Origin of the sequence: Serratia sp. CY84636, from assembly GCF_052166245.1 — a bacterium.
GTDB classification, from domain to species: Bacteria; Pseudomonadota; Gammaproteobacteria; order Enterobacterales; family Enterobacteriaceae; genus Serratia; species Serratia nevei.
Genome location: NZ_JBJNOX010000002.1, coordinates 225,649 through 335,326, shown reverse-complemented (window position 1 = coordinate 335,326; position 109,678 = coordinate 225,649). Strand labels below are relative to the sequence as shown.

General features: G+C 60.1%; 109 protein-coding genes, 2 tRNA genes, 1 other RNA gene and 2 pseudogenes (2 of these 114 running past the window's edge). 47 read left to right on the top strand and 67 right to left on the bottom strand.

Annotated features, from left to right (window positions below; translation table 11 throughout):
* Nucleotides 1–667, bottom strand: the 5' portion of a protein-coding gene (gene icd / locus ACJ8QI_RS06085; RefSeq protein WP_015377612.1) for an NADP-dependent isocitrate dehydrogenase. 587 nt of this gene lie to the left of the window's left edge; 667 of the gene's 1,254 nt are visible here — the first part of the coding sequence; its start codon is at nucleotides 665–667; its stop codon lies beyond the left edge, outside the window.
* A gap of 131 nt (nucleotides 668–798) precedes the next feature.
* Between icd and rluE the strand changes: the two genes are divergently transcribed.
* The 4 genes from rluE to mnmA all read left to right on the top strand — a co-directional run bounded on the left by rluE (nucleotide 799) and on the right by mnmA (nucleotide 3,449).
* On the top strand, nucleotides 799–1,425 hold the full coding sequence (gene rluE / locus ACJ8QI_RS06080; protein ID WP_336843366.1) for a 23S rRNA pseudouridine(2457) synthase RluE: 627 nt from the start codon (nucleotides 799–801) through the stop codon (nucleotides 1,423–1,425).
* A gap of 22 nt (nucleotides 1,426–1,447) precedes the next feature.
* The gene (locus ACJ8QI_RS06075) at nucleotides 1,448–1,786 is read left to right on the top strand and encodes a lysozyme inhibitor LprI family protein (RefSeq protein ID WP_336843365.1); all 339 of its coding nucleotides are present in this window, start codon (nucleotides 1,448–1,450) and stop codon (nucleotides 1,784–1,786) included.
* Nucleotides 1,787–1,795: 9 nt separating this feature from the next.
* A complete protein-coding gene (locus ACJ8QI_RS06070) occupies nucleotides 1,796–2,242 on the top strand; it encodes an NUDIX hydrolase (protein ID WP_025302526.1) in 447 nt (148 codons plus the stop codon).
* 106 nt (nucleotides 2,243–2,348) lie between these two features.
* Entirely contained in the window at nucleotides 2,349–3,449 is a 1,101-nt protein-coding gene (gene mnmA, locus ACJ8QI_RS06065) for a tRNA 2-thiouridine(34) synthase MnmA (RefSeq protein WP_060440158.1), read from the top strand.
* A gap of 48 nt (nucleotides 3,450–3,497) precedes the next feature.
* Here the strand turns inward: mnmA and kup are convergent, their stop codons facing one another.
* The gene (gene kup, locus ACJ8QI_RS06060) at nucleotides 3,498–5,366 is read right to left on the bottom strand and encodes a low affinity potassium transporter Kup (protein ID WP_049296670.1); all 1,869 of its coding nucleotides are present in this window, start codon (nucleotides 5,364–5,366) and stop codon (nucleotides 3,498–3,500) included.
* A 331-nt stretch (nucleotides 5,367–5,697) separates the two neighbouring features.
* Between kup and hflD the strand changes: the two genes are divergently transcribed.
* Complete coding sequence (gene hflD / locus ACJ8QI_RS06055) at nucleotides 5,698–6,324, top strand: high frequency lysogenization protein HflD (protein WP_060419339.1); 627 nt, start codon at nucleotides 5,698–5,700, stop codon at nucleotides 6,322–6,324.
* A 22-nt stretch (nucleotides 6,325–6,346) separates the two neighbouring features.
* Nucleotides 6,347–7,717: an adenylosuccinate lyase gene (gene purB / locus ACJ8QI_RS06050; RefSeq protein ID WP_033638215.1), complete on the top strand. Its 1,371-nt coding sequence runs from the start codon at nucleotides 6,347–6,349 to the stop codon at nucleotides 7,715–7,717.
* Between the two features lie 48 nt (nucleotides 7,718–7,765).
* Here the strand turns inward: purB and ACJ8QI_RS06045 are convergent, their stop codons facing one another.
* The 3 genes from ACJ8QI_RS06045 to pdxR all read right to left on the bottom strand — a co-directional run bounded on the left by ACJ8QI_RS06045 (nucleotide 7,766) and on the right by pdxR (nucleotide 10,569).
* Nucleotides 7,766–8,470: a GNAT family N-acetyltransferase gene (locus ACJ8QI_RS06045; protein WP_089185863.1), complete on the bottom strand. Its 705-nt coding sequence runs from the start codon at nucleotides 8,468–8,470 to the stop codon at nucleotides 7,766–7,768.
* 16 nt (nucleotides 8,471–8,486) lie between these two features.
* Complete coding sequence (locus ACJ8QI_RS06040; RefSeq protein ID WP_049202749.1) at nucleotides 8,487–8,939, bottom strand: GNAT family N-acetyltransferase; 453 nt, start codon at nucleotides 8,937–8,939, stop codon at nucleotides 8,487–8,489.
* A gap of 115 nt (nucleotides 8,940–9,054) precedes the next feature.
* On the bottom strand, nucleotides 9,055–10,569 hold the full coding sequence (gene pdxR, locus ACJ8QI_RS06035) for a MocR-like pyridoxine biosynthesis transcription factor PdxR (protein ID WP_193158993.1): 1,515 nt from the start codon (nucleotides 10,567–10,569) through the stop codon (nucleotides 9,055–9,057).
* A 134-nt stretch (nucleotides 10,570–10,703) separates the two neighbouring features.
* On the opposite strand from pdxR, the gene ACJ8QI_RS06030 reads away from it, so the two are divergent.
* Entirely contained in the window at nucleotides 10,704–11,468 is a 765-nt protein-coding gene (locus tag ACJ8QI_RS06030) for a GntR family transcriptional regulator (protein WP_038877791.1), read from the top strand.
* A gap of 21 nt (nucleotides 11,469–11,489) precedes the next feature.
* Here the strand turns inward: ACJ8QI_RS06030 and ACJ8QI_RS06025 are convergent, their stop codons facing one another.
* A complete protein-coding gene (locus tag ACJ8QI_RS06025) occupies nucleotides 11,490–12,509 on the bottom strand; it encodes an ADP-ribosylglycohydrolase family protein (protein WP_442532218.1) in 1,020 nt (339 codons plus the stop codon).
* 377 nt (nucleotides 12,510–12,886) lie between these two features.
* On the opposite strand from ACJ8QI_RS06025, the gene phoP reads away from it, so the two are divergent.
* The 3 genes from phoP to ACJ8QI_RS06010 all read left to right on the top strand — a co-directional run bounded on the left by phoP (nucleotide 12,887) and on the right by ACJ8QI_RS06010 (nucleotide 16,227).
* A complete protein-coding gene (phoP, locus tag ACJ8QI_RS06020; RefSeq protein WP_004941169.1) occupies nucleotides 12,887–13,558 on the top strand; it encodes a two-component system response regulator PhoP in 672 nt (223 codons plus the stop codon).
* Nucleotides 13,559–13,563: 5 nt separating this feature from the next.
* Nucleotides 13,564–15,021, top strand: coding sequence for a two-component system sensor histidine kinase PhoQ (gene phoQ, locus ACJ8QI_RS06015; protein WP_060419738.1), 1,458 nt, complete (start codon nucleotides 13,564–13,566; stop codon nucleotides 15,019–15,021).
* Between the two features lie 84 nt (nucleotides 15,022–15,105).
* Nucleotides 15,106–16,227 (top strand): ribosomal protein uL16 3-hydroxylase, encoded by a 1,122-nt coding sequence (locus tag ACJ8QI_RS06010; RefSeq protein WP_442532216.1) that lies wholly within the window; start codon nucleotides 15,106–15,108, stop codon nucleotides 16,225–16,227.
* A 41-nt stretch (nucleotides 16,228–16,268) separates the two neighbouring features.
* Here ACJ8QI_RS06010 and ACJ8QI_RS06005 read toward each other — a convergent pair whose 3' ends face one another.
* From ACJ8QI_RS06005 to pepT, 7 genes are all read right to left on the bottom strand, one after another.
* On the bottom strand, nucleotides 16,269–17,357 hold the full coding sequence (locus tag ACJ8QI_RS06005; RefSeq protein ID WP_442532682.1) for a malate/lactate/ureidoglycolate dehydrogenase: 1,089 nt from the start codon (nucleotides 17,355–17,357) through the stop codon (nucleotides 16,269–16,271).
* A 262-nt stretch (nucleotides 17,358–17,619) separates the two neighbouring features.
* Complete coding sequence (locus ACJ8QI_RS06000; protein WP_049300652.1) at nucleotides 17,620–17,877, bottom strand: hypothetical protein; 258 nt, start codon at nucleotides 17,875–17,877, stop codon at nucleotides 17,620–17,622.
* A complete protein-coding gene (locus ACJ8QI_RS05995; protein WP_442532215.1) occupies nucleotides 17,877–18,500 on the bottom strand; it encodes an S-type pyocin domain-containing protein in 624 nt (207 codons plus the stop codon). The genes ACJ8QI_RS06000 and ACJ8QI_RS05995 overlap by 1 nt, the downstream gene beginning before the upstream one ends.
* Nucleotides 18,501–18,686: 186 nt before the next feature.
* Complete coding sequence (locus ACJ8QI_RS05990) at nucleotides 18,687–18,944, bottom strand: colicin immunity domain-containing protein (protein WP_442532214.1); 258 nt, start codon at nucleotides 18,942–18,944, stop codon at nucleotides 18,687–18,689.
* 5 nt (nucleotides 18,945–18,949) lie between these two features.
* Nucleotides 18,950–20,926, bottom strand: coding sequence for an S-type pyocin domain-containing protein (locus ACJ8QI_RS05985; protein WP_442532212.1), 1,977 nt, complete (start codon nucleotides 20,924–20,926; stop codon nucleotides 18,950–18,952).
* A gap of 92 nt (nucleotides 20,927–21,018) precedes the next feature.
* The gene (locus ACJ8QI_RS05980) at nucleotides 21,019–22,158 is read right to left on the bottom strand and encodes a phage tail fiber protein (RefSeq protein ID WP_442532211.1); all 1,140 of its coding nucleotides are present in this window, start codon (nucleotides 22,156–22,158) and stop codon (nucleotides 21,019–21,021) included.
* Between the two features lie 313 nt (nucleotides 22,159–22,471).
* A complete protein-coding gene (gene pepT / locus ACJ8QI_RS05975) occupies nucleotides 22,472–23,701 on the bottom strand; it encodes a peptidase T (protein ID WP_004941154.1) in 1,230 nt (409 codons plus the stop codon).
* A 57-nt stretch (nucleotides 23,702–23,758) separates the two neighbouring features.
* On the opposite strand from pepT, the gene ACJ8QI_RS05970 reads away from it, so the two are divergent.
* The 5 genes from ACJ8QI_RS05970 (at nucleotide 23,759) to potD (ending at nucleotide 28,067) form a co-directional block, all read left to right on the top strand.
* Complete coding sequence (locus ACJ8QI_RS05970; RefSeq protein ID WP_442532210.1) at nucleotides 23,759–24,031, top strand: hypothetical protein; 273 nt, start codon at nucleotides 23,759–23,761, stop codon at nucleotides 24,029–24,031.
* A 25-nt stretch (nucleotides 24,032–24,056) separates the two neighbouring features.
* Complete coding sequence (potA, locus tag ACJ8QI_RS05965) at nucleotides 24,057–25,172, top strand: spermidine/putrescine ABC transporter ATP-binding protein PotA (RefSeq protein WP_060440168.1); 1,116 nt, start codon at nucleotides 24,057–24,059, stop codon at nucleotides 25,170–25,172.
* Entirely contained in the window at nucleotides 25,156–26,016 is an 861-nt protein-coding gene (gene potB, locus ACJ8QI_RS05960) for a spermidine/putrescine ABC transporter permease PotB (protein ID WP_060419356.1), read from the top strand. The genes potA and potB overlap by 17 nt, the downstream gene beginning before the upstream one ends.
* Nucleotides 26,013–26,795, top strand: coding sequence for a spermidine/putrescine ABC transporter permease PotC (gene potC / locus ACJ8QI_RS05955; protein ID WP_047727722.1), 783 nt, complete (start codon nucleotides 26,013–26,015; stop codon nucleotides 26,793–26,795). The genes potB and potC overlap by 4 nt, the downstream gene beginning before the upstream one ends.
* 228 nt (nucleotides 26,796–27,023) lie before the next feature.
* Nucleotides 27,024–28,067 carry a spermidine/putrescine ABC transporter substrate-binding protein PotD gene (gene potD / locus ACJ8QI_RS05950; RefSeq protein ID WP_060419358.1) on the top strand — a complete coding sequence of 348 codons (1,044 nt, stop codon included), beginning with the start codon at nucleotides 27,024–27,026 and terminating at the stop codon, nucleotides 28,065–28,067.
* A 48-nt stretch (nucleotides 28,068–28,115) separates the two neighbouring features.
* On the opposite strand, the gene cobB is transcribed toward potD, so the two are convergent.
* From cobB to ACJ8QI_RS05920, 6 genes are all read right to left on the bottom strand, one after another.
* On the bottom strand, nucleotides 28,116–28,952 hold the full coding sequence (gene cobB / locus ACJ8QI_RS05945) for a Sir2 family NAD+-dependent deacetylase (protein ID WP_015377583.1): 837 nt from the start codon (nucleotides 28,950–28,952) through the stop codon (nucleotides 28,116–28,118).
* 11 nt (nucleotides 28,953–28,963) lie between these two features.
* Complete coding sequence (gene nagK, locus ACJ8QI_RS05940; protein ID WP_060442606.1) at nucleotides 28,964–29,884, bottom strand: N-acetylglucosamine kinase; 921 nt, start codon at nucleotides 29,882–29,884, stop codon at nucleotides 28,964–28,966.
* Nucleotides 29,885–29,937: 53 nt separating this feature from the next.
* Entirely contained in the window at nucleotides 29,938–31,185 is a 1,248-nt protein-coding gene (lolE, locus tag ACJ8QI_RS05935) for a lipoprotein-releasing ABC transporter permease subunit LolE (protein ID WP_025302503.1), read from the bottom strand.
* Nucleotides 31,185–31,889, bottom strand: a complete 705-nt coding sequence (lolD, locus tag ACJ8QI_RS05930) for a lipoprotein-releasing ABC transporter ATP-binding protein LolD (RefSeq protein ID WP_004941120.1) — start codon at nucleotides 31,887–31,889, stop codon at nucleotides 31,185–31,187. The genes lolE and lolD overlap by 1 nt, the downstream gene beginning before the upstream one ends.
* Nucleotides 31,882–33,084, bottom strand: a complete 1,203-nt coding sequence (gene lolC, locus ACJ8QI_RS05925; protein ID WP_038877815.1) for a lipoprotein-releasing ABC transporter permease subunit LolC — start codon at nucleotides 33,082–33,084, stop codon at nucleotides 31,882–31,884. The genes lolD and lolC overlap by 8 nt, the downstream gene beginning before the upstream one ends.
* Before the next feature lie 105 nt (nucleotides 33,085–33,189).
* On the bottom strand, nucleotides 33,190–33,831 hold the full coding sequence (locus ACJ8QI_RS05920) for a helix-turn-helix transcriptional regulator (protein ID WP_038877816.1): 642 nt from the start codon (nucleotides 33,829–33,831) through the stop codon (nucleotides 33,190–33,192).
* 93 nt (nucleotides 33,832–33,924) lie between these two features.
* Between ACJ8QI_RS05920 and ACJ8QI_RS05915 the strand changes: the two genes are divergently transcribed.
* Complete coding sequence (locus ACJ8QI_RS05915; protein ID WP_308353428.1) at nucleotides 33,925–34,908, top strand: threo-3-hydroxy-L-aspartate ammonia-lyase; 984 nt, start codon at nucleotides 33,925–33,927, stop codon at nucleotides 34,906–34,908.
* A gap of 152 nt (nucleotides 34,909–35,060) precedes the next feature.
* Complete coding sequence (mfd, locus tag ACJ8QI_RS05910; protein ID WP_442532208.1) at nucleotides 35,061–38,534, top strand: transcription-repair coupling factor; 3,474 nt, start codon at nucleotides 35,061–35,063, stop codon at nucleotides 38,532–38,534.
* A 34-nt stretch (nucleotides 38,535–38,568) separates the two neighbouring features.
* On the opposite strand, the gene ACJ8QI_RS05905 is transcribed toward mfd, so the two are convergent.
* Nucleotides 38,569–39,669 (bottom strand): GGDEF domain-containing protein, encoded by a 1,101-nt coding sequence (locus ACJ8QI_RS05905; RefSeq protein WP_049202546.1) that lies wholly within the window; start codon nucleotides 39,667–39,669, stop codon nucleotides 38,569–38,571.
* A gap of 199 nt (nucleotides 39,670–39,868) precedes the next feature.
* Between ACJ8QI_RS05905 and ACJ8QI_RS05900 the strand changes: the two genes are divergently transcribed.
* Both ACJ8QI_RS05900 and dauA read left to right on the top strand, forming a co-directional pair.
* A complete protein-coding gene (locus ACJ8QI_RS05900) occupies nucleotides 39,869–40,354 on the top strand; it encodes a heme-degrading domain-containing protein (RefSeq protein WP_038877820.1) in 486 nt (161 codons plus the stop codon).
* Nucleotides 40,355–40,586: 232 nt separating this feature from the next.
* Nucleotides 40,587–42,275, top strand: a complete 1,689-nt coding sequence (dauA, locus tag ACJ8QI_RS05895; protein WP_442532206.1) for a C4-dicarboxylic acid transporter DauA — start codon at nucleotides 40,587–40,589, stop codon at nucleotides 42,273–42,275.
* A gap of 47 nt (nucleotides 42,276–42,322) precedes the next feature.
* Here the strand turns inward: dauA and kdsA are convergent, their stop codons facing one another.
* The 7 genes from kdsA to ACJ8QI_RS05860 all read right to left on the bottom strand — a co-directional run bounded on the left by kdsA (nucleotide 42,323) and on the right by ACJ8QI_RS05860 (nucleotide 49,196).
* Nucleotides 42,323–43,177 carry a 3-deoxy-8-phosphooctulonate synthase gene (gene kdsA, locus ACJ8QI_RS05890; protein WP_038872048.1) on the bottom strand — a complete coding sequence of 285 codons (855 nt, stop codon included), beginning with the start codon at nucleotides 43,175–43,177 and terminating at the stop codon, nucleotides 42,323–42,325.
* A 58-nt stretch (nucleotides 43,178–43,235) separates the two neighbouring features.
* Nucleotides 43,236–44,045 carry an invasion regulator SirB1 gene (gene sirB1, locus ACJ8QI_RS05885; protein ID WP_038872030.1) on the bottom strand — a complete coding sequence of 270 codons (810 nt, stop codon included), beginning with the start codon at nucleotides 44,043–44,045 and terminating at the stop codon, nucleotides 43,236–43,238.
* The gene (locus ACJ8QI_RS05880) at nucleotides 44,042–44,443 is read right to left on the bottom strand and encodes a SirB2 family protein (protein ID WP_170310367.1); all 402 of its coding nucleotides are present in this window, start codon (nucleotides 44,441–44,443) and stop codon (nucleotides 44,042–44,044) included. Before ACJ8QI_RS05880 ends, sirB1 begins: the two co-directional genes overlap by 4 nt.
* Nucleotides 44,444–44,484: 41 nt before the next feature.
* Nucleotides 44,485–45,318, bottom strand: a complete 834-nt coding sequence (gene prmC / locus ACJ8QI_RS05875) for a peptide chain release factor N(5)-glutamine methyltransferase (protein WP_336843352.1) — start codon at nucleotides 45,316–45,318, stop codon at nucleotides 44,485–44,487.
* Nucleotides 45,318–46,403 carry a peptide chain release factor 1 gene (gene prfA / locus ACJ8QI_RS05870; protein ID WP_019454779.1) on the bottom strand — a complete coding sequence of 362 codons (1,086 nt, stop codon included), beginning with the start codon at nucleotides 46,401–46,403 and terminating at the stop codon, nucleotides 45,318–45,320. Before prfA ends, prmC begins: the two co-directional genes overlap by 1 nt.
* A gap of 31 nt (nucleotides 46,404–46,434) precedes the next feature.
* A complete protein-coding gene (gene hemA / locus ACJ8QI_RS05865; RefSeq protein ID WP_033638164.1) occupies nucleotides 46,435–47,697 on the bottom strand; it encodes a glutamyl-tRNA reductase in 1,263 nt (420 codons plus the stop codon).
* A gap of 326 nt (nucleotides 47,698–48,023) precedes the next feature.
* Nucleotides 48,024–49,196, bottom strand: coding sequence for an acyltransferase family protein (locus tag ACJ8QI_RS05860; protein WP_193776813.1), 1,173 nt, complete (start codon nucleotides 49,194–49,196; stop codon nucleotides 48,024–48,026).
* 479 nt (nucleotides 49,197–49,675) lie between these two features.
* On the opposite strand from ACJ8QI_RS05860, the gene lolB reads away from it, so the two are divergent.
* The 3 genes from lolB (at nucleotide 49,676) to prs (ending at nucleotide 52,284) form a co-directional block, all read left to right on the top strand.
* Nucleotides 49,676–50,299: a lipoprotein insertase outer membrane protein LolB gene (gene lolB, locus ACJ8QI_RS05855; RefSeq protein WP_442532205.1), complete on the top strand. Its 624-nt coding sequence runs from the start codon at nucleotides 49,676–49,678 to the stop codon at nucleotides 50,297–50,299.
* The gene (gene ispE, locus ACJ8QI_RS05850) at nucleotides 50,296–51,162 is read left to right on the top strand and encodes a 4-(cytidine 5'-diphospho)-2-C-methyl-D-erythritol kinase (RefSeq protein ID WP_060452860.1); all 867 of its coding nucleotides are present in this window, start codon (nucleotides 50,296–50,298) and stop codon (nucleotides 51,160–51,162) included. Before lolB ends, ispE begins: the two co-directional genes overlap by 4 nt.
* 174 nt (nucleotides 51,163–51,336) lie before the next feature.
* Nucleotides 51,337–52,284: a ribose-phosphate diphosphokinase gene (gene prs, locus ACJ8QI_RS05845; protein ID WP_004941061.1), complete on the top strand. Its 948-nt coding sequence runs from the start codon at nucleotides 51,337–51,339 to the stop codon at nucleotides 52,282–52,284.
* A gap of 185 nt (nucleotides 52,285–52,469) precedes the next feature.
* Here prs and ychH read toward each other — a convergent pair whose 3' ends face one another.
* Nucleotides 52,470–52,748 (bottom strand): stress-induced protein YchH, encoded by a 279-nt coding sequence (ychH, locus tag ACJ8QI_RS05840; RefSeq protein WP_025160276.1) that lies wholly within the window; start codon nucleotides 52,746–52,748, stop codon nucleotides 52,470–52,472.
* A gap of 301 nt (nucleotides 52,749–53,049) precedes the next feature.
* Between ychH and pth the strand changes: the two genes are divergently transcribed.
* Nucleotides 53,050–53,640, top strand: coding sequence for an aminoacyl-tRNA hydrolase (pth, locus tag ACJ8QI_RS05835; protein ID WP_028128042.1), 591 nt, complete (start codon nucleotides 53,050–53,052; stop codon nucleotides 53,638–53,640).
* Nucleotides 53,641–53,677: 37 nt separating this feature from the next.
* Here the strand turns inward: pth and ACJ8QI_RS05830 are convergent, their stop codons facing one another.
* Nucleotides 53,678–55,207, bottom strand: coding sequence for a SulP family inorganic anion transporter (locus ACJ8QI_RS05830; protein WP_060419382.1), 1,530 nt, complete (start codon nucleotides 55,205–55,207; stop codon nucleotides 53,678–53,680).
* A gap of 334 nt (nucleotides 55,208–55,541) precedes the next feature.
* Between ACJ8QI_RS05830 and ychF the strand changes: the two genes are divergently transcribed.
* Nucleotides 55,542–56,633, top strand: coding sequence for a redox-regulated ATPase YchF (gene ychF, locus ACJ8QI_RS05825; RefSeq protein WP_004941048.1), 1,092 nt, complete (start codon nucleotides 55,542–55,544; stop codon nucleotides 56,631–56,633).
* 278 nt (nucleotides 56,634–56,911) lie between these two features.
* Nucleotides 56,912–57,442: a hypothetical protein gene (locus ACJ8QI_RS05820; protein WP_442532204.1), complete on the top strand. Its 531-nt coding sequence runs from the start codon at nucleotides 56,912–56,914 to the stop codon at nucleotides 57,440–57,442.
* A gap of 441 nt (nucleotides 57,443–57,883) precedes the next feature.
* On the opposite strand, the gene ACJ8QI_RS05815 is transcribed toward ACJ8QI_RS05820, so the two are convergent.
* A complete protein-coding gene (locus ACJ8QI_RS05815; RefSeq protein WP_193158982.1) occupies nucleotides 57,884–58,330 on the bottom strand; it encodes a tautomerase family protein in 447 nt (148 codons plus the stop codon).
* 165 nt (nucleotides 58,331–58,495) lie between these two features.
* Here ACJ8QI_RS05815 and ACJ8QI_RS05810 point away from each other — a divergent pair, with 165 nt between their 5' ends.
* The gene (locus tag ACJ8QI_RS05810; RefSeq protein ID WP_442532203.1) at nucleotides 58,496–58,990 is read left to right on the top strand and encodes a winged helix-turn-helix transcriptional regulator; all 495 of its coding nucleotides are present in this window, start codon (nucleotides 58,496–58,498) and stop codon (nucleotides 58,988–58,990) included.
* Between the two features lie 7 nt (nucleotides 58,991–58,997).
* On the opposite strand, the gene ACJ8QI_RS05805 is transcribed toward ACJ8QI_RS05810, so the two are convergent.
* Nucleotides 58,998–59,435, bottom strand: coding sequence for a helix-turn-helix transcriptional regulator (locus ACJ8QI_RS05805; protein WP_442532202.1), 438 nt, complete (start codon nucleotides 59,433–59,435; stop codon nucleotides 58,998–59,000).
* 618 nt (nucleotides 59,436–60,053) lie between these two features.
* On the opposite strand from ACJ8QI_RS05805, the gene ACJ8QI_RS05800 reads away from it, so the two are divergent.
* The 6 genes from ACJ8QI_RS05800 to ACJ8QI_RS05775 all read left to right on the top strand — a co-directional run bounded on the left by ACJ8QI_RS05800 (nucleotide 60,054) and on the right by ACJ8QI_RS05775 (nucleotide 66,986).
* Nucleotides 60,054–60,587, top strand: a complete 534-nt coding sequence (locus tag ACJ8QI_RS05800; protein ID WP_015377562.1) for a fimbrial protein — start codon at nucleotides 60,054–60,056, stop codon at nucleotides 60,585–60,587.
* A gap of 143 nt (nucleotides 60,588–60,730) precedes the next feature.
* Nucleotides 60,731–61,399 carry a fimbrial biogenesis chaperone gene (locus ACJ8QI_RS05795; protein WP_442532201.1) on the top strand — a complete coding sequence of 223 codons (669 nt, stop codon included), beginning with the start codon at nucleotides 60,731–60,733 and terminating at the stop codon, nucleotides 61,397–61,399.
* 20 nt (nucleotides 61,400–61,419) lie between these two features.
* Nucleotides 61,420–63,954, top strand: a complete 2,535-nt coding sequence (locus ACJ8QI_RS05790; protein ID WP_442532200.1) for a fimbria/pilus outer membrane usher protein — start codon at nucleotides 61,420–61,422, stop codon at nucleotides 63,952–63,954.
* Between the two features lie 28 nt (nucleotides 63,955–63,982).
* On the top strand, nucleotides 63,983–65,323 hold the full coding sequence (locus ACJ8QI_RS05785) for a fimbrial protein (protein WP_442532199.1): 1,341 nt from the start codon (nucleotides 63,983–63,985) through the stop codon (nucleotides 65,321–65,323).
* Complete coding sequence (locus ACJ8QI_RS05780; protein ID WP_442532198.1) at nucleotides 65,323–66,075, top strand: fimbrial biogenesis chaperone; 753 nt, start codon at nucleotides 65,323–65,325, stop codon at nucleotides 66,073–66,075. Before ACJ8QI_RS05785 ends, ACJ8QI_RS05780 begins: the two co-directional genes overlap by 1 nt.
* 44 nt (nucleotides 66,076–66,119) lie before the next feature.
* Complete coding sequence (locus tag ACJ8QI_RS05775) at nucleotides 66,120–66,986, top strand: hypothetical protein (RefSeq protein WP_060419394.1); 867 nt, start codon at nucleotides 66,120–66,122, stop codon at nucleotides 66,984–66,986.
* A 6-nt stretch (nucleotides 66,987–66,992) separates the two neighbouring features.
* Here the strand turns inward: ACJ8QI_RS05775 and ACJ8QI_RS05770 are convergent, their stop codons facing one another.
* The 3 genes from ACJ8QI_RS05770 to ACJ8QI_RS05760 are packed head-to-tail and all read right to left on the bottom strand — an operon-like array spanning nucleotide 66,993 to nucleotide 68,272.
* Nucleotides 66,993–67,586: an ATP-dependent Clp protease proteolytic subunit gene (locus ACJ8QI_RS05770; protein ID WP_197756447.1), complete on the bottom strand. Its 594-nt coding sequence runs from the start codon at nucleotides 67,584–67,586 to the stop codon at nucleotides 66,993–66,995.
* Between the two features lie 45 nt (nucleotides 67,587–67,631).
* Nucleotides 67,632–67,961: an SRPBCC family protein gene (locus ACJ8QI_RS05765; protein WP_442532197.1), complete on the bottom strand. Its 330-nt coding sequence runs from the start codon at nucleotides 67,959–67,961 to the stop codon at nucleotides 67,632–67,634.
* Nucleotides 67,958–68,272 (bottom strand): ArsR/SmtB family transcription factor, encoded by a 315-nt coding sequence (locus ACJ8QI_RS05760; RefSeq protein ID WP_047727753.1) that lies wholly within the window; start codon nucleotides 68,270–68,272, stop codon nucleotides 67,958–67,960. The genes ACJ8QI_RS05765 and ACJ8QI_RS05760 overlap by 4 nt, the downstream gene beginning before the upstream one ends.
* An 86-nt stretch (nucleotides 68,273–68,358) precedes the next feature.
* Between ACJ8QI_RS05760 and ACJ8QI_RS05755 the strand changes: the two are divergent.
* Nucleotides 68,359–68,517, top strand: a pseudogene (locus ACJ8QI_RS05755) (MGH1-like glycoside hydrolase domain-containing protein); the annotation flags it as partial.
* A gap of 43 nt (nucleotides 68,518–68,560) precedes the next feature.
* On the opposite strand, the gene ACJ8QI_RS05750 reads toward ACJ8QI_RS05755, so the two are convergent.
* Nucleotides 68,561–68,986, bottom strand: a complete 426-nt coding sequence (locus ACJ8QI_RS05750; protein WP_015377548.1) for a universal stress protein — start codon at nucleotides 68,984–68,986, stop codon at nucleotides 68,561–68,563.
* 147 nt (nucleotides 68,987–69,133) lie between these two features.
* Complete coding sequence (locus tag ACJ8QI_RS05745; RefSeq protein ID WP_049202527.1) at nucleotides 69,134–69,652, bottom strand: hypothetical protein; 519 nt, start codon at nucleotides 69,650–69,652, stop codon at nucleotides 69,134–69,136.
* Nucleotides 69,653–69,888: 236 nt separating this feature from the next.
* Here ACJ8QI_RS05745 and metQ point away from each other — a divergent pair, with 236 nt between their 5' ends.
* Nucleotides 69,889–70,704 (top strand): methionine ABC transporter substrate-binding lipoprotein MetQ, encoded by an 816-nt coding sequence (metQ, locus tag ACJ8QI_RS05740; RefSeq protein ID WP_442532196.1) that lies wholly within the window; start codon nucleotides 69,889–69,891, stop codon nucleotides 70,702–70,704.
* Between the two features lie 46 nt (nucleotides 70,705–70,750).
* Here metQ and ACJ8QI_RS05735 read toward each other — a convergent pair whose 3' ends face one another.
* The 5 genes from ACJ8QI_RS05735 to ACJ8QI_RS05715 form a co-directional block, all read right to left on the bottom strand.
* Complete coding sequence (locus tag ACJ8QI_RS05735) at nucleotides 70,751–71,515, bottom strand: SDR family oxidoreductase (protein ID WP_442532195.1); 765 nt, start codon at nucleotides 71,513–71,515, stop codon at nucleotides 70,751–70,753.
* Between the two features lie 139 nt (nucleotides 71,516–71,654).
* Nucleotides 71,655–72,575: a sugar ABC transporter substrate-binding protein gene (locus tag ACJ8QI_RS05730; protein WP_087762341.1), complete on the bottom strand. Its 921-nt coding sequence runs from the start codon at nucleotides 72,573–72,575 to the stop codon at nucleotides 71,655–71,657.
* 63 nt (nucleotides 72,576–72,638) lie between these two features.
* Nucleotides 72,639–73,679 (bottom strand): ABC transporter permease, encoded by a 1,041-nt coding sequence (locus ACJ8QI_RS05725; RefSeq protein ID WP_025160279.1) that lies wholly within the window; start codon nucleotides 73,677–73,679, stop codon nucleotides 72,639–72,641.
* 15 nt (nucleotides 73,680–73,694) lie between these two features.
* Nucleotides 73,695–75,179, bottom strand: coding sequence for a sugar ABC transporter ATP-binding protein (locus tag ACJ8QI_RS05720; RefSeq protein WP_442532194.1), 1,485 nt, complete (start codon nucleotides 75,177–75,179; stop codon nucleotides 73,695–73,697).
* Nucleotides 75,180–75,254: 75 nt separating this feature from the next.
* On the bottom strand, nucleotides 75,255–76,184 hold the full coding sequence (locus ACJ8QI_RS05715) for a sugar ABC transporter substrate-binding protein (protein WP_033642730.1): 930 nt from the start codon (nucleotides 76,182–76,184) through the stop codon (nucleotides 75,255–75,257).
* A gap of 484 nt (nucleotides 76,185–76,668) precedes the next feature.
* Here ACJ8QI_RS05715 and ACJ8QI_RS05710 point away from each other — a divergent pair, with 484 nt between their 5' ends.
* From ACJ8QI_RS05710 to dcuR, 3 genes are all read left to right on the top strand, one after another.
* Entirely contained in the window at nucleotides 76,669–77,511 is an 843-nt protein-coding gene (locus ACJ8QI_RS05710; RefSeq protein WP_047727766.1) for a class I fructose-bisphosphate aldolase, read from the top strand.
* A 125-nt stretch (nucleotides 77,512–77,636) separates the two neighbouring features.
* Nucleotides 77,637–79,250, top strand: a complete 1,614-nt coding sequence (locus ACJ8QI_RS05705; RefSeq protein WP_442532193.1) for a sensor histidine kinase — start codon at nucleotides 77,637–77,639, stop codon at nucleotides 79,248–79,250.
* Nucleotides 79,243–79,962, top strand: a complete 720-nt coding sequence (gene dcuR / locus ACJ8QI_RS05700; protein ID WP_442532192.1) for a two-component system response regulator DcuR — start codon at nucleotides 79,243–79,245, stop codon at nucleotides 79,960–79,962. Before ACJ8QI_RS05705 ends, dcuR begins: the two co-directional genes overlap by 8 nt.
* 112 nt (nucleotides 79,963–80,074) lie before the next feature.
* Here the strand turns inward: dcuR and ACJ8QI_RS05695 are convergent, their stop codons facing one another.
* From ACJ8QI_RS05695 to fabV, 7 genes are all read right to left on the bottom strand, one after another.
* Entirely contained in the window at nucleotides 80,075–80,335 is a 261-nt protein-coding gene (locus ACJ8QI_RS05695; protein ID WP_442532191.1) for a hypothetical protein, read from the bottom strand.
* Nucleotides 80,336–80,368: 33 nt separating this feature from the next.
* On the bottom strand, nucleotides 80,369–80,794 hold the full coding sequence (locus tag ACJ8QI_RS05690; protein WP_142590495.1) for a hypothetical protein: 426 nt from the start codon (nucleotides 80,792–80,794) through the stop codon (nucleotides 80,369–80,371).
* 61 nt (nucleotides 80,795–80,855) lie between these two features.
* Nucleotides 80,856–81,155, bottom strand: a complete 300-nt coding sequence (locus tag ACJ8QI_RS05685) for a hypothetical protein (RefSeq protein WP_442532190.1) — start codon at nucleotides 81,153–81,155, stop codon at nucleotides 80,856–80,858.
* 170 nt (nucleotides 81,156–81,325) lie between these two features.
* The gene (locus ACJ8QI_RS05680; RefSeq protein WP_261423608.1) at nucleotides 81,326–81,565 is read right to left on the bottom strand and encodes a hypothetical protein; all 240 of its coding nucleotides are present in this window, start codon (nucleotides 81,563–81,565) and stop codon (nucleotides 81,326–81,328) included.
* 227 nt (nucleotides 81,566–81,792) lie between these two features.
* Nucleotides 81,793–82,008 (bottom strand): helix-turn-helix domain-containing protein, encoded by a 216-nt coding sequence (locus ACJ8QI_RS05675; protein ID WP_025302459.1) that lies wholly within the window; start codon nucleotides 82,006–82,008, stop codon nucleotides 81,793–81,795.
* Between the two features lie 7 nt (nucleotides 82,009–82,015).
* The gene (locus ACJ8QI_RS05670; RefSeq protein ID WP_033642723.1) at nucleotides 82,016–82,579 is read right to left on the bottom strand and encodes a DUF2975 domain-containing protein; all 564 of its coding nucleotides are present in this window, start codon (nucleotides 82,577–82,579) and stop codon (nucleotides 82,016–82,018) included.
* A gap of 157 nt (nucleotides 82,580–82,736) precedes the next feature.
* Nucleotides 82,737–83,936: an enoyl-ACP reductase FabV gene (gene fabV / locus ACJ8QI_RS05665; RefSeq protein WP_230490440.1), complete on the bottom strand. Its 1,200-nt coding sequence runs from the start codon at nucleotides 83,934–83,936 to the stop codon at nucleotides 82,737–82,739.
* Nucleotides 83,937–84,222: 286 nt separating this feature from the next.
* On the opposite strand from fabV, the gene ACJ8QI_RS05660 reads away from it, so the two are divergent.
* Nucleotides 84,223–84,525 (top strand): hypothetical protein, encoded by a 303-nt coding sequence (locus ACJ8QI_RS05660; RefSeq protein ID WP_016928136.1) that lies wholly within the window; start codon nucleotides 84,223–84,225, stop codon nucleotides 84,523–84,525.
* Between the two features lie 50 nt (nucleotides 84,526–84,575).
* Here the strand turns inward: ACJ8QI_RS05660 and ACJ8QI_RS05655 are convergent, their stop codons facing one another.
* The 6 genes from ACJ8QI_RS05655 to ftnA form a co-directional block, all read right to left on the bottom strand.
* On the bottom strand, nucleotides 84,576–84,926 hold the full coding sequence (locus ACJ8QI_RS05655; RefSeq protein WP_164113194.1) for a DUF4377 domain-containing protein: 351 nt from the start codon (nucleotides 84,924–84,926) through the stop codon (nucleotides 84,576–84,578).
* A 135-nt stretch (nucleotides 84,927–85,061) separates the two neighbouring features.
* Nucleotides 85,062–85,469 (bottom strand): hypothetical protein, encoded by a 408-nt coding sequence (locus ACJ8QI_RS05650; RefSeq protein ID WP_102984833.1) that lies wholly within the window; start codon nucleotides 85,467–85,469, stop codon nucleotides 85,062–85,064.
* Between the two features lie 489 nt (nucleotides 85,470–85,958).
* Entirely contained in the window at nucleotides 85,959–86,300 is a 342-nt protein-coding gene (locus ACJ8QI_RS05645) for a YebY family protein (RefSeq protein ID WP_025302452.1), read from the bottom strand.
* A gap of 69 nt (nucleotides 86,301–86,369) precedes the next feature.
* The gene (gene copD / locus ACJ8QI_RS05640; RefSeq protein ID WP_442532189.1) at nucleotides 86,370–87,251 is read right to left on the bottom strand and encodes a copper homeostasis membrane protein CopD; all 882 of its coding nucleotides are present in this window, start codon (nucleotides 87,249–87,251) and stop codon (nucleotides 86,370–86,372) included.
* A gap of 2 nt (nucleotides 87,252–87,253) precedes the next feature.
* Nucleotides 87,254–87,670, bottom strand: a complete 417-nt coding sequence (gene yobA, locus ACJ8QI_RS05635; RefSeq protein WP_046686875.1) for a CopC domain-containing protein YobA — start codon at nucleotides 87,668–87,670, stop codon at nucleotides 87,254–87,256.
* Between the two features lie 292 nt (nucleotides 87,671–87,962).
* Nucleotides 87,963–88,481 (bottom strand): non-heme ferritin, encoded by a 519-nt coding sequence (gene ftnA, locus ACJ8QI_RS05630; RefSeq protein WP_102984835.1) that lies wholly within the window; start codon nucleotides 88,479–88,481, stop codon nucleotides 87,963–87,965.
* A 344-nt stretch (nucleotides 88,482–88,825) separates the two neighbouring features.
* Between ftnA and ACJ8QI_RS05625 the strand changes: the two genes are divergently transcribed.
* On the top strand, nucleotides 88,826–89,056 hold the full coding sequence (locus ACJ8QI_RS05625) for a DNA polymerase III subunit theta (RefSeq protein WP_033638067.1): 231 nt from the start codon (nucleotides 88,826–88,828) through the stop codon (nucleotides 89,054–89,056).
* A 33-nt stretch (nucleotides 89,057–89,089) separates the two neighbouring features.
* On the opposite strand, the gene pip is transcribed toward ACJ8QI_RS05625, so the two are convergent.
* Both pip and ACJ8QI_RS05615 read right to left on the bottom strand, forming a co-directional pair.
* Nucleotides 89,090–90,043: a prolyl aminopeptidase gene (gene pip, locus ACJ8QI_RS05620; protein WP_038875880.1), complete on the bottom strand. Its 954-nt coding sequence runs from the start codon at nucleotides 90,041–90,043 to the stop codon at nucleotides 89,090–89,092.
* A gap of 156 nt (nucleotides 90,044–90,199) precedes the next feature.
* Entirely contained in the window at nucleotides 90,200–90,595 is a 396-nt protein-coding gene (locus ACJ8QI_RS05615) for a RidA family protein (protein WP_336842904.1), read from the bottom strand.
* A gap of 148 nt (nucleotides 90,596–90,743) precedes the next feature.
* Here ACJ8QI_RS05615 and ACJ8QI_RS05610 point away from each other — a divergent pair, with 148 nt between their 5' ends.
* Nucleotides 90,744–91,640, top strand: a complete 897-nt coding sequence (locus tag ACJ8QI_RS05610; protein WP_442532188.1) for a LysR family transcriptional regulator — start codon at nucleotides 90,744–90,746, stop codon at nucleotides 91,638–91,640.
* A gap of 4 nt (nucleotides 91,641–91,644) precedes the next feature.
* Here the strand turns inward: ACJ8QI_RS05610 and dksA are convergent, their stop codons facing one another.
* Nucleotides 91,645–92,070: an RNA polymerase-binding protein DksA gene (gene dksA, locus ACJ8QI_RS05605; RefSeq protein ID WP_049270193.1), complete on the bottom strand. Its 426-nt coding sequence runs from the start codon at nucleotides 92,068–92,070 to the stop codon at nucleotides 91,645–91,647.
* Between the two features lie 424 nt (nucleotides 92,071–92,494).
* On the opposite strand from dksA, the gene exoX reads away from it, so the two are divergent.
* Nucleotides 92,495–93,163, top strand: a complete 669-nt coding sequence (gene exoX, locus ACJ8QI_RS05600) for an exodeoxyribonuclease X (protein ID WP_004928833.1) — start codon at nucleotides 92,495–92,497, stop codon at nucleotides 93,161–93,163.
* A 37-nt stretch (nucleotides 93,164–93,200) separates the two neighbouring features.
* Here the strand turns inward: exoX and ACJ8QI_RS05595 are convergent, their stop codons facing one another.
* From ACJ8QI_RS05595 to ACJ8QI_RS05570, 6 genes and pseudogenes are all read right to left on the bottom strand, one after another.
* The gene (locus ACJ8QI_RS05595) at nucleotides 93,201–95,234 is read right to left on the bottom strand and encodes a S9 family peptidase (protein WP_442532187.1); all 2,034 of its coding nucleotides are present in this window, start codon (nucleotides 95,232–95,234) and stop codon (nucleotides 93,201–93,203) included.
* Between the two features lie 68 nt (nucleotides 95,235–95,302).
* Nucleotides 95,303–95,956: a tellurite resistance TerB family protein gene (locus ACJ8QI_RS05590; protein WP_060440713.1), complete on the bottom strand. Its 654-nt coding sequence runs from the start codon at nucleotides 95,954–95,956 to the stop codon at nucleotides 95,303–95,305.
* A gap of 158 nt (nucleotides 95,957–96,114) precedes the next feature.
* On the bottom strand, nucleotides 96,115–96,693 hold the full coding sequence (locus ACJ8QI_RS05585) for a TorD/DmsD family molecular chaperone (protein ID WP_038875853.1): 579 nt from the start codon (nucleotides 96,691–96,693) through the stop codon (nucleotides 96,115–96,117).
* Between the two features lie 42 nt (nucleotides 96,694–96,735).
* Complete coding sequence (locus ACJ8QI_RS05580; RefSeq protein WP_004928821.1) at nucleotides 96,736–97,473, bottom strand: phosphatase; 738 nt, start codon at nucleotides 97,471–97,473, stop codon at nucleotides 96,736–96,738.
* Between the two features lie 90 nt (nucleotides 97,474–97,563).
* A complete protein-coding gene (ghrA, locus tag ACJ8QI_RS05575; protein ID WP_060419491.1) occupies nucleotides 97,564–98,505 on the bottom strand; it encodes a glyoxylate/hydroxypyruvate reductase GhrA in 942 nt (313 codons plus the stop codon).
* A 126-nt stretch (nucleotides 98,506–98,631) separates the two neighbouring features.
* Nucleotides 98,632–100,097 (bottom strand): annotated as a pseudogene (locus ACJ8QI_RS05570) (peptide MFS transporter).
* 447 nt (nucleotides 100,098–100,544) lie between these two features.
* Between ACJ8QI_RS05570 and ACJ8QI_RS05565 the strand changes: the two are divergent.
* From ACJ8QI_RS05565 to ACJ8QI_RS05550, 4 genes are all read left to right on the top strand, one after another.
* A tRNA-Ser gene (locus ACJ8QI_RS05565) sits at nucleotides 100,545–100,634 on the top strand.
* A gap of 465 nt (nucleotides 100,635–101,099) precedes the next feature.
* Nucleotides 101,100–101,189: transfer RNA gene (locus tag ACJ8QI_RS05560), tRNA-Ser, on the top strand.
* A 47-nt stretch (nucleotides 101,190–101,236) separates the two neighbouring features.
* Nucleotides 101,237–101,356: non-coding RNA, RtT sRNA (locus ACJ8QI_RS05555), on the top strand.
* A 145-nt stretch (nucleotides 101,357–101,501) separates the two neighbouring features.
* A complete protein-coding gene (locus ACJ8QI_RS05550; protein ID WP_127554731.1) occupies nucleotides 101,502–102,197 on the top strand; it encodes a hypothetical protein in 696 nt (231 codons plus the stop codon).
* Nucleotides 102,198–102,266: 69 nt separating this feature from the next.
* On the opposite strand, the gene ACJ8QI_RS05545 is transcribed toward ACJ8QI_RS05550, so the two are convergent.
* Nucleotides 102,267–102,623, bottom strand: coding sequence for a helix-turn-helix domain-containing protein (locus ACJ8QI_RS05545; protein WP_004928813.1), 357 nt, complete (start codon nucleotides 102,621–102,623; stop codon nucleotides 102,267–102,269).
* 295 nt (nucleotides 102,624–102,918) lie between these two features.
* On the opposite strand from ACJ8QI_RS05545, the gene sdeA reads away from it, so the two are divergent.
* The gene (gene sdeA / locus ACJ8QI_RS05540; protein WP_442532186.1) at nucleotides 102,919–104,106 is read left to right on the top strand and encodes a multidrug efflux RND transporter periplasmic adaptor subunit SdeA; all 1,188 of its coding nucleotides are present in this window, start codon (nucleotides 102,919–102,921) and stop codon (nucleotides 104,104–104,106) included.
* 24 nt (nucleotides 104,107–104,130) lie between these two features.
* A complete protein-coding gene (gene sdeB, locus ACJ8QI_RS05535) occupies nucleotides 104,131–107,274 on the top strand; it encodes a multidrug efflux RND transporter permease subunit SdeB (RefSeq protein ID WP_442532185.1) in 3,144 nt (1,047 codons plus the stop codon).
* A gap of 64 nt (nucleotides 107,275–107,338) precedes the next feature.
* On the opposite strand, the gene ACJ8QI_RS05530 is transcribed toward sdeB, so the two are convergent.
* The 3 genes from ACJ8QI_RS05530 to ACJ8QI_RS05520 all read right to left on the bottom strand — a co-directional run.
* On the bottom strand, nucleotides 107,339–107,818 hold the full coding sequence (locus ACJ8QI_RS05530) for an RrF2 family transcriptional regulator (RefSeq protein ID WP_015377469.1): 480 nt from the start codon (nucleotides 107,816–107,818) through the stop codon (nucleotides 107,339–107,341).
* A 264-nt stretch (nucleotides 107,819–108,082) separates the two neighbouring features.
* Nucleotides 108,083–108,619, bottom strand: coding sequence for a glycine zipper 2TM domain-containing protein (locus ACJ8QI_RS05525; protein ID WP_168166356.1), 537 nt, complete (start codon nucleotides 108,617–108,619; stop codon nucleotides 108,083–108,085).
* Between the two features lie 355 nt (nucleotides 108,620–108,974).
* Nucleotides 108,975–109,678, bottom strand: the 3' portion of a protein-coding gene (locus ACJ8QI_RS05520; RefSeq protein ID WP_004928794.1) for an NAD(P)/FAD-dependent oxidoreductase. Its footprint extends 601 nt past the window's final position; only the last 704 of its 1,305 coding nucleotides appear in the window; the start codon falls outside the window, past its right edge — the gene reads right to left on this strand; it ends in the stop codon at nucleotides 108,975–108,977.

Below are 109,678 nucleotides of genomic sequence, written 5' to 3'. Positions count from 1 at the left end.
GGTCGTTGGTGATGGCGTATTCGATCGCCGCACGCACCAGACGCTTGGTCCCTTCTTCGGAGCATGGCTTCACGCCGATACCGCACTGCTCTGGGAAGCGGATTTTCTTCACGCCCATTTCGTCGCGCAGGAATTTGATCACTTTGTCCGCTTCGGCGGAGCCGGCTTTCCACTCGATGCCGGCGTAGATGTCTTCGGCGTTTTCGCGGAAGATCACCATGTCGGTCAGCTCAGGCTGTTTCACCGGGCTTGGGGTGCCCTGGTAGTAACGCACCGGGCGCAGGCACACGTACAGGTCCAGCTGCTGGCGCAGGGCCACGTTCAGAGAACGAATGCCGCCGCCGACCGGGGTGGTCAGGGGGCCTTTGATGGCGACGCGGTAGTCGCGGATCAGGTCCAGAGTTTCGTCCGGCAGCCACACGTCTTTACCGTAGACGTGGGTAGATTTTTCGCCGGTGTAGATTTCCATCCAGGAGATTTTACGTTCGCCGTGGTAAGCCTTTTTAACGGCCGCATCAACCACGTGGATCATGGCAGGAGTCACGTCAACGCCGATGCCGTCGCCTTCGATGAACGGGATGATCGGGTTATGAGGAACAACCAGTTTACCCTGGGCGTCAACCGTGATTTTTTTACCTTCTGCCGGAACAACTACTTTGCTTTCCATCAACCTCTCCTTCAAGCGCAATTTTGTTAATGCTTTGTAAGATGCGTGTAGATACTACTTGAATATTCGGTCCGCGCCAATCCGAAACGGATTCGGTTATAATGCGCTTATCATCCGTAATCTCAACTGTTATGAAAAAATTCTCTGTTAGAAATCACAACGTTAAACGATTCAGCAAGCCGAATGCCGCCAAACCCGCCGCGCCGAAAGGGCCGCGCCGAATTGTGTTATTCAACAAGCCCTTCGACGTGTTGCCGCAGTTCACCGACGAAGCCGGCCGCGCCACGCTGAAAGCGTACATCCCCTTCCCCGACGTTTACGCCGCCGGGCGCCTGGATCGCGACAGCGAAGGGCTGCTGGTGCTGACCAACGACGGCCAGCTGCAGGCGCAGCTCACCCAGCCGGGGAAGCGCACCGGCAAAATCTATTATGTGCAGGTCGAGGGCGCGCCGCAGGAGAGCGATCTGGCGCCATTGCGCAGCGGCGTTACGCTGAAAGACGGCCCCACGCTGCCCGCCGGGGTGGAGTTGGTGACCGAGCCGCAGTGGCTGTGGCCGCGCAACCCGCCGATCCGCGAACGTAAATCCATCCCCACCAGCTGGCTGAAAATCACCCTGTATGAAGGGCGAAACCGCCAGGTGCGTCGCATGACGGCGCATATCGGGTTCCCTACCCTGCGCCTGATTCGCTACAGTATGGGTAATCTTTCGCTGGGTTCACTGCAGCCTGGTGAATGGAAAAGCATCGATTCCCTGTAGACCGATAACTGATGGAGGCGCCATGAAATACACGCCGATCGCGCTGCTGCTCGCCGCTCTGGCGGCCCCGTTCGCCACCCAGGCCGCCAGCTTCGAGTGCGCCAAGGCGGCAAACCGCGATGAGCAAGCCATCTGCGCCAACCGCACGCTGAACGATCTGGACGTGCAAATGGCTACCAAGTACCAATTCCTGCGCGGCCTGTTCGCCATGGGCGCGCGCGGCGCGATGCAGGACAGCCAACAGGCCTGGCTGGCAAAACGCCAGCGGTGCGGCGGCGATACCGCCTGCCTGCTGCAAAGCTACCGCACCCGCATCGCCGAGCTGGACGACATCTACCGGCGTATCGACAAACCGCTGTAAGGAGAGCGCATGTTCAAACCGCATGTCACCGTGGCCTGCGTAGTGCACGCCGCCGGCAAATTTTTGGTGGTCGAAGAGACCATCAACGGCAAAGCGCTGTGGAACCAGCCGGCCGGCCACCTCGAGGCCGACGAGACGCTGGTGCAGGCCGCCGAACGCGAGCTGTGGGAAGAGACCGGCATCCGCGCCACGCCGCAGGCGTTCCTGCGCCTGCACCAGTGGATCGCACCGGATCGCACACCGTTCCTGCGTTTTTGCTTCGTTATCGAGCTGGAACAGCCGCTGCCGACCGAGCCGCACGACAGCGACATCGATCGCTGCCTGTGGCTGAGCGCCGACGAGATTCTGCAGGCGCCCAACCTGCGTTCCGCGCTGGTGGCGGAGAGCATTCGCAGCTACCAGCAGCCGGAGCGCTACCCGCTGTCGCTGGTCGGCAGCTTCGCCTGGCCGTTTTAACGGCGCCGGGCAGCACAAGATGAACAGTGCGCCGGCGCGGCCAACGTGGTAAAATCCTGCGCTTGTTTTTATCAGCACGGTTCGTGTTCAAGTTCGTGAGATCCCCATGTCAGACAACAGCCAGAAAAAAGTAATCGTCGGTATGTCCGGCGGCGTCGACTCTTCCGTTACCGCCTATCTGTTACAGCAACAGGGCTATCAGGTCGCTGGGCTGTTCATGAAGAACTGGGAAGAAGACGACGACGAAGAGTACTGCTCCGCCGCGACCGATCTGGCCGACGCGCAAGCGGTCTGCGACAAGCTGGGCATCGAACTGCACACGGTGAACTTTGCGGCGGAATACTGGGACAACGTGTTTGAGCTGTTCCTGGAAGAGTACAAGGCCGGCCGCACGCCGAACCCGGACATCCTGTGCAATAAAGAGATCAAATTCAAAGCCTTCCTGGAGTTCGCCGCCGAAGATCTGGGGGCCGATTTTATCGCCACCGGCCACTACGTGCGCCGCCAGGATGTGGACGGCAAGAGCCGCCTGCTGCGCGGCGTCGACGGCAACAAAGATCAGAGCTACTTCCTCTACACCCTGAGCCACGAGCAGGTGGCGCAAAGCCTGTTCCCGGTCGGGGAGCTGGAGAAGCCGGAGGTGCGCCGCATCGCCGAGCAGCTGGAGCTGGTCACCGCCAAGAAGAAAGATTCTACCGGCATCTGCTTTATCGGCGAGCGCAAGTTCCGCGACTTCCTCGGCCGCTACCTGCCGGCCCAGCCGGGCCCGATCGTCAGCGTTGACGGCCAGACCGTCGGCGAACACCAGGGCCTGATGTATCACACCCTGGGCCAGCGCAAAGGGCTGGGCATCGGCGGCATGAAAGACAGCAGCGAAGATCCGTGGTACGTGGTGGATAAAGACGTGGCCAACAACGTACTGGTGGTCGCACAGGGGCACGATCATCCGCGCCTGATGTCCGTCGGCCTTATCGCGCAGCAGCTGCACTGGGTGGATCGCCTGCCGCTGAGCGGCCCGTTCCGCTGCACGGTGAAGACCCGCTATCGCCAGCAGGATATCCCTTGCACCGTGACCCCGCTCGACGATGAACGCATCGAAGTGCGTTTCGACGAACCGGTCTCCGCCGTCACCCCCGGCCAGTCGGCGGTGTTCTACCAGGGCGAAATCTGCCTCGGCGGCGGCATCATCGAACAGCGCCTGGCGTAACTGCCCGGCAAAAGAAAAACGCTGCGTTTACCGCAGCGTTTTTTTTATTCAGAACTCCACCTGCGCCCCCAGCTCGATCACCCGGTTCGGCGGGATTTCGAACAGGTCCGGCGCCCGCAGCGCGTTGCGCTGCAACAGCTGGAACACCTTGCCGCGAATGCGCAAATACCAGGGCCGCTTGCCCAGCACCAGCGTATCGCGCGACATGAAGAACGAGGTCTCGTTCATGGTGAAGCTCATCCCTTCCAGCCCACAGCGGTACAGAATGTCCGTCACGTTGGGCGTTTCGCGCCAGCCGTAGCTCGCCACCACCCGCCAAAAGCTCGCCGACAGCTGTTCGATCGCCACCCGCTGCACGTTGTGCACGTAAGGCATGTCGGTGGTGACGATGGTCAGCAGCACCACGCGCTCATGCAGCACCTTGTTGTGCTTCAGGTTGTGCAACAGCACCAGCGGCACCGCGTGCGGCGTGCGCTCCATAAACACGGCGGTGCCCGGCACCCGCTTCGGCGGCGCCTTCTCCAGCGACTCGATCAGCGCGGTCAGCCCCTCCTGATTGTCGCGCAGCCGGCGGATCAGGCGCGAACGTTCGGTCTTCCAGGTCAGCATGATCAGCAGAATGGTCAGCCCGAGCGCCACCGGCAGCCAGCCGCCGGTCGCCAGTTTGATCAGGTTGGCGCCGAACAGCGGCACGTCGATGCACAGCATGATAACCAGCATCAGCCCGCCCAGATAGCGCGGCCAGCCCCAGTTTTTCACCGCCACGATGCTCAGCAAAATCGACGACAGCAGCATGGTGCCGGTCACCACGATGCCGTAAGCCGAGGCCAGGTTGCTGGAGTGTTTGAAGCTAATGATCACGATCAGCACCGCCGCGAACAGCAGCCAATTCACCACCGGAATGTAAATCTGCCCGGACTCCTGATCGGAGGTATAAATGATGCGCATCGGCGGCAGGTAGCCCAGCCGCACCGCCTGGCGCGTCAGCGAGAACACGCCGGAGATCACCGCCTGCGAGGCGATGACCGTCGCCAGCGTGGCGATCACCAGCAGCGGGATCAGCGCCCAGGTCGGCGCCAGCAGGAAGAACGGGTTGTTGATCGCCGCCGGATTGGCCAGCAGCAGCGCCCCCTGGCCGAAGTAGTTCAGCACCAGCGACGGCGCCACCAGGGTAAACCACGCCAGGCGGATCGGTTTTTTACCGAAGTGGCCCATATCGGCGTACAGCGCTTCAGCGCCGGTCACCGACAGCACCACCATGCCCAGCGCAAAGAACGATACTGCCTTGTACTCGAGGAAAAAATTCACCGCCCAGTAAGGGTTCAACGCCCGCAACACGCCGGGGTGATGCAAAATGCCGCCGATGCCCAGCAGCGCCAGCGTCAGGAACCAGATCACCATCGCCGGCGCGAACAGCTTGCCGACGCTGCCGGTGCCGTGTTTTTGGATCGCAAACAGCGCGGTCAGCACCAGCAGCGAGAGCGGCACGATAAAACGGTCCAGCTCGGGGGCGATAATCTGCAGCCCCTCGATGGCCGAGAGCACCGAAATGGCCGGGGTGATCACCCCGTCGCCATAAAAGAAGCTGCCGCCCACCAGCCCGATCAGCACTGCCGCTGGCACCCAGCGCGCATCGAGGTTGCGGATCGCCAGCGACATCAGCGTCAGGATCCCCCCCTCGCCGTCGTTGTCGGCGCGCATCACGAAACAAATGTATTTAATTGACACCACCAGCGTCAGCAGCCAGAAGATCAGCGACAGAAAGCCGTAGATCGAGGCCGGCGTCATGGTGATGCCCTCCTCTGCCGTCAGGCATTCGCGCAGGGTGTACAGCGGGCTGGTGCCGATATCGCCGTACACCACGCCGATGGCCGCCAGCGTCACCGCCGGCAGCGGCTGCTTGTTTTTTACGTGCATATAAAGGTCTTTATTTGAGGGCTCACGTTGGCAGTATAGATGCAGCCGCCGCACTTTATTTGCCGCCGCAACAATATGTTCGCGTCGCCACGCCGGCGATTTTCGCCGCCTATTTGCACAGTTCTGCGCCGCACGGCGCCTCCGCCTCGTTATGGGCGTATTAGACGCTGGGTTTACCCTCGATTTTGTGGCATGATCCGCGGCATTCGTTGTCATCGTTGTTACAGCCACGCCCGATCGTTCTCGTTCGCGGCCGCCGCCGTTACCCTGGCGATACACACAACCTTATGCAGTAAGCCATGTACCGTTCACCGCGTTTACAGGAGTCATCGTGGCGAAGAATTATTATGACATCACGCTGGCCATGGCAGGTATCAGCCAGGCGGCGCGTTTGGTTCAGCAGTTGGCCCATGAAGGGCAATGTAATCGCGAAGCCTTTCAAACCTCGCTGAAAAGCCTGCTGCAGATGGACCCGCCCTCCACGCTGGCGGTGTTCGGCGGTGAAGAACGCAATTTGCTGGTCGGCCTCGAAACCCTGATGGGCGTGCTTAACGCCAACAACAAAGGGCCAGGTGCGGAACTGACCCGCTACACCATCAGCCTGATGGTGCTGGAGCGCAAGCTCAACGCCAACAAACAGGCGATGAACACGCTCGGCGAACGCCTCGGCCAGCTCGAGCGCCAGCTGGCGCACTTCGATCTTGAGTCGGACACCATCATCAGCGCGCTGGCCGGCATTTACGTCGACGTGGTCAGCCCGCTCGGGCCGCGCATCCAGGTGACCGGCTCGCCGGCAATCTTGCAGAACCCGCAGGTGCAGGCCAAGGTTCGCGCCACGCTGCTGGCCGGCATTCGCGCCGCCGTGCTGTGGCAACAGGTCGGCGGCAGCCGCCTGCAGTTAATGTTTTCCCGTAATCGTCTGTTCAAGCAGGCGCAAAATATCGTTGCTCATTGTTAATCGATCCCAGGAGTTGCTACCGATGGAATTATCCTCACTGACCGCCGTTTCCCCCGTTGATGGACGCTACGGTGATAAAGTCAGCGCACTGCGCCCCATTTTCAGCGAATACGGTCTGCTGAAATTCCGCGTACAGGTTGAAGTACGTTGGCTGCAAAAACTGGCGGCCTGCGCAGAAATCAAGGAAGTTCCCGCTTTTGACGCCGACGCAAACGCTTTCCTCGACAAAATCGTCGCGGAATTCAATGAAGAAGACGCTCAGCGCATCAAAACCATCGAGCGCACCACCAACCACGACGTGAAAGCGGTCGAGTATTTCCTGAAGGAAAAAGTGGCGGCGGTGCCTGCGCTGCACGCGGTGTCCGAGTTCATCCACTTCGCCTGCACCTCCGAAGACATCAACAACCTGTCGCACGCGCTGATGCTGCAAAGCGCCCGTCAGGACGTGGTGCTGCCTTACTGGCGCAAGATCATCGACGCGCTGAAAGGGTTGGCGCTGGAATACCGCGATATCCCGCTGCTGTCGCGCACCCACGGCCAGCCGGCGACCCCGTCGACCGTCGGTAAAGAGTTCGCCAACGTGGCTTACCGCATGGAGCGCCAGTACCGCCAGCTGGAGCGCGTGGAGATCATGGGTAAAATCAACGGCGCGGTCGGCAACTATAACGCCCACATCGTCGCTTACCCGGAAGTGGACTGGCACCAGTTCAGCGAGGCGTTCGTGACCTCACTCGGCATCACCTGGAACCCGTACACCACCCAGATCGAGCCGCATGACTACATCGCCGAGCTGTTCGACTGCGTAGCGCGTTTCAACACCATCCTGATCGACTTCGACCGCGACATCTGGGGCTACATCGCCCTGAACCACTTCAAGCAGAAGACCATCGCCGGCGAAATCGGCTCTTCCACCATGCCGCACAAGGTCAACCCGATCGACTTCGAAAACTCCGAAGGCAACCTGGGCCTGGCCAACGCCGTGCTGGGCCACCTGGCGGGCAAACTGCCGGTGTCCCGCTGGCAGCGCGACCTGACCGACTCCACCGTGCTGCGTAACCTGGGCGTGGGCCTGGGCTACGCGCTGATCGCCTATCAGGCCACCCTGAAAGGCATCAGCAAGCTGGAAGTGAATCAGGCGCACCTGCTGGACGAATTGGATCACAACTGGGAAGTGCTGGCCGAGCCGATCCAGACCGTGATGCGCCGCTACGGTATCGAGAAGCCATACGAGAAGCTGAAAGAGCTGACCCGCGGCAAACGCGTGGACGCCGCCGGCATGCAGGCGTTCATCGATGGCCTGGCGCTGCCGGAAGAAGAGAAAACCCGCCTGAAGGCGATGACCCCGGCCAACTACATCGGCCGCGCCACCACCATGGTCGACGAGCTGAAGTAAGCGCTTTAGCCCGATAAAAAGGCGGCCCCTGGGCCGCCTTTTTGCTTATCATTCGCCGCGCAACACCTGCAGCCTGGTTATCTGCCGCCCCTGTGCATCGAAGTTGTCCGCGCTCAGCCAGCGCGCCAGCGCCTGCCGCACCGCCGGCCAACGGTCGGCGGTGATGGCGAACCAGTCGGTATCCCGGCTGCGCCCCTTGACGATCACCGCGAAGCGGAAATTACCCTCGTAGCGAAAACCGAAGCGCAGCGCGGCCTGGCGCGACGGCGCGTTATGGCTGTCGCACTTCCACTCGCAGCGGCGGTAGCCCAGCGTGTCGAAGGCGTAGCGCAGCAGCAGCGCGATGGCTTCGGTGGCGCTGGAGCGCTGTTTCATCAACGGCGACCAGCTGACGTGGCCGATCTCCAGCACGCCGTTGGCCTCGTCGATGCGCATCAGCGCCACCGTGCCCACCGGCGCGTCGCTGGCGGCGTCGAACACCGTCAGATTGACCAGCGCCGGGTTGGCCTGCAGCGTCTCCAGATGTTGCAGCATCGCCGCCGGCGTATCGGGCCGTTCGATAGACAGATAGGTCCAGTCGCGGCCGTCCGGCGCCAGTTGAAACGCCTCGAACAGCGCGGCGTAATCCCGCTGCGGCTCGAGCGGTGCCAGCGAGCAGAAACGCCCGCCGAGCGTCGCGCCCCCCGGGCGGCGAGCCGGCTGCCAATCCGGCATCGGTTCCCCGACCGGCTGACCATAACGATTCATTGCCATAAACGCCCTCCTGCGATTAACGGGAATAAACGATAAACGAGCTTCTTCTGCCGATTTTGTCGTACAGCGAGCGCGCCGGCGCGTTGTACTCCTGGGTCATCCAGTAGACCCGATCGCTGCCGCGCGTCTCTGCCAATCGGTATGCCTGTTCGAACAGCTTTTCCGACACCTTGTGGCCGCGCGCCTGCGGCGACACATAGAGATCTTCGATATAACAATAGCCGACCGCGCTCCAGGTGGACGGGTGGAACACCAGGTTCATCAGCCCCAGCAGCCGGCCCTCGGCATCCTCTGCCACCAGCCCGTACACCTGTTCATCCTGCCCCAGGCGTTCGAAGGTGCGATCGGTCACCTGCGGCGCCACGTCGGCGCGGTAAAAATCGAGATAGCCCTGCCACAGCGCCAGCCATTGCGCTTTGTCGTCGCCATTGATTCTGCGGATAGTCACTTCAGGGTTGGATAGGTTCATAGCGCCTCACGGAGTAAGATATTATTTCCATTAGGGAAATAATCGGATAGCGGCAGAATACACCGCACGGCGGCGGTGCAATACGGACCAATTCAAAACGCAGAGCAGACCAATTTTAGCCGTCGCTTGCCACCGACAGCGCGTTGAACACCTGCGCCAGCGTCGCGATAAAGCGCACGATCTCATCCGGCGTATAGGCCGAGAAGCCGAGCACCAACGCCCCGCGCTGCGGCGTGCCGGTGTAGAAGTCCGCCAGGCCGTACAGCCGAATCCCTCGCTCGGCGGCCGCCGCCACCAGCCGCCGCTCCGTCGCCGCATCCGCCAACGGGCAAACCAGCTGCAGCCCGCCCTGCGGCAGCGCCGGACGCGTCCAGGCCGCCAGGTGACGATGCACCGCGTCGTACAGCGCGTCCAGCCGCGCCTTGTACAGCGTGCGCATATTACGCAGATGCTCGGCGTAGCCGCCCTCGTGCAGGAAGTGGAACAGCGTCATCTGCGCCAGCGCCGACGTGTAGCCGTCCTGAAACTGCCTGGCGGCGACCAATGGCCGCACCAGCTGCGGCGGCGCGATCATGAAACCGATGCGCAGCCCCGGAAACAGCGTCTTGCTGAAGGTGCCGAGGTACAGCGTGCGCCCACCGCCGTCCAACCCCTGCAGCGCCGCCTTGGTTTGCCGGTCGTAGTTGAACTCGGCGTCGTAATCGTCTTCGATGATCCAGGCTCGCTGCCGCTGCGCCCACTGCAACAGCGCCAGCCGCCGATCGAGGCTCAGCGAATACCCCAGCGGATAGTGATGGGACGGCGTGATGTAAACGCCCCGTCCGCCGCCCGAGGCCTGCATCAGCTGCCCGACATCCAGCCCCTGCTCGTCGATGCCGATCGGCCGCGCCTGCAGCCCCGCCGACTGCACCAGCTTTTTCGCCCCCTGGTAACCCGGCTCTTCGACGAACACCGCATCGCCAGGATCGAACAGCACCTGGGTACACAGCGCCAGCGCCTGCTGAGAGCTGGTCACTACGATCACCTGCTCCGCCGTCGCCTTGACGCCCCGCTCCCGCTGCAAGTAGTGCGCGATCTCCGCGCGCAGCTCCGGCAGCCCTTGCGGATCGGCATACCCCAACAACCGCTCGCCGTGCTGCCGCAGCGCCTGTTTCTCCCGCTGCAGCCACTGGTCAATGGGAAACGCCCGCAGATCCGCCAGCGAAGGCGTCAGCGAAGCCTGGCGGCTGGTGTGCGGCGTATGGCTGACCGCCAGCAGCGCCCGGCCGCGGTCGCTCAGCTCGCGCTCCGCCAGCCGCGCCTCTTGCCCCGTTGCCGTCGCCAGCAGTTCGCGGCCGAGCAGCGTGTCGCAGCGATAGCGCACAAAGCTGCCGCGCCCCACCGTTCGGCTGATGAACCCTTCCGCCTCCAGCCGAGCGTAGGTCTGTTCCACCGTGTCGCGCGCCACCGCCAGCCGGGCCGCCAACGCACGGCTTGGCGGCAGCTTCGTCCGCCAGGGCAGTTCTCCGGCGGCAATCAGCTGCAACAGGGCCTGATGCAGCGCCGAACGCCGGGTCAGGCCTTGCCGGCGCTGCTGCGCGAAGGCGGACAGGATCGCCGCGTCGTCCGCGTGTCGTGGGGTGTCGCTCATGGGGGATATTTCTCCTGGCTCTGGGGGCCGACGCACTACTCTACCTCATTTCGCTCCGGCGGCGGCAGTTGCGCTGCCCGGCGAAATCCCCTTAAATAAGCCATCGCATTGCGGCTACAGGACTTCCGTCGGCTATGAGCAAGGAGACCAACCAGCGTCTGCTGGACAAACTGCAGCAGGATCTGGCCAGCGCGGGCGCGATGCCGCTGTATTTGCGCTTCAACGCCTCGGTACGCCAGGCCATCGAGCAAGGGTTGCTGAATTCGGGGGATTTTCTGCCCAGCGAACGCCTGTTCACCGAACGGCTCGGCATCTCGCGCATCACGGTGCGCAAAGCGCTGGCCTGCCTCGAGCAGGACGGCATCATCGGCCGCTCGCGCGGTTACGGCACCTTTATTCAACCGCAACGGCCCGAGCCGAAGCTGTTCTATTCATTGGCGGACGTCAAAGGATTCTCGCGCGAGGTGATACAGCAAGGGCGCCGGCCGGACACGCAATGGATCAGCCGCGAACGGATGCCCGCCGGCGCTGAACTGGCTGAAAAGCTCCAGCTGGCGGCCGGTACGCCGATCTACAAACTCAAACGCATTCACTTGATCGATCGGCGGCCAATGTCAGTGGCGGTGTCCTACGTGGTGGTGACGGCAATTGCCAACGTCGACGAGATCGGCATTTCGCTGTACGACTACTTCCGGCGCAATAAGGTTGAGATGGGATCGCTGCGCAGCCAGGTCAGCGCGGCGATGGCCGACGACGATATCCGTCAGGCGCTGCGGCTCTCGGAGCCGATGCCGCTGTTGATCGTGCGCCAGACGCTGTTCGACCACCATAAAAAGCCGATCGAATACAGCGAAAGCTTCTGCCGCAGCGACATGTATGAATTTACCAGCGAAAGCTGATCCGTTGCGTCACGCGGTCGCTTACGCCTCGCCCTGTCGGCGGCGGCGAAAACGCGCGAACGCCTGAACGTAAACCTCGATATCCAGCGGATTCACCCGTTTTAACTCCGCCAGCAATCCAGGTTCGATCGCTTCTGCGCCGTGCAGCGCGCCGCAAATCGCGGTGGCCATCGCGCCGATGGTGTCGGTGTCGCCACCCAGGTTGGCGCACAGCACGGCGCACCGGGTAGGATCGGTTTGCGCCAGCTGCACCATCGCCAGCGCCGCAGGCACCGACTCGATGGTGCTCACCCCGGCGCCGATCAGCTGATACACCCGTTCGGAGGCCTGCTCGGTGTCAGCGGCTTCATCCACCACCTGAAACGCCAGTTCGATGCGCGCCGCCAACGAAGGGCTGAACGTCGTCTCCTGCCGGCGCTGGGCATACTCCGCCACCCCCGGCAACGCCAAGCGAATCGAGGCCCAGTCCGCCCCCTCCACCGCTCGCGCGACGGCCCAGGCGATCGCCACGGCACCGGCGACGGCGATGTCGGATTTGTGCGTCGGGCTGGAAGCCAGCCACACCTGCTGGCAGAAATCCTCCAGCGGCGCGGAAGGCAGCACGCAGCCCAAAGGCGAAATGCGCATCGCCGCACCGTTGGTGATGCCGTTGTTTTCCAACTCGGCGATCGGCGTGCCCGCTTTCTGCTCGCTCAGCGCCAGTTTGGAACTGGGGCCGAGAATGTTCTTGTTGAAGGCGTCAAAACCGTCCACCCATCGGATCACGTTGCGGGCAATCAGTTCCGGCACCACCTCGCCTTCCGCTTCCAACAGCGCATCGGCCAACGCCAATGCCATCGCGGTATCGTCGGTATATTGCCCGGCCTTGAAGTAGCAGGCGGCGGTGTTCTCCTTCGGCCCATCGAGAAAGCCGTCGATCCAGCCGAAGTGGCGCTTAACCCGCTCGCGCGGCCACAGCTCGGAAGGCATGCCGAGCGCGTCGCCCAGCATCTGTCCGTAAAGTGCGCCCGCTATGCGTTCTGCCTGGGTTAACTGCTTCATCCGTCGCTCCTGAAAAGTGTGCCGATACATCCATAATACCTTATTAGTACCTTTAAAGCTTTTCAAGCGGTCCGGTTCACCCTTCCGCCTGCCGGCAATGCCCACCGCGTTTAAGGTGCGTTTAACGTTGCCCCGCCGCTGTTTATCCGACGTTTATCAGAGCTTGCCGATAATGTCGGCGAACAAATTGATAACGCTTATTTTAATACATTGCTTCGGCTCTCTTGCGGGCCGAGCGGGTTATACCTACCATAACCTCAGCATTTTTTGCCAAAATGGTTCAGGTGGCCGCGTTATCCCCTGACACGCCGCAGAGCGTGTTCCCTTTTATCGCGTGGGTGACAGGACGTTCACCCGCACAGTCACAGGAGTTCGCCATGCGAGTACTGGTTGTTGAAGATAATGGTTTGCTGCGCCACCACCTTTCCGTTCAGATGCGCGAGATGGGCCATCAGGTCGACGCGGCCGAAGACGCCAAGGAAGCCGATTACTTCCTGCAGGAACACGCGCCGGATATCGCCATCGTCGATCTCGGCCTGCCGGGCGAAGACGGCCTGAGCCTGATCCGCCGCTGGCGCGCACACCAGACCAAGCTGCCGATCCTGGTGCTGACCGCCCGTGAAAGCTGGCAGGACAAAGTGGCGGTGCTGGAAGCCGGCGCCGACGACTATGTCACCAAGCCGTTCCACCTGGAAGAAGTGATCGCCCGCATGCAGGCGCTGATGCGCCGCAACAGCGGCCTGGCTTCGCAGGTGATCGTGCTGCCGCCGTTCCAGATCGATCTGTCGCGCCGCGAACTGAGCGTTAACGATCAGCAAATCAAGCTGACCGCTTTTGAATACACCATCATCGAGACCCTGATCCGCAACGCCGGCAAGGTGGTGAGCAAGGATTCGTTGATGCTGCAACTCTACCCGGACGCCGAACTGCGCGAAAGCCACACCATCGACGTGCTGATGGGCCGCTTGCGTAAAAAGGTGCAGGCGGAATACCCGCATGAAGTGATCACCACGGTACGTGGCCAGGGCTATCGTTTTGACGCGAAGTGAACATGATGTTCAACAAGAATAAAAAACCGTTTTCGCTGCGCGCCCGCTTCCTGATGGCGACCGCCGGGGTGATCCTGGCGCTGTCGCTCTCTTACGGTTTGGTGGCGGTCGTCGGCTACATCGTCAGCTTCGACAAGACCGCCTTCCGCCTGCTGCGCGGCGAGAGCAACCTGTTCTTCAGCCTGGCGCAGTGGAAAGACAACAAGCTCACCATCGCCATTCCCCCCGATATCGATCTCAACTTCCCGACGCTGGTGTTTATCTACGACGATAAAGGCAACCTGCTGTGGAGCCAGCGCAAAGTGCCGGAGCTGGAGAAACTGATCAACAAGGAGTGGCTGGAGGAGTCCGGCTTCTACGAAATCGACACCGACACCCGCATCAGTAGCGAAGTGCTGGGGGACAACCCCAAAGCGCAAAACCAGCTGAAAGATTACGACGATACCGATCAGAACGCGCTGACCCACTCGGTGGCGGTTAACACCTATGCCGCCACGCCTCGGTTGCCGGCGCTGACCATCGTGGTGGTCGACAGCATTCCGCAGGAGCTGCAGCGATCCGACGTGGTGTGGGAGTGGTTCAGCTACGTGCTGTTGGCCAACCTGCTGCTGGTGGTGCCGCTGCTGTGGCTGGCGGCCTACTGGAGCCTGCGGCCGATCAAGGCACTGGTCACTCAGGTGGGCGAGCTGGAGAACGGCGAGCGCGATCAGCTCGACGAAAATCCGCCCAGCGAGCTGCGCGGGCTGGTGCGCAATCTGAACATTCTGGTGCGCAACGAGCGCCAGCGTTACACCAAGTATCGCACCACCCTGTCGGATCTGACCCACAGCCTGAAAACGCCGCTGGCGGTGCTGCAAAGTACCCTGCGTTCGCTGCGCAGCGGCAAACAGACCACCATCGAAGAAGCCGAGCCGATCATGCTGGATCAGATCGGCCGCATCTCGCAGCAGATCGGTTACTACCTGCACCGGGCCAGCATCAACTCCGGCCAGACGGTGCTGACGCGCGAGATCCACTCGGTGCCGGCGCTGCTCGACAGCCTGGTGGTGGCGCTGAACAAGGTTTATCAGCGCAAAGGGGTAGTGATCACGCTGGACATCTCGCCGGAGGTGACCTTTATGGGCGAGAAGAACGACTTTATGGAAGTGATGGGCAACGTGTTGGAAAACGCCTGCAAATACTGCCTGGAGTTCGTTGAGATCACCTCGCTGCACTCCGAGAAAAACCTCACCATCGTCATCGACGACGACGGCCCGGGGATCCCGGAAAGCAAGCGCCAGCTGATCTTCCAGCGCGGCCAGCGGGTGGATACCCTGCGCCCCGGCCAGGGCCTGGGCCTGTCGGTGGCGGCGGAGATCATCGAGCAGTACGACGGCGAAATCGTCATCAGCGACAGCCCGCTCGGCGGCGCGCGCATGCAGGTCACCTTCGCCCGCCAGCACGACACCCACCACAACGAGTAAATTATGCCTCTGCGGCCCCGATCCACGGGGCCAAACTTCCGTTATAATCGCACTCAGGCTCACTCCTCTCTCCTGGAATAGAACATGGATTATCAATTAGACCTGGACTGGAACGATTTTTTGCAACGTTATTGGCAAAAGCGTCCGGTGATTCTGAAGCGCGGCTTCAAAAACTTTATCGATCCGATCTCCCCGGATGAGCTGGCCGGGCTGGCGATGGAAAACGAAGTGGACAGCCGCCTGGTCAGCCACCAGGACGGCCGTTGGCAGGTTGCGCACGGCCCCTTCGAGAGCTTCGACCACCTGAGCGAAAACAACTGGTCGCTGCTGGTGCAGGCGGTGGACCACTGGCATGAGCCTTCCGCAGCGCTGATGCGCCCGTTCCGCCAGCTGCCGGACTGGCGGATGGATGACCTGATGATCTCCTTCTCGGTACCGGGCGGCGGCGTCGGCCCGCACCTCGATCAGTACGACGTGTTCATCATTCAGGGCACCGGCCGCCGCCGCTGGTGCGTCGGGGAAAAAACGCCGCTGAAACAGCACTGCCCGCATCCGGATCTGCTGCAGGTGGAACCGTTCGACGCCATCATCGACGAAGAGATGGAGCCGGGCGACATTCTCTATATTCCGCCGGGCTTCCCGCACGAAGGCTACGCGCTGGAAAACGCGCTCAACTACTCGGTGGGCTTCCGCGCACCGAACGGCCGCGAGCTGGTGAGCGGCTTCGCCGACTACGTGCTGGCGCGCGAACTGGGCAGCAAGCGCTACGGCGATCCGGACGTTAAACTGCGCGAACACCCGGCGGAGATCCTGCCGCAGGAAGTGGACGCCTTACGGCAGATGATGCTGGATCTGGTGCAACAGCCGGAACACTTCCAGCACTGGTTCGGCGAGTTCATCTCCCAGTCGCGCCACGAGCTGGATCTGGCGCCGCCGGAGCCACCGTATCAAGCCGGGGAAATCTACGAGCTGCTGCAACAGGGTGAAGCGCTGCAGCGCCTGGGTGGGTTGCGCGTGCTGCGCGTCGGCGATCGCTGCTTCGTCAACGGCGAGCTGATCGACACCGACCAGCTGCAGGCCGCAGACGCCCTGTGCCAAAACTTCAGCGTCGATGCCGCCCTGCTCGGCGACGCGGTGGACGACCCGTCGTTCCTGGCGCTGCTGACCGCGCTGGTCAACAGCGGGTATTGGTACTTTAACGACTGATTGCGGTCACGCGAACAAGCCACCCTGCCGGGTGGCTTTTTTTATGCCTGCCGCGCCTGCGCGCGATAATCCGCCAGTTCCCCCGCCGCCATGCCCGCCTGCTCCGCCGCCGCGCCAATCTGCCGCCAGGTATTGGCATCGATCGGGATGCCCTGCTCCAGCCGCGCAGCGCGGTTGGCCTCTTCCCACTCTCCCGGGACGGCGATCGGCTGTTCGCCGCTCGGAGGCGAAGCTTTCACCCAGCCGATAAAGGCTTCGGCTTCGGCCTGCATTTGCGGGGCGTCGAAGGCCTGCGGATCGAGGATCAGGGTCGTCATGCAGTTGAAGATGGCGTCGCTGCCGGCTTTCAGCGTGGCGTCGTGGGTGGTGCGGCCGCCGGAGAGCGCGCCGCCGAGGATTTCGCACATCGCCGCCAACGCATAGCCTTTGTGCAAGCCGAACGGCAGCAGCGAACCGAACGGCGCTTCGTGCATCACTTTCGGTTCGGTGGTCGGCTGCCCGTGTTCGTCGATCAGATAGCCCGGCGCCACCGACAGCCCTTTGTTATAGGCCACCCGGGTCTTGCCGAAGGCGATACCGCTGGTGGCAAAATCCAACAGCAGCGGCGTGCGGCCCGGCCGCGGGAAAATGGCGCAGAATGGGTTGGTGCCGAAGCGACGATCGCTGCCGCCGAACGGCGCCACCATCGGATCGCCCACCACGTTGACGAAGTGAATCGAAATGAAACCGGCGCGAGCGCACTGCTCCGCCCAATGACCGATACGGCCGATATGGTGCGCGTTGTGCAGCGCCACCGCCGCCAGGCCCAGCTTGCCGGCGCGTTCAATGCCCAGCGCCATCGCTTCGCTGGCCACCACCTGACCGAAACCGCGCGCACCGTCGAGCGTCAGCACCGCGCCGGCGTCGCGCACCACCTCGGCATGCTGATTGAGCTGCAATTGCCCCTGCGCCAACGACGCCATGTAGCTGGGGATCATGCCGACGCCGTGCGAGTCGTGCCCGGCCAGATTGGCCTGCACCAGATGATCGGCCACCAGCTCGGCTTCACGCGCCGTGCTGCCGGCCTGGCGCCAAATCGCCTGAACGAACTGCGCCAAATGCGGGCTGGCGATACGGTATTCGGTGCTCATCATGCGGTCCTTATGCGTGGGGAATAGGCTTCCACACTATGAGCAACGCCTTGTTACGGCAAGCGATTATGCCGATCGCAAGCGTCCCGTTTTAACTATGGTATCCGCACGTTAGCCCAGGCGACGAAAAGAGCGGGCGCCGCTACTTTAGCCACCCGGCACAAGGCTCAGGTTATGGCGCCCCACCAGCCAAAAAAGAAAACCCCCAACAAAATTTCGTTTGCTGGGGGTTAAAGATGCACTAATCAGACCATAACTATGGCTATTCGATACCGTATTTTTTCTCGGCTACGAACTTCGGCTCTTTCCAATTGGGGCCTTTAACTACTTTTCCATTTTGATCTTGAAGCACCCCTTTTTGGAATAATGCATCGTAAGTAGAAGAGAGTTCCCCGCTGGAAATTGCATCAAAGCGATTATAGGTATATAGACGATCCAATTTACGGTAATCAGAGGTCGGCCCCAAAAAAGTTAGCACATCTTCTACACTTTCATTTTTAACGATATCTTTTAAAGGCATTATTTCTTCCCTCCCATAGCATCTTTCAGCTCCTGTTCATATGCGGCTTGTAGGGCCCCATCTGTATAAAGTGCCTGTTCTTTTTCATTTATTCTATAGTCTTCAAGCGTAGCAGTATGTGTATTATTCCATACGGCCTTCTGTTCTTGAACACTGTGCGGAATCTCACCATCTTTTATGCCAAGATTCCTGTACCTTTCCAACTCTCTGATTTCATGAGTATAAAATCGCCTATCAGTGTCAGTTGGTTGTAGCTCCCCTTTCAAGATTTTATCCAAACGGTCAATCATCACTTGGTTTTCCGGAGTCTGTTCAAAACGCCCAGTATGCAGCTTCACCTTATCCACGCCGGCACGGTCGATGCTGGCCCCTTTCCAATCCAGATTCTGAATGGGGCCTCCAGCTTTATTGGTGTTGTATTCACGACCGCTGTATTTGCCCCTGGCGTTGGTTTCACCATAGGGCTTGCTCACCATCACATAGATGGCCTCTACACCAATCTCCGTCGCATCCGGCTGCCACAGGATAAAGTCTTGCAGATCCTGCACCACACCCGCCGGGAAGGTGGTGACCACGATGCTGTCCGCCTGCCTGATGCTGGACCTTGCAGGGCAACCGAGCAACCGGCATTGAATTAACTCTTCACTTCCTTATCACCGTGAAAAAAAGAAAATGCCCAATAGACTCTCGTCTATTGGGCGTAAGGGTCACTTTTGTTAACTATTCTGTCACTATGTAGACGGTTCTTTCTACCGTCCCTAATACTCAGATAAGTTCAAATCTACGAGAGCACCCATTCTAATAATTGTTCAGATAAAATTGAATTTTTCCAGTGCCGTTATAACTGCGGCACGCAATCCGGCATCATCAAGTTCATAGTCAGCACGTTCTGAATCAGGATTGTAAACTTCAGCTATCATAAACAGCTCTTCCCCACAATTCATAACGTCTCTATCCTGATCCTTAACCCCATAGAGCATACGTCTTTCTACACATATTTTTTCGGAGAACTCCAATGCCCCGATCTCTTTACTTAGAAAACTCTTAGCCAGATCAATAATTGCCATCCGATTCATAAATCCCCCGTATCTAAATATATCCTACCGTTATCTGCGTCTGGATTTATCTTCCACCCTGATAAGAAATCGCCGTTTTCTTTTAAAACAACAACGTTCATTGTGTTAGGATTGAAAAACACCTTAGATCCTTTTTCTCGTCTATAAGTCCCTTTCTCTACCGTATCCTTATCATTCAAATGGGCCTCGAGCGCATCGCGATATTGAGTCAGAGTCTCTCTGTTTTTTCTGGTGTCCGCAATACCAAAATCACTCGCGTGCTTGTACTTTTTATCCAGTTGCTGACGCGTAAAACGCCCCGAGTCCAACGGATCACTGACCATCACATAGACAGCTTCAACCCCGGTTTCCAGCGCATCCGGCTGCCACAGGATAAAATCTTGCAGATCCTGCACCACATCCGCCGGGAAGGTGGTGACCACGATGCTGTCCGCCTGCCTGATGCCGGTGCCGGTATGCACTGGTGATTTGGGCCCCGGTGAGCCGTTGCCGGTATGCGCCGGCGCTGCCGGCCCGGTCGGTACCGGGTTGATCAGTATCGTTCTGGCCGGTGCGCCTGCCACCGCCGGCAGCGTGATTTTGTCCAGCCCCGTCAGCTCATCGCGAACGGGACTGAATACCGGAACGCTCGGTGATACACCGCCGACGCCCGTTCTGACGAAGTTGACGCTCTGTCTCCCGTCATCGTCGGTGGTGATAAATCCGCGCACCGGCAAATCGACCGAGGTCATGCCGGGCTGGATGGTCGCCCTGCCCGCCGCCGCCAGGCTCGCCTGGAGGGCAAACAGATTGACATCCCGCCCGGGCACCTGGGCACTCCCGGCTCCGGCCTCTGTCGGGTAGAAGCCGAGGGCAAAAGCCCCCAGCACCGAGCCGGCGGCGACTGCGGTGCCGGCGCGTATACTGCCAACTTCATAAGCCGCCCGCCACGACGCGCTCGCTGCCCAGCCGGCCAGTTCGCTCGTGGTCGTCATCACTCCTTGCCCAACCATCGACGCCTGCAGCATCGCGGGCGCGCGGTTAAGCACCATGGCGCCTGCGGCAGCCAGCGCCGCATTGGCCGCTTTTAGCTTTTCCGGGGAGTAGGCCGGTGCATCCAGAATCCCCGCTTTGGCGAACAACGCTTTTCTTGCGGCTTCCACCTTGCGGGCCTCTTCAGCCTTACGAGCTTCTTCGGCTTTGCGGGCCTCTTCAGCCTTACGAGCTTCTTCTGCCTTGCGGGCTTCTTCTGCTTTCCGCTGTTCCTCAGCGATATCCTTAAGCATCTGTTGCCACTGTTGGTAAGCACGGGTAAGCGAAGGAACTTCTACTGTGGTTTTTCGGTACCCCGTCCGACTGTCCCCTTTCCCCCCACCGTTAATCTCATACTCAATCACAACCTCGGTCATGACTTTATTGTTATCCAACCAATAGCCCGGTGGTATCTTCCCTTGCAGAACCGATGAATAAGCACTAAACGTGATGTTGTTTTCAGCCACCGTATTGGCATCACCATTGTTACCGCTGGACCCACGCTCGTAATCACCGAGTCGGTATCCGGTTTCAACCGTTCCTGAGTAAACCGTCTTTTCATTTACTGTGCCCACGCCGGCAGTAAATGAAAATATTGAATCTCTTTCTATTTGCGGTCGCACTGACTGAAAAGCCATCTCTACGGCGAGAGACTGCTCACGACGCATACCCGAAAGGCTTATACTCAACAGACCGCGCGCATCTACACTGACTAACTCGACTTTCGCCGATGGACTAATGCGCAGAGCCCGCTTTTGCAAATCCGCCAGCATGTTTTTAATCGCCGGATCATTCAACACTGCGGTCATCTGGCGTTGGAAAGCACCCGCCTGAGAGTTGTCGTTGCCACTGTCTCGACCGCCATTGCCATTGGAGCCACCACCGGGTTCGGGAGTATCTCCTTTTTCAGAACTCCAGCCAGTCCCATCCCCTTTTCCGCCGCCATAGTTAAATCCGCCCATATCTTTCTCCTTGTTCGAGGCAGGCGGAGCAAATATTGCATTATTCAGCCGCAATAATTACTCCGTTGAAAATCCCGTCAGTTGGCCGTGACTCAAGCATTTTGAGACGTTGAAATCATGTCTTCCAACGCCGCCACCCGCGATTCCAACCCTTCTCGGGCCGCTCGCTCTTCCTTCAGCGCCTCGACCAACAGCGCCACCACGCCGTTGATATTGATGCCCCGGGCATCCTTCAGTACGCTGCCGTCGTTGAGCTTCAATTCGGTTTGGGTGACCGACTGCGGCAATACGCTCTCCACTTCCTGAGCGATCACCCCGGCCTCCGGCACGCCCTGTTTGAGGTAGGTATAGCCGCCAATATTGGCCAGCTTGTCCAATGCACCGGCAATTTGGGTGATGTCCGTTTTCATGCGAGCATCGGAGCTGCTGTGCCAGGAACCATTGGTGTACGCGTGGCCGTCGTTGCGGAATTCATACCAACCATCAGCACCACCGTTGGCCACGTGAAGCGACAAGATGTGATGCTTGCCAACACGTTCATAATGATAAAGATCGGCAAACAAATCGCCGTTCCCTTGTATATGCAGCCCGCGAGTGATCCGTTCAGTCTTATTGTTGACATCTTGATTTCCAGCAGCCCAAATCCAGCCATTCGCATTGCGCTTAACCAGCTGCCCAACGGAAAGCTCAGCGTTAGACCTGACCTGAAGTTCATTCCACTGCCCTTGCCAATCGCGATAAGAGAGCAAACCGTAATCTTCTTTACCGGCGACAACTCGCGATGCCATCATCATGGTGCTGGTTGTGCTGCCACTGGTAAGATCGGTGTATACCGGTGGCGCAACATAGGTTTGCCCATTAATGAGAGGAACTGGGGCGGTGTTGACAGCCCGAATTCCCGCGTTATGCGATACCGTTGCGCCACCAGAGATATCCACACCGTTTTGCATCGCAACCCGGCCAGACGCCAAATTGAATGAGAACGGGCGCAGGGTGTTCCACTGCCCGTTTTGCGCCTGGCCGCCCGGCGTCGTCAGCGCATAAAAATCGCGTCCATCATTACGCAGCATCACGCCGGTATTGCCATTTGCCAGCCGAAAACCGTTGGCCGATTTGGAGACGATTTCACCGTCGCTGACCACGCGCTGGCGCAGCGTAGACAGCGATTTCAGTTCCGCGATATCGTCGTTAACGCCGTTAATCACCTGAGCATTTTTCTTTTCTTCTGCCATGATTGTTACCCTCTTACGTCCTGTTTGATGGCGGTTAACAGCGCTCATTCCCCCAGCATTCCCTGGCCACTGGGCTCACCGCACCGAAGCTGTAAAACCGGTTAAGCACACAGCAATGCTGTATACATAACCAGCACCTTATCTCGAAGGATAATGGGATTCCCTCACTGCGGATTGTGTGGTGAACGAAACAACCATGAGACTGGGAGCCATAAAGAGAGCAGAAGAAGAGAACGGCGGGCACGCTGAGCCCGCCGGGCGTATCAGAAAAGGGAATGCGGGCCGGCGCAAGCCGGCCGGGGAACGAAGGTGTTTACCGAGCCCGCTCGGCGGCCAGCGCCGCGATGCGCATGATCACCGCCACCGCTTGCTCCATGCCTTCCAGGGTCACGAATTCGTGCTTGCCGTGGTAGTTGTAGCCGCCGGTGAACAGGTTCGGGCACGGCAGGCCGCGGAACGACAGCTGCGCGCCGTCGGTGCCGCCGCGGATCGGCTTCATCACCGGTTCGATGTCGCAGTCGCGCATCGCCTGCTGCGCCAGCGCGATCACATGCGGGTGCTCCGCCACCTGTTCGCGCATGTTGTAATAGCTGTCTTCGATGCTCACTTCGATATAGCAATCGCGCGGCAAGCCTTTGCCGACCTCGCGGGCGATGTCCACCATCTTGCGCTTGCGCGCTTCAAACCCCTCGCGCTCGAAGTCACGCAGGATATAGTGCATTTCGGCGCGCTCTACGCTGCCCTTGATGCTGCTGAGGTGATAAAAGCCCTGGTAGCCTTCGGTGGTCTCCGGCGCTTCGTCCGCCGGCAGCGCCTGATGAATGCGGGTGGCCAGCGACAGCGCGTTGACCATCACGCCCTTGGCGCTGCCGGGGTGCACGCTGTTGCCGAGGATTTTGATCGTCACCGAGGCGGCGTTGAAGTTCTCGCACTCGAGCTCGCCGACGCCGCCGCCGTCCACGGTGTAAGCCCATTCGGCATTGAAGGCCGCCACGTCGAACAGCTGAGCCCCCTTGCCCACCTCCTCGTCCGGGGTGAAGGCCACGCGGATATCGCCGTGCGGGATTTTGCGCGCGCGCAGGCGCACCATGGCGGTGAGGATCTCGGCGATGCCGGCCTTGTCGTCGGCGCCCAGCAGCGTTTTGCCGTCGGTAGTGATCAGGGTCTGTCCCAGCATCTGGTGCAGGATCGGGAACATCACCGGCGACAGCACTTCATCGCCGATGCCGAGCGCGATGTCGCCGCCGCGATAGTTCTCGACGATCTGCGGATTGACGTGTTTGCCGCTGAAATCCGGCGAGGTATCCAGATGGGCGATAAAACCGACCGCCGGCACCGGCCAGGCGACGTTGCCCGGCCAGGTGCCCATCACGCAGCCGTGTTCGCTGAGCGACACCCGCTCGAAGCCGAGCGCGATCATTTCCTGCTGCAACGCACGCGCCAGCTTCAACTGCCCGTCAGTGCTCGGCACATGCTTTACGTTCGCTTTGGACTGGGTGTCGAAAGAGACGTAGTTGAAAAAGCGGTCAAGTAATTTGTCCATGGTAGCGGCCCCTCAGAATATCGCGTTTCATTATGCGGAACCGATCAGGATCAAATATTGCGTCAGGTCATTTTTAACCAGAATTCGCCAATATCATTAATCTTTGTGATGATTTCTGAGGGAAATAACACTGTCATCACAGGGTCATTTGTCGCTATCATGATGAAAAACGTGGCATCTGGGCCGGATCGGCTTTCAATTCCGGCATTCAGCGTCTATCATGCGCGCTCGAAAAATTTCCATTGGCGCAACTGGTTTGAGCTTCATTTGATCAGCGGGCATTCCGCAAGCTCCGGCAGTCTTTTCCAGTTGCGGTTCTATCTGCATTAGCCCACGGGATAGAGTAATACGATAAATGACTGAGACATCCTCTCTGACCCCCCTTGTTGAACTGCATGCCCTGAGCAAAGCGTTCGATGGCAAAACCATCATTGCCGATCTTGAACTGGCGATTAACCACGGCGAATTCCTCACCATTCTCGGCCCCTCCGGCTGTGGCAAAACCACGGTGCTGCGCCTGATCGCCGGTCTGGAAGACGCCGATCGGGGCCGCATCGTGCTCGACGGCCAGGACATCACCGCCATTCCGGCCGAACACCGCCACGTCAACACCGTGTTTCAGAGCTATGCCCTGTTTCCGCACATGTCGGTGTTCGACAACGTCGCCTTTGGCCTGCGCATGCAAAAGGTGCCGGCGGCAGAACTGACGCCGCGCGTCGAAGAGGCGCTGCGCATGGTGCAGCTGGATGCGTTCGCCCAGCGGCGCCCGGGCCAGCTCTCCGGCGGCCAACAGCAGCGCGTGGCCATCGCCCGCGCAGTGGTCAACAAGCCGAAGGTGCTGCTGCTGGACGAATCGCTGTCGGCGCTGGACTACAAGCTGCGCAAACAGATGCAGAACGAGCTGAAGGCGCTGCAGCGCAAGCTGGGCATCACCTTCGTGTTCGTCACCCACGATCAGGAAGAAGCGCTGACCATGTCGGATCGCATCGTGGTGATGCGTGAAGGCCGCATCGAGCAAGACGGCACGCCGCGTGAGATCTACGAAGAGCCGAAGAACCTGTTCGTCGCCAGCTTTATCGGCGAGATCAACATCTTCGACGCGGTGGTCTTGCAGCGCCTCGATGCGCAGCGGGTGCGCGCCAACGTCGAAGGCCGCGAGTGCGACATCTATGCCGATCTGCCGGTAGAGCCGGGCCAAAAGCTGAAGGTGCTGCTGCGCCCGGAGGATCTGCGGGTAGAAGAAGTGAACGACAGCGCGCAGCACGACGGGCTGATCGGCTACGTGCGCGAACGCAACTACAAAGGCATGACGCTGGAGTCGGTGGTTGAGCTGGAGAGCGGTAAAACGGTGATGGTCAGCGAGTTCTTCAATGAAGACGATCCGGACGTCGACCACTCGCTCAACCAGAAGATGGCGGTGACCTGGGTTGAAAGCTGGGAGGTGGTGCTGGCCGATGAAGAAATCGCGTAAAGTCTTCCAGAATGTGGTGATCGTCGGCGTCGTCGCCTGGCTGCTGCTGTTCGTGTTCATGCCGAACCTGATGATCATCGCCACCAGCTTCCTGACCCGTGACGACGCCAACCTGGTGCAGATGGTGTTCACGCTGGATAACTATCGGCGCTTGTTCGATCCGTTGTACGCCCAGGTGCTGCTGCACTCGCTGAACATGGCGCTGATCGCCACCCTGTGCTGCCTGGTGATTGGCTATCCGTTCGCCTTTATTCTGGCGCGGTTGCCGCAGAAGGTGCGGCCGCTGCTGCTGTTTCTGCTGATCGTGCCCTTCTGGACCAACTCGCTGATCCGCATCTACGGCCTGAAGCTGTTTCTCAGCACCCGCGGCTATCTCAACGACGCGCTGCTGTGGATCGGCATCATCGACAAGCCGCTGCGCATCATGTACACCTCGGAAGCGGTGATCCTCGGCCTGGTGTATATTCTGCTGCCGTTTATGGTGATGCCGCTCTACTCCAGCATCGAAAAACTCGATAAGTCCTGCCTGGAGGCGGCGCGCGATCTCGGCGCCAGCAAGCTGCAGACCTTTATCCGCATCATCGTGCCGCTGACCATGCCGGGCATTATCGCCGGCTGCCTGCTGGTGGTGCTGCCGGCGATGGGGCTGTTCTTCGTCGCCGATCTGATGGGTGGCGCCAAGAATCTGCTGATCGGCAACGTGATTAAAAGCCAGTTCCTCAATATCCGCGACTGGCCGTTCGGCGCGGCTACCAGCATCTGCCTGACGCTGGTGATGGGGCTGTTGCTGCTGGTCTATTACCGGGCCGCCCGCCTGCTGAACAAGAAGGAGGATCTGGCATGATCGGACGTCTGCTGCGCGGCGGCTTTATGACGCTGGTGTACGCCTACCTGTATATCCCGATCGTCATCCTGATCGTCAACTCCTTCAACGCTTCGCGCTTCGGCATCAGTTGGCAAGGAGCCACCACCAAGTGGTACAGCACGCTGCTGAATAACGACAGCCTGCTGCAGGCCGCCGGCCACTCGCTGACCATGGCGGTGCTCTCCGCCACCTTCGCCACGCTGATCGGCTCGCTGACCGCGGTGGCGCTGTACCGTTACCGCTTCCGCGGCAAGCCGTTCGTTGGCGGCATGCTGTTCGTGGTGATGATGTCGCCGGACATCGTGATGGCCATCTCGTTGCTGGTGCTGTTCATGCTGCTCGGCATTTCGCTCGGCTTCTGGTCGCTGCTGTTCTCGCACATCACCTTTTGCCTGCCGTTCGTGGTGGTGACCGTCTACGCGCGCCTGAAAGGGTTCGACGTGAAGATGCTGGAGGCCGCGCGCGATCTCGGCGCAAGCGAGTTCACCATTCTGCGCAAGATCATCCTGCCGCTGGCGATGCCGGCGGTGGCGGCCGGCTGGCTGCTGAGCTTCACCCTGTCGATGGACGACGTGGTCGTCTCCTCCTTCGTCACCGGGCCGAGCTACGAAATCTTGCCGCTGAAGATCTATTCGATGGTGAAAGTCGGCGTCTCGCCGGAGGTCAACGCGCTGGCCACCATTTTGCTGCTGCTGTCGCTGGTGCTGGTGATCGCCAGCCAGTGGGTGATGCGCGATCGCTCGCCCAAGGCCGAGTAATCCTTACCGCCGGGCGCGGCAGCGCCCGCCTCTTTCATTCGCCGCAGTGATATGACTGCGGCCGTTTTTGATCGGCCAGGCTCGGTTAACCCGCTGATTTGCCGCTGGGATAACCGCCTTTACCCACCCCGCCCCGGCCCCTATAATGGCCCCTTTCTGGGGTATGGCGCGGCCGCCAAACGGTTTGCCCATACGGGTTCGGCTCATTACTGCTGAAGGATACGCTGCATGAAAAAGTGGTCACATCTGCTCGCAGCCGGGATGATGGCGCTGAGTTTCTGCTCTGCAAACGCCTCTGACGGCAAAACGCTGTATTTCTATAACTGGACTGAATACGTCCCGCCGGGGCTGCTGGAGCAGTTCACCAAGGAAACCGGCATCAAGGTGATCTATTCCACCTATGAATCCAACGAAAGCATGTACGCCAAGCTGAAGACCTATAAAGACGGCGCGTACGATCTGGTGGTGCCTTCCACCTACTTCATCGCCAAGATGAGCAAGGAAGGCATGCTGCAAAAAATCGACAAGAGCAAGCTCAGCCACTTCAAGGATCTCGATCCTGCCTTGCTGAACAAGCCGTTCGATCCTAACAACGACTATTCCATCCCCTATATCTGGGGCGCCACCGCCATCGGCGTTAACAGCGATGCGCAGGAGCCCTCTACCGTCACGTCCTGGGCCGATCTGTGGCAGCCGCAGTACAAAGGCCGCCTGCTGCTGACCGACGACGCGCGCGAAGTGTTCCAGATGGCGCTGCTCAAGCTGGGCTATTCCGGCAACACCACCGACCCGAAAGAGATCGAAGCCGCTTACCACGAACTGCAGAAATTGATGCCGAACGTGCTGGCCTTCAACTCCGACAACCCGGGCAACCCGTTTATGGAAGGGGAAGTCAACGTCGGGATGGTGTGGAACGGTTCGGCCTTCGTGGCGCGCCAGGCCGGCACGCCGCTGGAGATCGTCTGGCCGAAGGAAGGCGGTATCTTCTGGATGGACAGCCTGGCCATTCCGGCCAATGCGCGCAACGTCGAGGGGGCGCTGAAGCTGATCGACTTCCTGTTGCGGCCGGAAATCGCGGTGCAGGTGGCGGAAACCATCGGTTACCCGACGCCGAACCTGGCGGCGAAGAAGCTGCTGTCGCCGGAGATCGCCAACGACAAGTCACTCTACCCGGATAAGGCGGTGATTGAGCACGGCGAGTGGCAAAACGACGTCGGCGACGCCAGCACGCTGTACGAAAGCTACTTCCAAAAGCTGAAAGCCGGGCGCTAACACGCCCCGCCATCCCATCAGGGCGCGCAGTGCGCCCTGATGCCTTTCTCAGGGCCTGTCGGCCCGCGCCACCTTGCCCACCAGGAACTTGTGCACAAAACGCGGCACCACTTCGCTGGCCAGGCCGTAGTGTTTCTCGTCGAACTGGCTCTCCACCTGACTCGGCTCCAGATTCAGCTCCATGGCGTAGGCGCCGCCCAGCCGCGCCTCATGCACGAAGCCGGCCGCCGGATAGACGTGGCCGGAGGTGCCGATGGCGACGAAGAAATCGGCCTTGCTCAGCGCCTGATAAATATCGTCCATGCCCAGCGGCATCTCGCCGAACCACACTACGTGCGGCCGCAGCGGCGCCGGGAACTGGCAGCAGTGGCAACGATCGTCAACGCTGAGATCGCCAGGCCATTCGAACACCTGGCCCGACTGGGTGCAGCGCACCTTCAGCAATTCGCCGTGCATGTGCAGCACTCGCTTGCTGCCGGCGCGCTCATGCAGGTTATCGATGTTTTGCGTGACCAGCAGGAAGTTGTCCCCCAGCCACTCTTCCAGATCCGCCAGCGCGCGGTGTGCGGCGTTCGGGGCGATCTCTTCCGTCTGCAGCTGGCGGCGGCGTTCGTTGTAAAACGCCTGCACCAGCGCCGGATCGCGCTGAAAACCTTCCGGCGTGGCGACGTCCTCCACCCGGTGCTCTTCCCACAGCCCATCCGCGGCGCGGAAGGTGCGAATGCCCGACTCGGCCGAAATGCCGGCACCGGTCAACACCACCACAAACGGCTTTTTCAGCTCGGCCGCCGCCATGGTGTCACGGTGAAAAATGCGTGAACGAAAGCGCTGATGCAGCACATGCTTACTCTTGCGAAACTGACACAGCCGATGGCGAGTGTGCATTAACTCTCTCCTTACTTTTCCCTGTTTACCAAATTGAGGAACGCTGCGCCGCGCACGCCGCCGGCGTCGCCATAGCGCGCCTTCTCGATGCGCGGCAGCCGGGCCACCCGCAGCAGGTGCGCCGGCAGCCGCTGCGGCAACGCCTGGTAAATGGCGTCGAAGTTCGACAGCCCGCCGCCGATCACCACCAGGTGCGGATCCAGCACCGTCAGCAGGTTGCCCAGGCAGATCGCCAGCACGTCCATAAAGCGGTCGACGTGAGCCACCGCCTGCGGCTCACCCGCCTGATAATGCGCAATGATCTCGGTGGCAGGCAAGTGCCGGCCATAGAAATGGGCGTACATCCATTCGAAACCGCGGCCCGATATGTAATTTTCAATGCAACCCTGATGGCCGCACCCGCAGGCAACGCGAGGCACATCACGCCCCAAGACCTCGAGCGCGTCCACCGGCAGGCGCAAATGGCCGAACTCGCCGGCAATATAGTTACGCCCTGGCACCGTCTTGCCGTCGACGATCAGCCCACCGCCTACGCCGGTGCCGAGGATGATGCCCAGCACCGTCGGGTAGCGGCGAAACTCGTCGTCCCAGGCCTCCGACAGCGCAAAGCAGTTGGCGTCGTTATCGACCCGCACCTCGCGCCCGATCAGCGCCGCCAGATCGCGCGGCAGCGGCCGCCCCATCGCCGCCGGCACGTTGGCGGTAAACAGCGTGCCGTCATCGTCGTTGGGCAGGCCCGGGATGCCGATGCCGACGCTGCCGCGCCGGCCACAAAACGCATCCGCCTCAAGGGTCAGATCGCACAGCGTGGCCAGCAGCTGCCGGTAGTCTTCACGCGGCGTCGGCACCCGCTTTTGCCAAATGCGTTGCAGGTGGTCGTCGAACACCCCCAGCTCAATCTTGGTGCCGCCCATATCGAAACCGTAGTACATAACCCATCCCCAGGCTAAAAAAACGGGGCGGCATCGCTGCCTCCCCGTGGGTTTTATTGTCCGCTCAGCACCCGCGCCGGATCGATGCGGCTGGCGCGCCTGGCCGGATACCAACTGGCCAACAGGCTCAGCACGATAGCGGTCGCCAGCACGATCAGCACGTCCAGCCAGTGCAGCTCGGAAGGCAGGAAGTCGATGAAGTAGATATCGCCCGACAGGAAGGAGTGGCCGACCAGTTTCTCGATGCCCCGGATGATGTTGGTCAGCTGCAGCGAGGCGATCACCCCAATCACTACGCCGCTCAGGCTGCCCAGCAGCCCGGCCAGCAGCCCGTACCAGATGAAGATGGCGCGGATAAAGCCGTCTTTGGCGCCCAGGGTGCGGAGCACCGCGATGTCGGCGCTTTTGTCTTTCACCGCCATCACCAGCGTGGACACGATGTTGAAGCAGGCCACGCCGATCACCAGCACCATCGCCAGGTACATAATGGCGCGGATCATCTGGATATCGCGATACATGTAGCCGTACTTGCCGATCCAGCTTTTGATGTAGATATAAGAATTAGTCACTTCGCCGGCGTCGCGCACCAGTTTATTGGCGGCGAACACGTCGTTCATCTTGAGGGCGATGCCCGTGACGCTGTCACCCATATCGAGATACTGCTGCGCATCGGCCAGCGGCACCAGCGCCAGGCTGTGATCGAGCTGGCCGCTGAGCTGCAAAATGCCGGTCACGTGCAGACGGATGCGCTTCGGCTGCAGCAGCTTCATTTCCGGGTCGCTGTTGGGGATCATCACCGTCACATAGGCGCCCTGCTTGACGCCCAGCGCGTCGGCCACGCCCTTGCCGAGGATCACCTGCTGCTCGCCGGGCTTGAAGTTGGCCCAGGCGTCGCCCTGCACATACTGCGGCAGCGCGCTCAGTCGGCTCTCCTGCTGCGGATCAACGCCTTTGACTTCCACCGCGCGCAGCTGCGCGCCGTTCTCCATCAGGCCGGTAAAGTTGATGTACGGCGCGGCGGCCACAATGCCCGGCACCTTTTCCACCCGCTGCAGAATCGACGGCCAGCCGCTGAACGGCTGATTGACCGGCTCGAGTTCGCCGTGCGGCACCACCGCCAGAATGCGGTTCTTCAGCTCGCGCTCAAAACCGTTCATCGCGCTCAGGCCGACGATCAGCACCGCCACCCCTAGCGCAATGCCGATGGTGGAGATGACCGAGATCAGCGACACCATGCCGCCGCGTTTACGGCCGCGGCTGAAACGCAGGGCCGTCAGGAAGGACAGTGAGGCTCCCGCCATTACTCGGCCCCCATCAGGGTCAGCTGCGCCTGCAGGTGGCCGTCGGCCATTTCCAGCTGGCGGCTCAGGCGCTTGGCCAGCTGCAGATCGTGCGTCACCACCAGAAAAGCGGTGCCCTGACGCACGTTCAGCTCGCCCAGCAGATCGAAGATGCTGTCTGCGGTGCGTTTGTCCAGGTTACCGGTCGGTTCGTCCGCCAGCACCAGCGCCGGGTTGTTGACCAGCGCGCGCGCGATCGCCACGCGCTGACGCTCGCCGCCAGAGAGCTCGGACGGGCGGTGCTTGCTGCGTTTTTCCAGCCCGACCGCCGCCAGCATCTCCCGCGCCTTCTCCTGCGCCTGCGCCGGCTTGGCGCCGCCGATCAGCAGCGGCATGGCGGCGTTTTCCAGCGCGGTGAAGTCCGGCAGCAGATGGTGAAACTGATAGATGAAGCCCAGCTGGCGGTTGCGCAGCTCGGCCTTGGCCGCCGAAGACATGGCGTTCAGCGATTCGCCCTTGAAGATCACCTCGCCGGAGGTCGGTGAGTCCAACCCGCCCAGCAGGTGCAACAGGGTACTCTTGCCGGAACCCGAGCTGCCGACGATCGCCATCATCTCGCCCTGCTGCATGGCAAAGCTGACATTGCGCAGCACGTCGGTGTGCAGATTGCCTTCCTGATAGGTCTTGCACAGGTTGTCACACTGCAGCAAAAGATGGTTACTCATAACGTAAAGCCTCAGCGGGTTGTACGGCGGCAGCGCGCCATGAAGGATAAAGCGTGGACAACAAGGAAACCGCCATCGCCACCACGGCGATGATCGTCACCTGCAGCGGATCGACCGCCACCGGCAGCGAAGCGCCGTCGATCAAGGCGCCGAGGATCGGCATCAGGTTATTCAGGTTGGTGGCCAGCAGCACGCCGAGCAGCGTGCCGAGCAGCGAACCGATGATACCGGCGCTGGCGCCCTGCACCATAAACACCGACATGATCTGGCGGCGAGTCAACCCCTGGGTCTGCAGAATGGCGACCTCGCCCTGCTTTTCCATCACCAGCAGGCCGAGCGACGTAATGATGTTAAACGCCGCCACCGCCACGATCAGGCTGAGCAGCAGCCCCATCATGTTTTTCTCCATGCGCACCGCCTGGAACAGCTCGCCCTTGCGATCGCGCCAGTCTTTCCAGACCGTGCCCGCCGGCAGCGCCTGTTGGCTGAGGGTATCGACCGCCAGCGGCTGCTGCAGGAACAGGCGCCAGCCGGTGATGTTGCCCGCCGGGTAGCGCATCAGGCGCGAAGCGTCCTGTTGGTTGACCAGCAGCTGATAGCCGTCCACCTCGCTGTTGGCGTGGAAGGTGCCGATAAGGGTGAACAGGCGCTGGCTGGGTATGCGGCCCATCGGTGTGAACTGGCTGGCGCTCGGCACCATCACGCGCAGCGAATCGCCGCGCTTGACGCCGAGTTGCCCCGCCAGCTGTTCGCCGATGATGATGTTGTATTGACCCGGCTGCAGCTGTTGCTGCTTGACGTTGACCAGATACGGGGTCAGCGGATCGGCTTCGTCGGGATTGACGCCGAGCATCACCCCGACCGCCACGCTGCGGGCGCTTTGCAGCACCACGTCACCGGTGGTCAGCGGTGCGACGCGCGTGACGCCCTGCAGCTTCTGCACCTCGGAGGCCGGCAGCTGCTGCGGGTTGACCGATCCTTGCGGACTGGTAACCAACGCCTGCGGCATCAGGCCGAGGATGTTGTTCTCCAGATCCTTTTCGAAACCGTTCATCACCGACAGCACGGTGACCAACGCCATCACCCCCAGCGTAATGCCGATGGTGGAAAGCCAGGAAACAAACCGCCCGAAGCGGTCTGAGGCTCGCCCGCGCATGTAGCGCAGGCCAATGAATAACGCGACAGGTTGATACATGAAATCCGTTTGATAGCCGTGGCTTAAGCAAAGTGATCATGGATAATAAAGGCTCTCCCTCGTTTAGGGAACACCCGGCGGCCTTTTATTGCGCCGGGCGGCCCCTCATCCGGCGTCTCGCTTGAGCAGGTTATAGACCGACACCCGCGAGATGCCGAGCGCTTCGGCCACCATGGTGGCCGCGCCGCGCAGTTGCAAATACCCTTGCTGCTTCAGCTGTTGCACCACCTGAAACCGCTGTTCGGAAGACAAAGCGCGCGGCTGGGTGGCATGCGACGCGGCGAACGCGTTGATCGCCGCGGCGATGTCCGACAGCGAGCGTGCACTCTCCGCCGCCTGCGGCGCGGCGCTTTGCACCACCGCCGTCAGCTGCTGCAGGATAGCGGTGACGCTGTTGAAGATAGACACATCCAGATTGAGGCAAATCGCCGCCACAAAGCGGCCCTGGCTATTGCGCAGGCCGATCGAGGTGCTCTTGGCCGGGCGCCCGTCCGGAAACACGCTGGCGTAGTTCTGCACCACGTCTGGAAACTCCGGCGACGCGATGCGCTCCAGCCCCATTTCCGTCGCGGCGTCGCCGATGCGGCGGTTGGACAGATTGTTGGCGATGGCGACAATGGCGCGATCGGGCTGGGTCAGATCGTGCAGCACCACTTCGCAACCGGGCGCGAACATCACGCCCAACGCCTGAACAATTTTTTCCGCTTCGCGCAACAACAGCGCATTTTCCTGCCTGAGATCGCTCATTGAGTTAACCATTTGACAATAACTTTACAAAGAGTAAATTAAAAATCCACACCAAGCAATGCATCGTCCATCACTTACCTGTGCGAGGTCGCCATGAGTTCAGTCCCACGCTGCATCACCGCCGCCGATATTGCCACCGCCGCCGACGTTATCGCCGGGCATGCCCTGCGCACGCCGGTCATGACTTCGCGCCAGGCCGACCAGATCGCCGGCGCGCAGCTGTTCTTCAAGTGCGAGAATTTTCAGCGCATCGGCGCCTTCAAATTTCGCGGCGCCTATAACGCCATCGCGCAACTCAGCGCAGAGCAGCGTCGGGCCGGGGTAATCGCCTTTTCATCCGGCAACCACGCACAGGCGATGGCGCTGGCGGCGCGCGAATTGGGCGTTAGCGCCACCATCGTAATGCCCCATGACGCCCCTGCGGCCAAGCTGGCGGCGACGCGCGGCTACGGCGCCAACGTGGTCATCTATCAGCGCCACAGCGAAGATCGTGAAGAAATCACCCGACGCCTGGCCGCAGAGCGGGGCCTGACGCTGGTGCCACCGTACGATTATCCGCAGGTGATCGCCGGCCAGGGCACCGCCGCCAAGGAGCTGTTTGAAGAGACCGGGCCATTGGATCTGCTGTTGGTGTGCACCGGCGGCGGCGGCCTGCTGGCCGGCAGCGCGGTAGCGGCGCATCACTGGTCGCCGGGCTGCCGCGTGTTCGGCGTCGAGCCCGAAGCCGGCAACGACGTTCAGCAAGCCTTTCAGCGCGGTGAACCGGTGCACATCCCGGTGCCGAAAACCATTGCCGACGGCGCGCAGACCCAACAGGTCGGGCGGCTGACCTTCCCGATCATTCAAGAATATGTCGAAGGCATTCTGACGGTCAGCGACGCCCAGCTGTGTCGGCAAATGCGCTTCTTTATGGAGCGGATGAAAATGGTGGTTGAGCCGACCGGCTGCCTGGCGGCCGCGGCGGCGATGAACGGCCTGCTCGATCTGCACGGTAAAAAGGTCGGCGTTATCGTCAGCGGCGGCAACCTTGACGTCGACAAGATTGCGCACTATCTCGCCCTGGCCGGCGAAAATTAACGCGGCGCATCGGTTAAATAACAGGCGGAACATCAGGGTATAGCGCTTTTTGCTGTGTCAGTTTGGCGGCCGCTGGGCTACTATAAACAGCATAAAGGCGCTGGGTTATCCGTGCCGGAACGCCCTCTAACACATTGATTAAAGATACCTGAATGAGCACTTCCGATAGCCGTAACCGTTCCCCATCCCCCCGTTATTCTCTGCCCGATCGCGCGGGCGATCTGCGCCAGCTGGGGCAACTGACCGGCGCGGCCTGCGCCGTGGAATGCGCCGAGATCGTCGAACGCCACAATGGCCCGGTGATGCTGATCGCGCCGGACATGCAAAACGCCCTGCGGCTGCGCGACGAGATCCAGCAGTTCACCGACCAGATGGTGACCACGCTGTCCGACTGGGAAACCCTGCCGTACGACAGCTTCTCGCCGCATCAGGAAATCATCTCGGATCGTTTGTCGAGCCTGTATCACCTGCCGACCATGGCGCGCGGCGTGATTATTCTGCCGGTCAACACCCTGATGCAGCGCGTCTGCCCGCACGAGTTCCTGCACGGCCACGCGCTGGTGATGAAGAAAGGCCAGCGCCTGTCGCGCGACAAGCTGCGCGCGCAGCTGGAACAGGCCGGTTACCGCAGCGTCGATCAGGTGATGGAGCACGGCGAATTCGCCACCCGCGGCGCGTTGCTCGATCTTTACCCGATGGGCAGCGATGAGCCTTACCGCATCGACTTCTTCGATGACGAAATCGACAGCCTGCGCATCTTCGACGTCGATACCCAGCGCACGTTGAGCGAAGTCGAGGCCATCAATCTGTTGCCGGCCCACGAGTTCCCCACCGACAAAAACGCCATCGAGCTGTTTCGCAGCCAGTGGCGCGAGCAGTTTGAGGTGCGCCGCGACGCCGAGCACATCTATCAGCAGGTCAGCAAAAGCGCCTGGCCGGCCGGCATCGAATACTGGCAGCCGCTGTTCTTCAGCCAGCCGCTGCCGTCGCTGTTCAGCTACCTGCCGGCCAATACGCTGATCGTCAACACCGGCGATCTGGAGGGCGCCGCCGAGCGCTTCTGGCAGGACGTCAACCAGCGTTACGAAAGCCGCCGCGTCGATCCGATGCGCCCGCTGCTGGCGCCGGATACGCTGTGGCTGCGCGTCGATGCGCTGTTCGGCGAGCTGAAGGCCTGGCCGCGCATCGCGCTGAAAACCGATGAGCTGCCGGCCAAGGCCGGCAATACCAATCTGGACTACCATGCCCTGCCCGATCTGGCGGTGCAGGCGCAGCATAAATCCCCGCTGGATAACCTACGGCGCTTTATCGAAGGCTTCGACGGCAGCGTGATTTTCTCCGTCGAGAGCGAGGGGCGGCGTGAAACGCTGCAGGATCTGCTCGGCCGCATCAAGCTGGCGCCGGCGCTGATTCAGCGCCTCGATCAGGCGGAAACGGCGGGCCGTTACATGATGGTCGGCGCCGCCGAACACGGCTTCCTCGACGGCCTGCGTCAGCGGGCGCTGATCTGCGAAAGCGATCTGCTCGGCGAGCGCGTCAGCCGCCGCCGGCAGGACAACCGGCGCACCATCAATACCGATACCCTGATCCGCAACCTGGCGGAGCTGCATCCCGGCCAGCCGGTGGTGCATCTGGAGCACGGCGTCGGCCGCTACGTCGGCCTGACCACGCTGGAGGCCGGCGGCATCAAGGCCGAGTACCTGATCCTCTCCTACGCCGGTGAGGACAAGCTGTACGTGCCGGTTTCTTCGCTGCATCTGATCAGCCGCTACGCCGGCGGCGCGGACGAAAACGCCCCGCTGCACAAGCTGGGCGGCGACGCCTGGACGCGCGCGCGGCAGAAAGCGGCCGAGCGCGTGCGCGACGTGGCGGCGGAGCTGCTGGATATCTACGCCCAGCGCGCCGCCAAGGCCGGTTTCGCCTTTAAACACAATCGCGAACAGTACCAGCTGTTCTGCCAGAGCTTCCCGTTCGAAACCACGCCGGATCAGGAACAGGCGATCAACGCGGTGCTGAGCGACATGTGCCAGCCGCTGGCGATGGACCGCCTGGTGTGCGGCGACGTCGGCTTCGGCAAAACCGAAGTGGCGATGCGCGCCGCCTTCCTGGCGGTGGAAAACGGCAAGCAGGTGGCGGTGCTGGTGCCGACCACCCTGCTGGCGCAGCAGCACTTCGACAACTTCCGCGATCGCTTTGCCACCTGGCCGATCCGCATCGAAATGATGTCGCGCTTCCGCAGCGCCAAAGAGCAGCAGCAGGTGCTGGACGACGCGGCCGAAGGCAAAGTGGACATCATCATCGGCACCCACAAGCTGTTGCAGAGCGATCTACGCTGGAAAGACCTGGGGCTGCTGATCGTCGATGAAGAACACCGCTTCGGCGTGCGCCATAAAGAACGCATCAAGGCGATGCGCGCCGACGTCGATATCCTGACGCTGACCGCCACGCCGATCCCGCGTACCCTGAACATGGCGATGAGCGGCATGCGCGATCTGTCGATCATCGCCACCCCGCCCGCGCGCCGGCTGGCGGTGAAAACCTTCGTGCGCGAATACGACAGCCTGGTGGTGCGCGAGGCGATCCTGCGCGAAGTGCTGCGCGGCGGCCAGGTTTACTACCTCTACAACGATGTGGAAAACATCGAGAAAGCGGCGCAGCGCCTGGCGGAACTGGTGCCGGAAGCGCGCATCGCCATCGGCCACGGCCAGATGCGCGAACGCGATCTGGAACGGGTGATGAACGATTTCCACCACCAGCGCTTCAACGTGCTGGTGTGCACCACCATCATCGAGACCGGCATCGATATCCCCAGCGCCAACACCATCATCATCGAGCGGGCCGATCGCTTCGGCCTGGCGCAGCTGCACCAACTGCGCGGCCGCGTCGGGCGTTCGCACCACCAGGCTTACGCCTATCTGCTGACGCCGAACCCGAAAGCCATGGGCACCGACGCCCATAAACGGCTCGAAGCCATCGCATCGCTGGAAGATCTCGGCGCCGGTTTCGCGCTGGCAACCCACGATCTGGAGATCCGCGGCGCCGGCGAACTGCTGGGCGAAGACCAGAGCGGCCAGATGACCACCGTCGGTTTCTCGCTCTACATGGAGCTGTTGGAAAGCGCCGTCGATGCGTTGAAAAACGGCCGCGAACCGTCGCTGGAAGATCTCACCAGCAGCCAGACCGAGGTGGAACTGCGCATGCCGGCGCTGCTGCCGGAAGATTTCATTCCCGACGTCAATACCCGTCTGTCGCTGTACAAGCGTATCGCCAGCGCGAAGAGCGACGGCGAGCTGGATGAGCTGAAAGTCGAGCTGATCGACCGCTTCGGCCAGTTGCCAGACGCGGCGCGCAACCTGTTGCAGTGCGCGGCGCTGCGCCTGCATGCGCAAAAGCTGGGCATCAAACGCATCGAGAGCAACGAGCGCGGCGGCTTTATCGAATTCGGCGACAACAACCGCGTCGACCCGGGTTATCTGATCGGGCTGTTGCAAGGCAATCCGCAGGTTTACCGCCTGGACGGCCCGAGCAAGCTGAAGTTCACGCTCGATTTGGCCGACCGCCAGAAACGCCTGACGTTCACCGAAGATCTGCTGGACGCCTTCCGCGAACACACGCTGGCGGCCTGAGCCAACGCCTCCCGCCGGCGCGGCGGGAGGCGGCTTATTCGCGCGGGAAACCGGCGCCCAGCGGCGCCAGCTGCATCACGCGGCTGGTCACCACCCGATTTTTACCGCTGCGCTTCGCCTCATATAACGCTTCGTCGGTCATGGCGATCGCCTTGTCCAGCGTCATGCCGGGCAGATACAGCGACACGCCGATCGACAGCGTGATGTGCGCTTCATCGTGGGCATTCAGCAAGAACGTCGAGCTCTCCACCGCGCTGCGAATGCGCTCCGCTACCCCACCGATGACCAGCGGATCGTAGCTGGCGGTGATCACCATAAACTCCTCGCCGCCGTAACGCCCGACGAAGTCCTCGTTGCGCACGCTGTTTTGCAGCAGCCGGCCGACGCTGGCCAGCAGCACGTCGCCGGCCGGGTGGCCGTAGGTGTCATTGATCTTTTTGAAATCATCCAGATCGAGGATCATCAGCCCGCACGGGCGGCGTTCGGCGCGCTGCAGCATCAGGTGGTAATCGACGCTGGCGCGGTTGTTGATATGGGTCAGGCTGTCGGTCGTGGCGCGGGCGCGCATCGCGAAATAGGCGTAGATGTGGCGCTCTTTGAAATTCAGCGCATGGTAGCAAATCGCCAGGCAGAGCGCGGAAACCGCCTGGTACAGCAACACGTCCAGCCATAGCCCGCTCATGTCCACCAGCAGCCACACCACCGCGATGCGATACAGTGCGATGGCGCCGATCGTCAGGTAAAACACCCAGTGGGATTTCTTCAGCCACACGCGCGACAGCAGCAACGGCACCAGGATTGAGGCGATAAACAGGTTATCGACGGTGAAACCGCCGGTCAGCGCCATGGCGAACAAAAAGCTCACCAGCCCACTGATGCCGCCGCCGAAAAAAGTCACCAGGATCATCGGAATCATCGAAAAGCTGTAGTGCACCTTATCGGTCAGCTCCAGCCGGTCCTGGCTTAAATACAGCACCGCCACCCCGGCCAACAGGCCGAATACGACGCGCTTCCACAGCGCAGAGCGATAGGAGAAAGGCGCGTTTTTACTGAGAACGAAATAGCTTACCGACAGCGTGGCGTAGGTAATGCAGGCGTCGCTGTAAATGGCGGGAATGGACGCAATGTAGGTCATAAATAGTCAGCGGCTCCTCGGGATCGCCAGGGGTTGATATGCAGACGTTGAATAACGCATCCCTGTCGTCTCCGCTTCGGCGGCGGCTATTTTACACAGTCTATTAATAGAGTAGCAGTTCTATCTTATCGCCAAGCCGTCTATCTCACGATGCGCGCTTCAGGCTACTCTGTGCTTTGTGTTATCGGGGGAGAACCGCATGAATATCGACGATGAACTGCAGGCGCTCAGCGAACAGGAAGCGACGCTGGCCTTTACCCATTTTGACGCCGCCACCGCCTGGGAGCTGGGCGCGGCGCTGAAAACCGCCGCCGAGCGGCGCGGCCTGAGCATCGCTATCGAGATCCAACTGGCCGGGCAGACGCTGTTTTATTACGCCATGCCGGGCGCCACACCAGACATCGCCGACTGGGTGCGGCGCAAGCGCAATCTGGTGAATCATTTTCACAAAAGCTCTTACGCCATCGGCCTGCGCCTGCAGCAGCGGCAAACGTCGCTGGAAGAGCGCTACGGGCTGAGCGTGCGCGACTATTCGGTGCACGGCGGCGCCTTCCCGCTCACCCTGGCCGGCCTCGGCTGCGTCGGCAGCATCAGCATTTCCGGCGCGCCGCAGAAGGAAGATCACCAGCTGCTGGTAAGCACTTTAGCCCACTTTCTCGGCTTATCCCTACCCGCGCTCCACTAGCCGTTAAAACCTTGATTATTCATTTCCTTTTCAGCCGCAGAATCTGCGGCTGACTTATCTGTTATCCGCATTTAGCGCCAAACAAAAGGGCGACTCTCTGATTTCCTGCGCCAAATTGACACAGGTCTGGTAATCCGCTGAACAAAAGGCGTATGGTATCTGTCACGTGACAAGACGGACCTCATCGGGCCCGCCATTCCTTTCACTTTTGAAGATTTGGTACGCACCGTAGATGAAAACGCATAAAATAAACAAAATTCGCCCCTTCAGCGCGCTGATAGACGCCTGCTGGCGGGAACCTTATAGCCTGGCCCGGTTGCTGAAAGACGCTATCGCCGGGGTGACGGTCGGTATTATCGCCATCCCGCTGGCGATGGCGCTGGCGATCGCCAGCGGCGTGCCGCCGCAGTACGGCCTGTATACCGCCGCCATCGCCGGGATCGTCATCGCCGTCAGCGGCGGTTCGCGCTACAGCGTCTCCGGCCCCACCGCCGCCTTCGTGGTGATCCTGTATCCGGTTTCGCAGCAGTTCGGATTGGCCGGCCTGCTGGTCGCCACGCTGATCTCCGGGGTGTTTCTGCTGCTGATGGGGCTGGCGCGCTTTGGCCGGCTGATCGAGTACATTCCGCTGCCGGTGACGCTCGGCTTTACCTCCGGTATCGCCATCACCATCGCCACCATGCAGATCAAGGACTTCTTCGGCCTGCAGCTGGCGCACACGCCGGAAAATTACGTCGGCAAGCTGTACGCCCTACTGCAGGCGCTGCCAACGCTGGATTTCGGCGATACCCTGATCGGCTCGGTGACGCTCCTGATCCTGATCTTCTGGCCCAAGCTCGGCCTGCGGGTGCCTGGCCACCTGCCGGCGCTGCTGGCGGGCACCGCGCTGATGGGGCTGCTGGCGCTGTTTGACCACCCGGTGGCGACCATCGGCTCGCGCTTCAGCTACCTGCTGGCCGACGGCAGCAGCGGCCAGGGCATCCCGCCGATCCTGCCGCAGCTGCTGCTGCCCTGGGATCTGCCGGGCGGCGGCGGGCAGCCGTTCACCCTGAGCTGGCAAACCGTTTCCGCCCTGCTGCCGGCGGCGTTTTCGATGGCGATGCTCGGCGCGATCGAATCGCTGCTGTGCGCCGTGGTGCTCGACGGCATGACCGGCAAGAAGCACAACTCGAACAGCGAGCTGATCGGCCAGGGTGCGGGCAACATCATCGCGCCGTTCTTCGGCGGCATTACCGCCACCGCCGCGATTGCCCGTTCGGCGGCCAACGTGCGCGCCGGCGCCACCTCGCCGGTGTCCGCCATCATCCACGCGCTGCTGGTGCTGTTGGCGCTGCTGGTATTGGCACCGTGGCTCTCTTACCTGCCGCTGGCGGCGATGGCGGCACTGCTGCTGATGGTCGCCTGGAACATGAGCGAGGCGCACAAGGTGATTTACCTGCTACGCCGAGCGCCGAAGGACGACATTCTGGTGCTGCTGCTGTGCATGTCGCTGACGGTGCTGTTCGATATGGTGATCGCCATTACCGTGGGCATCGTGCTGGCGTCGCTGCTGTTTATGCGCCGCATCGCCCGCATGACGCGGCTGAGCGAGCTGAGCGCCGGCGACGGCCGCCTGGTGCTGCGGGTGAACGGCCCTCTGTTCTTCGCCGCCGCCGAGCGCATCTTTACCGAACTGCTGGCGCGCAGCGAAGGCTACCGCACGATCGTGCTGCAATGGGATGCGGTGCCGGTGCTCGATGCCGGCGGCCTGAGCGCCCTGCGGCGCTTTATCGACGTGCTGCCGGCGGACAAAAAGCTGGTGATCACCGACGTCCCGTTCCAGCCGCTGAAAACCCTGGCGCGTGCGCGGGTGCAGCCGATCGAGGGCCGCCTGCAGTTCTACCCGACGCTGCCGGAAGCGCTGGCGGCCACCGGCGCCTAAACGTAAAAAAGCCCGACGAGTCGGGCTTTTTTTATGGCGACGAACGCTTAGTTGCTGGTATCCAGCTCCGGGAAGCTCTTCACCAGGTCGTCGATGGCTTTCATCTGCGCCAGGAACGGCTCCAGCTTGTCCAACGGCAGCGCGGACGGGCCGTCGCACTTGGCGTTTTTCGGATCCGGGTGCGCTTCGAGGAACAGGCCGGCCAGGCCAACCGCCATACCGGCGCGCGCCAGCTCGGCCACCTGAGCGCGGCGGCCGCCGGACGCGGCGCCGAACGGATCGCGGGTCTGCAGCGCGTGGGTCACGTCGAAGATCACCGGATGGCCGCCGGTCACGTTCTTCATCACGTTGATGCCCAGCATGTCGACCACCAGGTTGTCATAGCCGAAGTTGCTGCCGCGATCGCACAGGATCACCTGATCGTTGCCGCCTTCTTTGAACTTGTCGACGATGTTGCCCATCTGCCCCGGGCTGACGAACTGCGGCTTCTTGACGTTGATCACCGCGCCGGTTTTCGCCATCGCTTCCACCAGATCGGTCTGACGCGCCAGGAAGGCCGGCAGCTGGATCACGTCAACCACTTCGGAAACCGGCTGCGCCTGCGCCGCTTCATGCACGTCGGTGATGATTTTCACGCCGAAGGTTTTTTTCAGCTCTTCGAAGATCTTCATCCCTTCTTCCAGGCCCGGACCGCGGTACGAGTGGATGGAAGAACGGTTGGCCTTGTCGAAAGAGGCTTTGAATACGTAAGGGATGCCCAGTTTTTGCGTCACGGTGACGTAGTGTTCGCAGATGCTCATCGCCAGATCGCGCGATTCCAGCACGTTCATACCGCCAAACAGCACAAACGGCAGATCGTTTGCTACGTCGATATCGCCAATGCTAACCACTTTCTGTTTCATGCTTTCGCCTTTGTTAAGGTTGTAACCGTCGCCTTGCAAACTGCACGGAGTCATTGAATTAATGCAGCGTCACCTGTTTCGGCTCAATCGAGTGGATCTGTACTTTGATCACTTCGCTGACCGGGTCTTCAGGACACTGCTCGACAAAATAGTTGAGGTCGGAAATCGCGATATGGTTGCACTCCAGCTGGGCGTAAATCAGCCCGCGGTCGCGGATCTCGTACGGGTCTTCCGGATCGAAGCACAGCACCGTTTCGCTGGTGCGCAGCGCCATTTCCAGCTGCTTTTCTTCCATCAGGGCGGCCTTCAGCGTATCGAGCATCTTGCGCACCACCATGATGTTCTCCGACTCGTCGAGATCGTCGTCTTCCAGCTCGGCGCCCAGCCCCAGGTTGCCCTTGATCCACACTTCCAGCTGGTGTTCGCTCAGGGTTTCGCCGTTCAGCGGGTTGATCAGCCACAGCTCTTCGTCCAGCCAGTCGGCGCGCAGGATCAGCTGAGTGGGGAAAATCACCGGCAGCAGCGGCAGGTCCAGCGCGTTGGCGATATGCAGGAAGATAGTGCCCAGCGAGACCGGCGTGCCCTGCCGCGCTTCCAGCACCTTGTCCAGCCAGATGGCGTCCGACAGGCGGTACACGCCGCTGGCGCCGCCGAATCCCCAGGTCTTGTAAAACAGTTCGATGAGCGCATCCAGTTGCTGCTCCTGAGTGATATCGACCGGCACCGCCGCGCGCGCTTCGTCCACCAGCTGTTGCAGCTTGCGCTCCACGTCGGCAACCGGGAAATCGCGCCGCACCGACTGCGACACCAGGATCACCCCTTCGCTCAGCGGCGAGGCGTTAAATTCAAAATCAGCAATGCTACTCATAGGTATCCCATCAGAAACGGTATTTTCGTCGTGGCAAGTTTAATTATCAGGTACAGGCAGCCCAACGCCAGCACGAACGCCACGGTTCGCAGCCGCTGACTTTTGGTCTTCTTGCCCAATGCGACGTAGCCAAGCAGGATATAGATAATAACGCCAAACAGCTTCTCGGTCAGCCATGAGTCCATACCCAGCAGCGGATAAAACCCGAACGTCACCACCAGCGCGATGCCGCTGACGAACAGCAGCGTGTCGTTCAGGTGCGGCGCTACCTTGACCCAGCGGCGGCCCATGATCGGCGAGCGGCGCCACTGCCAAAAGAAACGCAGCACAAACAAGGTAATACTGATGGCGACCGTCAGCAAATGGAAATGTTTCAACGCGGTGTATGCAGTCATGATGCTCCCTTAAATGGCTCGGGCGTCGTTATTATGAGAGGCGCTTATCCCGGCCATTGGCCGAGCGTCACGCGGTCGTTGTCGCCATAATCACGGTGGGTGGCGACAGCGGAAAATCCGGCGGCCTGCAGCAGCGCGCGCACGCTCTCGCCCTGCTGCCAGCCATGTTCCAACAGCAGCCAGCCCTGGGGCTGCAAATGGTGCGGCGCCTGGCGCACGATGGCGGCCAGATCCGCCAACCCACGATCGGCGGCGACCAGCGCGCTGCCGGGCTCGAAGCGCACGTCGCCCTGCGACAAATGCGGATCGGCGGCGTCGATATAGGGCGGATTGCTGGCGATCAGCGCGAAGCGTTGCCCCGCCACCGGCACAAACCAGCTGCCCTGTAGAAATCGGACGTTGTCGATCTTCAGCTTGTGCGCATTGTGCTGCGCCAGCGCGACCGCTTCCGGCTGCACATCGACGCCGATAGCCGAACAGTCCGGGCGCTCGCTGGCCAGCGCCAGCGCGATGGCGCCGGTGCCGGTGCCGAGATCGAGGAAGTGGCAGGGTTGCGGCGGCAGGCGCGCCAGCGCCAGCTCCACCAGGCATTCGGTATCCGGGCGTGGGATCAGCGTTGCGGGTGAAACCGACAGCGGCAGCGACCAAAATTCGCGCTCGCCCACCAGATAGGCCACCGGCTCACCGCGTTCGCGGCGCGCCAGCAGCGTCTCCAGCTGCTGTTGCTGCGGCGGCGTCAGCAGGGTTTCACCGAACGCCATCAGGAAGGTTCTGGCCTTGCCGGTCACGAAACCCAACAGGATTTCCGCGTCGCGCCGGGCGCTGTCGCTGTGGATCAAACGCGCGGCGGCGGCTTTCAGCCAGTGTTGATAGTCCATCACTCTTGCTCGGCGGACAGCGCAGCCAGCTGATCGGCCTGATACTCCTGCACGATCGGCTGGATCAGCATGTCCAGTTTGCCTTCCATCACTTCGTCCAGGCGGTAGAGCGTCAGGTTGATGCGGTGGTCGGTCACCCGCCCCTGCGGGAAGTTGTAGGTGCGGTTACGGTCGGAACGGTCGCCGCTGCCCAGCAGGTTGCGGCGAGTGGACGCCTCGGCCTGCTGGCGCTTGGCCATCTCGGCGGCGCGAATGCGCGCGCCCAGCACCGACATCGCCTTGGCTTTGTTTTTGTGCTGTGAACGCTCGTCCTGGCACTCCACCACAATGCCGGTCGGCAGGTGGGTGATGCGGATTGCCGAGTCGGTGGTGTTAACGTGCTGGCCACCGGCGCCGGAGGAGCGGAAGGTGTCGATTTTCAGATCGCCCGGGTTGATGTCCGGCAGCTCGGCTTCCGGCACTTCCGGCATCACCGCCACGGTGCAGGCGGAGGTGTGGATGCGCCCCTGGGATTCGGTTTCCGGCACGCGCTGCACGCGGTGGCCGCCGGATTCAAACTTCAGCTGACCGTACACGCCGTCGCCGGAGACTTTGGCGATCACTTCTTTGAAACCGCCGTGTTCGCCTTCGTTGGCGCTCATCACCTCGACGCGCCAGCGGCGGCTTTCCGCATAGCGGCTGTACATGCGGAACAGATCGCCGGCGAAGATCGCCGCCTCATCGCCGCCGGTGCCGGCGCGCACTTCGAGGAAGCAGCTGCGCTCATCGTCCGGATCTTTCGGCAGCAGCAACACCTGCAGCTGCTGTTCCAGCTCTTCGCTGGTCGCCCGCGCCTGTTTCAGCTCTTCCTGCGCCATCTCGCGCATTTCCGGATCGTCCAGCATCATTTCCGCCGTCTCCAGATCCTCCTGCACCTGACGCCATTCCAGGAAGCAGCGGCTGACGTCGGTCAGCTGCGCGTATTCTCGCGACAGCGCGCGGAACCGGTCTTGGTCGGCGATAACGCCGGCATCGCCGAGCAGCGCCTGCACTTCTTCATGGCGCTCTTGTAACGCTTCCAGTTTGGCAACAATAGAAGGCTTCATGCGTGGTAATAAACCCTGTTAATAGAGAAAACTAATGCTGATCCAGCCCGAGGCTGTCGCGTAATAACTGCAACCGCTCCACGTCGCCGTCGCCGGCGGCCTGCTGGAGGGATTTGGTAGGGGCATGAATAAGACGGTTGGTCAGTTTATGGGCCAGCTCGTGAATAACCTGCTCCACGTTGGCGCCCTGCGCGATGGCGGCCAGCGCTTTGGCCTCCATCTCTGCGCGAATTTGGTCGGCCTGCGAACGGTAGTCGCGGATGGTTTCCACCGCGCCCTGCGAGCGCAGCCAGGCCATGAAGTTGGTGCTTTCCTGCTGCACGATCGATTCCGCCTGCACCGCCGCCGCTTTGCGCTGCGCCAGGTTGCTTTGAATGATGGCGTGCAGATCGTCCACGCTGTACAGATAGGCGTTGGCCAGTTTGCCGACTTCCGGTTCGATGTCGCGCGGTACGGCGATATCCACCAGCAGCATCGGCTGGTTGCGGCGCGCCTTCAGCGCGCGCTCCACCATCCCCTTGCCGATGATCGGCAGCGGGCTGGCGGTAGAACTGATAATGATGTCGGCGTCCGCCAGGCGTTCGTCGATCTCCGGCAGGGTGATCACCTCCGCGCCGACTTCGTCCGCCAGCAGCTGGGCGCGTTCGCGGGTGCGGTTGGCGATGATCATGTGCCGCACTTTGTGTTCGCGCAGGTGGCGCGCCACCAGCTCGATGGTTTCACCGGCGCCCACCAGCAAGACGTTGAGATCGGCCAGCGATTCGAAGATCTGGCGCGCCAGTGTACAGGCGGCAAAAGCCACGGAGACCGCGCTGGCACCGATGTCGGTTTCGGTACGCACGCGCTTGGCGACGGAGAAGGATTTCTGGAACAGACGCTCCAGCTCGCCGGACAGCGACTGGCCGCGTTGCGACTCGGCGAAGGCCTTTTTGACCTGCCCGAGGATCTGCGGTTCGCCCAGCACCAATGAGTCCAACCCGCTGGCCACCCGCATCAAATGGCTGACCGCGTCGTTGCCCTGATGCCAGTACAGGCTTTTCTTCACCTCTTCCGGGCGCAGGTTGTGGTAGGCGCACAGCCAGGCGACCAGTTGCTCGTGCATGTGTTCCTGCTGCTCTACGCTGAGGTACAGCTCGGTGCGGTTGCAGGTGGACAACACGACGCCGCCCTGCACCAACGGTTGTTGGAGCAAGCTGGTCAGCGCCTCATCGATGGACTCTGGCGAGAAGGTCACCCTTTCACGCAGAGAAACCGGAGCGGTTTTGTGATTTATACCTAACGCCAGCAGGGTCATTGCTTCGAGTAATACTTCTGTTGGTACGGGTTCTCGTTGAACGGCATTCTACTTGATGCGCGGGATCAATAAAAGCAACAACCGCATCTTCCGTTCAATCGTTGTCATCAATGAAATCAATCAATGAAAATCAATAAATTCATAACGTTGTCAGAACAGCGAACGCTTTACGTTCGCTGATCGTCTGGGGACGCCGCGCGAATTGCAGGCAGAACGGCACGTCATAGCCAAATTATGAACTAAAAACTCCGCTGTGCGGGATTAAAAATACGTTCGACAAGGCGGCAGTCGAGCCCCCAGCACAGCGGCCCGACGCACGTCGTGGATTACTCAGTTCTCCTGACCATTCGCAACCCGATGATTTTGTTATACACGCGCTTCGAGAAGCTGATGGAAAAATCATCTACCGGCACCACAAACCGCGCGAGCAGCAAAGTGGCGGCGATCGCGATAGCCGAAACGCTCAGCATACTGGCGACGGTCGCCGTCGCAAAACCTTGGGTCAAATAGATCGTCAAAATGATCACGGGAATGTGGATGATATAAATGGGGAACGAGAGCTTACCCAAATAAACCAACCCCTTATTTTCCAACATCCGACTAAGAGAATGGCTGGTCAACACGCCGTAGACAATAAATATGCCTGAGAGAAAATTGAGGAACATATACGAACGATAGCCAAGGAATTTGGTTACCCAACTATAGCTTACGCTATCGTTGTGGACGCCGGCAAAATACAACCCAATGATAAGGAGCACAAGGCCAACGTAATTATTCTTATAGGTAATATTAAAGGCCGAGTAAACAAATCCAAAGAAGAAACATATCATCCCTAATGCAATGGGGATACTAAAAGGTACTATAGCCAATGATGCCAGCAGGAACAGAGACAATGATTGCCACTTGCTTCTTTTGTAAACGATGCAGGCCATATAGATGAATAATGAGCCAATTAACTCAATTTTCATCGTCCAAAGCACGGGGTTATATATATATCCATCCCAAACGGAACCACCGATGAAAGATCCCAGAGCGCCATAGGTAAATGCACCAATCAAAGAGGGGTCACTGATGAGGAAAGGATCGAGCCATGCCGACACACCGGGAAACTCTCGCGTCCCCTCAGAGATAAACAACAAAACCAGAAGCATCAATAAGCAAGAAAACGTAGCCGGAATGGCCAGCCTGAAATATCGCGTAAAGGAAGTTATCAAATAATATTCATCGCTTTTCTTTTCGATACCTCGCGACAGCACGATTCCGCTCATGACAAAGAAAACGAACACCGCCGAACTGCCAGAATAAAAGAAACCCAAAAAAGAATCATGCAAATATTTTTGAACAGGATAAGCGTCAGGAATCGCCCCACCAGAAAAATTATGCAGATATATAAAATAAATCAATGATAAATGGGAAAGTACAACCGCCAGACTGGCAATTCCCCTGACAGAATCAAGACATTTAAGCTTTGCGGCCTTCTGGCTGGGTAATGTATTCACAAAAGAGTCTCTATGATGCACTAAAGGTTTAAAATGGTAGCATTTTTTTAGTATTTTGCAATCAGTTACCCATTCACACACCCTGTTAAAAAGGTGAGATTTCTATCGGAACTCCCCCACCTTTTCTGTCATTTTCTGCTTTAGAAAGACGACGTTAGCAAGAGATAGGTAAATACTGCCTTCTTCTGCAGTCTGCTCGCATCACGATGCATACTCGCCAGTTATCAACGTTATATGAAATTTCAGAATATCCCCAATACCCCGCAAGCCAATGCCCATGTCTCAGATATCGTTCGGAAATAGCTCAATATATGCAGCATTGTGAAAGTTAAACAGCGGGTCTGGCGTTATCCTACCAACATTACGTATCCTTACTAGTCTTAGTAGACATTGACGCGCCGCCGCCGCCCCGTTAGCGTGAGCGCTGAATCCGGGTTTCGTCGCGCATGCCCGCAAGGACAAAAGGACAAGAGAAAGTTATGCCAATACGCAAAGTTAGTTTGCTCCGTCTGATCCCGCTGGCCAGCCTGGTGCTGGCCGCCTGTACCACCACCAAGCCGACCGGCCCGGCCACCAGCCCGACTTCTCCGCAGTGGCGCGCCCATGAGCAGGCGGTGCAGCAGCTCAGCACCTATCAGACCCGCGGCTCCTTCGCCTACTTGTCTGATCAGAAAAAAGTCTACGCCCGCTTCTTCTGGCAGCAGTTCTCGCCGGAGCGCTATCGTCTGCTGTTGACCAACCCGCTGGGCAGCACGGAAATGGATCTCAACGTGCAGAAAAACGTGGTGCAGCTGACCGACAACCAGGGCAAACGCTACGTCAGCGACAACCCGGACGAGATGATCCGCAAGCTGACCGGCATGGCGATCCCGCTGAACAACCTGCGCCAGTGGATGCTCGGCCTGCCGGGCGAAGCCAACGATTTTGCGCTGGATGACCAATATCGCCTGAGCAAGCTGACTTACCAGCAAGGCGGCCAAACCTGGAAAGTGGATTACCAGAGCTACAGCAACGAGGTACAGCCGAAGCTGCCGAACCGCCTGGAACTGCAGCAGGGCGAGCAGCGCATCAAGCTGAAAATGGATAACTGGACGCTCAAATGATTCGCCAGTGGCCCTCCCCCGCGAAACTCAACCTGTTTTTGTACATCACCGGCCGTCGTGAAGACGGCTATCACCTGCTGCAGACGCTGTTCCAGTTCTTGGACTACGGCGACACCCTGACCATTGACCCGCGCCAGGACGACCGCATTCATCTGCTGACGCCGGTCGACGGCGTGCCGGACGAACAGAACCTGATCGTGCGCGCCGCCCGCCTGCTGCAGCGCTATTGCGATGAGCGCGGCCTGCAGACCGCACCGCGCGGCGCCGACATCAGCATCGACAAGCGTCTGCCGATGGGCGGCGGCTTGGGCGGTGGCTCCTCCAACGCCGCCACCGTACTGGTGGCGCTCAACGAACTGTGGCGCTGCGGTCTTGACGACGACCAACTGGCCGAGCTGGGGCTCAGCCTCGGCGCCGACGTGCCGGTGTTCGTGCGCGGCCACGCCGCCTTCGCCGAAGGCATCGGCGAGCGTCTGCAGCCGGCCGAGCCGCAAGAAAAGTGGTATCTGGTGGCGCATCCCGGCGTCGGCATCCCGACACCGGTTATCTTCGGTGACCCCGAATTGAAAAGAGACACCCCGGTTCGCTCCTTAAGTGAGCTGTTGCAGGCGCCGTACGCAAATGATTGCGAACCGATCGCAAGAAAACGTTTTCGCGAGGTTGAACAGCTTCTTTCATGGCTGTTAGAATACGCCCCGTCACGCCTGACTGGCACAGGTGCTTGTGTGTTTGCTGAATTCGACACAGAAATCGCCGCCCGTCAGGTGTTAAATCAAGCCCCGGAGTGGTTGTGTGGTTTTGTAGCGCGCGGCGTTAACGTCTCCCCACTACATCGCATTCGTTCCGGGCGGTTTGAGTCGTAGCTCAACGTTTCGCTGCGCAGGGTCATGCACACCTGGCCCTGTTATCCCTGCGCTGCCTGCGGTCTCAATTTTAGTTTTACATACCCGTATGTATATTGCGCCGGCGTCGCCGACTGCCCCTTGGCGATGTCGTATGACAATATCTTCTCTGGACGCAAGCCTGAGGTTCTTCTCGTGCCTGATATGAAGCTTTTTGCTGGTAACGCCACCCCGGAACTAGCACAACGTATTGCCAACCGTTTGTACACCAGCCTTGGTGACGCCGCTGTAGGTCGTTTTAGCGACGGCGAAGTGAGCGTGCAAATCAACGAAAATGTACGCGGCGGTGATATTTTCATCATCCAGTCCACCTGTGCCCCGACCAACGACAACCTGATGGAACTGGTTGTGATGGTCGACGCCCTGCGTCGCGCCTCCGCAGGTCGTATTACCGCCGTTATCCCTTACTTCGGCTATGCCCGCCAGGATCGCCGCGTGCGTTCCGCGCGTGTGCCAATCACCGCCAAAGTGGTTGCCGATTTCCTCTCCAGCGTAGGGGTTGACCGCGTTCTGACGGTGGATCTGCATGCTGAGCAGATTCAAGGCTTCTTCGACGTACCGGTAGACAACGTGTTCGGCAGCCCGATCCTGCTGGAAGACATGCTGCAGCAGAACCTGGAAAACCCGATCGTGGTTTCCCCGGACATCGGCGGCGTAGTGCGTGCCCGCGCCATCGCCAAACTGCTGAACGACACCGACATGGCCATCATCGACAAACGCCGCCCGCGCGCGAACGTGTCTCAGGTGATGCACATCATCGGTGACGTGGCAGGCCGCGACTGCGTGCTGGTCGACGACATGATCGACACCGGCGGTACCTTGTGTAAAGCGGCTGAAGCGTTGAAAGAACGCGGTGCCAAGCGCGTATTCGCCTACGCGACGCACCCGATCTTCTCCGGCAACGCCGTGGACAACATCAAGAACTCGGTGATTGATGAAGTGATCGTCTGCGACACCATTCCGCTGTCGCCGGAAATCAAGGCACTGAAAAACGTTCGCACTCTGACCCTGTCCGGCATGCTGGCTGAAGCCATCCGCCGCATCAGCAACGAAGAGTCGATCTCTGCGATGTTCGAGCATTGATGCGTCGTCTTTCCGGTGCGGCGCCCACCGTGCCGGAAAGATAGCGTGCCCGACAGCAGAAAAAGAAAAACCCGTTGGTGCGTGCGCAGCAACGGGTTTTCTACTCGTAGTCCAACATGACCTCAGACCTTAATGCACGGCAGATATTCCCTTGCCCTGCTCTCGCTTCCCTTCTGATTTTTTAATCAATGCGACGAACGATGTTGGTCGTTACGGCACCGTTTATCAAAGTGTTTTACCCACCAGTAGCGATCCGCCACTTGCTCGCGGCCGCCGATACGCGCGCCCACCAGCCACAACAGCGCGCCGACGAAGATACTCATGATGGCGCCGTGGGCGAAAAATTGCGGTAAATCGAACTGAGATACTTCAGCAATAATGGAGTATCCGACGCCGCCGATCATCACGACCAGGCCCAGCCCCATAAAAAAGTTGCCCATTCTGTCCGCGTTTCTACGTTTCATATGCCACCTCCATGATTGCCATGTGCCAACCGGGATAACGCTGCAACTTGTTAACCCACTTTGATAAGTTAAGTATAGTCCTTGTTGCGGCAAGGGGATTGCGGAGGCGATCACAAATGGTAAAGAATTATTGACACTTCTTAACACGCCGCTGAAAATTAGCGGACAAATTGAATTATTCAGCTAATGAATCATTCGTCTTTCTTACCTAAGGCGACGGCGGAGATCGGATTTTGTCATTCGCCGCCCCGGCAGGTAGACTAAGGCCCTTTCCATTACCCTGATCATAGCGAATCTCCCAGTGAGCAGTATTAAATTGATAGTCGGCCTGGCCAACCCGGGCGCGGAATATGCCCAGACGCGCCACAACGCCGGCGCCTGGTACGTCGATCTGCTGGCCCAGCGCCACAATCAGCAGTTGAAAGAAGAGAGCAAGTTCTTCGGCTACACCGCCCGCTTGAACCTGGCGGGCAACGACGTGCGCCTGCTGGTGCCGACCACCTTCATGAACCTGAGCGGCAAAGCGGTGCTGGCCATGGCCAACTTCTACCGCATCGAGCCGAACGAGATTTTGGTGGCGCACGACGAGCTGGATCTGCCGCCCGGCGTGGCAAAAATCAAGCTCGGCGGCGGCAACGGTGGCCACAACGGCCTGAAGGACATCCAGAACAAGTTCGGCAACAACCCGAATTTCTACCGCCTGCGCATCGGCATCGGCCATCCGGGCGACAAGAACAAGGTGGTGGGCTTCGTGCTCGGCAAACCGCCGGCCGGCGAGCAGAAGATGATTGACGAAGCGATCGACGAGTCGCTGCGCTGCACCGAGATGCTGATGAAGGACGGGCTGGAAAAAACCGTTCAGCGCCTGCACAGCTTCAAGGCGCAGGCCTGAACCTTGCCGCAGCGGGCGCCCTGCCCGCTGCCTGCATTTAGCCGCGCGGGTTGAAGGTCTCCTCGCTCACGCGGCGGTCATCGGCGGTGAAGCCCTCTTCCGCCACGTAATACTGCGGATCGTCCAGCTCATGGCTGCAGAACGGCCCGGCGCGCTTGAGCAAGCGCACGCAGTCACCGCTCAGGTGGCGCAGCCGAATGCTTTTCCCCGCCGCCAGATAACGCGCCGTCAGCTTATCGATCGCCTCTACGCCGCTGGAATCCATCACCCGGGTGCCGGCAAAATCCAGCACCACATTCTGCGGATCGCTCTGCGGATCGAACAGTTCGGCGAAAGCGGCAGCGGAGCCGAAGAACAGTGGGCCATCGAGCTGATACACCGCCACGTCGCCCGTCACCTGCCGCTGGCGCACGCGGATGCGCGCCTGCTGCCAGGCGAACACCAGCGCCGAGATAATCACCCCGCTGATCACCGCCACCGCCAGATCGGTAAAGATGGTGATCAGCGTGACGGCGATCATCACCAGCGCGTCCGCCTTCGGCATGCGGCGCAAACGGCGCAGCGAGCTCCACTCGAAGGTGTTGTAACACACTACCAGCATCACCCCGGCCAGCGCTGCCACCGGCAGCAGGCCGATATAGCGCGACAGGCTGACCACGAACAGAATCAGCAGGATGGCGCCCACCGTGCCGGAGAGGCGCCCGCGCCCGCCCGAGGTAAAGTTGATGATCGACTGGCCGATCATCGCGCAGCCGGCGAAGCAGCCGAACAGGCCGCACACCGCGTTACCGGCGCCCTGCGCGATGCTTTCGCGGTTGCCGTTCCCCTTCTTGCCGCCCATTTCATCCAGCACCGTCATGGTCAGCAGCGATTCAATCAAACCGACCAGGGCGATCACCACCGCATAGGGCAACACCACCCGCACCATCTCCAGGGTGAACGGCGCCGTCGGCAGGCTGAAGTGCGGCAGCGCGCCGGAAATGTCCGCCAGATCGCCCACCCGCAGCGTGTGCAGATTGAGGCCGATCGCCAACGCCGAAACCACCAGCAGCGCCGCCAGCGAAGACGGAATGGCCTTGGTCAGGCGCGGGAACAGCACCACCACCGCAATCGCCAGCGCCACCAGGCCGTACATCAGCGGCCCCTGCCCGGCGATCATCTTCAGCTGCGCCAGCATGATGACGATCGCCAGACCGTTGACGAAGCCGTGGATCGCCGGCAGCGGCACCAAACGAATGAACTTGCCCAGCCGGAAGGCGCCAATCAGGATTTGAATCGCCCCAGCGAACAGCGTGGCCCACAGCACGTAGCCCATGCCGTACTGCGCCGCCAGGCTCATCAGCACCACCACAATGGAGCCGGCGGCGCCGGAAACCATGCCCGGCTTGCCGCCGAACAGCGCCGTGACCAGGCCGATGATAAACGCGGTATGCAAACCGACGATCGGCGAAAGACCGGCGACCAGCGAAAAGCCGACCGCCTCGGGGATCATCGAAACCGCCACCACAAAGCCCGCCAGGACTTCATTTTTAACGTCCGCGATCCTGACGTTACTCAGGTTAAACATGCATTATTCACTTATGACAGATGACATCATCTCCCCGCGTAGCGGGTATGGGGTACCGCAAGGCGCGGCAGACTGCAGGCGGGCACAACTCAGGGTGGCGTAGGCAAGAAATACATCCGGCGCGTTTCCTGTCGGTTAATCGGAACGGCCAGTATGGGTAAATGTGATCCAAATCTCAAATAAAAACCGGCCGCGGGCGCTGGGCTCGCCCCGGCCAAACAAGTCTGATCGAGATAAACGCCCATTACGTGTATAATGGCGCCATTATTTTGCCCTTTATGCAGTCGATTAAACCTAACCGGCTGATAGTTAAGATATTTAAGGTGATTACAACATGGGATTCAAATGCGGTATCGTCGGCCTGCCTAACGTAGGCAAATCCACCCTGTTCAACGCGTTGACCAAAGCGGGCATTGAAGCAGCCAACTTCCCGTTCTGCACCATTGAACCGAACACCGGTGTGGTGCCGATGCCCGATCCGCGTCTGGATAAGCTGGCCGAGATCGTCAAGCCGCAGCGCATTCTGCCAACCACCATGGAATTCGTCGACATCGCCGGTCTGGTGAAAGGCGCGTCCAAGGGTGAAGGCCTGGGCAACCAGTTCCTGACCAACATCCGCGAAACCGAAGCCATCGGCCACGTGGTGCGCTGCTTCGAAAACGACAACATCATTCACGTCAACAACAAGGTCGATCCGGCCGAAGACATCGACGTCATCAACACCGAGCTGGCGCTGTCTGACCTGGACACCTGTGAGCGCGCCATCCACCGCGTGCAGAAGAAAGCCAAAGGCGGCGACAAAGACGCCAAGGCCGAGCTGGCGGCGCTGGAGAAATGCCTGCCGCACCTGGAAAACGCCGGCATGCTGCGCGCGCTGGATCTGACTGCAGAAGACAAAGCGGCGATCAAATACCTGAGCTTCCTGACCCTGAAGCCGACCATGTACATCGCCAACGTTAACGAAGACGGCTTCGAGAACAACCCGTACCTGGACACCGTGCGTAAAATCGCCGATGCCGAAGGCTCCGTGGTAGTTGCCGTGTGCGCCGCTGTGGAATCCGATATCGCCGAGCTGGAAGACGAAGAGCGCGACGAGTTCATGGCCGAGCTGGGCCTGGAAGAGCCGGGCCTGAACCGCGTGATCCGCGCCGGTTATGAGCTGCTGAACCTGCAGACCTACTTCACCGCCGGCGTGAAAGAAGTACGCGCCTGGACCATCCCGGTCGGCGCCACCGCCCCGCAGGCTGCCGGCAAGATCCACACCGACTTCGAGAAAGGCTTTATCCGCGCGCAAACCATCGCCTTCGACGACTTCATCACCTACAAGGGTGAACAAGGCGCCAAAGAAGCCGGTAAAATGCGCTCAGAAGGTAAAGACTACATCGTCAAAGACGGCGACGTGATGAACTTCCTGTTCAACGTCTAATCCCTTCCCCGCAGCGTATTTCTCCGCTGCCGGAAACGGAAAAATCCACGCTTCGGCGTGGATTTTTTTGTCTCTCGATTCTGCGTGTTAGCGCTCTGGATAAGAATCTAATGTTAAAAGTGCAACGTACTGAACGTTACGATGAGCAACGGACAGTTTTATTCAGTAGGCCCCTCATCCAGAATGATTAAATTTTCTGCTATTCAATATTTTAATATCTGTATTAAGATGACTTCACAATCTTTGGTTAATTAGTGAGTTAGATAAGGATTCTAGCGATGCCTCTACCTGACCGAATGAGACCCACAAAAGTCAGTAGCAAAAAGATCAATGAGCTGGCAAACAAAGCTAAGCAGATACTTTCAAGAATTGACGAAGGTTTTGACGAACAAGATTCCGTTTTAGAAGCAATGATAGTCGAATGGAACAGCCAGGTTGCATGCCCCTATGCGTTTTCAGATTTCAGAGATTTCTCCTCCTGGACCAGTGCCAGGGAGTTCGCCCGCATGGCTTTCAATCTGGAAAAATTCTATGCGGATTTTACCTGGGATGAATTGGTTCAAACACTTCGCTGTGTGTCTGATGCCAAAAGTAAGGAATCCGAACAAAATTTCGCTCTTGCACTGCTTGAGAAAAATTTTGATGGCAATCCATCAGACCTCATTTTTTGGCCGGATGAATGGTTCCAGGATCCTGATATGTTCCATGTTGACCTGACAACCGAAGAGATTGCCGGCTATTTAATGGCCCGCTCTGGCAGGTATTTAGCTGATGCGCCTGAAATAGAGTTAAAGTATCCGATCCCATGATCAATGCTTAAAGAACGGTACTGGCCTCTTTTCCAATCTGAACGCTCAATATTAGATGTTTGTGCGGCTTAAAGCGGTCTAATCCTAAAGGCTTTCCATATAGTTGAATGCGTTCATCAGCTCTTCTTCAGTTAACGGTGATTCCAGATTTGAGCCTGACTCTTTCTCAACTTTTATTAGAAGCCCACTGCGAGTCATTCCCAATCGGTTCGCCACATGGTTAGCACAACTGCGCGCGTGAGACGCTCTGTGTGCCAGCGGCATTGCCGTATTCAACACTTTTTTCCTCGCTGATGAATGAGACATGGCTTCTCCCTGCAAGCGACATTTTTATCCATTCTAACACTTCCGAAAAACAGCCTCTTGGAGGCTGCCTTTCAATTTCTTTCGGCAGATACAGTACGCATTATTTCATAGTCCACAAGCGTTTACCGTTGCTCATTATGTCCATTTCTCACGGTTATCCCCCTCCCACACCGAAGGCCGGTTCTCGCTGCGCCATTTCTCCCCCGCCGTCGTTCCCGGCGCCGGGGGCTTCAAGCCTTCGATAGTCCACAGCGAGAACGGCGTTTCGTCCACGTGCAGCTCCCAGCGCAACCCGCGCGCGGCAAGGTAGGGTTGCAGGATGCGGGTGCAGGCCGCCAGGAATTGCTGCTGCTCTGCGTCGTTGTCCATGGCGCGCGCAATATGGTCGATGGTCACCCGCACGAAATCATCGGCCGGTTCGCCGCCGAGATAGGCCGAACCTGGCGGCAGCGCGTGGAAGAACACGTTGACGTAAAAGCGCGGCAAAAAGTCCTGGTACAGGGCAGTGACCTTCTGCGCAATCGCGCGTTTATCGGCGGCGCTGAAAGCCGGTTCAGGGTGGTAAATCTGCCACAGTGGCATCGCGTTATCTCCTCGGTAAAGCTGCGGGGTATCGACAATCGTTCTGGCCGGCAGGTGGTGTCAAACAAAACTCTAATAATAAGAGTAATAACTCCAATCATTGAAGTGATCAAGCCGAGGCGATAAAATTATCCGCATTAGGGCGGCAAACGGAGGCAAGGCAACGTGAAAGCAAAAGGGTTTGAAGGTATGACGTGCTCGGTGGCCCACGTGCTGTCGGCGTTAGGCGATCGCTGGGGCGCGATCCTCATGCGCGATCTGCTGCTGGGGCTCTCGCGCTATGACGATTTGCGCCAGTCGACCGGTATCACCAACAATACGCTGACCGATCGGCTGAAGGCCCTGGAAAACCATGGCCTTATCGAAAAGCGGCAATACCAGACGCGCCCCGATCGCTACGAGTACCTGCCGACGGAGAAGGGAAAAGATCTCGGGCTGCTGGTGATGGCGATGATCCAGATTGGCGACAAGTGGAACCTGTCCGAGCTGGCCGGGCCGCCGCTGCGCGTGGTCGACCGTGCGACTGGCCACCCCGCCACCCTGCGCGTGGTCGATGCCGTGACCGGCGAATCGCTGCCGCCGAAAAACCTGGCGCTGGCCGCCGGGCCCGGCGCCGATGAGATCACGCGATGGCGGCTGGCCGTCGGCAAAACCCGCTAACGGTGCGCTACAACAGCGCAATCATCTTCAGCAGTTCGACCCGATTGCGGATGCCGAACTTTTTGCCGGCGTTATTGAGGTGCGAATAAACGGTTTTCGGGTGCAGGTTAAGCCGCCGAGCGGTCAGGCGGATATCTTCGGTGCGGGCGGTTTCACACAGCACCGCCGCCTCGCCAGGCGTGATTGCCGCCGCCCGCTGCCGGTTCACCACGTGCCGTTCGCTCGTCTCCTGGCGGGCCAGCGTTGCGCAGGTCTCTCGCACCACCTGCAGCGCTTCCCGTTTGTGCAAAATCGCATCCGGCTGCGCCGCAGCGATAAACGCCAGGATCAGCGGTGAACTCCTATCGATGAAGAACAGTAACCGGACGTCTTTATATTCACTGCGTGAATATTTAATGAATTTTAAATACGCCTCGAACCGGTAAATCTCCTGGGGAAACTCCATAATAATTAAATCAGGCGCCGGGCTTATATTTTTAATGATATTCATATTGGGTGAGGATAAGGTTATCACCCCGCCGCCCAATAATGTTTTCATGCCCAGCCGGCACAGCGGTGAACCATCGATATAAATCACTCTCACTTTAATTCTCCTTATCAGCATGGACGCATGCTTCCACACCTCAGGCGGCTTGTCGCTGCTCTTTTTTGGGGTAATTCGCCTGCAAAGCACACCGATATAAAACATCTTGATAACATGTTTTTCAAATAATCACGCAACCGTCAGCACGTTGATTAATACGCAAAAAAGGCATGAATGTTTCAAATTATTTCAATCACAAAAACTGGCGATCCAATAAAATCGCAACGTAATGATATAGATCTATTTTCTATTTTGTATGATATAAGCACAAATGAAAAAAAATGTAACAGCAGGCCTTCTCGTCTTATTGCCTTATTCAAAACACCTATAGGGAAAATTCTTAGTTTGTTAGGATGAAAATCCATGTTTGCCGACGCGTTTAAAAAACAATTGCGCAACATGATTAACCCACAACCGCACGTCAGTAATTTATTACTGTCAGGAAAGCTTTTCTCTAAAGTAAATTAAAGGGCATTTCACATGAATGTTAAATTAGTCGCATTATCCATGCTGGCTCTCTCCGGCGCCTGTGCGGCCGCTTCGTCCAATACGGTGCAATTTAAAGGCGAAGTCAGCACGCAAACCTGCTCGGTGAATATTAACGGCAACCAATCCAACCCGGTCGTTCTGCTGCCGACCGTCGCCGCCAGCAAACTCGCCACCAAAGGCGCCACCGCCGGCGACACCACCTTCACCGTCAACGTGACCGGCTGTGCGGCCGCAACCAGCGATACGGCGATCAAAACCGTGCTGGCGGGCAACAACCCAACCACCAACGGCAACCTGGGCAACGCGGGCGATGCGGCCAAAGTGTCCATTCAACTGCTGGACAGCGACGCCACCACGCCGCTGTCGTTCGCCAGCGGTTCGACCGTCACCACGTCGGCGATGACGCTGGCCAAAGACGCCACCTCCACCTCGCAGAACCTGGTGGCCCGCTACTACGCGGAAGACACCGGCGTGGCGGCCGGTTCGGTGATCGCCACCGCACAGTTCGCCATTAGCTACAAATAAGCCGGCGTCAGGCGCCATACCTGTTGATGCCAGCGCCGCCCTTCGCCGGGCGGCGCTGAATGACTCGCTCCCTTTATCGGTTCACGTTTATGCCGCAGATAACCCGCTCCGCCCGCCGATGGGCCGCCCTGTCGCTTTGCCTAATGAGTTTTGCCGCTACCCACGCGTCGGCCAGCGTGACGCTGCTCGGCAACCGCGTGATCTACCCCGCCGAGGCGCGGGAAAAAACGCTGCAGTTCACCAACGACGACGGCACCCCGGCGCTGATGCAGATCTGGCTCGACATCAATAACCCCAAATCCACGCCGGAAAACGCCGATGCGCCCTTTGTCGCCTCGCCGCAAATCTTCCGCATGAATCCGCACAGCGGGCAGATGGTGCGGCTGTCGTTCGTCGGCCAGCCGCTGCCGCGCGATCGCGAATCGCTGTTCTACCTCAACTTCCTGCAGGTGCCCGCCGTGCGCCAGACGGACAGCGACAAGAACAAACTGCTGCTGGTGGTCACCAATCGGCTGAAGGTGTTCTATCGCCCCGCCGGGTTGGCCGGCGACGCCAACCACGTCATCGATCGGCTCAGCCTGCGCCAGGCCGGTAACGCGCTGCGCGTCGACAACCCGACCGGCTACTACGCCAACGTCAGCCAGGCCGCGATCCTGAGCGGCGCGAAGCGCATCACCATCCCGCAGGCGGATCTGATCCCGCCGTTTTCACAGGCCAGTTGGCCGGTGAACGGGGAGGTGCGGCAGGTCGCACTGCGCGTCATCAATGACTATGGGGTGGAAATCTCACGCACCCTGGACGTCGCGCGCTGAAACCAGACAGGGAGGTTTTCATGTTCGATGTCCGCAAGGCGACGCCGCTGCCTGCGCGCTGGTGTTGCGCGCTGCTGGCGCTGCCGCTGGGCTGCGCCGCTGCCGACGGCTATACCTTCGATCCCGCGCTGCTGCGCGGCAGCGTGCTGAGCAACAGCGCCCTGAGCCAGTTCAACCAGCAGGACGCCGTTGCTCCCGGCAGCTATCAGATCGATCTGTACCTCAACGGCCAGTTTCTCGAGCGCGATCAAATTCGCTTCGTGCGCGAAGGCAAGCAGGTGCTGCCCTGTTTCGATCGGCCGCAGCTGACGCGCTTCGGGCTGAAAAATCCGCCGGCGGCCGCCGAAGCAGAATGCCTGCTGCCCGGTCGGGATCTGAAGGACATCACGGTGAGCGCCGATATCTCGCGGCTGCGGCTGGATCTGAGCATTCCGCAGGCGCTGTTGAACGGCCAGCCGCGCGGCAGCGTCAATCCCGCCAGCCTGGACAGCGGCGAATCGATGGCCTTCGTCAATTACAACCTCAACCAGTACCACGTCAGTTATCGACAGGGGCAAACCCGCGATCTCGACTCGACCTACGCCAACCTGAACGGCGGGTTCAACCTCGGGCTATGGCGCTACCGCCAGCAGTCCAGCTACCGCTACGATCGGGAGTTCGGCGGCCATCTGGACACCAGCCGCCGCTACGTGCAGCGCGCAATTTTGCCCTGGCGCAGCGAAATGCTGTTGGGCGAAGGCTTTACCGACGGGCACTTCTTCTCCGGCCTGGGCTTTCGCGGCATTCAGCTCAGTTCGGACGACCGCATGCTGCCGGATTCACAGCGCGGCTATGCGCCGGTGGTACGCGGCGTGGCGAAAAGCAACGCGCGCGTGACGGTGCTGCAGGGCAAAAGCACGCTGTATGAAACCACCGTCGCGCCGGGGCCGTTCGCCATCAACGATCTGTACGCCACCAACTACGCCGGCGATCTCACCGTGGTGGTGACGGAAGCCGACGGCAGCGTCAGTACCTTCACCGTGCCGTTCGCCGCGGTGCCGGAATCCATCCGCCCCGGTCAGTCGCGCTACTCCGCGATCGTCGGCCGTTCCCGCTACGTCGGCGACAACGATCTGTTCAGCGAAGTGACCTGGCAGCACGGCCTGACCAACGCCCTGACCTTCAACCTCGGCAACCAGCTGGCGGACGGTTATCAGGCGATGATGCTGGGCGGCGTGTACAGCAGCTGGCTGGGCGCCTTCGGCATGGACACCACCTATTCCCACGCCAGCCTGCCGGACGGCGGCGCCTCCGGTTGGATGCTGCACCTCTCTTACAGCCGAACCTTCAGCCCGACGGACACCACCTTATCCATCGCCGGCTACCGCTACTCCACCGAAGGCTTTCGCGATCTCAGCGACGTGCTCGGCGTACGGCGCGCCGCCACTACCGGCCAAAACTGGCAGTCCGACTCCTACCGCCAGCGTTCGCGCTTCGAGGTCGCCGTCAATCAGGGGATGGGGACGTTCGGCAGCCTGACGATGTCCGGCTCGACTCAGGACTACCGCGATCAGCGCGGCCGCGACAATCAGCTCCAGCTGGGCTGGGGAAAAACCTTCGGCAACGGCGTGGCGCTTAACCTCTCCGTCACCCGCACCCGCAGCCTGGGCTACAGCAACGGCGACTACCGCGGCTACGGGCCGCTGGATAACGTCTACAGCGCGCCGCTGGCGCAGAACGCGCAGACCGTCACCGCCCTGTCGCTGAGCTTCCCGCTCGGCCGTTCGTCATCCGCCCCCAGCGTCTCGCTGTTGGCCAACCACAGCCAGGGCCAGGGCGGCAACTATCAGGCTGCGCTGTCGGGCAGCGTCGGCGACGAACAGCCGGTCAGCTACGGCCTGAACTTCACCACCGATGACGATCGCCAACAAAGCATCTGGGGCGGCAACCTGCAAACCCGTCTGCCTTACGCCAACGTCACCGGCTCGTTCTCCACCGCGCGCCAGTACCGACAAGGCTCCCTGTCGCTGCAGGGGGCGGTGGTGGCGCACCGCGGCGGCGTGACATTAGGGCCGTATGTCGGCGATACCTTCGCCCTGATCGAGGCGCCCGGCGCCAGCGGCGCACGGGTGATGGACGGCCAGGGTGCGCGCGTCGATCGCTTCGGCTACGCCCTGGCACCGTCGCTGGTGCCCTATCACTACAACACCGTCGCGCTGAATCCCGAGGGCATGAACGACAAAGCGGAACTGGAAGACGGCCAGCGGCGCGTCGCTCCTTATGCCGGTGCCACGGTGCGCCTGCACTTCAACACCGTGCGCGGCCAGGCGCTGCTGATCACCGCGCAGCGGCCCGATAACGCACCGATCCCGATGGGCGCCAACGTCCTTGACGCGGCAGGCAACAGCGTGGGCATGGTCGGCCAGGCCAATCAGGTGTATCTGCGCAGCGACCGGAATGCCGGTGCGCTGACGCTGAACTGGGGCGACGCCCCCGGCCAGCAGTGCACGTTGCATTATCGCCTGTCTGCCGGGGAAGACGGCCCGATTCAACGGCTCAGCGCCCCGTGCCGCTAGCCCGTTAAACTTATTTTCAGGAGAGACGATGAAACGCATTCTTTACCCGATCGCCGCCCTGGCGCTGCTCGCCCTGTCGCTGTTCGGCGCGCCCGCCGCGCTGGCGCAATGCACCCGGGTTTCTCCCGCGATCGATTCCGGTTGCGATCCCTGCGGGGTGGGCACGGCGCTGGGCCGGGTCAATTTGACCAGCACTTACCTGCAGCCCGTCGGCACGCCGCTCGGCACCAGCGTGTTCGACTTCACCTCCGGCACGCGCTATCCCGATCCCAACAAGGTGTTGTATGAATGCGACGCCGGCGACGCGGGGCAGATCTATGAAGTCTTCGCCACCAACGGCGACGATCGCGTCGGCGGCTATTACGATCTGGGCGCCCAGGACGGCAACCCCAACTACTACGCCACCTACTTCCCCTACGTCGGCATCCGCCTGACCCATCTGGATTCCGGCAAGGTTTTTACCCGCTACTGGCAGTCGGCGCCGATTACCCGCTATGCCACCGTCGGCAGCAAAATTCAGATCCGAGTGAAAGACTTCAGCGCCATCCGTGCCGATCTGATCCGCATCAGCTCGCTGCCGGGCGCGGGCGCCAGCAACTACTGTGGCTACAGCGCCGGCAACCCGCTGGTGGGCATGGCCTCGACCACCGGCAATTCGAACTATACCTGCACGCAGCCGAACGGCTATGTCACCTTTCAGGGGCCCGGCATCGCCTCGGATCCTATCGGCAGCGACTCCGCCACCAACTACGCCACCTGGGGCACCGGGCGCTGGAACGCGATGGGCATGGGCACCGCACCGATCTCCTCCTTGACCTATACCGCCACCTGCGTGGCGCGCAACGTCACGCCGCTGGTGATCCTGCCGACCATTTCCGTCAGCCAGCTGACCGCCGGGCAAACCTCTCAGGCGCAGTTCACCATCAATATCGAATGCGACAACGCCGCCGTGTCCGGCGTCAGCAGCAACAATACCGCCCTCGGCCTGCAGGTACCGTATGAAAGCTATGTCGCGGCGCAGCAGCTCGGGCTGGTCAGCGCCAACGGCGGCGTGAGCTACCTGCTCTCCAGCGGCTACGGCACCGACAGCAGCGTCGCCACCGGCGTGGGCATCGCACTCGCCAACGCCGGCAACGGCGCGCCGATGAACTTCGTCGGCTGGGCGCGTTGCAGCGCCGGGCAATGCCCGCAGGGCAACGACGCCGGCTGGTACCCGGTGCTCAACGGCGCCAGCGGCGGCGGCAGCACCGCGGCGGGGTTTACCCACTACACCACCCAGCTCACCGCCACGCTTGCCCAGCTGCCCGGGCAAACCGTCACCGCCGGCAAAGTGGACGCCAGGGCCTACGTCTGGGTTAAGGTGCAATAATGATGAGAAAGAAATATCTGACAATGGGATGCGCCCTGCTGCTGGCGCTGGCGGCCATGGGCGCGCAGGCAGGCATCATCGCCTCCGCCACCCGGGTGATTTTCCGCGAGGGTGACACGGAAAAAAACCTGATGTTGCTCAACACCAACGGCTATCCGATCGTGGCGCAAACCTGGGTCGATAACGGCGACGTCAATGCCGCCCCCGAACTGTCGCGCGCGCCGTTTGTCACCCTGCCAAGCGTATTCGCCCTGCCGCCTTCGGCGCTGAAAGGGCTGCGGATCCTGTTTGCCGGCGCGGCCCTGCCCACCGACAGGGAGTCGGTGTTCTGGCTTAACCTGTATGAGATCCCGCCCAGCCAGCCGACCACGCCGCCGCTGGCGTCGCGCGTGACGCTGGCGATGAACACGCAGATGAAAATCTTCTACCGCCCCAAAGCGCTAAAGGGAAACGCCGAAAACGCGGCCGAGGCCGTCTCGTTCTCGCTGCAAAAATCGCCGGGCGGCTATCTGCTGCGCTGCCACAACCGGTCGGCGTTTTATCTCTCCTTCGCCCGCATAAGCGTACATATAGGAAAACGTGATTACCCGGTGCGACAAGAAAGCGACATGATGACCGCGCCGTTCAGCATGCGAGATTATCACCTCGACGGCGTTGCGGCGCCGACACTCCCTTCACAGATCACCGTTCAGGCCACCCTCATCAACGACCAGGGCCAACAGATCGTCAAGTCATACACAGCAAACCCATAACGATAAAAAGCAGCACATTTTTTAAGTACAGGAAATAGGGAAAAATGAGTCTAAGCAGATTCCAGCTACAGTTTCACCTGGAGAAACAGGCCAACAACATCAGGCAGTCACCGGGATTTCACGCCGCCATCGTCAAACACGGGGAATTGTTGAAAGAGACCTACAAGAAGCATCCGCTGTTTTACAAAATCATCTTCAGGAACAGTCGGTTCATCATTTGTTCCACCATCCTGTCCATTTACTACCACCAGCCCGCCGCCGGGCTGAAAGACATCAAAGCCTTTTTTAAAGGAAAGAACATGATCAGCGAGAACTCCCTGGACTCCTTTCTGTTCTTTTTGCGGGTCGGCCGCCGGCTGGAGGTCAAACCCTGCGAACATGACAAACGCCAGTTGCGCTATAAGCCTACGCCGCACGCGCTGGCGGAAACCCAGGCGCTGATCGCCTCCATGGCGCGGCCCTATCAGGCGCTGGCGCCACAGATGCCCATCGCGGCGCTGCTGGCGGCGCCCGACTTTCTGCCCACCTTTTTCGCCGCCTACGGGCAGCTGATGCTTAAGGAGATCTACCTGATCGATCTGGTGCCGCAATCCGGACTGTTTATCAGCAAGGACGCCGGCCACATGGTGCTACTGATGCTGCATATCGAAAGCATCCGGCAGGACTCCCCCTTTCTGCTGCTCTCCTCGGCGAAAATCGCCAAGTCGTGCTCCGTCTCACGCGCGCACGTAAACCGCATCCTGCAGGCGGCGGAAAAATCGGGCCTGCTGACCACCACCAATAACGTAGTGATCGAACTCAACAGCTCGTTCTTTATCATGGCAGAGCGCTATTTCAGCCTCTATTTCGCGATGGTCGAATTCGGGCTTGAACGGGTTTGGCACACGCCGCAGGCCGCCGAGCCTCGCTGAGCCGTTTTACCGCTCCCGCAGCACCTTATCGATCAGCCCCCAGGCCGCCGCTTCGTCGGCGGTCATGAAGCGATCGCGATCCAGCGCCTGCTCCACCGCTTCATCACTCAGGCCGCAATGTTGGGCGTACAGCCGGATCACCCGGTCTTTGGTGCGCCTCATCTCTTCGGCGTGGATCAAGATGTCGGAGGCCTGCCCCTGAAAGCCGCCCAGCGGCTGGTGCACGTGCAGGCTGGCGTTGGGCAGCGCCATGCGGTGCCCCGGCTCGCCGGCCATCAGCAGGAACGAGCCCATCGAACGCGCGGTGCCCATGCACAGGGTATGCACCGGCGCGCGCAGGTACTGCATGGTGTCGTAAATCGCCAGCCCGCTGGTGATCGCCCCACCCGGCGAGTTGATGTACAGATGAATCGGTTTTTCCGGGTTTTCTGCCTCCAGAAACAGCAGCTGGGCGCACAGCATTTCGGCCACGTCGTCATTGACTTCGCCGTTGAGGAACACGATCCGATCGCGCAGCAGGCGCGAATAAATATCAAAGGAGCGTTCTCCCCGGCTGGTCTGTTCCACCACCATCGGGACGAGCATCATCTTCTCACGCATCGGTGAACTCCTGGGTTGGCAACAAAGGGAAGTGTGTTTAACGCGTCAGGCGGCGCGCATCACCGTCGTCGGGCCGTCGTTGGCGGCGTCAAGCTGGTGAATAATCCGCAGCAGGCTGCTGCCGCCGGCATCCGGCACAATCTGCAGCGTCACCACGCTTTCGAGGAACGGCGGTTGGTCGTCGCGCAGGCGATAGCTCACCGCCTCGCCCGGCGTGGTGGCCAGCGGCTCGGCCTGCGCCAGGTCGCCCGTCGGCAGCCACTGCTCGCGCAGCTCGGGAATGCTGAGCGCCCGCCACACTTTTTCCGGCGGCGCATCGAGCGAATATTCCAACACCAGCCGATCGTGCGGCGGTGGCTCAGCCCGTTTGTTCATTGATCCATGTCCTTCAGCAAGGTTTGCAGCGCGTCGATGCGCGCCGGCCACCAGGCGCGATACTTCGCCAGCCACTGGGCGATCTGCGCCAGCCCGTCCGGGTCGACCTGATAATTGACGCAGCGCCCCTGCTTCGCCTCGCGCACCAGCCCGGCATTGCGCAGCACCGCCAGATGTTGCGACATCGCCGACTGGCTGATGGGCAGCCCTTCGCGCAGCGCGCTGGCGTTCATGCTGCCGGCGGCGAGTTTGTCGAAGATGGTGCGGCGGGTCGGATCGGCCAACGCTTTGAAGATGTCATTTTCGTTCATATAAACACATTAGTATTCACTTATGTATTATGCAAACGCCGGGGCAGGAATTTTTTGCACGAAGCGAGACTCCGCGCCGGAGCGCGATGACGCAGGCCTTCTTCCGCCACGCCGACGGCCTGGTCGCCGACGGGCCGATCCGCGAGAACTACAACCCGCTCACCGGCAAGCAGCAAGGCGCGCCGAACTTCTCCTGGAGCGCAGCGCACCTGTACATGCTGTATAACGACTTCTTCACGCAATAAGCCGCAGCGGCCACCGCCATCGTTGCCCGGCGGTGGCCCGCGTTTATGAACGGATCGGGATCACCAGCACGTCGATATTCAGCTGGTTGATAGCATTGCGGGTGGAAGAAAACAGGTTGCTCCACAGATCGTGGTGATGGCCGAACACCAGCAGATCGATGTTCTTATCCACGACTGCCGTACGCAGTTCGTCGACGAAGCCGCCGCGCCCGATAATCACCTCCGCGATCGGGTAATTGACGTTTTGCGTGGTGGGCTCCAGCTCTTTGCGGATCTTCTCTTCGAACGGCACGCCGTCATAGCTGCGCTCCGAAAAGCCGATCGCCGCGTGGTAGGTGTCGTAGTGAACGTCCACATAGATCAGCGAGAGTTTGGCCTGCAGCGCCTCCGCCAGCAGCGCCCCCTTTTCGACCAGCCGTTTGCCGTCATCGCTCAGATCGGTGGCGATGACAATATGGTGGTAACACATAGCGCCTCCTGTCATGGACTCGGTAGAGCCGAGGCTCCGATATCACGCCGGGGTCATATCGTTATGGTTAATTTTAGTTCAGAAATGGCGCGTATGACGGGTGGCGACGCGGTGGGAAAGCCCCGTTACCGGGGCTGAAGGCAAAAATTACTTCTCGCGCTGCGCCTCAAACCAGACGTTGCACAGCGACAGGATCAGCGTGTTGGCGTCTTTCACCAGCACGTTATCGCCGGGCACCCCATCGGTGCCCTGATCGGTGATGCCTTTGATGGCGGTATCCGCGTGCTGAATGGCCACGCGTTCGACCGACGGCGTGCTGATGCCCAGCATCGGGAAATCGATGTAGGAGCTGCTGCCGGAATTGTCCTCGACAAACTCCTGCGCTTCTACGGTGCTGACGGTGGCCCCTTCGCTTTTCAGCGCCGTGCCGTTCCAGCTGAACGCATCCGCTTTGTAGCTGATTTTGCCGCCGATCAGGCTCTGCGCCTGCTGTTGATCCCAGCAGCCGGTGGTCTGGGTCGGCACAATTTTACTGACGCGCCAGTTGCCCAGCAGCTGTTTGGGGATCGGCCCGGTATCGCTCTCCGCCGCCCGAACCTGAGTCGCCGAGACGCAGGCCAACACCACCAGCGGCAGCAGCGCCTTGCTCCAAGTGTTCAATCGCATTGTCTTTTCCTTCGTTTCAGTACCCAGTCTGCCCTCACGGGCTAACGGCTATCATAATAAGCCCGCCGATTCGCCGTCAAAACAATCCGCACCGCGCCAGGCGGCGGCCGCTCATAGCTAATCGCTATGAGTCATAGTGAATCAGTATTTTGTTTTAGCCCAGCGATTACCTACAGTCACTGCCACTATTCTGCCCGCCAAAATTAGCAGGCAATGTTGAAAAGGACCCTGGGAAAATGACATTTACGCTGAAAAACCTCGCCCTGGCGCTGGCCGCCGCCGGCACGCTGCTGTTGACCGCCTGTGGCCCGACGGCACAGGACGATCACCACATCAAGGTCGGCATCAGCGCCGGTATCGATCAGTCGCTGTGGGCGGTGGTACAAAAGGTCGCCAAGCAGAAATACGATCTGGACGTGGAGGTGGTGACCTTCAACGACTACGTGCTGCCGAACGAAGCGCTGAACAACGGCGATCTGGACGTCAACGCCTTCCAGCACAAGCCGTATCTGGACAAGCAGATGCAGGAGCGCGGCTACAAGCTGGCGGCGGTGGGCAACACCTTCGTCTACCCGATCGCCGGCTATTCGAAGAAGATAACCGCACTCAGCCAACTGCCGGACGGCGCGCAGGTGGCGGTGCCGAACGATCCGACCAACCTGGGCCGCTCGCTGCTGCTGTTGCAAAAACAGGGGCTGATCACCCTGAAAGAGGGCGTCGGCCTGCTGCCGACCGCGCTGGACATCGTCGGCAACCCGAAAAAGCTGAAGATCGTCGAGATTGAAGCGCCGCAGCTGCCGCGCGCATTGGACGACCGACAGGTGACGCTGGCGATCATCAACACCAACTATTCCAGCCAGATCGGCCTGTCGCCGGCCAAGGACGGGCTGTTTGTCGAAGACAAAAACTCCCCGTACGTCAACATCTTCGCCAGCCGCATCGACAACAAAGACAGCGAGAAAGTGAAGGATCTGGTCAAGGCCTATCAGACCGACGAAGTGGCGGCCAGCGCCGCCGACATCTACAAGGGCGACGCCGTCAAAGGCTGGTAACCCTCCCCCGCATGCCCGTGGCGCCCGGCCACGGGCCATGCCAACCTCAGCCGCGCTGGATAGACACCCCGCCATCCACCAGCATCGCGGTGCCGGTGATAAATGAGGAAGCGTCAGACGCCAGATACAGCGCCGCCTGCGCGATCTCCTCCGGCATCGCCAGCCGCTTCAGCGCGTGCAGGTCGGCCACCTCCGCCAGCGCCTCCGGGGTATTGCTCATCTGCCGGCCCATCGCCGTATCGGTGCCGCCCGGCAGCAGCGCGTTCACCCGAATGCCGCGCCCGCCGAACTCCACCGCCAGCGCCTGCGTCAGGCCGATCAGCCCCGACTTGCCGGCCGCATAGGCCGCCGTGCCGGGAAACGCCGCGGTGTGGCCAACGAAGGTGGAGGTGAAGATCACCGAGCCTGCGCCGCGCGCCAACATGGCGGGGATTTGATATTTGGCGCCGTAGTAGGCGCTGGACAGGTTGGTTTCCAACACCTCGCGCCACGCTGAGGCGGTGAGCGCCAGCGATGGCCCCAGCGGCCCCAAGGTGCCGGCGTTGTTGAAAGCGATATCCAGCCCGCCGAACTCATCGACCGCCGCCGCCGTCAGCCGTTCGGCGAAGGCTTCGTCACACACGTCGCCCGCCACCGCGAGCGCCCGGCCACCCTCGCGCCGAATGTCCTCCACCAGCGCCGCCAACAGCCGCTCGCGCCGGGCGCCCAACACCAGCGCAGCCCCCTGGCGGGCGAACAGCAGCGCCGCCGCCCTGCCGATCCCCGAACTGGCGCCGCCGATCACCGCCACCTTGCCGTTCAATGCGTTCATCGCTCATCCTCACGCGGTTTAAAGATCCTCAGTGTGAAGCAAGATCCCGCGCCGCGCTGGCCGCAAGCGGACATGTAACTGACGCCAATAAAAAAGGCGCTGCAAGCAGCGCCCCGGCAACGCGGATCTGACGGTTAACTCACGGCCTGGCCGCATACTTCTGCATCGTGGCCGGCGTCACCAGCTCGAACGGGATCCAGTAATACGGCTCGAGCTTTTCACCGTTGATCATGCGCTGCGCCACATCGACCGAGGCTTTGCCCTGCCCGACCGCGTCCTGGAACACCGTGACCTGCATCTTGCCGGAGGCCAGCGCCTTGAGGCCGTCCGGCGTGGCGTCGATGCCGCCGATCAGCACTTTCTTGTCCGCCTTGCCCGCCTGCTGCAGCGCCATGATTGCGCCGATCGCCATCTCGTCGTTGTTGGCGGCGACGATGTCGATCGCTTCGCCGTTGGTCAGCCAGTTCATCATCAGGTCCATACCTTCACTGCGTGAATAGTTGGCGCTCTGCTTCTGCACCACCTTCATTTTCGGGTACTTGCTCACCACCTGCTCCACGTCTTTGGTGCGCTGCAGCGCGCCGGCGTCGGTCAGGTTGCCGATCATCACCGCCACGTTGCCCTGATAGCCGGCCAGCCGCGCCAGCTCTTCCATCTGCAGCGTGCCGGATTCCCGCTCGTCGGAGCCGACGAAAACCACGCCCTGCGGCAGTTTGGCGTCGCCCGGCGTGCGGTTCACGTACACCAGCGGCACGCCGGCGGCCTGGACCATTTTGGTCATCACCGGCGTGCTGGCCGAGTTGACCGGATCGACAATAATCGCGTCCACCCCGGCGCTGATAAAGCTCTGCACCTGATCGGTCTGGCGGCCGACGTCGCCGCGCGCATCCTCAAACTGCACGGTGATGCCGCGCGCCTTGGCTTCCTTGTCGATCGCCTGGCGGATGATGGTGAGGAAGTTCTGGTCGAAATAGGCCATCGACACGCCGATGGTTTGCGCCCATGCCGGGGTAGACGCGCACAGCGCCACCGCCAGCCACAGCCCTTTCAGGTAATTCATGATGTGTCCCCCGGTAAAAAAACGCCGCCGGCCAACCCTGGCGCCGGCGGCAATTCACGGCAATCAGTGTTTTTTGCGGTTGCGCCGCATGTCGATCGACACGGCGGCGACGATAATCACGCCTTTGATGATGTCCTGAATGTAAGAATCGACGCCGATAAAGGTGAAGCCGCTTTTGATCAGGCCGAGGATCACCGCGCCGATCAGCGTGCCGGTGATGCGCCCGACGCCGCCCATCAGGCTGCTGCCGCCGATCACCGCCGCGGCGATGGCGTCCAGCTCGTAGGACATCCCCATGCTCGACTGGCCGCTGCTGACGCGCGCCGCCAGCACCACGCCCGCCAACCCCGCCAGGCCGCCGGCGATGGTGTAAACCGTCACCAGGTACTTATTGACGTTGATGCCGGAAACCCGCGCCGAGGTCATGTTGCCGCCGATGGCGTAGATGTATTTGCCGTAGCGGGTGTGCTTGAGTGCGATATGGAAGATCACTGCAATCACCAGGAAGATGATCACCGGCATCGCGCCCTGGCCGATTGACGTGAAGCCGTCCGACAGGAAGCTGACCGGGTTGCCCTTGGTGTAGTACTGCGCCAGGCCGCGCGCCGACACCATCATCCCCAGCGTAGCGATAAACGGCGGAATGCCGGTGCGGGTGATCAGGAAGCCGTTGATAAAGCCGCAGACGATGCCCACCCCGATCCCCGCGCCGATCGGGATCGCCGCCGGCAGATCGAGCAGCCCCGGATACATCGGCGAGATGCTGTCCGAGGTCTGCGCCAGGCTGGCCGCCACTACCGCAGTCAGCGCAATCAGCGAGCCGGAGGAGAGATCGATGCCGGTGGTGATGATCACCTGGGTGACGCCCACTGCGATGATGCCGATGATCGCCACCTGCAGCACGATCAGCAGCAGGCGGTTCGGGTTCAGCAGGAATGACTGATCGCGCATGTACCAGCCGAGGATTTCGAAGATCAGCGCGATGCCGATCATCACGATGAAGATACCGGTATCCTTCGGCATTTTGCCGCTCAGCCCGGAGAACAGCGTTCCCTTGCCCGTTGAATCGGCGGAGAGCGGCTTCTCAATCTTTACGTTACTCATGATGTTCACCCTTCGTTATTCTGAGGCCAGCGCCAGGATCTTCTCCTGGTCCGCGTCGTCTTTGTCCAAAATGCCGGTGATGCGGCCGCCGTGCATCACCATCACCCGGTCGCTCATGCCGAGGATCTCCGGCAGCTCGGAGGAGACCAGAATGATGGCGACGCCGCGGTTGGCCAGCTCGCTGATCAGGCGATAGATTTCCGCTTTCGCCCCCACGTCGATGCCGCGCGTCGGTTCGTCGAGGATCAGGATTTTCGGCTGCGCCAGCAGCCAGCGCGCGATCAAGACCTTCTGCTGGTTGCCGCCGCTGAGGTTATTGATGATCTGATCCATGGTCGGCGTTTTGATGTTGAGCTTTTTAATCTGATCCATGCAGTCTTTGGCCATCTGCACGTGGCTGACGAAACCGTTCTTGCCGATGTATTCCGACAGGTTGACGATGCTCATGTTCTCGACCACCGACAGCACCAGAAACAGGCCGGATTTCTTGCGGTCTTCGGTGAGGAACGCCAGCCCGCTCTCGATCGCCTTCGCCGGGGAATCCACTTTTACCGCCTGGCCTTCGATAAAGATCTCGCCGCCGTCCGCCGGGTGCATGCCGAACAGGCTCTCCATCACTTCGCTGCGCCCGGCGCCCACCAGCCCGGCAACGCCGAGGATCTCGCCGCGCTTGACGCTGAACGATACGTCATGGAACCAGCCGCTGCGGCGCAGCCCCGCCACCCGCAGCACTTCCTCGCCGATATTGTTGTTGAATTTGGGGAACATCTGCGTCAGTTCTCGCCCCACCATCATGGTGATCAGCGACTGTTTGGTCAGGTTTTCGGTTTTGTCGCAGGCGATGAAGGTGCCATCGCGAAAAATGCTCACTTCGTCGGTGATGGCGAAGATCTCATCCATCTTGTGGCTGATATAGATGATGCCTTTGCCCTGCTCGCGCAGCTCGCGAATGATGGCGAACAGGTGCACCACTTCGCCTTCGGTCAGCGCCGAGGTCGGTTCATCCATGATCAGCACGTCGGCGTTGTAGGATACCGCCTTGGCGATCTCCACCATCTGTTGGTTGGCGATGCTCAGCTCACCCACCAGCGTCTCCGGCTGCAGTTTGATGTTCAGCCGCGCCAGCAGTTCGCGGGTCTGTTCGTTCAGCTGTTCGTGGTTGACGAACCCCAGCCGCGCCGGCTCGCGCCCCAGCCAGATGTTTTCCGCCACCGTCATGTAGGGCACCAGGTTCAGCTCCTGGTGGATCATGGAAATGCCCGAATGCAGCGCCTGCAGCGTGTCGCTGAAGGTGACCGGCCGACCTTTGATTTTGATCGAGCCTTCGTCCGGGTGGTAGATGCCGATCAGGCATTTCATCAGCGTCGATTTACCCGCGCCGTTTTCCCCCATCAGCGCGTGCACGCTGCCGGGTTTGATTCTAATCGAGACCTTATCCAGCGCTTTGACGCCGGGGAACTGCTTGCTGATGCCTTCGGCCTCAAGAACATAAGGGTACATACCGCTTACCTCCGCACTGACCCACGTTTTCCGCCGCGCTCGCCCCACACCGGCGCCCGCGGCGGGCTTCACGGCTTATTTCTTGTTTTTATCGGCGAATTGCTGGTAATTGGCCTGGGTGATCAGCTGGTAAGGGATCAGCACGTTGCTCTCCACTTTCTCGCCTTTCACCAGTTGAACGGCGGTCTGCACCGCGCCTTCGCCCTGGCCTTTGGCGTCCTGGAACACGCTCAACGCCAGATCGCCCTTCTTGATGAACTCCAGCGCGTCCGGCGTGCCGTCAACGCCGGCCACCAGCACGCCGGATTTCTTGGCCTGCTTCAGCGCCAAAATAGCGCCGATGGCCATTTCGTCGTTGTTGGAGGCGATGGCGTCTATCTGCTGGCCGGACAAAATCCAGTCGGTGGTAACGTCCACCGCCTCTTTGCGGAAGAACTTGGCGGTTTGCTTATCGACTATTTTGATGCCGGGATAGTTGGCCGCCACCTCTTCCACGCCGCGGGTGCGGTCGCGCGTGGCTTCACTCGACAGCTCGCCCATCAGGATCATCACGTTGCCCTTGCCGTTCATCAGCTTGGCCAGCGCTTCCATCTGCAGCTTGCCGGCCAGCTTGGAGTCGGAGCCGACGTAGGCCATGCCGGCCGGCAGCGCCACTTCCGGCTTGCGGTTGACGAACACCAGCGGGATCTTGGCCTTCTCGGCCAGCTTAATCATCGGCTTGACGCCCTGGGTATCCACCGGGTTGAGGATGATGGCGTCGACGCCCTGGCTGACGAAGTTTTCGATTTGTTGAATTTGCTGCGCGATATCGCCTTTGGCGTCTTCGAACTGGCCGCTGACATTACCGTCGGCCTTCATTTTGTTTTGCATCGACTGGCGCAGAATGGTGAGGAAGTTGTCATCGAAGTAAGCCATGGAAACGCCGATCTTGATGTCTTTCGCCAACACGCTGGCCGGCAGCATGCACATCAGTACCGAGGCGGCGATCAGTTTCTTCAGCTTCATGTTCGTTACCCTTTAATCGTTAGAATGAAGAGGTCTGTTGGTTGACAGCTAATGAAAAATATTTTTTACATTCAAACAACAATACGGTCGGTGTTATCCCTTTGATACGGCGAATTTACCGCGTTATCGCCGTATAAAGGTCGTTGGAAAAATGGTGATCAATATCTCAAAACAGATTAAAAACAACCAATTGAAATAAACCCCTGGCACAACAAACGGCACCTTCAGCACGTTTTTAAATGTTTATTTCATAATTTAGATTATTGAAACTTTTTAACCCAAACAAGCGAAACATGCATTTTGGAATGTCTTATTAACAAAAACATGACACGGATCTAACAAATGAAATGAAAGCCGCCGGCGAGCGTTCCTCTTTCGTGCGCCGGCAAAAACTGCGAGCGGCCACGCAGTTTGCGGTTTCCGCGTTTCCCGACCATCCTTACTCGGCAATAATGGACATATCCCTATCTCAGGAGGACCTGACATGCAGCTCAGCAGTAAGGTGCGGATGAACCGCCTGTTCAACAACGGCAAGTGCCTGGACGTGGCGATCGATCACGGCATCGCCAACGAACCGGATTTCTTGATCGGCCTGGAAGATATCGAACGGGTGATGGGCAACCTGATCGCCGCGCGCCCCGACGCCATTCAGGTCAACTACGGCCAGGCGGATCTGCTGCAGCGCGCGCCGCAGCGCGAAAAACCGGCGCTGGTGATGCGCACCGACGTCGGCAACGCCTATAACGCCGCGCGCCACCGCGAAATGTGGGCGGTGCTGCACAACCCGGAGGCGCCGATCCTCGCGGCGCTGCAAATGGACGCCGCCGCGGTGGTGGTCAATCTGTATATGATCCCGGATGAGCCCGGCATTTTCCGCCAGTGCGTGGAAAACATCGGCCGCCTACGCCACGCCTGCGATCAATACGCCATGCCGCTGATGATTGAACCGCTGGTGATGGCCCCGGCCGGCCAGGGCGCCGCCTACGGCTCGCTCGGCGACGTGGAGAAGATCGTGCCGCTGGTGCGGCTGGCGCGCGAGCTGGGCGCCGACATCATCAAGGCCGACCCGACCGAACGCGTGGAAGACTTCCATCGCGTGGTCGAAGCGGCGCGCTGCCCGACGCTGGTGCGCGGCGGCGGCAAGGGGGAGCTGGGGCCGGTGCTGGAGAAATCCGCCGCGCTGATGGCCCAGGGCGCCTCCGGCATGGTTTACGGCCGCAACGTCTATCAACACAGCAATCCGTCGCAGGTGGTGCGCGCGTTGATGGCAATCATCCATCAGGGCGCCAGCGGCCAACAGGCGCTGGAGATCTACCACCAGCAGTGACCCGCTTTTGTAACTAAAATAACCCCCTGCTCCCCCGGCAGCATGCTATAACCTGCTGCCGGTAACTGCAGCTTGCCTCATTCCTCGCTAGAATACGCCGTGATATCGCCATTCGGAGAACCGCCATGCCAAAACAACGGGTGCCGCTCAAGCTGAGCACCTCCATCACGCTGATGGTGTCCGCCATCATCGCTTCGGTGCTGCTGGTGGTATTCGCGCTGTTTTTCGTGCAGATGAGCCGCGAGGGGCAAGATCAGCTGCAGCAGAAAGCCATCGCCGTCGCCAATACGCTGGCGCTCTCCAGCACGGTGGTTGACGGCCTGCAGCGGCGCGACCAAAGCGGCGCCATTCAGCGCTTCGCCGAGCAGGTGCGCCATCAAAACGAGCTGCTGTTCGTGGTGGTGGTGGATATGCAGGGTATCCGCTATTCGCACCCCAAACCCTGGCTGATCGGCCAGCATTTTATCGGCGACGATCTGGCGCCCGCGCTGCAAGGCAACGTCAACAGCGCCATCAACCGCGGCACGCTGGCCCCGGCGCTGCGGGTGTTCGTGCCGGTGTATGACGCGCAGAAACAGCAAATCGGCGTAGTGGCGCTCGGCATCGCGCTGGATACCGTGCAGCGGGTGGTGGCGGAAAGCCGCTGGATCATCTATTGGACCATCGCCTTCGCCGCGCTGGTCGGCAGCCTGGGCACCTTCTTCCTGGTGTCCGCACTCAAGCGCATCATGCTGGGTTTCGAGCCTTACGAAATCTCCAACCTGTTCGAACAGCGCAACGCCATGCTGCAATCGATTAAAGAAGGCGTGATCGCGGTCGATAATGAATCCCGCATCACCATCGTCAACGACGAGGCCAAGCGCCTGCTGCGCCAAAGCGGCCCGGTGGAAAACCTGCTGCTGGAAGCCGCCAGCAAGCATTGGCCGGCGCAGCTGCATCTGGCGGAGGTGCTGGCCAGCGGCAAACCGCTGCGCGATCGGCAGATCAGCTTCAACGGCAGCGAACTGCTGACCAATACCGTCCCGGTGATCGTCAACGGCCAGGTGACCGGCGCCATCGCCACCTTCCGCGACAAGACCGAGGTCAGCCGCCTGCTGCAGCGCCTGAGCGGCATGGCGCACTACGCCGATGCGCTGCGGGTGCAGTCGCACGAATTTATGAACAAGCTGCACGTGATACTCGGCATGCTGCACATGAAGGCCTACCAGAAGTTGGAAAACTACATCATCAATACCGCCAGCAACTATCAGGAAGAGATCGGCGCGCTGCTGCGCAAGATTCACTCGCCGGAAGTGGCGGGCTTCTTCATCGGCAAGATCAGCCGCGCCCACGAAGCCGGCGTTGAGCTGACCATCGAGGAAACCAGCCTGCTGCCGGAAACCGACGACGCGGAAACCACCCATGTGCTGATCAGCGTGCTCGGCAACCTGATCGAAAACGCCATCGACGCCATCGACGGCGTTGAGGGCCACGAGATCGGCCTGAGCTTCCATCACCACGACGATCAATTACACTGTATCGTCAGCGACGACGGCCCCGGCATCGATCCGGCGATCGGCGCGCGCATCTTCGAACACGGATTTTCTACCAAGGGAACGGGACGCGGCATTGGCCTGGCGCTGATCCGCAGCCATCTGGAGAAACTGGGCGGCAGCATCGATTTCGAATCCGAACCGGGCGAGCTGACCCAATTTTTCGTGCACCTTCCCTATCAGGCCAAGAGCAGAGCCCATGATTAACGTACTGATTGTCGACGACGACCCGATGGTGGCGGAGCTGAACAAATACTACCTGAGCCAGGTCAGCGGTTTTCACTGCCAGGCGACGGTCGCCACCCTGAACCAGGCGCGCGCCCTGCTGGCCGATGCCGACGTCAGCATCGATCTGGTGCTGCTGGATATCTACATGCAGCAGGAGAACGGGCTGGATCTGCTGCCCGGCCTGCGCGAACTCGGCGAGAAGACGGATGTGATCATCATCTCCTCCGCCAGCGACGTGAACACGGTGCAAAAGGCGCTGCACTACGGCGTGGTGGATTACCTGATCAAGCCGTTCCAGTTCAGCCGCTTCAAGGAGGCGCTGAGCCACTACCGGCAACAGTCGCAGCTCTTGTCGCAGCGCGAGTTTTCGCAGGCCGACGTCGACAGCCTGCTGCGCCGCCAGCCCGGCGGCCAGGAGAGCAAGAAGCTGCCGAAGGGGCTGACCAGCATCACCCTGAGCACGGTGTGCGAGTGGATCGAACAGCAGCACGACAGCGAATTCTCCACCGACAACCTGGCCAACGCCATCGGCATTTCGCGGGTGTCCTGCCGCAAGTACCTCATCTATCTGGCAGAGAGCGGCATTCTCGGCACCCGTATTCTGTACGGCGCCACCGGCCGACCGGTCTATCTGTATCAGTTGAAACCGGACGCGATCGCCATGCTGAAAGAGCATTGCCGCCCGGCCTAAACGACGCCGGGCGCAGAAAGCGCCCGGACGTTGAAGGCTAGAAGTTGTGCATGTAACACTTCGCCTCGGGGTGAGGATCTTTCGAGTGTCTGCGCAGGCAACGCTGCTTTTTCTACTGCTGTTCCAGGTTCCGCTGCTGCCGCTCGGCGGCCTCTGCAGCCTCGCGCTGCTGTTCCCGTGCAATCGCCTGCTCGTTGACCAGCGTCAGGTTATCGACATTCCACACCTTGTGGCGCAATGCGTCGCGCTTTTTCTGGTACTCCTCGGTGATCTTACTGTCCTTCGGCGCCACTGCATGGTATTCCAGATCCACCCGCGCCTGCGCGAAGCTGGCGCAACACAAGGCCATGCCGGCCAACACTATCATTTTCATCGATAAACTCCTGACAAGTCCCTGTTCTCATCTTTAGCAATTCAGCGGTCGACCATTCAGCCAGGCCCGGCAATATGCGCCGACAAACGGCCGATGCGGCCCCATCAGGGACGTCCGCCGCAGACGCAGCGACAGGCAGCGGACAATATCGGCTCCCTGTTCACAGGCCGATCGGGCGCTCTGGTGCCCCTGCGCAGAACGTCTCGCCGTTTTCTGCGTTTGCAACCGCATTTCCAACGCTTCCCGCTCCGCACGCAGCCGCGCCAGCTGCATGCGCTCCGCCTGAATCTGTTCAGCCAACCAAATATGCTGCAACAAGCCATCCAGCCGCGCCGGGCATCCCGCCGCCGAAGAACTTTCCGTCGAGGCGCCGGGCGAGGAATGACGATCGATGAACGCCTGACTGCAAAATGAGGCCAACAGTGCCAGCGCCGCAGCGATTAACGAGGGTAGTTTCAATACACAAGCTCCATGAATAAGCCGACTGGGGCGCGCCACGAAAAATGACGCAGAGAACCGTTCAACAGCCATTGAGTGAAGACACATGAGGCTCTGCGGGATCTGGCGCATGTTGCCCTCCCGTCGCCGGCGTTTTCGCGTTTTCGGCATCGCATTCGACCAGACGCGCCAAGGTTTCAGCCTCGTTCTCCGTGGGTGGGCTCGGCACCGCCATCTCTTGTCGCAGGCCATGCGCCAGCTCTTTCAATTTCTTCTGAAACAGCACGGGAGAAATTCCCTCGCATTGCCGATCGTAGCGGGCCGCATTTGCTTGCAGACTCAACAACGACATTATCAACATGGCGACAATACGCTTTGTCATTGAAAACTCCTGTAATGATGTCTGGGTATGTCGATATAAACTCAACAAGCAGAGATTCATCGTTTAAAGATAAATAACGCATCGGAAAAACAGAGTAGCGAATTAATAATAAACCGTTCCACAATATCTCTGAGATAACGTTTGGCGCCACGCCGAATAAAGAGTGGTGATTAGCGCTCCCCTATTTTCGACCAGTCCAGCGTACCGCCGATACCGACCCGGCCTTCATTCAGCACGGAAGCGGCGGATTCGCCGGCGATAATACGCTGTTTTTGTTCTCGCGTTGCGGGCTGCGGTGCTCCCCAATTCCCCCAGTGAGTGGAGGAGGATGAGGATGAAACAGTGGGGTAAATGGCACTGCATCCGTTTAATACCAGACACAATGCCAGAAGATAATTACGCCATGTCATACTATTCCCCTTAAAATAACGCCATTGGCAGTGACGGTAAATGAAAAATGAGTTTATTTAGTTTAATAACGCTCGCCGCATGCCATCGCCTGCGACAAAAAGAATACGCCGGTGTTAATCACCCGTTATTTTAATTAACCTGAATAAAACAAATATCGCTCAATAAGATAACGCTAATCGCAGAAATGGGCCAACAGGTTCAGCGCACTTCCGAGTGCGCTGGGATCTTACTCTTCGCCGTCCGGCTGCCAGGCCAACAGATCGCCAGGCTGGCAGTCGAGAATGCGGCAGATCTTGTCCAGCGTTTCCAGCCTGACTCCCTTGACCTTGCCGTTTTTCAACAGAGACAGGTTTTGCTCAGTGATCCCCACCTGCTCCGCCAGCTCCTTTGAACGCATCTTCCTTTTGGCCAACATGACATCAAGACTTACGATTATTGCCACTCTATTCTCACACGAAAGAAAGCTGTTCTTCATTCAGCCGCAACGCTTCCAGAAATACCCGGCTAAATACCAGGATTGCGCAGCCTACGATCAGCGAGCGCACCGACTCGCTATTGACGCCATAATAAAGGATAAACAGCATTTTTTCATCGGCGGTCAATACCATCACCTGCAGCAGACCGGCTAACGACGGGAACAACACATCGACGATCAGCAAGATGCCGATGATCTGCAACAGCACCATATTGTTGCGATGCCACACGTTGCCGCGGAAAAATTGATAAAACAGCCCGGCGCCGCACAGCAGCGCGCTGTAATAGGGCAAATAACCGAGCATGTCGATAACCAGCGTGGCGAACAGCGCCCAGCGTTGCTGCGGGATCGCGTAGGCAAGCAGCTCCGGGTAATATTCCCGGTAAGAGGCGACGATATCGCGATAGGCTACGCCCTGCAGCCAGTCCCGCACGATGATGAACATCTCAACGCCGGTGCTGACGATCAGCATCGCCATAATGAGCAAACACAGACAACGCACATACAGCGGCAGATGGATCCTTGGCGCAGCGCCCATAATTTTCTATCCCTTAATCAACAGCAATAAATTATCGTAAAACGATAATTTATTACTGTCAATAATCAAGTGGACTGATGAGTCAGGCGGTGGTCGCCAACGCGCGGACAATAAAAAAGGCCGGGCTAACCCGACCTTGTTTGACTGCTCGACGCGCTTAGACCAGCTCGATCACATCGAAGTTGGCTTCGCCGCTCAGATCGGCGTCGTAGTCAACGCCCTGCAGACCAAAGCCGAACAGGCGCAGGAATTCCGCCTTGTAGCCCTGGTAATCGGTCAGTTCGTTGATGTTGCTGTCGTTCAGCTGCTGCCAGATTTCACGGCAGGTTTCCTGCACGGCGTCGCGCAGTTCCCAGTCATCCAGGCGCAGACGGTGTTTCTCGTCGGTGTCCGGCGCCACGCCGCTGTACAGCTTGGTCGCGAACAGACGCTGGATCTGCTCGATGCAGCCTTCGTGAATGCCCTGCTCCTTCATGATTTTGAACACGATGGAGATATACAGCGGCATCACCGGAATGGCAGAGGAAGCCTGAGTCACTACCGACTTGAGCACCGCAACGTAAGCCGCGCCGCCTTTGGCCTGCAGCTTCTGGTTGATGGCCTGCGCCGCGCGATCCAGATCTTCTTTCGCCTTGCCCAGCGTGCCGTGCCAGTAGATTGGCCAGGTCAAATCGGTACCGATGTAGGAGTAAGCGACAGACTGCGCGTTATCCGCCAGCACGCCCGCTTCGTCCAGCGCGTCCATCCACAGCTGCCAGTCCTGGCCGCCCATCACCTTCACGGTGTCGGCGATTTCTTGCTCGTTGGCCGGCTCGACCACGGCTTCAACCAGCACGTCTTTGTTGGTGTCCAGCGCGACAGATTTGTACGGCTCGCCGATCGGCTTCAGTGCGGAACGCACCACTTCGCCGGTTTCCGGCATTTTGCGCACCGGCGAAGCCAGCGAGTAAACCACCAGGTCAACCTGACCCAGGTCTTTTTTGATCAGGTCGATCACGGTCTGACGGCACTCGTTGGAGAATGCGTCGCCGTTGATGCTTTTCGCGTACAGGCCTTCTTCTTTAGCTGCCTTGTCGAAACCGGCGGAGTTGTACCAACCGGCGGAACCGGTTTTGCCTTCGCTGCCAGGCTTCTCGAAAAATACGCCGATGGTGGCCGCACCGCTGCCGAAAGCGGCATTGATGCGCGAGGCCAGACCGTAACCGGTGGATGCACCAATGACCAGCACCTTTTTAGGCCCGTTTTTCAGTTCGCCGCGCGACTTAACGTAGGCGATTTGCTCACGGACGTTGGCTTCACAGCCTGCCGGGTGAGCGGTGGTGCAGATAAAACCACGAATTTTAGGTTTGATAATCATAGTAATTTTTTCTTGGTAGCTAAAAACCGAAGGACAATATACCTGATTTTCTCGATATACTTAAGAAAGTGCGAAAACAAGCGCAGTGAACAGACCAGTTTAGTCGAGGGATCAGGGTTGCCCAACTCCGCATCGTGATGCCTCCACGCGCCACGCTTCGCACCCTCAGCGCGTTCAAGCCTTCCCTCTTCAAATCAGCAAAAGTTGATCATGCTTCTGGCGTTGCGTTATGGTGTGGCTGTTTTTCGGTCGAATATCAGGGAAGATAAAATCACCAGGAACAGTGATGGAACCAACTTTATATTATATTCTTTCTACTCTCGCCGCCGCGGCCTGTCTGGCCGTGAAATACGGCTTCAGACCGCCTCTGGGTTCCAAGGGTTATGTCGTTCTGGTTACGATATGTTTTTTAATCCTTTGCTGGCAATTTACCCTTTTTGCCAACGGCAACGCGATGTTTATTGCTGACTCTGAAACATGGACCAAAGAAAATTGGCCTCTACGCTACTGTGCGTTGGGGTTTGCTCTTGCACATGCCTTCGCCACTTTCGAATCCTCCAGAAGAAAGAAAAAAGACAAACTTTCCTGAAGTCGTCACCACCAAATGAAACGCCATTTGGTGGTGACAAGGTAGATCCATTACGCCTTGTTCTTTTCCAGCTGCTCAATCAGCGTATAACGCAGCGATGAGGCATCGGCCGGCACGTTCTCCACCGGGGTAACAAGCACTTTCAGCCGATACTGATAACCCGGTTCGAAGGTGAAACCCTCGATGCCGGTATAGAACAACTCCCACGGCTGCTGCGCGGAGCGACGCACCTGCATACACTTCATCGGGCCGACGCCCACGCAGTCCACCAGCGCGCTGTTCACGAGCAACACTTCCGTTTGGCCGCCTTTCTCGTTAACGGGCTGATTCATCGAGGTTCCCTCCTGGCTGCAGCCGGCCAGCGCGGCCAACGCAACAAATAACAACGCTTTAATTTTCAATGTACTGCACCAATAGTCATGTAGGTCAGGCGATCCTAACAAATTGACTGGATGAATTGAACCTTGCTCCGTATCACAGGAGCGACATTATTCGTTCGCGTTTATTCTCCAAACTCACGCGTTACAGGACAGCGGTCATGACGGTACGCTGTCGTTTTTATCATCGCCATCAATGAGAAAACCGGCATCACGAATCGCCGCCTTCACCTGCCTGGCATCCATCACCGCCGTTTTCACATAGCCAAAAAAGGCTACCCGCGTGCCAGGCAGACGGACTGGCGTCGCCAGTTGGACACTGAGTTCGAGATTGCGCTGCGCCATCAGCTCAGCACGCGCCTGCCAAAACGCGGCGAGATCGGAGGGAGTTTCAGTGGTTGTTTCGAACCGAGACGCCAATTCGCTTAGCGCCTCCCACTCCGCCAACAGGGCGGCAACCACTTCGGGGTTGGCCATCTTCCCCCAGTCAGAGGGTAAAGCCCCCTCACGCCACGCCTCGAGATAGCCGGGCAACGCCATCTTCAACTGGCTCAACCGATCGTTCAACGCTGGTTTCCTTTTACAACACCTAATGCTTTGATATTCCCCATAATGCCACTCTCATTTAACGGTGATGGGAGCAATGATCGGAGCTTATCAGCGCCATAAATGACGTAATAACTTTTGGTGCGGCGAAATTAGCGATATGTGCGGGTGGGGAATAAGGATGGAGATCGGGTTGGTGGCTATGACTCGAAAAGAGGAGCGGGGATTGCTGGTGGTGCCTTAAATGAAATTTCCTTATAAATCAATCACACAAAAAAAGACCGAATACGATTCCTATATTCGGTCTAGGGAAATGGCTCTTGGGAGAGAGCCGTGCGCTAAAAGTTGGCATTTAATGCAGGGCTTGTTCAGCCGTGCACTTTAAGAGTAGCCTACCGCGCCAGTTTTGCCAGCCGCCCGGCGGCCGCGTGATAGTTTCGTGACGAAATAACTATGCGGCAAATGCGCATCAATCCGCGCACGTTGGGCAAGGCGTTGGCAAACAAGCGGTTAGTCAGCGCACAGCTTCTCGGCGCGTTCAATGAACGGCGCCAGGCTCATTTTTTTCCCCGGTTCGGCAGGGTCGTCCAGCAGGAGCACCTCCAGCGGTTGCGCGCGCTGATGGCCTTTCTTCACCTGCTGCTCCGCTGCGTCGTTGAGCGGGTATTGCATCAGAGTGCTGTTGTTGAGCACGAACAGCGCGCCGCCGCTGCGGCACTGCAGCGTCACTTCTTCCTTGGTGAACGCCCACTGTTTGCCGTATTCCAGTTTGGTGATGTTCACCAGTTTGTCTGCCGCCAGCGCGCCGGTCGCGGTTGCCAGCAGCGTAATGCCGAGTAATACCGATTTCATGTGTTGGCCTTAAGGTTGCTATTCACGTCGATTTTCCCGCAGCTTGCCCTGTTGCGGCAAGCCGAAATGTCAAACCGGCGCATAGGTTGCAAATAAACTGACCAGCAGCAGCACCGCCCCCCCCAGCCCGACTTCGAGCCAGCAGGCCAGCACCACGCCGTGCTGCGCCAGCGCCGGCACGCGGCTCATTGCCGGCACGATGGCATAGCGATTGGCCAGCGCCACCATCACCATCAGCGCCACCAGCGCGGTTTTGATCAGCAGCAGGCGCTGATAAGGCGAGCCGAGGTTGAGCGGCCAACCGCCGAGAATGATCAGGCTGTTGACGATGCCGGTGACGATCACCGCCGCCACCGCCAGGTGCCCCCAGCGCGAGAAACGGATCAGCGTGGTGATGGCGTCGCTACGCCACTGCGGCGGCTGCAGATAGCGCAGGCAAACCAGCAGCGGCGCCAGGCAGCCGAACCAGTAACCGGCGGCCAGCAGGTGCACCGCATGGTTGGCGCAGTGCAGCACGCCCAGCGTGCCTTCGTGCATCGCCGCGTGGCCGATGAACGCCAGGCTGACCAGCAGCAGCGCCGAACACAGCGCCAACGCCTGCGCGCGCGGCCTTTCCGGCAGCAGCAGGCTCAGGATCGCCAGCAGCGACAGGCCCAGATGCCAGCGCCACACTTCGCCGAAGGTGGTGCCGAGCACCGCCCACCAGACCTCCAGCCGCCAGGCGTCTTCCCAACCGTCGCCCATTTGCCCGGCCTGAATGGCCAGCAGCGCCACGGCGGAAAGCCCGGCAATCCAGGTGCCGGCAAGCAGCAGCGGGCGCACATCGCGGGAGAGGATCGGGGAGAGGCGCTGCGGTGACAATAAGGCGGTGAACAGACTGATGCCGAACATCAGCATCACCGCCGCAAAGTGCACCAAGCGACACAGAACGAACAGGGTCGCCAGACTCACGATCAGTTTACGGTGAAGCTGTACTGGCCTTTGGTTTTATGCCCGTCGACCGAAACCACATGCCAGCTGACGTTGTATTTGCCCGCACTCAGTTCGCCTTCGATCGGCACATTGACCTGGGTGTTGTTGTTCGGATCGAGCTGCAGCTTGCCGGTTTTCACCACGGCGTTGTCTGGGCCGGTGATTTTCACGCCGCTGAAGTTCGGCTCGATGCCTTCGGAGAAGCTGAGGGTCAGCGCTTTCGGCGCCGGGCTGACGCTGGCGTCGGCCTTCGGCGTTTCCACTTTCAGATGGGCGTGCGCCAGCGCTTGCTGCGAAGACAGGCCGACGAACAGGACGAAAACGGTGGAAAGCAGGCGACAGGAGGAACGAATTTTACCGATCACAGTGGTATCCCTTAACAGTATAAAGAGGGTCATAAGGGTTAAGGCCACAGCCAAGGCGATGTATCAGCGGCCCCAACCCACCGCAAGTGATTGCGCCACGGGTAAACAGAAAAACGGGTTGTATCGGCTAACCCGCTGTTTTGACTCTACCATCCCTGTAGCGTATCGCGGTAAATCATAACGACCACGCTGCGGCAAGTCGAGCGCATCACTGGCATTTTGCGATCCGGCAGCACGTATCGCCGCATAACCGCGATAAACGCAGGGTAAAAAAAACCGCGCGTCAGGCTCGCCCGCGCGCGGTTTTTCGGTGTTCTGATGCGGATTAAGCCTGGCCGTTGCCGCCCTGGCCCATCGCGCCCATTTTCTTCAGATCTTTGTCGATGAAGAACAGGCCTTTGCCGCTGGTGCCCACCAGCGCCAGCTTATCCAGCACGGATTTGAACAGTTTCTCTTCTTCGTGCTGCTCCGCCACGTACCACTGCAGGAAATTGAAGGTGGAGTAATCGTGTGCGGTCATAGCGGCGTGCGCCAGTTCGTTGATCTGACGGGTGATCAGCTGTTCGTGTTCGTAGGTCTGCTGGAACACGTCCGCCAGCGATTCGAACGACACCGGCGGCGCGGCGATGGTGCCCAGCAGCGGCAGAGAGCCGGTGTCGCTCAGGTAGTCGAACAGACGTTGCATATGCTGCATCTCTTCCTGAGAGTGCTCTTTAAGAAATGCGGCGGCGCCTTCAAAGCCTTTATCGCTGCACCATGCGCTCATCTGCAGGTACAGGTTGGCGGAGTAGAACTCCAGATTCAGTTGCTCATTCAGCTTTTGAGTCATTTCTTGCGTCAGCATAATGATTCCTTTTATTTTGCAGGTCATGAATTTAATTTCCGCGCATTATGCCCTGCTGCCGTAAAAATAAAAACACCTTATTTACACTCAAATCACATTAATTATAAAAATCATATATATCAATGAATTAAAATATCAACACCACATTGAGAATTAACATGATAATTATTTTCATCTTTTATTTTAATCAAAAAGCGAATCATTCTTATTTAAAAGAATAAATAGATTGCATTACTCCCGGACAAATATCGCCCGCAGCAGCGGCGCAACGGGCTTGCCAAGCGCCGCCGGGTGGATTACCTTCTGCGCAGGTTCAAAGCGGCAAAGTAAGTAAGGAGCATAGCGTGGGTTACAATCTGGCCGAGCTGTCTAAAGAAGAGATGGACCGGGTGAACGTGGATCTCGCCGCCTCAGGCGTGGCGTACAAAGAGCGCTACAACATGCCGGTGATCCCGGAAGTGGTGGAGCGTGAGCAGCCGGAAGCGCTGCGCGACTATTTTCGCGAGCGCGTGGCGCACTACCGCGCGGAATCCCACAGGTTTTCGCGCCTGCCTTACGAGCCAAAGGTCAAATAACAAAAAACCCGCCGTAACGGCGGGTTTTTTACGTCACTTGCCGGCGAACCGGTCGGTGGCGATCATCAGCTGGTGCAAGATGCCCGGCTCATCAAACGAATGCCCCGCTCCTTCCACGATATGCAGTTCCGCTTCCGGCCAGGCCTTGGCCAGATCCCAGGCGTTCTGCACCTGGCAGGCCATGTCATAGCGGCCGTGGACGATCACCGCCGGAATATGGCGGATCAGCGGCACGTTGCGCAGCAGCTGGTCATCACTCTCCAGGAAGCCCAAATGGGTGAAATAGTGGTTTTCAATGCGGGCGAACGCCAGGGCGAAATCATCCTCACCGAACGAAGCGGATTCGCGGCTCGGCAACAGCGTCACCGTCTCCCCTTCCCACACGCTCCACAGCTTGGCCGCTTCGAGCTGCACCTGCGGATCGGCCGAGGTCAGTCGCTGCCGGTAGGCGGCGATCACGTCTTTACGCTCGTCATCCGACAGAATGGACAGCACGCGCGCCCATTTGTCCGGGAAGAAGCGTGACGCGCCGTCCTGGTAATACCAATGCAGTTCCTGCTTACGCAGGGTGAAGATGCCGCGCAGCACCATTTCACTGACGCGCTCCGGGTGGGTCTGCGCATAGGCGAGCGCCAGCGTCGATCCCCAGGAACCGCCGAACACCAGCCATTGATCGACGCCGGCCATGTCGCGCAGCCGCTCGATATCGGCCACCAAATGCCAGGTGGTGTTGTTGTCCAGGCTGGCGTGCGGACGGGAGCGGCCACAGCCGCGCTGATCGAACAGCAGCACCTTGTAGCGTTCCGGATCGAACAGCTGACGATGATGCGGGGAGATGCCGCCGCCCGGCCCGCCGTGAATGAAGACCGCCGGTTTACCGTTCGGGTTGCCGCTCAGCTCCCAGTAGATCCGGTGGCCATCCCCAGTGTCCAGCCAACCGCTGTCGTATGCTGCTAACGGCGGGTACAAACCTCGTAATTGTTCCATGGCGCTTTCCGTCTCTCTGTGAGTCATGCTTTCATCAAAGCGGAAGCCGCCCGGCAGGTCAACGGTAAAACCCGAAAACTCGAACGCGCGCCGAGAACTCGGCGCGCGTTTGCTCAAAATCGCAACGACCTGCCTGCAAAATGCCCACAGGCCCGATCAGTTAAGGTGCGCGATCGCACTGATCTCCACCAATTGATCGGGCGAAGCCAACCCGGTGACGCCGATCAGCGAACCGGCGGGCCGGTGATCGCCGACATAGCGCTTGAACAACGCAACGCACGGTTCAAAGTACGCCAGTACATCGGTCAGGTAGATCTCCACATACGCCAGGTTCGAACGTTCGGCACCGAATCCCTCCAATACCCGATCCAGATTGTCCAACGTCTGTTGGGTTTGCCGTTCGATATCGCCCGCGCCGACAAACTCCCCCTGCATATCATGGGAAAACTGCCCCGAGATGTAGAGGGTATCCTTGACGCGATAGCCTTGGGACACGCCATTCTCCTCTTCCCAAATGACCCCGTGGTGGTAGTGCGTGATGCCATTTTTCATGCTGTTTCTCCAACCGTTTATCGTTTCCATGACGACTATAATCGTTTGATTGGCGAATGGATGTCGTCACTGAAACGACGTTAAAGATGCATTTAATATATTGAATATGTTAAATTTATTGTCTTTTCACCGGTTCTCGGAGGGCAGCATGCTACGGGCGAATCTCAATGACATTCAGGTTTTCATGGCCGTCGTCGACGCCGGCAGTTTTGTCGCCGGCGGACAGACGATGGGGCTATCGCGTTCGGCGGCGGGCAAGGCCATCGCGCGTCTGGAGCAGCGGCTGAGCGTGCGGCTGTTGCATCGCACCACGCGTTCGCTTGGCCTGACCAACGAGGGACGAGAGTTTTATCGACGTGGCCTGCAGATCCTCGCTTCGGTCGACGATGCCGAGGCCAGCGTGGCTGGCGACAAGGGCACCGCACGCGGAGTGCTGCGGTTGACCGCCCCTTCCGCCTTCGGCAGACGGATCCTGTTGCCGCTGGTGCCGAAATTTCTCGTCGCCTGGCCTGAGGTGCAGGTGGAGATCAGTTTTTCCGATCGCCTGGCGGATGTCGTGGAAGAAGGGTTTGATTTGGCAGTACGGATCGGCGTCACGGCGCCGGATACCCGGCTGGTGTCCAGAACCCTCGCTAGGTATCGCGCCCTGCTGTGCGCCTCCCCCGCCTACCTCGCCGCCCGTGGCGAACCGCATACCGTTGAGTCGCTCGCCGGGCACGAGGCTCTGCTGTTCAGCAGCCGCAACCAAAAACAGCCCTGGCGGTTGCGTGACGAGCTCGGCGAATGGGTCAAGGCCCCAGTTCGCGGCCGCCTGCGGCTGGACAGCGGAGAAGCGCTGCACGATGCCGCTTTGGCCGGGTTGGGCATCGCGTATCTGCCGGAGTTTATGATTGCGGAGGATTTGGCCACCGGTCGTCTGCAGCAGGTGCTGCGCGCCGTGGAGGGTGAAGAAGTCAGGATTGTGGCGCTCTATCCGAATAAGCGCCTGCTGGAACCCCGCGTCAGGCGCTTTCTCGATCTCTTGGTGGATACGCTAGGCGGCTGAAACCTTACCCGCCTTTACGCATATGCGGCTCACGCATCTCCTGTGCGGTTTTCGCCTCGATGCTCAGCTCCGCCGTCGGGCGCAGCAGCAGACGCGCCAGCCCGATAGGTTCGCCGGTTTCCCGGCAGTAGCCGTACTCGCCGTTCTGCAATCGCGCCAGCGCCGCATCGATTTTCGGCAGCAGGCGGCTTTCGCGATCCAACTGGCGGAACAGCAGGCGCAGATCCTCTTCGCGCGCCGCCTTGTCGGCTTCATCGCCCGTCGCTTCGCCGCCGTCGATCTCTTTTTTCAGCTCATCGATGTGCAGCAGCAGCTTTTGCCGCTCGTCCTGCAACCGTTGGCGGAAAAACGCCCGTTGAACCGAGTTCATATAATCAGAATCCGGCATGGCCAGCAGTTGCTGCGCATCCGGTAACGTCATGACTGTCATTGCGCTCTCCCAACACCAAAAGTGTAATATTATAACATAATATTTATTTTTAGCACCCGGTCATCCAAAAACAAAATTTCATGCACAAACAGTCGGTTAACCTAAACCTGCACTTTGCCGCTTGCATCCTCTTGGCTTTAGGCGGTTAATGGCTGAGCAAGCCACCCAATCATAGGTAACGAGAGGCCATCATGAGTAAGGGAATGGATAGCAAAAAGAATGCGAAGAAGAAGCCGTTGAAAACCCCAGCTGAGAAACGTGCGGAGAAACGCGCCAAAAAAGCGCATCCGTCTGGTGAGTAAGCGTCCTTCCATCCGTCATTAAACCCGCCAAGGCGGGTTTTTTATTGCCTGTAGCGAGGGGGCGGTTGGCACGGCCGCCTGTGCCGGTTAAGCTGAAGCCTGACGGCAACGCGGAGGAAAACATGACGTTACGCGTAATAGATACCGAGACCTGCGGGCTGGACGGCGGCGTGGTAGAAGTGGCCTCCCTCGATCTGCTCGACGGTCAGTTAACCAACCCGATGAGCGATCTGGTCAGCCCGGATCGCCCCATCAGCCTCGACGCGATGGCGATTCATCACATCACCGAACAAATGGTGGAAGGTAAACCGCGCATCGCGGTGGCGATCGGCCGCTATCAGGGCAGCCCTTACTACGTGGCGCACAACGCCGCTTTCGATCGCGGCGTGCTGCCGGAGATGAACGGCGCCTGGATCTGTACCCTCAAGCTGGCGCGCACGCTGTATCCGGACATCAAGTACGGCAACCAGTATCTGCGCTATGCGCTGAACCTGGATGTGCAGCTACCGGCGGACGCCACGCTGTACCCGCACCGCGCGCTGTATGACTGCTATGTCACCGCCGCGCTGCTGCAACGCATCATCAAGGATTCGGGCTGGACGCCGGAGCAAATGGTGCAGATCACCGAACAACCGGTGCTGCTGAAGAAGTTCAAATTCGGCAAGTATCGCGGGCAGGAGATCGATCGCATCGCCCAGGAAGATCCCGGCTATCTGCGCTGGATGCTGAAATCCATCGACGATCTGAGCCCGGACATGAAGCACACGCTGAAATACTATCTGATTGGCTAACACGGCGGGCGGCACAGAGGCCGCCCGCCGAATGCCGTTACTCCGCCAGCGCCAGAATGAAGGCGTACTCCAGCGCAATATCCTCATAGGCCTTGAAGCGCCCGGACTTGCCGCCGTGGCCGGCATCCATGTCGGTATACAGCAGCAGCTGCCGATCGTCGGTTTTCAGTTCGCGCAGCTTGGCCACCCACTTGGCCGGCTCCCAATACTGCACCTGCGAATCGTGCAGGCCGGTGGTCACCAGCAGATGCGGATATGCCTGCGCCTTCACCTGATCGTACGGGCTGTACTGCTTGATGTAGTCGTAATAGGCCTGCTCGTTCGGGTTGCCCCACTCGTCGTATTCGCCGGTGGTCAGCGGGATCGACTCGTCCAACATGGTGGTCACCACGTCGACGAACGGCACCTGCGCCACCACGCCGTGGAACAGCTGCGGCGCCTGGTTGATCACCGCGCCCATCAGCAGGCCGCCGGCGCTGCCGCCCATGGCGAACACCCGCTTGCCGTCGCCGTATCCCTGGGCGACCAGCGTTTCGGTCACGTCGATAAAATCGTTGAAGGTGTTCTGCTTGTTGAACAGCTTGCCGTCTTCATACCACAGCTGCCCCAGCTCGCCGCCGCCGCGAATGTGCGCCAGCACGAACACGAAGCCGCGATCGAGCAGGCTCAGGCGGCTGGCGCTGAATGCTGGATCCATGCTGCTGCCGTAGGAGCCGTAGCCGTACACCATCAGCGGGTTGGCGCCGCGCTGGAAGCTGTCCTGGCGATACACCAGCGAGACCGGCACCTCGACGCCGTCGCGCGCCTTCACCCACACTCGCTCGCTGCGGTAATTTTCCGGCGTGAAGTTCTTCACTTCCTGCTGTTTGAGCATCGTCCGCTCGCCGCTGTCCATGTTCAGCTCGTACAGCGTGGTCGGGGTGGTCATCGATGAATAGCCGTAGCGCAGCAGCGCGGTCTCCGGATCCGGGTTATACGCCAGCCAGGTGGTGTAAGTCGGATCGTCGAAGGCGATGCGCTTCTCTTCGCCATTCTGCCAGTGGATCTGGCGCAGCAGCGTCAGGCCGGCGCTGCGCTCCTCCACCACCAGCCAGTCGCGGAACAGGCTGAAGCCCTCCAGCATCACGTCGGCGCGCGGGGCGATCAGCGTCTGCCACTGCGCTTCGTCCGCCTGTTCGCTTTGGTACAGGCCGAAGTTCTTGCCGTCCTTGTTGGAGCGGATGTAGAAATGCTGGTGATAGTGATCGATGGCGTACTCATGATCCTTGCGGCGCGGCACGAACAGCTGCGGCTTAGCGTCCGCACGATCGGCGTCCAGCAGCAGGATCTCCGAGGTGGTGGTGCTGCTCAGGTGGATCAGGATAAAGCGCTCGGAGGTGGTCTTCTCCAGCCCGACGTAGAAAGTATCGTCCCGCTCTTCGTAAATCAGCTCGTCCTGCTGCGGATCGCTGCCCACCACGTGACGATAGACCTGATACGGCAACAGCGTCTTGGCGTGCTTGCGCACGTAGTACACCGTCGAGGAGTCGTTGGCCCACTCGAAGCTGCCGGAGGTGTTCTCCAGCACTTCGTCCGCCCAGCTGCCGTCGGTCAGGTTCTTGAAGCGAATGTCATACTGGCGGCGCGACAGGAAATCCTCCGCCACCCCCAGCCGCTGGTTGTCGGGGCTGACGTCCAGCCCGCCCAGGGTGTAAAACTCGTGGTTCTCGGCGCGCTGGTTGCCGTCGATAAGCACCTCCCAGTGCTCGCTCTCGGCCTGCGGCTGGCGCACGGAAATCGCGTATTCGTTGCCCGGCTCATAGCGCGTCTGATAGCGATAGCCGTGGCGCACGTATGGCACCGAATGTTCCTGCTGCGGGATGCGCGCCACCATCTCTTCGTACAGGGTTTCGCGCAGCGCCTGCTGCGGTTTCAGCATCGCATCGGTGTAGGCGTTCTCCGCCTGCAGGTAGTCCAGCACCTGGCGGTCTGCGCGCTCGTCGTCGCGCAGCCAGTAATAGTCATCCACGCGCGTGTCGCCGTGGATGGTGATGGGATAAGGGCGTTTTTCCGCTTTCGGTGGGGTCATCATTGCTAAATCATCCGCTTACATAGATTGCGGCAAGAGTGACACGATTCCCCCCGGCTTGCCAAGCAGCGCTATGCCAGCTCGCGCTTTTTCTCGTTGACGTCGCTCTCGATGCCCTGCTTGACGTCCGCCGGGATCTTCAGCGCCTGCGCCAGCGCATCGAGGTAGCCGCGCTCCATAAAGTGATCGACGTCGATCACCAGGCAGCTCAGATAGTAAACCTCCAGCGCCTCGTCTTCGTTTTGCACGCTGCGGGCGATCAATTCCGGGTTGAGCGGCTGATCGAGCGCTTCCTGCACCCAGCTCTGCGCCTCCTCCCCCACCTGCAGCTGCGCCAGGCTGTGATCGATGGCGCGCTGCTCGTCGGCATCGATATGGCCGTCGCTCTTGGCGGCGAACACCAGCGCCTGCACCAGGCGTTTGGCGCGCAGATCCACCGGGGTGGTTTGCAAACCGAACTGCGGTTCGCCCTGATGGGTCTCCTTCACCCGCTGCTTGTACTTGTTCCACAACACCGCGCCCACCGCCGCGCTGCCGCCGACAATCAGCGCATTCTTGCCGAACTTGCCCACCAGCTTGCGCGAGGATTTGTTGGCCAACAGCACGCCGACCAGGCCGCCCAGCGCCGTGGGCGCCAGCAGCTTGCCGATGCCTTCTGCTCCGCCCATCGCGCCGGCCTTCTGCCCGATCAACGTTTGAATCTGCTGCATCCAGTTACTTTTCATCATCTACCCCTTGCGTGAAAAAGCGCGGCGCGCAGGCGCGGCCGAACCGACGGTAAACCGCCAGATTAGGGGATCTTTTGTCAATTTACGTCTGGGGGATGCAAACCTGTGTTTAGCGGATCGGCGGGCCGGGCGGCCCGCCGGGATAAGCTGCGGCGTTACGCTTCTTCGTCGCCCGCTTCGTCGTCCTGCTCGTACTCCGCCAGCTCGTCGCGCATCGCCTGGATGGCGTCGCGGGTCATCAGCGCCAGCGTGCGGTAGAAAGCGGTGGTGGCGTGCGCTTCCACTTTGCCGAGGAAGCGGCCGCACCACGGCAGCAGGAACTCGTCGAACAGGGCGATCTGCGCCTGCGCTTCATCTTCCTGCGACTGATCTTCCAGCCAGGACGCCGCCAGCAGCAGCTGGCCGAAATGGTCAGCCGGCGCCTCCGCCAACGGCATGCCGCGCTGCTGCAGGAAAGTGCGCACTTCCGCTTCGCTGGCGCCTTCGACGTAGTCGGAGCGGAACGGCGACACGCTGCACTCGCTGCCGACGAACATCGCGTTGAAGTCGGTCGCCAACTGGTTGACGTCGCAGCCCTGCTGCAGGCGCTTCAGCAGGTCATCCTGCTCCAGCGGCCAGTGCTGCTGCAGCTTGCCCTCTTTGATCAGCGCGAACAGCGGCACCAGCAGCGGATCCTGCGGCTGACGGTAGAACAGCGTACCCAGCACGCGGCAGACAATGGAAAACTCATTCATGATAATGCCTTATACAATACGGAAAATTTTGCCGGGACGATGTCACAAATCGGCCAATTCCGCAATCGCCGGCTTGCCGCGCCGTTCGAGAAAGTCCAGCAACCGGCGCGGGCTAACGTTGAGAATGCGCTCCTGCGGGAAGCCCACCTCTTCGATAATGCGCTCGCAGTGCTCAAAGTTACCCAGCGAAAAGGCGACGTGCGAATCCGAGCCCAGCGCCAGCCAGCCGCCGGCATCGCGCACCGCGGCGGCGATCGCCCGGCAGTTGGCCTCGCTGCCCTTGCGGGAGTGGGTGAACGACGAGTTATTCAGCTCCAGCGCCACCTCGTATTTGGCCGCCGCCGCCGCGACGGCGGGAATGTCGATCGGATAACGCGGGTTGCCGGGGTGGCTGATGATATGCACGTCCCCCTGCGCCATCGCGGCGATCATCGCTTCAGTATTGGACGCTTTGTCCTGCGGCGCAAACACCGGCTCGTGGAAACCGGCGATGATCACGTCGGTGGCGGTCAACATCGGGCCGGTGCAGTCGATGTCGCCCTGCAGGTTTTTGATGTTGGCTTCGATGCCGCGCAAGATGCCCACGCCATTCACCCGCCGCGGCCAGACGTGCATGTTCATAAAGTGCCAGTAATGCGGCGCATCGGCCATGTCCGGGCCGTGATCGGTGATGGCGAACAGCTTGATGCCCTTCTGCTGGGCTTCGGCGATGTAATCGTGCAGCGTGCTGTAAGCATGGGTGCTGGCGACGGTGTGCATATGCAAATCAACGGGGTACATTGTTTCTCCTTCCAGAGGGCCCGCCCGCAAAGGTACGGGCAGGCGCGATGACGATAACAGCTTATCAGTTACCGAGCGGCGGCTGAAGGATCAGTAACCCCGCTGCCTGTCGACCACGCCGGCCGGGGCATGCCCCGCCTCCAGCGCGCGAATGTTGGCGGCGATCTGATCCATCGCCTGCTGCGGCAACGTGATGGCAGCAATATGCGGGGTAATGGTGACACGCGGATGACGCCAGAACGGGTGATCCTGCGGCAGCGGCTCGCGGGCGAACACGTCCAGCGTGGCGGCGGCCAGTTGCCCCTGCTCCAGCGCTGCCAGCAGATCGGCCTCCACCAGATGCGCGCCGCGCGCGATGTTGATGAGATAGGCGCCCGTGCTCAACTGCGCGAACAGCTCGCGGTTGAGGATGCCGACGGTCTCCGGCGTATTGGGCAGCAGGTTGATCACCAATTTGACGCCGTCGAGGAAGGCCGCGCGCTGCGCCTCCCCGGCGAAGCTTTGCACGCCATCTATCTGTTTGGCGCTGCGGCTCCAGCAGCGCACGCTAAAGCCAAACTCGGTCAGCTTGCGCGCCACGCTCTGCCCCAGCACGCCGGCGCCGAGGATGCCGATGGTAAAATCATCCAGCGAGTGCGGATCGAGCGGCTGCCACTCCTGCCGCTGCTGCAGCGCCTGATACTCGTCGAAACGGCGGAAATAGCGCAGCACATAGCTCAGCGCATATTCCTGCATCTGCTGCGCCATGCCGGTATCCTCCAGCCGCAGCAGCGGCACGCCAGCGGGCAGCGTGCCGGGGTGCTTTCGCTCCTGATCGAGGATCGCGTCAACGCCGGCGCCGAGGGCGAACACCGCTTTCAGATCGCGGCGGTTGGCCAGCATTTCGTGCGGCGGGCGCCACACCAGCGCGTAATCGGCTGGCCGCTCGTCGCCACGCTGCCACTCGCGGATCTCGGCCTGCGGCAGGCGTTGCTTGATGCCGGCCAGCCATTCCTGGGCGTTAAACAAGGGGTGGTAATAAATGATGTTCATACTGCGGGCTCCCGTTTGTTTTTATTGGTTTTCCTCCAGCCTTCCGCGATTCGCCGCCGGATGCAAGCGTTAAAGCCCAAAATAAAAACAGCCCCGACCAGTGGGGCTGTTGTGCATGTTAGCCAATCAGGCGGCAGCCGGGCCGTCGCGCCGGATAAGGCGCCGCAGCAGCGGAATTAAAATCAGCATCGCTACGCCGACGCCCGTCGCCCCCCAGCCCAGCGCGCTGAAGATTTCGCTGTAGCCGGGGTTGGTTTGCAGCGGCGTGCTGCCGCTGTTTTCCGGCATCAGGCCGGAGACGTAGCCCGCCAGCACCGATGCGACGCCGGTCACCATCATCCAGCAGCCCATCATCACGCCCTGATAGCGCGGCGGCGCCAGCTTGCCGATCATGGCGTAGCCGATCGGCGAGATCATCAATTCACCGGCGCTTTGCAGCACATAGCTGATAACGATCCATTTGAATGCCACCAGCCCGTCGCCGCCCGCCATGCTGATACCCAGCGGCAGCACCAGCATGCCCAAACCGATGCAGAACAGCGATCCGGAGAACTGCAGCGGAATGTCGATGTTGCAACCGCGAGCGCGCAGGCGGTTGAACCACCAGGCCAGCAGCGGGCCGCCCACCACGATCACCAGCGTGTTGATGTTCTGGATCCACTGCGGCGCCACCTGAATGCCGTAAACGTTAAGGTTGATGTTGTGCTCGGAGAACAGCATCAGCCCCATCGGTGCCAGCTGGTACAGCGCCCAAAACACCAGCGAGCCCAGCGCCAGGATCAGATAGGCCGCCATTCTGCGGCGCTCATCGCGCGGGTGGTGGCGCAGCGTCACCACGCACAGCATCAGGAAGATCAGCGCGCCGAGCACGATCACGAAGTGGCCGCTGAACTCGGCATGGGTCAGCATCACGCGGATAATCGGCACCAGCGCCACCAGCACCGCCAACCCGACCAGCATGCGCCAGCGGTATTGGCTGCGGCTGGCGTCTGCAGCGGGGTATTGAGATCCGCCAGAATGCGCCAGCGGCAGACGGCGACGATGATCGCCGCCGCGTTGCCCAGCGTGGCGAACAGGAACAGCGCGCGGTAGTTTTCCGTCAGTTGGAAATACCCGGCGACGGTAAAGCCGACGAAGAACCCGAGGTTCATACCGGCGTAGTTCCACAGGAACGCCGATTCGCGCCGATCATCGTCCGGCTTGAAACGCTGAGTAAGCATCATATTGATGCAGGTGACGTTAAGGCCGCTGCCGGTCAGGAACATCGCCAGCCCCCAGTACAACCCCCACACGCCCGCGACGGCAATCAGCGCGCAGCCGATCACCTGCAGCACCATGCCGAGCACGAACAGATTGCGGTTACTGAGGAATCGGCCGCCGAGGTAACCGCCGAACATGTGCAGGCCATAGTTGAAGGCGCCGAACACGCCCATCATGGCGTTGGCGCTGCTTTCGTTGAAGCCCAGCCGCTTGGTGGCGTACAGCACCAGCGTAGAGTAAAGCACGGCGAAGCCGAGCGTGGCGAAGATCTGGATGAAGAACAGCGCCCCCGCACCGGGGGGAATGGCATGGCGCGCTTGCGGCGCCGGCATGGCATCTGAAGGAGTCAAAACGAACCTCTACTGCATTATTATGTAATGAGTCTGTCCCTGTCTGCGATATCGCCGGCCTGTCACCCGGCAATCTGCGCGGCGTCGTGATATTCCTTGCCAAAAACGCCGCGCCGACATGATTCCATTTAGCGACACATCTGACTAATAATCCAGTATTAATGCATATAACAGCAAACAACCCAATCTCATTGTCGACATATTGAGCTATCTGTACAGAAAAAGGTCAAAAAATCGTCTTTCATGGATTCCAACCGCTGCCTGCCCTGCCCGCCGGCGGCCGCGAGTGGGAATATCGTTCGGTAAATCAGCAAATTGCTGCAAGTTTGGCTAAACAGTCATGAGAATGAAATAAGAGGGTTGACGCTGAGATCAGATTCTCCTACATTAGCGCCCGTCGACAGCGCAACGCGTTTTCGACAACAAAACGGTGAGGTGTCTGAGTGGCTGAAGGAGCACGCCTGGAAAGTGTGTATACGCGAAAGTGTATCGAGGGTTCGAACCCCTCTCTCACCGCCAAATTTAAAAAGAAAGCCTGGATTCGCGTCCAGGCTTTTTTTTGCATGGTGCACCGCCGAGAGGGGCGAGAAGCCTCGACAGGGTTCGACAAAACGCCTGCGTTTTGGACCGCCAACGGCGGCCCGCAGGGTGAGCGCAGCGAATCAAGCCCTCTCTCACCGCCAAATTCAAAGAGAAAGCCTGGATTCACGTCCAGGCTTTTTTTTTGCATGGTGCACCGCCGAGAGGGGCGAGCATCTTTCCCCCTCTGCGACAGTGATCCCCATTTCCGCCGGCTATCCCTGAACCTTACCGCTGATTTTCTCGCCCATTCATGACATCTGCCCTGCCGTTCGCCGCAGTTTTCAGCAAAGTGCGCACGGCTTGAGCGGACGAACAAAAACACAGAAATTATTCTTGACCGGATCGGCCCCACTCCCTATAGTAGCGCCCCGTTGCAGCGATGATTTCGCAACAAAAAAATATGGTGAGGTGTCCGAGTGGCTGAAGGAGCACGCCTGGAAAGTGTGTATACGCGAAAGTGTATCGAGGGTTCGAATCCCTCCCTCACCGCCATATTCTAACGAGAAAGCCTGAGCGAAAGTTCGGGCTTTTTTGTTTGCATAACGCACCGACCGGGAGGGTGAGAACCCTCGACAGGGTTCGACAAAACGCTTGCGTTTTGGACCGCCAACGGCGGCCCGCAGGGTGAGCGCAGCGAATCAATCCCTCCCTCACCGCCATATTCTAACGAGAAAGCCTGAGCGAAAGTTCAGGCTTTTTTGTATGCATAGCGTACCGGCCGGGAGGGGCCCCTCGACAGCGGCATAAGCTGTCGACCATAATGCCCTCATAAAGATAGGCCAATGCGTAATGCAAGGGAGAAACGTGGCGCGTAAGAAGAAAGGCAATGCCCCGCGGCCAAAGACAGGCCCCGTTAAAGAAAAATCGAATAACCGTTTGGCGAAAGTATCGGCATTTTTGGTAGGCTCGGGGATTCTCGTGGCGATATTGGGCGCCGCCTATCAGTACTTCGCCGGCAGCGTTTCATTAGCTTTCGTTCAATCCGTCGGAAGAGCCTATGAGTTCCAACTGACAAATGACACGCCTTCGGATCGTACCGTAAAATCCTTCCGCATCATTCCCCCCGACGTCCAGCAAGTGATCTACAAAGTCACCGAGGATGTGTATGCCACCCGCGACGAAAAAGGGCAGATTACCTTGCCGGGCGGCAACCAGAGTTATGTTCCCGCCGCAGAATTTAAAGAGCTTGATGGCCAGCGCCTATCCGCGAACTCCTCATTCAAGTTTCGCGTGCCGCCGCTTTCCAATCGCACCTGGATGGCGCCGGAGGCGGCCATCGTCGATATTCGTTATGAAATCGACTCGTCAAACCCTGTACTTGCCGCTATTGAAGGCATATTTGACGTCCTTGGCTTCCACTCCCGCCAGCACACCGTTCGCTACCTGGTCATTGAAAACTACTGGACGCCTTCTCGTTCAAACTCCCTCAACGAGGCGATTCGCATATTCTGCCGCGACAGCGACACGGTGGCGAAGTCAGGCAGTTGCGACAACTTTTGAATCCCCACGGGTAGAGACAAAAAAGCCCGAACGCAAATTCAGGCTTTTTTATCCCCACTGCCCAACCGCTCAGTGGTGCGTGCGCCCCATGGACGCCGGCTGCGCCAACGCGCGGCGCCAGTCGCCCGGCGTTTGGCCAAACTGGCGTTTGAAGCTGCGGTTGAACGACTGCTGTGAGTCGAAGCCGAGCGAAATCGCCACGCTGACGATAGGCTCGCCGCTGTTGGCCAGGCGCTCCGCCGACACTTTCAGTTTTTGCATGCGGATATACTCCCCCAGCGCGTAGCCGGTCTGGCGCTTGAACATGCGCTGCAGATGCCATTTGGAATAGCCCGCGCGGTCCGCCACAGTGTTGATATCCAGTTTCTCTTCCAGATTGTTGTCGATCCACGCCTTCAAATCGGTAATAAAGCCCGTAGTGTTCATGCTGATGCTCCCATCATTCGGCAGGGTCACCCTCTGCCCGATGCACATACGTTGCAACAGTTTCGCTTTAAATGCAATTTTTATTATTGCATTTACCAGAAAGCCGCCACTATACTCCACCCAATTAATGTAACCGATATTGATACATTAATGTGACACCAATGTGTTTCAAAACCTAACGCTGCGCCGCTGCACGACGCAGCCGCCCCCTCGCCGCACGCCGGCGCAGGGGCGAATCCCGGAGAACAGGGCCGGGTATGGGGCCTGACCGCGCTTACTTATCGGAATAAAAATAATGGCAAATCAACCAAACTCATCGTTCAACGCCGGCGGCCGCACGCGCGCCGTCGCTCTGGGCCAGCGGCTCTCCGGGGTGGCGCTGCTGGCCACCCTGCTCGCCGGGTGCGACAACAGCGTCGCGCACAACGCCCCGCCACCGCCGCCGGTGGTCAGCGCCGCCAGCGTGGTGGTCAAGCCCATCAGCCAATGGGATGCCTTCAACGGCCGGATCGAAGCGGTGCAAAGCGTGCAGCTGCGCCCACGGGTCTCCGGCTACATCGAGCGGGTCAACTACACCGAAGGCGACGAGGTGAAGAAAGGCCAGGTGCTGTTCACCATCGACGATCGCACCTACCGCGCCGCACGCGAACAGGCGCAGGCGGAGCTAGTGCGAGCTCGCAACCAGGCCGCCCTGGCGCGCAGCGAATCCTCGCGCACCGAGAAACTGATCGGCACTCAGGCCATCTCTCAAGAAGTCTGGGAGCAGCGCCGGTCGTCCGCCGCGCAGGCGCAAAGCAACGTGCTGGCAGCGCAGGCCCAGCTCGACATGGCGCAGCTGAATCTCGACTTTACCCGCGTTACCGCGCCGATTGACGGGCGCGCCAGCCGCGCAATGATCACCGCCGGAAACCTGGTCACCACCGGCGACAGCGCCAGCGTGCTGACGACGCTGGTGTCGCTCGACAAGGTCTACGTCTATTTCGACGTGGATGAAGCCACCTTCCTGCGCTATCAGCAGCAGGGCCGGCACGACGCGCGCCTGCCGGTGAAAGTCGGCCTGGTAGGCGAAGACGGCACCCCGCATCAAGGGCTGGTGGATTTCACCGATAACCAGCTGAACGCCGGGACCGGCACCATCCGCATGCGCGCCCTGCTCGATAACCGCGAGCGCCGCTTCACGCCAGGGCTGTTCGCCCGGGTACAGATGCCCGGCAGCGCCGAGTTCAACGCCATGCTGATCGACGATAAAGCGGTGATGACCGACCAGAACCGCAAATTCGTTTACATCGTCGATAAAGACGGCAAGGCGCAGCGCCGCGACATCGACGTGGGCCGCATGGCCGAAGGATTGCGCATCGTGCAGAAAGGGTTGGCAAACGGCGATCGGGTGATCGTCGACGGCATGCAGAAAGTGTTTATGCCGGGCATGCCGGTCGACGCGAAAGCCGTCGCCATGAACCCTATCGCCTCCGCACTTAACTAAGCTCCCAGCAGAGACTTCTGACCCATGGACTTTTCCCGTTTTTTCATCGACCGGCCGATCTTTGCCGCGGTGCTGTCGATCCTGATTTTTGTCGCCGGGGCGATCGCCATCCCGCTGCTGCCGATCAGCGAGTACCCGGACGTGGTGCCGCCCAGCGTGCAGGTGCGCGCCGAATACCCGGGCGCCAACCCGAAAGAGATCGCTGAAACGGTGGCCACGCCGCTGGAAGAAGCGATCAACGGTGTCGAAAACATGATGTACATGAAATCGGTCGCCGGTTCCGACGGCGTGCTGGTGACCACCGTCACCTTCCGCCCCGGCACCGATCCCGATCAGGCGCAGGTGCAGGTGCAAAACCGCGTGGCACAGGCCGAAGCGCGCCTGCCGGAAGACGTGCGCCGCCAGGGCATCACCACCCAGAAGCAGTCCCCGGCGCTGACGCTGGTGGTGCATCTGGTCTCGCCTTCCGGCAAGTACGATTCACTGTACCTGCGTAACTACGCCACCCTGAAGGTCAAGGATGAGCTCGCCCGTCTGCCGGGCGTCGGCCAGGTGCAGATCTTCGGCGCCGGTGAGTACGCGATGCGCATTTGGCTCGATCCGAACAAGGTCGCCGCGCGTGGCCTGACCGCCTCCGACGTGGTGAGCGCCATGCAGGAACAAAACGTGCAGGTCTCCGCCGGCCAGCTCGGCGCGGAGCCGATGCCGACGCGCAGCGACTATCTGCTGTCGATCAATGCCCAGGGCCGCCTGCAAACCGAAGAAGAGTTCGGCAACATCATCCTCAAGAGCGGCGACAACGGCGAGATCGTGCGGCTGCGCGACGTGGCGCGCATCGAAATGGGCTCCGGCAGCTACGCGCTGCGCGCCCAGCTCAATAACAAGGATGCGGTCGGTATCGGTATCTTCCAGTCGCCGGGCGCCAACGCCATCGAGCTGTCGGACGCAGTGCGCGGCAAGATGGCCGAGCTGGCGACCCGCTTCCCGGACGGCATGAGCTGGAAATCGCCTTACGATCCGACGGTGTTCGTGCGCGATTCGATCCGCGCGGTGGTGGATACCCTGCTGGAAGCGGTGATCCTGGTGGTGCTGGTGGTCATTCTGTTCCTGCAGACCTGGCGCGCCTCGATCATTCCGCTGCTGGCGGTCCCGATCTCCGTGGTCGGCACCTTTGCCGTGCTGTATATGCTGGGCTTCTCGCTCAATACCCTCAGCCTGTTCGGGCTGGTGCTGGCGATCGGCATCGTGGTGGATGACGCCATCGTGGTGGTGGAAAACGTCGAGCGTAATATCGAAGAGGGGCTGTCGCCGCTGGCGGCGGCGCACCAGGCGATGCGCGAGGTCTCCGGCCCGATCATCGCCATCGCCGTGGTGCTGTGTGCGGTGTTCGTGCCGATGGCGTTCCTCTCCGGCGTTACCGGCCAGTTCTACAAGCAGTTCGCCGTCACCATCGCCATCTCGACAGTGATCTCCGCCATCAACTCGCTGACCCTGTCGCCGGCGCTGGCGGCGCGCTTACTTAAACCGCACGGTGCGCCGAAAGATCTGCCGTCACGCCTGATTGACCGGCTGTTCGGCTGGCTGTTCCGGCCGTTCAACCGCCTCTTCGCCAGCGGCTCGCAACGCTATCAGCGCGGCGTCTCCCGCGTGCTGGGCCGGCGCGGCGCGGTGTTCGTCGTCTACCTGCTGCTGCTGGCCGCCGCCGGCGTGATGTTCAAGACCGTACCCGGCGGCTTTATCCCGACGCAGGACAAGCTGTACCTGATCGGCGGCGTTAAGATGCCGGAAGGCGCCTCGCTGGAGCGCACCGATGCGGTGATCCGCAAGATGAGCGCCATCGGCCTGAGCGTGGACGGCGTCACCGATGCGGTGGCCTTCCCCGGCCTGAATGCGCTGCAGTTCACCAATACGCCGAATACCGGCACGGTGTTCTTCGCGCTGGAGTCGTTGAGCACCCGTACCCGCACCGCGGCGCAGATCAACGCCGAGATCAACGCGCGCATTTCACAGATTCAGGAAGGCTTCGCCTTCTCAATCATGCCGCCGCCGATCCTCGGCATTGGCCAAGGCTCCGGCTATTCGCTGTACGTGCAGGATCGTGCCGGGCTGGGCTACGGCGCGTTGCAAACGGCGATCAACACCATGTCCGGCGCCATTATGCAAACGCCGGGGATGGGGTTCCCGATCTCCTCGTATCAGGCCAACGTGCCGCAGCTGGACGCCAAAATCGATCGCGACAAGGCCAAGGCGCAAGGGGTACCGCTTAATGCGCTGTTCAGCACGCTGCAGACCTACCTCGGTTCGTCTTACATCAACGACTTCAACCGCTACGGCCGCACCTGGAAGGTGATGGCGCAGGCCGACGGCCAGTTCCGCGACAGCGTGGAGGACATCGCCAACCTGCGCACCCGCAACGACAAGGGCGAAATGGTGCCGATCGGCAGTATGGTCAGCATCGGTACCACCTACGGCCCGGATCCGGTGATCCGTTATAACGGCTTCCCGGCGGCGGACCTGATCGGCGACGCCGATCCGCGCGTGCTCTCTTCAACCCAGGCGATGGGCGCGCTGACGCAGATGGCCGGCAAGCTGTTGCCGAACGGCATGAATATCCAGTGGACCGATCTGAGCTACCAACAATCAACCCAGGGCAACGCCGCGCTGGTGGTATTCCCGGTGGCGGTGCTGCTGGCGTTCCTCGCGCTGGCGGCGCTGTATGAGAGCTGGACGCTGCCGCTGGCGGTGATCCTGATCGTGCCAATGACCATGCTGTCGGCGCTGTTCGGGGTGTGGCTGACCGGCGGCGACAACAACGTGTTCGTGCAGGTCGGGCTGGTCGTTCTGATGGGGTTGGCCTGCAAAAACGCCATTCTGATCGTCGAGTTCGCCCGCGAGCTGGAAATGCAGGGCAAAGGCATCGTCGAGGCGGCGCTGGAGGCCTGTCGCCTGCGGTTGCGGCCGATCGTGATGACCTCCATCGCCTTCATCGCCGGCACCATCCCGCTGATCCTCGGCCACGGCGCCGGCGCCGAGGTGCGTGGCGTCACCGGCATCACGGTGTTCTCCGGCATGTTGGGGGTCACCCTGTTCGGGCTGTTCCTGACGCCGGTGTTCTACGTCACCCTGCGGCGCCTGGTGGCACGCAAAGCGCAGCCGCAGACGGCGTAATCATCGTCTTAACATGCAAAAAGGTCGGGCATTGCCCGACCTTTTTTATGCATGCGATCCGCGATTATTTACCGGCGGCTTCGGCCTCTTGCTCGGCGGCGTATTCCGCGCAGGCGCGCTTGTCGCCCCGCTCCAGTTCGGCCAGCGAATCGGCCACGGTGTGGCGCGCCAGCACCGCAAGCGAAGCCTGCTCGGCCTCGTTCACCACCGATTTGAAATACCAGCAGGCGTTGGCGCTCACCAGGCAGCGGGCCGGCACTTCAGGGCGGGAAGCCCAGATGCGCTTGTCGTCGATCACCGCCAGATAGATATCCCGCAGGGTGATTTCTTCCGCCGGGCGGCCGAGATGGATAGAGCCGTTTCGGCCCAGGGTGGAAACGATGATGCCGTCTTTGGTCAGCGGGACCATCAGTTTGCGGATAAAGCTGGGGTTGGCTTCCAGAGCGGCGGCGAGGGTGGCGCTCGTCGAACGCATGCCCTGCTTCTCAGCTACGGCGACGCTAAGGACCATTTGCAACGCTGTCGGAAAGCGAAAATCTAACATGTCGTTATCTCTGCGAGACGAAATACTCGGGTTTTACCGGTGCGGCGATTGGCGCCGAACACACCGCTTAATTGCACAATAATATAACAAACGCGGGGGCTTTTTTGAAGTTTTGCCCAGTGATATCGCACGCAGACATTAGAACGATCGCAAATTTTTGGGCAGGCAGAAAACAGAAACCCGCGTCAATGTTAACGCCGCTCGCTTAACCGGGTTAAACGATCAGAACTAACACTGCCCGCGGGCTTAATTCGAATGTGGCGATCAGGCTCTGTTCAGCACCAGCTGGCCGTTTTTATCCAACGGGATTTGCGTGCCCGGATCGTGATCCATGCGGATCTTGCCTTGCTGATTACCGATCTTGTAGGTCACGTCATAACCCAGCATTTTCTGAGACTTGTCGTAGACCGTTTTGCAACGCTGCTGAACGCTGGTGCTGACGTCGTTGTTCTGCATCGCCCCTTGCACCTGGTTGCCGGCATAGCCGCCGCCCAGCGCGCCGACCACGGTCGCCACGTCGCGCCCGCGACCGCCGCCGAACTGGTGGCCGATCACGCCGCCCGCCACTGCGCCCAGCACAGAACCGGCGATGCGGTTTTCATCCTGCACCGGCGCACGGTGCGTAACGGTGACGTTGCGGCATTCCTGACGTGGCGTTTTGATGGTTTCTTTAATCGGCGTTGCGGCGAGCACCTGCGCGTACTGCGGACCGGCAGAAAAGACGTCCAGGCTGGCTACCGCGGCAATCCCCAGAGCGGCAGCGATACCAATCCCAACACCGGCTAACATTGACTTGTTCACAGGAAACCTCCTGAAAGTGTTACCACGCATTTTGTCCGGGGTCTGTGACCGGCTGCACCGCGCTTATTATTTTGCGCATGGGCGGCTTGCGGTATCCCGGTTTACGGCGTGCGCGACGCGCCGTCTGTAAACGAGGTAAAGTCTGCACAATGATTTGAGGGCCCGCAATAAGACAAGGGGACCAAAAATGCGGGAAAACGGCCGTTTCGCCGCTGTTTAGGAGGAATCTTAAGAATTTTACCCATGCCGACGACAGCTTATGCTGAAGAATCAAACAACCGCCGCCGTTCGCCTCGCGCCGCCATAAAAAAACCCGCGCGGGCGAACCGGCGCGGGTTGGTCGACGAAGGCAGGATCAGTGCATTTTCAGACGCGGGCGGATCACCCGGTTGATGCCGCCTACCAGCATCATCAGGCCGGTTTTGATGTAGCCGTGCAGCGCCACCTGGTGCATGCGGTACAGCGAGATGTAAACGAAGCGCGCGATGCGCCCTTCCACCATCATCGAGCCGCGCATCAGGTTGCCCATCAGGCTGCCGACGGTGCTGAAGCGCGACAGCGACACCAGCGAGCCGTGGTCTTTATACACGTATGGCTTCAGCGTCTGGCCGTTCATCAGCGCCAGAATATTGGTGGCGCAGCGCGAGGCCATCTGGTGCGCCGACTGAGCGCGCGGCGGCACAAAACCGCCGCCCTCTTTCGGGCAGGAGGCGCAGTCGCCGATGGCGAAGATGTTCGGATCGCGCGTGGTCTGCAGCGTCGGCTCCACCACCAGCTGGTTGATGCGGTTGGTTTCCAGGCCGCCGATGTCTTTCATGAAGTCCGGCGCCTTGATGCCGGCCGCCCATACCATCAGATCGGCATCGATGAACTCGCCACCTTTGGTGTTCAGGCCTTTGGCATCGGCGCTGGTCACCATGGTGTTGGTCAGCACGCGCACGCCCAGTTTGATCAGCTCCTGGTGCGCCGCAGCGGAAATGCGCGGCGGCAGCGCCGGCAGAATGCGCTCGCCGGCTTCCACCAGCGTCACGTTCAATGCGCTGTTGTCCAGGCCTTCGA

What these genes read in the sequence shown, in the direction of transcription:
- rluE (WP_336843366.1), top strand. Translation starts at nt 799, where the DNA reads ATGAAAAAATTCTCTGTTAGAAATCACAACGTTAAACGATTCAGCAAG.
- ACJ8QI_RS06075 (WP_336843365.1), top strand. Translation starts at nt 1,448, where the DNA reads ATGAAATACACGCCGATCGCGCTGCTGCTCGCCGCTCTGGCGGCCCCG.
- ACJ8QI_RS06070 (WP_025302526.1), top strand. Translation starts at nt 1,796, where the DNA reads ATGTTCAAACCGCATGTCACCGTGGCCTGCGTAGTGCACGCCGCCGGC.
- mnmA (WP_060440158.1), top strand. Translation starts at nt 2,349, where the DNA reads ATGTCAGACAACAGCCAGAAAAAAGTAATCGTCGGTATGTCCGGCGGC.
- kup (WP_049296670.1), bottom strand. Translation starts at nt 5,366, where the DNA reads ATGCACGTAAAAAACAAGCAGCCGCTGCCGGCGGTGACGCTGGCGGCC.
- purB (WP_033638215.1), top strand. Translation starts at nt 6,347, where the DNA reads ATGGAATTATCCTCACTGACCGCCGTTTCCCCCGTTGATGGACGCTAC.
- ACJ8QI_RS06045 (WP_089185863.1), bottom strand. Translation starts at nt 8,470, where the DNA reads ATGGCAATGAATCGTTATGGTCAGCCGGTCGGGGAACCGATGCCGGAT.
- ACJ8QI_RS06040 (WP_049202749.1), bottom strand. Translation starts at nt 8,939, where the DNA reads ATGAACCTATCCAACCCTGAAGTGACTATCCGCAGAATCAATGGCGAC.
- pdxR (WP_193158993.1), bottom strand. Translation starts at nt 10,569, where the DNA reads ATGAGCGACACCCCACGACACGCGGACGACGCGGCGATCCTGTCCGCC.
- ACJ8QI_RS06030 (WP_038877791.1), top strand. Translation starts at nt 10,704, where the DNA reads ATGAGCAAGGAGACCAACCAGCGTCTGCTGGACAAACTGCAGCAGGAT.
- ACJ8QI_RS06025 (WP_442532218.1), bottom strand. Translation starts at nt 12,509, where the DNA reads ATGAAGCAGTTAACCCAGGCAGAACGCATAGCGGGCGCACTTTACGGA.
- phoP (WP_004941169.1), top strand. Translation starts at nt 12,887, where the DNA reads ATGCGAGTACTGGTTGTTGAAGATAATGGTTTGCTGCGCCACCACCTT.
- phoQ (WP_060419738.1), top strand. Translation starts at nt 13,564, where the DNA reads ATGTTCAACAAGAATAAAAAACCGTTTTCGCTGCGCGCCCGCTTCCTG.
- ACJ8QI_RS06010 (WP_442532216.1), top strand. Translation starts at nt 15,106, where the DNA reads ATGGATTATCAATTAGACCTGGACTGGAACGATTTTTTGCAACGTTAT.
- ACJ8QI_RS06005 (WP_442532682.1), bottom strand. Translation starts at nt 17,357, where the DNA reads ATGAGCACCGAATACCGTATCGCCAGCCCGCATTTGGCGCAGTTCGTT.
- ACJ8QI_RS06000 (WP_049300652.1), bottom strand. Translation starts at nt 17,877, where the DNA reads ATGCCTTTAAAAGATATCGTTAAAAATGAAAGTGTAGAAGATGTGCTA.
- ACJ8QI_RS05990 (WP_442532214.1), bottom strand. Translation starts at nt 18,944, where the DNA reads ATGGCAATTATTGATCTGGCTAAGAGTTTTCTAAGTAAAGAGATCGGG.
- ACJ8QI_RS05985 (WP_442532212.1), bottom strand. Translation starts at nt 20,926, where the DNA reads ATGGGCGGATTTAACTATGGCGGCGGAAAAGGGGATGGGACTGGCTGG.
- ACJ8QI_RS05980 (WP_442532211.1), bottom strand. Translation starts at nt 22,158, where the DNA reads ATGGCAGAAGAAAAGAAAAATGCTCAGGTGATTAACGGCGTTAACGAC.
- pepT (WP_004941154.1), bottom strand. Translation starts at nt 23,701, where the DNA reads ATGGACAAATTACTTGACCGCTTTTTCAACTACGTCTCTTTCGACACC.
- potA (WP_060440168.1), top strand. Translation starts at nt 24,057, where the DNA reads ATGACTGAGACATCCTCTCTGACCCCCCTTGTTGAACTGCATGCCCTG.
- potB (WP_060419356.1), top strand. Translation starts at nt 25,156, where the DNA reads ATGAAGAAATCGCGTAAAGTCTTCCAGAATGTGGTGATCGTCGGCGTC.
- potC (WP_047727722.1), top strand. Translation starts at nt 26,013, where the DNA reads ATGATCGGACGTCTGCTGCGCGGCGGCTTTATGACGCTGGTGTACGCC.
- potD (WP_060419358.1), top strand. Translation starts at nt 27,024, where the DNA reads ATGAAAAAGTGGTCACATCTGCTCGCAGCCGGGATGATGGCGCTGAGT.
- cobB (WP_015377583.1), bottom strand. Translation starts at nt 28,952, where the DNA reads ATGCACACTCGCCATCGGCTGTGTCAGTTTCGCAAGAGTAAGCATGTG.
- nagK (WP_060442606.1), bottom strand. Translation starts at nt 29,884, where the DNA reads ATGTACTACGGTTTCGATATGGGCGGCACCAAGATTGAGCTGGGGGTG.
- lolE (WP_025302503.1), bottom strand. Translation starts at nt 31,185, where the DNA reads ATGGCGGGAGCCTCACTGTCCTTCCTGACGGCCCTGCGTTTCAGCCGC.
- lolD (WP_004941120.1), bottom strand. Translation starts at nt 31,889, where the DNA reads ATGAGTAACCATCTTTTGCTGCAGTGTGACAACCTGTGCAAGACCTAT.
- lolC (WP_038877815.1), bottom strand. Translation starts at nt 33,084, where the DNA reads ATGTATCAACCTGTCGCGTTATTCATTGGCCTGCGCTACATGCGCGGG.
- ACJ8QI_RS05920 (WP_038877816.1), bottom strand. Translation starts at nt 33,831, where the DNA reads ATGAGCGATCTCAGGCAGGAAAATGCGCTGTTGTTGCGCGAAGCGGAA.
- ACJ8QI_RS05915 (WP_308353428.1), top strand. Translation starts at nt 33,925, where the DNA reads ATGAGTTCAGTCCCACGCTGCATCACCGCCGCCGATATTGCCACCGCC.
- mfd (WP_442532208.1), top strand. Translation starts at nt 35,061, where the DNA reads ATGAGCACTTCCGATAGCCGTAACCGTTCCCCATCCCCCCGTTATTCT.
- ACJ8QI_RS05905 (WP_049202546.1), bottom strand. Translation starts at nt 39,669, where the DNA reads ATGACCTACATTGCGTCCATTCCCGCCATTTACAGCGACGCCTGCATT.
- ACJ8QI_RS05900 (WP_038877820.1), top strand. Translation starts at nt 39,869, where the DNA reads ATGAATATCGACGATGAACTGCAGGCGCTCAGCGAACAGGAAGCGACG.
- dauA (WP_442532206.1), top strand. Translation starts at nt 40,587, where the DNA reads ATGAAAACGCATAAAATAAACAAAATTCGCCCCTTCAGCGCGCTGATA.
- kdsA (WP_038872048.1), bottom strand. Translation starts at nt 43,177, where the DNA reads ATGAAACAGAAAGTGGTTAGCATTGGCGATATCGACGTAGCAAACGAT.
- sirB1 (WP_038872030.1), bottom strand. Translation starts at nt 44,045, where the DNA reads ATGAGTAGCATTGCTGATTTTGAATTTAACGCCTCGCCGCTGAGCGAA.
- prmC (WP_336843352.1), bottom strand. Translation starts at nt 45,318, where the DNA reads ATGGACTATCAACACTGGCTGAAAGCCGCCGCCGCGCGTTTGATCCAC.
- prfA (WP_019454779.1), bottom strand. Translation starts at nt 46,403, where the DNA reads ATGAAGCCTTCTATTGTTGCCAAACTGGAAGCGTTACAAGAGCGCCAT.
- hemA (WP_033638164.1), bottom strand. Translation starts at nt 47,697, where the DNA reads ATGACCCTGCTGGCGTTAGGTATAAATCACAAAACCGCTCCGGTTTCT.
- lolB (WP_442532205.1), top strand. Translation starts at nt 49,676, where the DNA reads ATGCCAATACGCAAAGTTAGTTTGCTCCGTCTGATCCCGCTGGCCAGC.
- ispE (WP_060452860.1), top strand. Translation starts at nt 50,296, where the DNA reads ATGATTCGCCAGTGGCCCTCCCCCGCGAAACTCAACCTGTTTTTGTAC.
- ychH (WP_025160276.1), bottom strand. Translation starts at nt 52,748, where the DNA reads ATGAAACGTAGAAACGCGGACAGAATGGGCAACTTTTTTATGGGGCTG.
- ACJ8QI_RS05830 (WP_060419382.1), bottom strand. Translation starts at nt 55,207, where the DNA reads ATGTTTAACCTGAGTAACGTCAGGATCGCGGACGTTAAAAATGAAGTC.
- ychF (WP_004941048.1), top strand. Translation starts at nt 55,542, where the DNA reads ATGGGATTCAAATGCGGTATCGTCGGCCTGCCTAACGTAGGCAAATCC.
- ACJ8QI_RS05820 (WP_442532204.1), top strand. Translation starts at nt 56,912, where the DNA reads ATGCCTCTACCTGACCGAATGAGACCCACAAAAGTCAGTAGCAAAAAG.
- ACJ8QI_RS05815 (WP_193158982.1), bottom strand. Translation starts at nt 58,330, where the DNA reads ATGCCACTGTGGCAGATTTACCACCCTGAACCGGCTTTCAGCGCCGCC.
- ACJ8QI_RS05805 (WP_442532202.1), bottom strand. Translation starts at nt 59,435, where the DNA reads ATGGAGTTTCCCCAGGAGATTTACCGGTTCGAGGCGTATTTAAAATTC.
- ACJ8QI_RS05800 (WP_015377562.1), top strand. Translation starts at nt 60,054, where the DNA reads ATGAATGTTAAATTAGTCGCATTATCCATGCTGGCTCTCTCCGGCGCC.
- ACJ8QI_RS05795 (WP_442532201.1), top strand. Translation starts at nt 60,731, where the DNA reads ATGAGTTTTGCCGCTACCCACGCGTCGGCCAGCGTGACGCTGCTCGGC.
- ACJ8QI_RS05790 (WP_442532200.1), top strand. Translation starts at nt 61,420, where the DNA reads ATGTTCGATGTCCGCAAGGCGACGCCGCTGCCTGCGCGCTGGTGTTGC.
- ACJ8QI_RS05785 (WP_442532199.1), top strand. Translation starts at nt 63,983, where the DNA reads ATGAAACGCATTCTTTACCCGATCGCCGCCCTGGCGCTGCTCGCCCTG.
- ACJ8QI_RS05780 (WP_442532198.1), top strand. Translation starts at nt 65,323, where the DNA reads ATGATGAGAAAGAAATATCTGACAATGGGATGCGCCCTGCTGCTGGCG.
- ACJ8QI_RS05775 (WP_060419394.1), top strand. Translation starts at nt 66,120, where the DNA reads ATGAGTCTAAGCAGATTCCAGCTACAGTTTCACCTGGAGAAACAGGCC.
- ACJ8QI_RS05770 (WP_197756447.1), bottom strand. Translation starts at nt 67,586, where the DNA reads ATGCGTGAGAAGATGATGCTCGTCCCGATGGTGGTGGAACAGACCAGC.
- ACJ8QI_RS05765 (WP_442532197.1), bottom strand. Translation starts at nt 67,961, where the DNA reads ATGAACAAACGGGCTGAGCCACCGCCGCACGATCGGCTGGTGTTGGAA.
- ACJ8QI_RS05760 (WP_047727753.1), bottom strand. Translation starts at nt 68,272, where the DNA reads ATGAACGAAAATGACATCTTCAAAGCGTTGGCCGATCCGACCCGCCGC.
- ACJ8QI_RS05750 (WP_015377548.1), bottom strand. Translation starts at nt 68,986, where the DNA reads ATGTGTTACCACCATATTGTCATCGCCACCGATCTGAGCGATGACGGC.
- ACJ8QI_RS05745 (WP_049202527.1), bottom strand. Translation starts at nt 69,652, where the DNA reads ATGCGATTGAACACTTGGAGCAAGGCGCTGCTGCCGCTGGTGGTGTTG.
- metQ (WP_442532196.1), top strand. Translation starts at nt 69,889, where the DNA reads ATGACATTTACGCTGAAAAACCTCGCCCTGGCGCTGGCCGCCGCCGGC.
- ACJ8QI_RS05735 (WP_442532195.1), bottom strand. Translation starts at nt 71,515, where the DNA reads ATGAACGCATTGAACGGCAAGGTGGCGGTGATCGGCGGCGCCAGTTCG.
- ACJ8QI_RS05730 (WP_087762341.1), bottom strand. Translation starts at nt 72,575, where the DNA reads ATGAATTACCTGAAAGGGCTGTGGCTGGCGGTGGCGCTGTGCGCGTCT.
- ACJ8QI_RS05725 (WP_025160279.1), bottom strand. Translation starts at nt 73,679, where the DNA reads ATGAGTAACGTAAAGATTGAGAAGCCGCTCTCCGCCGATTCAACGGGC.
- ACJ8QI_RS05720 (WP_442532194.1), bottom strand. Translation starts at nt 75,179, where the DNA reads ATGTACCCTTATGTTCTTGAGGCCGAAGGCATCAGCAAGCAGTTCCCC.
- ACJ8QI_RS05715 (WP_033642730.1), bottom strand. Translation starts at nt 76,184, where the DNA reads ATGAAGCTGAAGAAACTGATCGCCGCCTCGGTACTGATGTGCATGCTG.
- ACJ8QI_RS05710 (WP_047727766.1), top strand. Translation starts at nt 76,669, where the DNA reads ATGCAGCTCAGCAGTAAGGTGCGGATGAACCGCCTGTTCAACAACGGC.
- ACJ8QI_RS05705 (WP_442532193.1), top strand. Translation starts at nt 77,637, where the DNA reads ATGCCAAAACAACGGGTGCCGCTCAAGCTGAGCACCTCCATCACGCTG.
- dcuR (WP_442532192.1), top strand. Translation starts at nt 79,243, where the DNA reads ATGATTAACGTACTGATTGTCGACGACGACCCGATGGTGGCGGAGCTG.
- ACJ8QI_RS05695 (WP_442532191.1), bottom strand. Translation starts at nt 80,335, where the DNA reads ATGAAAATGATAGTGTTGGCCGGCATGGCCTTGTGTTGCGCCAGCTTC.
- ACJ8QI_RS05685 (WP_442532190.1), bottom strand. Translation starts at nt 81,155, where the DNA reads ATGACAAAGCGTATTGTCGCCATGTTGATAATGTCGTTGTTGAGTCTG.
- ACJ8QI_RS05680 (WP_261423608.1), bottom strand. Translation starts at nt 81,565, where the DNA reads ATGACATGGCGTAATTATCTTCTGGCATTGTGTCTGGTATTAAACGGA.
- ACJ8QI_RS05670 (WP_033642723.1), bottom strand. Translation starts at nt 82,579, where the DNA reads ATGGGCGCTGCGCCAAGGATCCATCTGCCGCTGTATGTGCGTTGTCTG.
- fabV (WP_230490440.1), bottom strand. Translation starts at nt 83,936, where the DNA reads ATGATTATCAAACCTAAAATTCGTGGTTTTATCTGCACCACCGCTCAC.
- ACJ8QI_RS05660 (WP_016928136.1), top strand. Translation starts at nt 84,223, where the DNA reads ATGGAACCAACTTTATATTATATTCTTTCTACTCTCGCCGCCGCGGCC.
- ACJ8QI_RS05645 (WP_025302452.1), bottom strand. Translation starts at nt 86,300, where the DNA reads ATGAAATCGGTATTACTCGGCATTACGCTGCTGGCAACCGCGACCGGC.
- yobA (WP_046686875.1), bottom strand. Translation starts at nt 87,670, where the DNA reads ATGACCCTCTTTATACTGTTAAGGGATACCACTGTGATCGGTAAAATT.
- ftnA (WP_102984835.1), bottom strand. Translation starts at nt 88,481, where the DNA reads ATGCTGACGCAAGAAATGACTCAAAAGCTGAATGAGCAACTGAATCTG.
- pip (WP_038875880.1), bottom strand. Translation starts at nt 90,043, where the DNA reads ATGGAACAATTACGAGGTTTGTACCCGCCGTTAGCAGCATACGACAGC.
- ACJ8QI_RS05615 (WP_336842904.1), bottom strand. Translation starts at nt 90,595, where the DNA reads ATGAAAAATGGCATCACGCACTACCACCACGGGGTCATTTGGGAAGAG.
- ACJ8QI_RS05610 (WP_442532188.1), top strand. Translation starts at nt 90,744, where the DNA reads ATGCTACGGGCGAATCTCAATGACATTCAGGTTTTCATGGCCGTCGTC.
- dksA (WP_049270193.1), bottom strand. Translation starts at nt 92,070, where the DNA reads ATGACAGTCATGACGTTACCGGATGCGCAGCAACTGCTGGCCATGCCG.
- exoX (WP_004928833.1), top strand. Translation starts at nt 92,495, where the DNA reads ATGACGTTACGCGTAATAGATACCGAGACCTGCGGGCTGGACGGCGGC.
- ACJ8QI_RS05595 (WP_442532187.1), bottom strand. Translation starts at nt 95,234, where the DNA reads ATGATGACCCCACCGAAAGCGGAAAAACGCCCTTATCCCATCACCATC.
- ACJ8QI_RS05590 (WP_060440713.1), bottom strand. Translation starts at nt 95,956, where the DNA reads ATGAAAAGTAACTGGATGCAGCAGATTCAAACGTTGATCGGGCAGAAG.
- ACJ8QI_RS05585 (WP_038875853.1), bottom strand. Translation starts at nt 96,693, where the DNA reads ATGAATGAGTTTTCCATTGTCTGCCGCGTGCTGGGTACGCTGTTCTAC.
- ACJ8QI_RS05580 (WP_004928821.1), bottom strand. Translation starts at nt 97,473, where the DNA reads ATGTACCCCGTTGATTTGCATATGCACACCGTCGCCAGCACCCATGCT.
- ghrA (WP_060419491.1), bottom strand. Translation starts at nt 98,505, where the DNA reads ATGAACATCATTTATTACCACCCCTTGTTTAACGCCCAGGAATGGCTG.
- ACJ8QI_RS05545 (WP_004928813.1), bottom strand. Translation starts at nt 102,623, where the DNA reads ATGAACACTACGGGCTTTATTACCGATTTGAAGGCGTGGATCGACAAC.
- sdeA (WP_442532186.1), top strand. Translation starts at nt 102,919, where the DNA reads ATGGCAAATCAACCAAACTCATCGTTCAACGCCGGCGGCCGCACGCGC.
- sdeB (WP_442532185.1), top strand. Translation starts at nt 104,131, where the DNA reads ATGGACTTTTCCCGTTTTTTCATCGACCGGCCGATCTTTGCCGCGGTG.
- ACJ8QI_RS05530 (WP_015377469.1), bottom strand. Translation starts at nt 107,818, where the DNA reads ATGTTAGATTTTCGCTTTCCGACAGCGTTGCAAATGGTCCTTAGCGTC.